Annotated in this window: 109 protein-coding genes, 1 tRNA gene and 2 pseudogenes (1 of these 112 cut by a window edge); 70 read left to right on the top strand and 42 right to left on the bottom strand. The window is 72.2% G+C overall.

What is annotated here, in order from left to right:
• Nucleotides 1-421 (bottom strand): cbb3-type cytochrome c oxidase subunit I (locus OO52_RS17640; protein ID WP_037670785.1); only part of this gene is annotated, 421 nt, incomplete at its 3' end.
• A 246-nt stretch (nt 422-667) separates the two neighbouring features.
• Here OO52_RS17640 and OO52_RS17645 point away from each other — a divergent pair.
• Complete coding sequence (locus OO52_RS17645; RefSeq protein WP_051818672.1) at nt 668-1,036, top strand: hypothetical protein; 369 nt, start codon at nt 668-670, stop codon at nt 1,034-1,036.
• A gap of 282 nt (nt 1,037-1,318) precedes the next feature.
• On the opposite strand, the gene OO52_RS17650 is transcribed toward OO52_RS17645, so the two are convergent.
• A complete protein-coding gene (locus tag OO52_RS17650) occupies nt 1,319-1,699 on the bottom strand; it encodes a hypothetical protein (RefSeq protein ID WP_030648070.1) in 381 nt (126 codons plus the stop codon).
• Between the two features lie 43 nt (nt 1,700-1,742).
• A complete protein-coding gene (gene arsM / locus OO52_RS17655; RefSeq protein ID WP_030648073.1) occupies nt 1,743-2,489 on the bottom strand; it encodes an arsenite methyltransferase in 747 nt (248 codons plus the stop codon).
• A 105-nt stretch (nt 2,490-2,594) separates the two neighbouring features.
• Between arsM and OO52_RS17660 the strand changes: the two genes are divergently transcribed.
• The 5 genes and pseudogenes from OO52_RS17660 (at nt 2,595) to OO52_RS17680 (ending at nt 6,772) form a co-directional block, all read left to right on the top strand.
• Nucleotides 2,595-2,972, top strand: coding sequence for an ArsR/SmtB family transcription factor (locus OO52_RS17660; RefSeq protein WP_030648076.1), 378 nt, complete (start codon nt 2,595-2,597; stop codon nt 2,970-2,972).
• Nucleotides 2,969-3,652: pseudogene (locus OO52_RS17665) on the top strand (aquaporin); the annotation flags it as partial. The gene OO52_RS17660 and the pseudogene OO52_RS17665, both read left to right, overlap by 4 nt.
• A 316-nt stretch (nt 3,653-3,968) precedes the next feature.
• Nucleotides 3,969-4,400: an arsenate reductase ArsC gene (locus OO52_RS17670; protein WP_030648082.1), complete on the top strand. Its 432-nt coding sequence runs from the start codon at nt 3,969-3,971 to the stop codon at nt 4,398-4,400.
• A 106-nt stretch (nt 4,401-4,506) separates the two neighbouring features.
• Entirely contained in the window at nt 4,507-5,451 is a 945-nt protein-coding gene (locus OO52_RS17675; protein WP_030648083.1) for an RNA polymerase sigma-70 factor, read from the top strand.
• Nucleotides 5,452-5,578: 127 nt separating this feature from the next.
• Nucleotides 5,579-6,772: an NAD(P)/FAD-dependent oxidoreductase gene (locus OO52_RS17680; protein WP_030648086.1), complete on the top strand. Its 1,194-nt coding sequence runs from the start codon at nt 5,579-5,581 to the stop codon at nt 6,770-6,772.
• Between the two features lie 276 nt (nt 6,773-7,048).
• On the opposite strand, the gene OO52_RS17685 is transcribed toward OO52_RS17680, so the two are convergent.
• The 5 genes from OO52_RS17685 to OO52_RS17705 all read right to left on the bottom strand — a co-directional run bounded on the left by OO52_RS17685 (nt 7,049) and on the right by OO52_RS17705 (nt 10,413).
• Nucleotides 7,049-7,531 (bottom strand): DUF5994 family protein, encoded by a 483-nt coding sequence (locus OO52_RS17685; RefSeq protein WP_234337841.1) that lies wholly within the window; start codon nt 7,529-7,531, stop codon nt 7,049-7,051.
• A gap of 16 nt (nt 7,532-7,547) precedes the next feature.
• Nucleotides 7,548-7,853, bottom strand: coding sequence for an SCO5918 family protein (locus tag OO52_RS17690; protein ID WP_030648092.1), 306 nt, complete (start codon nt 7,851-7,853; stop codon nt 7,548-7,550).
• An 87-nt stretch (nt 7,854-7,940) separates the two neighbouring features.
• A complete protein-coding gene (locus OO52_RS17695) occupies nt 7,941-9,464 on the bottom strand; it encodes a DEAD/DEAH box helicase (RefSeq protein ID WP_030648094.1) in 1,524 nt (507 codons plus the stop codon).
• Nucleotides 9,465-9,642: 178 nt separating this feature from the next.
• Nucleotides 9,643-9,846 carry a cold-shock protein gene (locus OO52_RS17700; protein WP_007383480.1) on the bottom strand — a complete coding sequence of 68 codons (204 nt, stop codon included), beginning with the start codon at nt 9,844-9,846 and terminating at the stop codon, nt 9,643-9,645.
• A gap of 228 nt (nt 9,847-10,074) precedes the next feature.
• The gene (locus OO52_RS17705) at nt 10,075-10,413 is read right to left on the bottom strand and encodes a MerR family transcriptional regulator (RefSeq protein WP_030648097.1); all 339 of its coding nucleotides are present in this window, start codon (nt 10,411-10,413) and stop codon (nt 10,075-10,077) included.
• 405 nt (nt 10,414-10,818) lie between these two features.
• Here OO52_RS17705 and OO52_RS17710 point away from each other — a divergent pair, with 405 nt between their 5' ends.
• From OO52_RS17710 to OO52_RS17720, 3 genes are all read left to right on the top strand, one after another.
• Nucleotides 10,819-11,517 carry a hypothetical protein gene (locus OO52_RS17710; protein ID WP_051818673.1) on the top strand — a complete coding sequence of 233 codons (699 nt, stop codon included), beginning with the start codon at nt 10,819-10,821 and terminating at the stop codon, nt 11,515-11,517.
• Between the two features lie 176 nt (nt 11,518-11,693).
• Nucleotides 11,694-13,862: a nucleotidyltransferase family protein gene (locus OO52_RS17715; RefSeq protein ID WP_030648104.1), complete on the top strand. Its 2,169-nt coding sequence runs from the start codon at nt 11,694-11,696 to the stop codon at nt 13,860-13,862.
• 5 nt (nt 13,863-13,867) lie between these two features.
• Entirely contained in the window at nt 13,868-15,487 is a 1,620-nt protein-coding gene (locus OO52_RS17720; RefSeq protein WP_037629679.1) for an ABC transporter substrate-binding protein, read from the top strand.
• An 84-nt stretch (nt 15,488-15,571) separates the two neighbouring features.
• On the opposite strand, the gene OO52_RS17725 is transcribed toward OO52_RS17720, so the two are convergent.
• Entirely contained in the window at nt 15,572-16,003 is a 432-nt protein-coding gene (locus tag OO52_RS17725) for a CBS domain-containing protein (RefSeq protein WP_030648110.1), read from the bottom strand.
• Nucleotides 16,004-16,197: 194 nt separating this feature from the next.
• Between OO52_RS17725 and OO52_RS17730 the strand changes: the two genes are divergently transcribed.
• From OO52_RS17730 to OO52_RS17740, 3 genes are all read left to right on the top strand, one after another.
• Entirely contained in the window at nt 16,198-16,641 is a 444-nt protein-coding gene (locus tag OO52_RS17730; RefSeq protein WP_030648113.1) for a DUF2267 domain-containing protein, read from the top strand.
• 152 nt (nt 16,642-16,793) lie between these two features.
• Nucleotides 16,794-17,564, top strand: a complete 771-nt coding sequence (locus OO52_RS17735) for an SDR family NAD(P)-dependent oxidoreductase (RefSeq protein ID WP_030648116.1) — start codon at nt 16,794-16,796, stop codon at nt 17,562-17,564.
• Between the two features lie 440 nt (nt 17,565-18,004).
• Entirely contained in the window at nt 18,005-19,768 is a 1,764-nt protein-coding gene (locus tag OO52_RS17740; RefSeq protein WP_030648119.1) for a SpoIIE family protein phosphatase, read from the top strand.
• Between the two features lies 1 nt (nt 19,769).
• Here OO52_RS17740 and OO52_RS17745 read toward each other — a convergent pair whose 3' ends face one another.
• Nucleotides 19,770-20,582 (bottom strand): FadR/GntR family transcriptional regulator, encoded by an 813-nt coding sequence (locus OO52_RS17745; protein WP_030648122.1) that lies wholly within the window; start codon nt 20,580-20,582, stop codon nt 19,770-19,772.
• Nucleotides 20,583-20,661: 79 nt separating this feature from the next.
• Between OO52_RS17745 and OO52_RS17750 the strand changes: the two genes are divergently transcribed.
• The 3 genes from OO52_RS17750 to OO52_RS17765 all read left to right on the top strand — a co-directional run bounded on the left by OO52_RS17750 (nt 20,662) and on the right by OO52_RS17765 (nt 24,174).
• Nucleotides 20,662-21,531 carry a carbon-nitrogen hydrolase family protein gene (locus tag OO52_RS17750; protein WP_030648125.1) on the top strand — a complete coding sequence of 290 codons (870 nt, stop codon included), beginning with the start codon at nt 20,662-20,664 and terminating at the stop codon, nt 21,529-21,531.
• A gap of 73 nt (nt 21,532-21,604) precedes the next feature.
• Nucleotides 21,605-22,969, top strand: coding sequence for an APC family permease (locus OO52_RS17755; protein ID WP_030648129.1), 1,365 nt, complete (start codon nt 21,605-21,607; stop codon nt 22,967-22,969).
• 413 nt (nt 22,970-23,382) lie between these two features.
• Entirely contained in the window at nt 23,383-24,174 is a 792-nt protein-coding gene (locus tag OO52_RS17765; RefSeq protein ID WP_030648135.1) for an Fpg/Nei family DNA glycosylase, read from the top strand.
• Nucleotides 24,175-24,320: 146 nt separating this feature from the next.
• On the opposite strand, the gene OO52_RS17770 is transcribed toward OO52_RS17765, so the two are convergent.
• Nucleotides 24,321-24,629, bottom strand: a complete 309-nt coding sequence (locus OO52_RS17770; RefSeq protein ID WP_030648137.1) for a hypothetical protein — start codon at nt 24,627-24,629, stop codon at nt 24,321-24,323.
• Between the two features lie 261 nt (nt 24,630-24,890).
• Here OO52_RS17770 and OO52_RS17775 point away from each other — a divergent pair, with 261 nt between their 5' ends.
• Entirely contained in the window at nt 24,891-25,709 is an 819-nt protein-coding gene (locus OO52_RS17775) for a helix-turn-helix transcriptional regulator (protein WP_030648140.1), read from the top strand.
• A 52-nt stretch (nt 25,710-25,761) separates the two neighbouring features.
• Here the strand turns inward: OO52_RS17775 and OO52_RS17780 are convergent, their stop codons facing one another.
• Nucleotides 25,762-26,607 carry an RNA polymerase sigma factor SigF gene (locus tag OO52_RS17780; protein WP_030648142.1) on the bottom strand — a complete coding sequence of 282 codons (846 nt, stop codon included), beginning with the start codon at nt 26,605-26,607 and terminating at the stop codon, nt 25,762-25,764.
• A 240-nt stretch (nt 26,608-26,847) separates the two neighbouring features.
• Between OO52_RS17780 and OO52_RS17785 the strand changes: the two genes are divergently transcribed.
• Nucleotides 26,848-27,270 (top strand): ATP-binding protein, encoded by a 423-nt coding sequence (locus tag OO52_RS17785; RefSeq protein ID WP_030648145.1) that lies wholly within the window; start codon nt 26,848-26,850, stop codon nt 27,268-27,270.
• A gap of 66 nt (nt 27,271-27,336) precedes the next feature.
• Here the strand turns inward: OO52_RS17785 and OO52_RS17790 are convergent, their stop codons facing one another.
• Nucleotides 27,337-27,507 (bottom strand): hypothetical protein, encoded by a 171-nt coding sequence (locus tag OO52_RS17790; protein WP_030648148.1) that lies wholly within the window; start codon nt 27,505-27,507, stop codon nt 27,337-27,339.
• Nucleotides 27,508-27,659: 152 nt separating this feature from the next.
• A complete protein-coding gene (locus OO52_RS17795; protein ID WP_030648151.1) occupies nt 27,660-28,055 on the bottom strand; it encodes a CBS domain-containing protein in 396 nt (131 codons plus the stop codon).
• Nucleotides 28,056-28,223: 168 nt separating this feature from the next.
• On the opposite strand from OO52_RS17795, the gene OO52_RS17800 reads away from it, so the two are divergent.
• The 6 genes from OO52_RS17800 to OO52_RS17825 all read left to right on the top strand — a co-directional run bounded on the left by OO52_RS17800 (nt 28,224) and on the right by OO52_RS17825 (nt 34,548).
• Nucleotides 28,224-28,784: an HdeD family acid-resistance protein gene (locus tag OO52_RS17800; protein WP_030648153.1), complete on the top strand. Its 561-nt coding sequence runs from the start codon at nt 28,224-28,226 to the stop codon at nt 28,782-28,784.
• A 169-nt stretch (nt 28,785-28,953) separates the two neighbouring features.
• Nucleotides 28,954-29,151, top strand: coding sequence for a hypothetical protein (locus OO52_RS17805; protein ID WP_030648157.1), 198 nt, complete (start codon nt 28,954-28,956; stop codon nt 29,149-29,151).
• Between the two features lie 175 nt (nt 29,152-29,326).
• Nucleotides 29,327-29,824, top strand: coding sequence for a SigE family RNA polymerase sigma factor (locus OO52_RS17810; RefSeq protein WP_030648160.1), 498 nt, complete (start codon nt 29,327-29,329; stop codon nt 29,822-29,824).
• A 68-nt stretch (nt 29,825-29,892) separates the two neighbouring features.
• Complete coding sequence (locus tag OO52_RS17815) at nt 29,893-31,176, top strand: hypothetical protein (protein ID WP_030648162.1); 1,284 nt, start codon at nt 29,893-29,895, stop codon at nt 31,174-31,176.
• A 249-nt stretch (nt 31,177-31,425) separates the two neighbouring features.
• Nucleotides 31,426-32,655 (top strand): hypothetical protein, encoded by a 1,230-nt coding sequence (locus tag OO52_RS17820; protein WP_030648165.1) that lies wholly within the window; start codon nt 31,426-31,428, stop codon nt 32,653-32,655.
• A 603-nt stretch (nt 32,656-33,258) separates the two neighbouring features.
• Nucleotides 33,259-34,548: a tachylectin-related carbohydrate-binding protein gene (locus tag OO52_RS17825; protein WP_030993223.1), complete on the top strand. Its 1,290-nt coding sequence runs from the start codon at nt 33,259-33,261 to the stop codon at nt 34,546-34,548.
• Nucleotides 34,549-34,919: 371 nt separating this feature from the next.
• On the opposite strand, the gene OO52_RS17830 is transcribed toward OO52_RS17825, so the two are convergent.
• The 3 genes from OO52_RS17830 to OO52_RS17840 all read right to left on the bottom strand — a co-directional run bounded on the left by OO52_RS17830 (nt 34,920) and on the right by OO52_RS17840 (nt 37,075).
• Entirely contained in the window at nt 34,920-36,107 is a 1,188-nt protein-coding gene (locus tag OO52_RS17830; protein WP_030648171.1) for a tachylectin-related carbohydrate-binding protein, read from the bottom strand.
• Nucleotides 36,108-36,262: 155 nt separating this feature from the next.
• Nucleotides 36,263-36,490 (bottom strand): hypothetical protein, encoded by a 228-nt coding sequence (locus OO52_RS17835; protein WP_037629686.1) that lies wholly within the window; start codon nt 36,488-36,490, stop codon nt 36,263-36,265.
• A gap of 243 nt (nt 36,491-36,733) precedes the next feature.
• Nucleotides 36,734-37,075, bottom strand: a complete 342-nt coding sequence (locus tag OO52_RS17840; protein WP_234316997.1) for a hypothetical protein — start codon at nt 37,073-37,075, stop codon at nt 36,734-36,736.
• Between the two features lie 126 nt (nt 37,076-37,201).
• Here OO52_RS17840 and OO52_RS17845 point away from each other — a divergent pair, with 126 nt between their 5' ends.
• Nucleotides 37,202-38,197: a helix-turn-helix domain-containing protein gene (locus tag OO52_RS17845; RefSeq protein ID WP_030648178.1), complete on the top strand. Its 996-nt coding sequence runs from the start codon at nt 37,202-37,204 to the stop codon at nt 38,195-38,197.
• Between the two features lie 88 nt (nt 38,198-38,285).
• Here OO52_RS17845 and OO52_RS17850 read toward each other — a convergent pair whose 3' ends face one another.
• Entirely contained in the window at nt 38,286-38,630 is a 345-nt protein-coding gene (locus tag OO52_RS17850; protein WP_030648182.1) for a MerR family transcriptional regulator, read from the bottom strand.
• Between the two features lie 425 nt (nt 38,631-39,055).
• On the opposite strand from OO52_RS17850, the gene OO52_RS17855 reads away from it, so the two are divergent.
• Entirely contained in the window at nt 39,056-39,430 is a 375-nt protein-coding gene (locus tag OO52_RS17855) for a hypothetical protein (RefSeq protein ID WP_030648184.1), read from the top strand.
• A gap of 111 nt (nt 39,431-39,541) precedes the next feature.
• Here OO52_RS17855 and OO52_RS17860 read toward each other — a convergent pair whose 3' ends face one another.
• From OO52_RS17860 to OO52_RS17875, 4 genes are all read right to left on the bottom strand, one after another.
• Nucleotides 39,542-39,805 carry a CBS domain-containing protein gene (locus OO52_RS17860; RefSeq protein ID WP_420711401.1) on the bottom strand — a complete coding sequence of 88 codons (264 nt, stop codon included), beginning with the start codon at nt 39,803-39,805 and terminating at the stop codon, nt 39,542-39,544.
• Nucleotides 39,806-39,943: 138 nt separating this feature from the next.
• Nucleotides 39,944-41,434, bottom strand: a complete 1,491-nt coding sequence (locus OO52_RS17865) for a DEAD/DEAH box helicase (RefSeq protein WP_030648189.1) — start codon at nt 41,432-41,434, stop codon at nt 39,944-39,946.
• 180 nt (nt 41,435-41,614) lie between these two features.
• Nucleotides 41,615-41,818: a cold-shock protein gene (locus OO52_RS17870; RefSeq protein ID WP_030648194.1), complete on the bottom strand. Its 204-nt coding sequence runs from the start codon at nt 41,816-41,818 to the stop codon at nt 41,615-41,617.
• A 230-nt stretch (nt 41,819-42,048) separates the two neighbouring features.
• Nucleotides 42,049-42,624 carry an RNA polymerase sigma factor gene (locus tag OO52_RS17875; protein ID WP_030648198.1) on the bottom strand — a complete coding sequence of 192 codons (576 nt, stop codon included), beginning with the start codon at nt 42,622-42,624 and terminating at the stop codon, nt 42,049-42,051.
• Nucleotides 42,625-42,788: 164 nt separating this feature from the next.
• Here OO52_RS17875 and OO52_RS17880 point away from each other — a divergent pair, with 164 nt between their 5' ends.
• From OO52_RS17880 to OO52_RS51530, 4 genes are all read left to right on the top strand, one after another.
• On the top strand, nt 42,789-43,304 hold the full coding sequence (locus OO52_RS17880) for an Asp23/Gls24 family envelope stress response protein (protein WP_078876863.1): 516 nt from the start codon (nt 42,789-42,791) through the stop codon (nt 43,302-43,304).
• Between the two features lie 74 nt (nt 43,305-43,378).
• On the top strand, nt 43,379-43,540 hold the full coding sequence (locus tag OO52_RS51525) for a hypothetical protein (RefSeq protein WP_030648205.1): 162 nt from the start codon (nt 43,379-43,381) through the stop codon (nt 43,538-43,540).
• Nucleotides 43,537-43,773 carry a hypothetical protein gene (locus tag OO52_RS54570; RefSeq protein ID WP_420711402.1) on the top strand — a complete coding sequence of 79 codons (237 nt, stop codon included), beginning with the start codon at nt 43,537-43,539 and terminating at the stop codon, nt 43,771-43,773. The genes OO52_RS51525 and OO52_RS54570 overlap by 4 nt, the downstream gene beginning before the upstream one ends.
• 125 nt (nt 43,774-43,898) lie before the next feature.
• Entirely contained in the window at nt 43,899-44,174 is a 276-nt protein-coding gene (locus OO52_RS51530) for a hypothetical protein (RefSeq protein WP_051818674.1), read from the top strand.
• Nucleotides 44,175-44,196: 22 nt separating this feature from the next.
• Here the strand turns inward: OO52_RS51530 and OO52_RS17895 are convergent.
• Nucleotides 44,197-45,448, bottom strand: a pseudogene (locus OO52_RS17895) (PP2C family protein-serine/threonine phosphatase).
• 142 nt (nt 45,449-45,590) lie between these two features.
• Between OO52_RS17895 and OO52_RS51535 the strand changes: the two are divergent.
• Nucleotides 45,591-46,133: a hypothetical protein gene (locus tag OO52_RS51535; RefSeq protein ID WP_030982036.1), complete on the top strand. Its 543-nt coding sequence runs from the start codon at nt 45,591-45,593 to the stop codon at nt 46,131-46,133.
• Between the two features lie 158 nt (nt 46,134-46,291).
• Here OO52_RS51535 and OO52_RS17905 read toward each other — a convergent pair whose 3' ends face one another.
• Both OO52_RS17905 and OO52_RS52070 read right to left on the bottom strand, forming a co-directional pair.
• Nucleotides 46,292-47,680 carry a hypothetical protein gene (locus OO52_RS17905; RefSeq protein WP_030648213.1) on the bottom strand — a complete coding sequence of 463 codons (1,389 nt, stop codon included), beginning with the start codon at nt 47,678-47,680 and terminating at the stop codon, nt 46,292-46,294.
• 316 nt (nt 47,681-47,996) lie between these two features.
• Nucleotides 47,997-48,863 (bottom strand): SCO2400 family protein, encoded by an 867-nt coding sequence (locus OO52_RS52070; RefSeq protein WP_030648216.1) that lies wholly within the window; start codon nt 48,861-48,863, stop codon nt 47,997-47,999.
• A 264-nt stretch (nt 48,864-49,127) separates the two neighbouring features.
• On the opposite strand from OO52_RS52070, the gene OO52_RS17915 reads away from it, so the two are divergent.
• The 5 genes from OO52_RS17915 to OO52_RS17935 all read left to right on the top strand — a co-directional run bounded on the left by OO52_RS17915 (nt 49,128) and on the right by OO52_RS17935 (nt 55,077).
• Nucleotides 49,128-50,381, top strand: coding sequence for a serine/threonine-protein kinase (locus tag OO52_RS17915; RefSeq protein WP_234339597.1), 1,254 nt, complete (start codon nt 49,128-49,130; stop codon nt 50,379-50,381).
• A 104-nt stretch (nt 50,382-50,485) separates the two neighbouring features.
• The gene (locus OO52_RS17920) at nt 50,486-51,085 is read left to right on the top strand and encodes a DUF6058 family natural product biosynthesis protein (protein WP_030648222.1); all 600 of its coding nucleotides are present in this window, start codon (nt 50,486-50,488) and stop codon (nt 51,083-51,085) included.
• Nucleotides 51,086-51,137: 52 nt separating this feature from the next.
• Complete coding sequence (locus tag OO52_RS17925; RefSeq protein ID WP_030648224.1) at nt 51,138-51,686, top strand: GNAT family N-acetyltransferase; 549 nt, start codon at nt 51,138-51,140, stop codon at nt 51,684-51,686.
• A 395-nt stretch (nt 51,687-52,081) separates the two neighbouring features.
• The gene (locus OO52_RS17930) at nt 52,082-52,798 is read left to right on the top strand and encodes an MFS transporter (protein WP_234339599.1); all 717 of its coding nucleotides are present in this window, start codon (nt 52,082-52,084) and stop codon (nt 52,796-52,798) included.
• A 422-nt stretch (nt 52,799-53,220) separates the two neighbouring features.
• A complete protein-coding gene (locus OO52_RS17935; RefSeq protein ID WP_324608287.1) occupies nt 53,221-55,077 on the top strand; it encodes a YncE family protein in 1,857 nt (618 codons plus the stop codon).
• Nucleotides 55,078-55,424: 347 nt separating this feature from the next.
• Here the strand turns inward: OO52_RS17935 and OO52_RS17940 are convergent.
• Nucleotides 55,425-55,498 (bottom strand) — tRNA-Gly (locus OO52_RS17940).
• A 531-nt stretch (nt 55,499-56,029) separates the two neighbouring features.
• Between OO52_RS17940 and dcd the strand changes: the two genes are divergently transcribed.
• A complete protein-coding gene (gene dcd, locus OO52_RS17945) occupies nt 56,030-56,605 on the top strand; it encodes a dCTP deaminase (RefSeq protein ID WP_030648230.1) in 576 nt (191 codons plus the stop codon).
• A 13-nt stretch (nt 56,606-56,618) separates the two neighbouring features.
• Nucleotides 56,619-57,122, top strand: a complete 504-nt coding sequence (locus OO52_RS17950) for a phosphoribosyltransferase (RefSeq protein ID WP_030648233.1) — start codon at nt 56,619-56,621, stop codon at nt 57,120-57,122.
• A 77-nt stretch (nt 57,123-57,199) separates the two neighbouring features.
• Here the strand turns inward: OO52_RS17950 and OO52_RS17955 are convergent, their stop codons facing one another.
• The 4 genes from OO52_RS17955 to OO52_RS17970 all read right to left on the bottom strand — a co-directional run bounded on the left by OO52_RS17955 (nt 57,200) and on the right by OO52_RS17970 (nt 62,765).
• A complete protein-coding gene (locus tag OO52_RS17955; protein WP_196944743.1) occupies nt 57,200-58,252 on the bottom strand; it encodes a Yip1 family protein in 1,053 nt (350 codons plus the stop codon).
• Nucleotides 58,253-58,332: 80 nt separating this feature from the next.
• Nucleotides 58,333-59,760: an FG-GAP-like repeat-containing protein gene (locus tag OO52_RS17960; RefSeq protein WP_030648236.1), complete on the bottom strand. Its 1,428-nt coding sequence runs from the start codon at nt 59,758-59,760 to the stop codon at nt 58,333-58,335.
• A 35-nt stretch (nt 59,761-59,795) separates the two neighbouring features.
• Nucleotides 59,796-61,208 carry an FG-GAP-like repeat-containing protein gene (locus OO52_RS17965; protein WP_030648238.1) on the bottom strand — a complete coding sequence of 471 codons (1,413 nt, stop codon included), beginning with the start codon at nt 61,206-61,208 and terminating at the stop codon, nt 59,796-59,798.
• Between the two features lie 75 nt (nt 61,209-61,283).
• A complete protein-coding gene (locus tag OO52_RS17970) occupies nt 61,284-62,765 on the bottom strand; it encodes an FG-GAP and VCBS repeat-containing protein (protein ID WP_030648239.1) in 1,482 nt (493 codons plus the stop codon).
• A 588-nt stretch (nt 62,766-63,353) separates the two neighbouring features.
• Between OO52_RS17970 and OO52_RS17975 the strand changes: the two genes are divergently transcribed.
• The gene (locus tag OO52_RS17975) at nt 63,354-63,680 is read left to right on the top strand and encodes an antibiotic biosynthesis monooxygenase family protein (RefSeq protein WP_030648240.1); all 327 of its coding nucleotides are present in this window, start codon (nt 63,354-63,356) and stop codon (nt 63,678-63,680) included.
• Nucleotides 63,681-63,774: 94 nt separating this feature from the next.
• On the opposite strand, the gene OO52_RS17980 is transcribed toward OO52_RS17975, so the two are convergent.
• Nucleotides 63,775-66,057, bottom strand: coding sequence for a (Fe-S)-binding protein (locus tag OO52_RS17980; RefSeq protein WP_030648241.1), 2,283 nt, complete (start codon nt 66,055-66,057; stop codon nt 63,775-63,777).
• Nucleotides 66,058-66,257: 200 nt separating this feature from the next.
• Here OO52_RS17980 and OO52_RS17985 point away from each other — a divergent pair, with 200 nt between their 5' ends.
• From OO52_RS17985 to OO52_RS18015, 7 genes are all read left to right on the top strand, one after another.
• On the top strand, nt 66,258-67,277 hold the full coding sequence (locus tag OO52_RS17985) for an MraY family glycosyltransferase (RefSeq protein WP_030648242.1): 1,020 nt from the start codon (nt 66,258-66,260) through the stop codon (nt 67,275-67,277).
• Nucleotides 67,278-67,371: 94 nt separating this feature from the next.
• Nucleotides 67,372-69,216 (top strand): molecular chaperone DnaK, encoded by a 1,845-nt coding sequence (gene dnaK, locus OO52_RS17990; protein WP_030648243.1) that lies wholly within the window; start codon nt 67,372-67,374, stop codon nt 69,214-69,216.
• Complete coding sequence (gene grpE / locus OO52_RS17995) at nt 69,216-69,872, top strand: nucleotide exchange factor GrpE (protein WP_030648246.1); 657 nt, start codon at nt 69,216-69,218, stop codon at nt 69,870-69,872. Before dnaK ends, grpE begins: the two co-directional genes overlap by 1 nt.
• Nucleotides 69,873-69,905: 33 nt before the next feature.
• Nucleotides 69,906-71,072, top strand: a complete 1,167-nt coding sequence (gene dnaJ / locus OO52_RS18000; protein ID WP_030648249.1) for a molecular chaperone DnaJ — start codon at nt 69,906-69,908, stop codon at nt 71,070-71,072.
• Between the two features lie 5 nt (nt 71,073-71,077).
• A complete protein-coding gene (locus OO52_RS18005) occupies nt 71,078-71,527 on the top strand; it encodes a heat shock protein transcriptional repressor HspR (RefSeq protein ID WP_030648250.1) in 450 nt (149 codons plus the stop codon).
• 457 nt (nt 71,528-71,984) lie between these two features.
• Entirely contained in the window at nt 71,985-73,091 is a 1,107-nt protein-coding gene (locus tag OO52_RS18010; RefSeq protein ID WP_030648253.1) for a sugar ABC transporter substrate-binding protein, read from the top strand.
• Nucleotides 73,092-73,266: 175 nt separating this feature from the next.
• Entirely contained in the window at nt 73,267-74,310 is a 1,044-nt protein-coding gene (locus tag OO52_RS18015) for a helix-turn-helix transcriptional regulator (RefSeq protein WP_030648254.1), read from the top strand.
• Here OO52_RS18015 and OO52_RS18020 read toward each other — a convergent pair.
• Complete coding sequence (locus tag OO52_RS18020) at nt 74,273-75,253, bottom strand: helix-turn-helix domain-containing protein (protein WP_030648257.1); 981 nt, start codon at nt 75,251-75,253, stop codon at nt 74,273-74,275. The genes OO52_RS18015 and OO52_RS18020 overlap by 38 nt on opposite strands.
• Before the next feature lie 13 nt (nt 75,254-75,266).
• Nucleotides 75,267-76,277, bottom strand: coding sequence for a helix-turn-helix transcriptional regulator (locus OO52_RS18025; protein WP_078629589.1), 1,011 nt, complete (start codon nt 76,275-76,277; stop codon nt 75,267-75,269).
• 312 nt (nt 76,278-76,589) lie between these two features.
• On the opposite strand from OO52_RS18025, the gene OO52_RS18030 reads away from it, so the two are divergent.
• Nucleotides 76,590-76,925: a hypothetical protein gene (locus OO52_RS18030; protein WP_030648261.1), complete on the top strand. Its 336-nt coding sequence runs from the start codon at nt 76,590-76,592 to the stop codon at nt 76,923-76,925.
• Between the two features lie 154 nt (nt 76,926-77,079).
• Here OO52_RS18030 and OO52_RS18035 read toward each other — a convergent pair whose 3' ends face one another.
• On the bottom strand, nt 77,080-77,493 hold the full coding sequence (locus OO52_RS18035; RefSeq protein ID WP_030648263.1) for a pyridoxamine 5'-phosphate oxidase family protein: 414 nt from the start codon (nt 77,491-77,493) through the stop codon (nt 77,080-77,082).
• Nucleotides 77,494-77,610: 117 nt separating this feature from the next.
• On the opposite strand from OO52_RS18035, the gene clpB reads away from it, so the two are divergent.
• The gene (gene clpB / locus OO52_RS18040) at nt 77,611-80,208 is read left to right on the top strand and encodes an ATP-dependent chaperone ClpB (protein WP_030648265.1); all 2,598 of its coding nucleotides are present in this window, start codon (nt 77,611-77,613) and stop codon (nt 80,206-80,208) included.
• Between the two features lie 311 nt (nt 80,209-80,519).
• Nucleotides 80,520-81,050 (top strand): YbjN domain-containing protein, encoded by a 531-nt coding sequence (locus tag OO52_RS18050; RefSeq protein ID WP_015493304.1) that lies wholly within the window; start codon nt 80,520-80,522, stop codon nt 81,048-81,050.
• Between the two features lie 51 nt (nt 81,051-81,101).
• Here the strand turns inward: OO52_RS18050 and OO52_RS18055 are convergent, their stop codons facing one another.
• Entirely contained in the window at nt 81,102-82,295 is a 1,194-nt protein-coding gene (locus OO52_RS18055; protein ID WP_030648267.1) for a pyridoxal phosphate-dependent aminotransferase, read from the bottom strand.
• A 237-nt stretch (nt 82,296-82,532) separates the two neighbouring features.
• Here OO52_RS18055 and OO52_RS18060 point away from each other — a divergent pair, with 237 nt between their 5' ends.
• The 18 genes from OO52_RS18060 (at nt 82,533) to OO52_RS18140 (ending at nt 100,351) form a co-directional block, all read left to right on the top strand.
• Nucleotides 82,533-82,994 carry a DUF7144 family membrane protein gene (locus OO52_RS18060; RefSeq protein WP_234339604.1) on the top strand — a complete coding sequence of 154 codons (462 nt, stop codon included), beginning with the start codon at nt 82,533-82,535 and terminating at the stop codon, nt 82,992-82,994.
• Between the two features lie 246 nt (nt 82,995-83,240).
• Nucleotides 83,241-83,585, top strand: coding sequence for a hypothetical protein (locus OO52_RS53980; protein ID WP_030648271.1), 345 nt, complete (start codon nt 83,241-83,243; stop codon nt 83,583-83,585).
• A gap of 332 nt (nt 83,586-83,917) precedes the next feature.
• Nucleotides 83,918-84,454, top strand: a complete 537-nt coding sequence (locus OO52_RS18070; protein WP_030648273.1) for a DUF2617 family protein — start codon at nt 83,918-83,920, stop codon at nt 84,452-84,454.
• A 79-nt stretch (nt 84,455-84,533) separates the two neighbouring features.
• Nucleotides 84,534-86,168, top strand: coding sequence for a polyamine aminopropyltransferase (locus tag OO52_RS18075; protein ID WP_030648275.1), 1,635 nt, complete (start codon nt 84,534-84,536; stop codon nt 86,166-86,168).
• 52 nt (nt 86,169-86,220) lie between these two features.
• Entirely contained in the window at nt 86,221-87,084 is an 864-nt protein-coding gene (locus OO52_RS18080) for an SRPBCC family protein (protein WP_030648277.1), read from the top strand.
• Nucleotides 87,085-87,143: 59 nt separating this feature from the next.
• A complete protein-coding gene (locus OO52_RS18085) occupies nt 87,144-87,932 on the top strand; it encodes an aldose epimerase (RefSeq protein ID WP_030648279.1) in 789 nt (262 codons plus the stop codon).
• Nucleotides 87,933-87,942: 10 nt separating this feature from the next.
• On the top strand, nt 87,943-88,491 hold the full coding sequence (pyrE, locus tag OO52_RS18090) for an orotate phosphoribosyltransferase (RefSeq protein WP_030648281.1): 549 nt from the start codon (nt 87,943-87,945) through the stop codon (nt 88,489-88,491).
• A gap of 144 nt (nt 88,492-88,635) precedes the next feature.
• Nucleotides 88,636-89,658 (top strand): class II fructose-bisphosphate aldolase, encoded by a 1,023-nt coding sequence (gene fbaA, locus OO52_RS18095; protein WP_030648285.1) that lies wholly within the window; start codon nt 88,636-88,638, stop codon nt 89,656-89,658.
• 66 nt (nt 89,659-89,724) lie between these two features.
• Nucleotides 89,725-91,179: an MFS transporter gene (locus OO52_RS18100; protein WP_030648287.1), complete on the top strand. Its 1,455-nt coding sequence runs from the start codon at nt 89,725-89,727 to the stop codon at nt 91,177-91,179.
• A 283-nt stretch (nt 91,180-91,462) separates the two neighbouring features.
• Nucleotides 91,463-91,876, top strand: a complete 414-nt coding sequence (locus tag OO52_RS18105) for a DUF3151 domain-containing protein (protein WP_030648291.1) — start codon at nt 91,463-91,465, stop codon at nt 91,874-91,876.
• Nucleotides 91,877-91,949: 73 nt separating this feature from the next.
• Nucleotides 91,950-93,164, top strand: coding sequence for an MFS transporter (locus OO52_RS18110; protein ID WP_030648295.1), 1,215 nt, complete (start codon nt 91,950-91,952; stop codon nt 93,162-93,164).
• 112 nt (nt 93,165-93,276) lie between these two features.
• On the top strand, nt 93,277-94,125 hold the full coding sequence (locus OO52_RS18115; protein WP_030648298.1) for a tryptophan 2,3-dioxygenase family protein: 849 nt from the start codon (nt 93,277-93,279) through the stop codon (nt 94,123-94,125).
• Entirely contained in the window at nt 94,118-95,302 is a 1,185-nt protein-coding gene (gene kynU, locus OO52_RS18120) for a kynureninase (RefSeq protein WP_030648301.1), read from the top strand. The genes OO52_RS18115 and kynU overlap by 8 nt, the downstream gene beginning before the upstream one ends.
• A gap of 236 nt (nt 95,303-95,538) precedes the next feature.
• Entirely contained in the window at nt 95,539-96,438 is a 900-nt protein-coding gene (locus tag OO52_RS18125; RefSeq protein ID WP_030648303.1) for an alpha/beta hydrolase, read from the top strand.
• Nucleotides 96,439-96,540: 102 nt separating this feature from the next.
• The gene (locus OO52_RS18130; RefSeq protein ID WP_199819936.1) at nt 96,541-97,893 is read left to right on the top strand and encodes a sensor histidine kinase; all 1,353 of its coding nucleotides are present in this window, start codon (nt 96,541-96,543) and stop codon (nt 97,891-97,893) included.
• Nucleotides 97,890-98,555: a response regulator gene (locus OO52_RS18135; protein WP_030648309.1), complete on the top strand. Its 666-nt coding sequence runs from the start codon at nt 97,890-97,892 to the stop codon at nt 98,553-98,555. Before OO52_RS18130 ends, OO52_RS18135 begins: the two co-directional genes overlap by 4 nt.
• Before the next feature lie 32 nt (nt 98,556-98,587).
• Nucleotides 98,588-99,022: a hypothetical protein gene (locus tag OO52_RS50845; protein WP_158712515.1), complete on the top strand. Its 435-nt coding sequence runs from the start codon at nt 98,588-98,590 to the stop codon at nt 99,020-99,022.
• A 108-nt stretch (nt 99,023-99,130) separates the two neighbouring features.
• Entirely contained in the window at nt 99,131-100,351 is a 1,221-nt protein-coding gene (locus tag OO52_RS18140) for a cytochrome P450 (protein ID WP_030648312.1), read from the top strand.
• A gap of 18 nt (nt 100,352-100,369) precedes the next feature.
• Here the strand turns inward: OO52_RS18140 and OO52_RS18145 are convergent, their stop codons facing one another.
• Together OO52_RS18145 and OO52_RS18150 are read right to left on the bottom strand one after the other, a co-directional pair.
• Nucleotides 100,370-101,938, bottom strand: a complete 1,569-nt coding sequence (locus tag OO52_RS18145; protein ID WP_030648315.1) for an ABC transporter permease — start codon at nt 101,936-101,938, stop codon at nt 100,370-100,372.
• Nucleotides 101,935-102,840: an ABC transporter ATP-binding protein gene (locus tag OO52_RS18150; protein ID WP_030648319.1), complete on the bottom strand. Its 906-nt coding sequence runs from the start codon at nt 102,838-102,840 to the stop codon at nt 101,935-101,937. The genes OO52_RS18145 and OO52_RS18150 overlap by 4 nt, the downstream gene beginning before the upstream one ends.
• A gap of 73 nt (nt 102,841-102,913) precedes the next feature.
• On the opposite strand from OO52_RS18150, the gene OO52_RS18155 reads away from it, so the two are divergent.
• Nucleotides 102,914-103,405, top strand: a complete 492-nt coding sequence (locus OO52_RS18155) for a GbsR/MarR family transcriptional regulator (RefSeq protein WP_030648322.1) — start codon at nt 102,914-102,916, stop codon at nt 103,403-103,405.
• On the opposite strand, the gene OO52_RS18160 is transcribed toward OO52_RS18155, so the two are convergent.
• Nucleotides 103,332-104,216 (bottom strand): hypothetical protein, encoded by an 885-nt coding sequence (locus tag OO52_RS18160; RefSeq protein WP_051818678.1) that lies wholly within the window; start codon nt 104,214-104,216, stop codon nt 103,332-103,334. The two genes, OO52_RS18155 and OO52_RS18160, sit on opposite strands and share 74 nt — an antisense overlap.
• Before the next feature lie 197 nt (nt 104,217-104,413).
• Here OO52_RS18160 and OO52_RS18165 point away from each other — a divergent pair, with 197 nt between their 5' ends.
• Entirely contained in the window at nt 104,414-105,697 is a 1,284-nt protein-coding gene (locus tag OO52_RS18165; protein WP_030648326.1) for an adenylosuccinate synthase, read from the top strand.
• Nucleotides 105,698-105,781: 84 nt separating this feature from the next.
• Here OO52_RS18165 and OO52_RS18170 read toward each other — a convergent pair whose 3' ends face one another.
• From OO52_RS18170 to OO52_RS18180, 3 genes are all read right to left on the bottom strand, one after another.
• Complete coding sequence (locus OO52_RS18170; protein WP_030648329.1) at nt 105,782-106,432, bottom strand: hypothetical protein; 651 nt, start codon at nt 106,430-106,432, stop codon at nt 105,782-105,784.
• 121 nt (nt 106,433-106,553) lie between these two features.
• The gene (locus tag OO52_RS18175) at nt 106,554-107,249 is read right to left on the bottom strand and encodes a GntR family transcriptional regulator (RefSeq protein WP_030648332.1); all 696 of its coding nucleotides are present in this window, start codon (nt 107,247-107,249) and stop codon (nt 106,554-106,556) included.
• Nucleotides 107,250-107,375: 126 nt separating this feature from the next.
• Entirely contained in the window at nt 107,376-108,731 is a 1,356-nt protein-coding gene (locus OO52_RS18180; protein ID WP_030648335.1) for an aspartate aminotransferase family protein, read from the bottom strand.
• Between the two features lie 195 nt (nt 108,732-108,926).
• On the opposite strand from OO52_RS18180, the gene OO52_RS18185 reads away from it, so the two are divergent.
• Together OO52_RS18185 and OO52_RS18190 are read left to right on the top strand one after the other, a co-directional pair.
• A complete protein-coding gene (locus tag OO52_RS18185; RefSeq protein WP_030648338.1) occupies nt 108,927-110,807 on the top strand; it encodes a serine/threonine-protein kinase in 1,881 nt (626 codons plus the stop codon).
• 142 nt (nt 110,808-110,949) lie between these two features.
• On the top strand, nt 110,950-112,479 hold the full coding sequence (locus OO52_RS18190) for a substrate-binding domain-containing protein (protein WP_030648341.1): 1,530 nt from the start codon (nt 110,950-110,952) through the stop codon (nt 112,477-112,479).
• Between the two features lie 43 nt (nt 112,480-112,522).
• On the opposite strand, the gene OO52_RS18195 is transcribed toward OO52_RS18190, so the two are convergent.
• Nucleotides 112,523-112,843, bottom strand: partial view of an SLATT domain-containing protein gene (locus OO52_RS18195; RefSeq protein ID WP_030648344.1) — the end only. 429 nt of this gene lie beyond the right edge of the window; only the last 321 of its 750 coding nucleotides appear in the window; its start codon lies off the right edge, out of view; it ends in the stop codon at nt 112,523-112,525.

Consider the following 112,843-nt stretch of genomic DNA (forward strand, 5'->3'; position numbering starts at 1 on the left):
CGATGAGCGAGCCGAACAGGTACAGCCAGTAGGCGAACATGTTCAGCCGGGGGAACGCCACGTCGGGCGCTCCGATCTGCAACGGCATGATCCAGTTCGTGAATCCGGCGAACAGCGGGGTGGCGAACATCAGCAGCATCACGGTGCCGTGCATCGTGAACAGCTGGTTGTACTGCTCGGGAGAGATGATCTGGAGCCCCGGGCGGGCCAGTTCGGCCCGGATGATCAGCGCCATCAGCCCGCCGACCAGGAAGAACCCGAACGACGTCGTCAGGTACAGCGTGCCGATCGTCTTGTGGTCCGTGGTCGTCAGCCACTTCACCACGACATTGCCGGGCTGCTTGCGCCGGACCGGCAACTCGTTCTCGTACGAGTCCTCGGCTGCCGCGCCACCGCCCTGGGGTTCGTTGAGGATGCTCACAAGTCGTCCGTCTCCCGATGCTCGCCGTCCGCCCACGACAGGACGTCGGTCACCCGCCATCCTCACCACGCGAGCCCGCCCCCGGGCCCCTGAGCGTGCGACGTGCGGCCATTCGGATGACGGATACACCCGACCGGCCCAACGAGCCACGACCGCGCGGCCGGCCGACACCGTCCCGCCCCCGCCCGTTACGATCGCCCTTCCCGTGCCGGCCGGCACCGCGGGAACGAGGGGGGAGCCAGCCTGATGTGGGACGGCGCGTTCTACCGCGTTCGACGCGACGGATACGAGATCTGCTTCGTGCCCGACGCCGGGGTACCCCTCGACGAGATCGACGACGTCGACATGTGGGTGCTCTTCGACAACGGGGAACGCTGGTCGGGCACGATCTACACCCTGGACAACGTCCGCCGCACGATGGACCGCTGGCGAGAGACCGGTGAATGCCTCGACGGCCGGTACTTCTACGTCTGGGACGGTCTCATCGTCCGCGACCGAGGCATACCCGAGATGGTGGACGCCGTGGACGACCTCGTCCGCGACGGCTCGTACACAAGCGTCTTCCGGGACATGGGCCGGGAAGACCCTGAAGGCCCGGAAGACGTGGACGGCTGAGGCCCCTGCCCCCGTCGAGGGAGGACCCCCCGGGGCTCGGCAACGCCGGGGGCGGGGCGCGTCGACGACCGGCGGGGGCGTTGTCAGTGCCCCCGGTTATGGTCCTCGGCGCGCGGCCGGTTTCCGGGGGTTCCAGCTCTGGAGGGGATGGCTGCATCCCCGGTCTGTGCGGGGGCGGCCCGGAGAGGTTGTCCGGGACCCAACCCACGGCCGGGCTTCGTCGATGGCCAGGGAACGACCTGTCAGCGCCGGCCGCGCACCCTCTCCCCAGCGAGGGGCCCGTCAGGGGGCGGGTTCGATGTCCCCCGCGAAGACGATCATCTGGTCGATGCGGTTCGTACCGGGCCGCAGGTGCACCACGTCCGTCCCGGCCAGCCGCGGTCCGCCGTCCGGTGTGGTGAAGACCCACTGGTAGCGGGCCCACTCACCCGGCATGTCCACCGCCGAACAGCGGACCATCGTGCCGGCGCCGGCGGGGTGGCGGCGGATGTCCAGCACGAACCGTTCGACCGCCTCCACCCCCTCGCTCCGTCCCAGCGGACCCCAGAACACCACGTCGGAGGTCAGGGCCTGGGACAGCAGGGAGATCACCTGACCGTCTTCCCGGGCGTTGAACGCGGAGAGGAACATGTCGATCGCTGACTGCGCGGCTTCTTCCAGCATGCAGCAGTCATATCAGCCGCGCCCCGGCGCGGCCGACGGCCTCTCAGGGCTTGACCGCGCGCACGACCGCGGAGTGCATCCCGTCGGCCACGGGGTGGGTCGGCGTGATCTGGACGTCGGTGAACCCGGCGGCCTCCAGCCCGGCCCGGTACTCGGCGAAGGACAGGGCGCCGGCGATGCAGCCCACATGGTCGCCGCGCTCGGCCCGCTGCGCGGGGGTGAGGGTGTCGTCGGCGACGACGTCGGTCACGCCGATGCGCCCGCCCGGCCTCAGCACACGGAAGGTCTCGGCGAAGACGGCCGGCTTGTCGACGGACAGGTTGATCACACAGTTGGAGATCACGACGTCGATGGTGCCGGCCGGCAGCGGGACGGCCTCGATGGTGCCCTTGAGGAACTCCACGTTCGTCGCCCCGGCCTTCCGCGCGTTGGACAGCGCCAGGGCGAGCATCTCCTCGGTCATGTCCAGCCCGTACGCCTTCCCCGTCGGCCCGACGCGGCGCGCGGACAGCAGGACGTCGATGCCGCCGCCGGAGCCGAGGTCGAGGACCCGCTCGCCCTCGCGCAGCTCGGCCACGGCGGTCGGGTTGCCACAGCCGAGGGAGGCGGCGACGGCCTCGGCGGGCAGCGTCTCGCGGTCGTCGGCGGCGTAGAGGGCGGAGCCGAAGTGCTCGTCCACCTCGATCGGTCCGGGCCCGCAGCAGGCGGTGCCGCCGTCGGTGACCTCCAGGGCGGCGGCGGCATAGCGCCGGCGGACGGTTTCGCGCAGGTCGGTGGGCTGCTCAGGCATGACTCACTCCTGGGTGACGGGGCACGACGGTGCCCCGGAACGGCTTGTATTGACGTTCGTTGATGCAACCTTGCGCCTTGGTTCGAAAAACGTCAACATAGACGCATGTCGAAACAAGAGCTTGAGGTGATCGGCCAGGACGAGGGCACCGCCTGCTGCGCGGGAGTGTCCACGGCCCCCCTCGACGACGAGCGGGCCGCCGAGCTGGCCAAGGTCTTCAAGGCCCTGGGCGACCCGGTCCGGCTGCGGCTGCTGTCGATGATCGCCTCCCGTGAGGGCGGCGAGGTGTGCGTGTGCGAGATGACGCCCGCGTTCGAGCTGTCCCAGCCGACGATCTCCCACCACCTCAAGCTCCTGCGCCAGGCCGGCCTCATCGACTGCGAGCGCCGTGGCACCTGGGTCTACTACTGGGTGCTGCCGGGGGCCCTCGACCGTCTCGCGGCGTTCCTGGCGACGCCCACGGCCGCCGGGGCGCACACGTGACCGCCTCCCTGGGGCGACGGGCCCTGGCCGAGGCCGTCGGAACGGCCGCGCTAGTCGCGGTGGTGGTCGGCTCCGGCATCCAGGCCACTGGACTGTCCCGGGACGTCGGCGTGCAACTGCTCGCCAACTCGCTGGCCACCGTCTTCGGCCTCGGCGTGCTCATCGCCCTGCTCGGGCCCGTCTCCGGCGCCCACTTCAACCCGGTGGTCACACTGGCGGCCTGGTCCACCGGCCGCCGCACCGGCGACGGGCCCGCCGCGCGGGACGTGGCCGCCTACGTCCCCGCGCAGATCGCGGGAGCGGTGGCGGGCACGGTCCTGGCCGACGCCATGTTCGGCGAGCCGCTGGTGCGGTGGTCGACGCACGACCGCTCGGCCGGGCACCTGGTGCTGGGCGAGGTCGTGGCCACCGCCGGCCTGGTCCTCGTCGTCCTCGGCCTGTCCCGGGCCGGCCGCGCCCCCCTTGCCCCGGTCGCGGTGGCGTCGTACATCGGGGCGGCCTACTGGTTCACGTCCTCGACGTCCTTCGCCAATCCGGCGGTGACGATCGGCAGGGCGTTCACGGACACGTTCGCCGGCATCGCGCCCGGCTCGGTCGGGGCGTTCGTGGCGGCGCAGGTGGTGGGTGCGGCCCTCGGCGTGGCGCTGGTGTCCGTGGTCTTCGGCCGTCCGGCCGCCGCACGGGGTCAGGCCACGGGCGCGGGCGGCGACGCCGTCCCGCGCGCCGATGCCCCGGTCGTGCAGGGTGGTACGCCGGTCCTGCGTGCCGATGTTCCGGTCGTGCAGGGCGGTGCTCCGGTCCCACGCGTCGATGTTCCGGTCGTGCAGGGCGCCGCCGTTCCGCGTGCCGATGTCCCCGTCGTCCAGGGCGATGCCCCGCTCCCGCGCGCCGATGCCCCGGCCCCGGCCCCGGCTCCGCGAGGCGAGCCCGGAATCGCCGCCCCCACCCACCCGTGACCACCGCCCCCCATCGATCACCGACCCGGAAGACACCGCCATGAGCACCCCCGCCCCCGCCCCAACCCGCCCCTCCGTCCTCTTCGTCTGTGTTCACAACGCCGGCCGCTCCCAGATGGCCGCCGCTTTCCTCACCCACCTCGCCGGGGACGCGGTCGAGGTGCGGTCGGCCGGGTCGGCGCCCGCCGACACGGTCAACCCGGCCGTCGTGGCGGCGATGCGGGAGACGGGCATCGACATCTCCGCCGAGACCCCGAAGGTCCTGACCACCGACGCGGTGCGGGCGTCCGACGTGGTGATCACCATGGGGTGCGGCGACACCTGCCCGGTCTTCCCCGGCAAGACGTACCTGGACTGGCGGCTGGACGATCCCGCAGGGCAGGGCGTCGACGCCGTACGCCCCATCCGCGACGAGATCGAGCACCGCGTCCGCGGCCTGCTCGCCGACCTGGGAGTGGCGCCCCGCGGCTGACGGCCGCCACGCCGGTGCTCGTCGCCGAAGACCCCGGTACGGGCCGGGGGACCGATGGCCGTGATCCCCCGGTCCCACGCGGGCCCTGGCGGCTAGGATCCCTGGCATGGCCCTGACTCTGAGCGACGTGGAGCGGTTCGAGGCGGCCCGGCCCCGGCTGGAGGCCATCGCCTATCGCCTGCTCGGTTCCGCGAGCGAGGCCGAGGACGTGGTGCAGGAGACGTTCCTGCGCTGGCAGGCCGCCGGCGCCGACCACATCGAGGTCCCCGAGGCCTGGCTGACGAAGGTGCTCACCAACCTCTGCCTCAACCAGCTCACCTCGGCCCGCGCGCGGCGCGAGACCTACGTGGGCCAGTGGCTGCCCGAGCCGCTGCTCGCCGGAGACCCGATGCTGGGCCCGGCCGACACCGCGGAACAGCGCGAGTCGGTGTCGTACGCCGTTCTCACCCTGCTGGAGCGCCTGTCCCCGGGCGAGCGGGCGGTGTACGTGCTGCGGGAGGCCTTCGACTACCCGCACCGGGAGATCGCCGAGATCCTCGACATCAGCGAGGCCGCGAGCCAGCAGATCTTCCACCGGGCCAAGAAGCACGTCGCGGACGGCAAGGCCCGCACCGAGATCGACGAGGCCGCCGCCCGGCGGATCGTCGAGGAGTTCCTGGCCGCCGCCACCAGCGGCCGGACCGAGCCGCTGGTACGGCTGCTCACCCAGGACGCCATCTCGATCGGTGACGGCGGCGGCAAGGTCCCGGCCCGCACGAAGGCCTTCGAGGGCGCGCTCGCGGTCGCCAAGTTCATGCGGGGCCTGTTCAAGCCCGGCAAGGCCAAGCAGAACCTGGTCGGCGGCTCGCCCGAGGTCTACGCCAGTACCGCCAACGGCGAGCCGGCCGTCGTGGCGGTCCTCGACGGTCGGGTCATCGGCGTCATCTGCCTGGAGGTCACCGCCGACGGCATCCGCGCGTTCCGCGGCCAGGCCAACCCCGACAAGCTCGAACGCGCGACCAGGCACTGGGCGGCCACCGACCACGGCGAACCCCTGCTCCACGCCTTCTGATCCCGGGCTCCACGCTCTTCGACCACGCTCCTGATCCCGATGTGAGGTGCTTCACACCGCGTTCCTGTCAGGAAACGGCGGGCCGCCCGGTTCAAGGGGCGAATCCGCTCAAGACAGGAGTCAGGAAATGCAGCACCGCATCGTCGTCCTCGGAGCCGGATACACCGGAGCCATCACCGCCGGGCGCCTCGCCAGGCGGCTGCGCCGCGAAGACGTCGCCATCACCCTCGTCAACGCCGAGCCCGACTTCGTGGAGCGCGTCCGGCTGCACCAGCTCGCGACGGGCCAGGACCTCAAGCCCCGGCCGTTCGGCGAGATGTTCGCGGGCACCGGTGTCGAGCTGAGGCTCGCGCGGGTCACCGGCGTCGACGTCGACCGCAGGACCGTCGCCGTCACCGACGCCAACGGCGCCGGGGAACTGGAGTACGACACCCTCGTGTACGCCCTCGGCAGCGGCTGGAACGACCAGGGTGTCCCCGGCGTGGCCGAGCACGCCCACGAGATCGCCGGCCGTGCCGGAGCGCTGCGGCTGCGCGAGCGCCTGGCCGGGCTGGCGGCCGGGCAGCCGGTGGTCGTGGTCGGCGGCGGTCTCACCGGTCTGGAGGCGGTGGCCGAGATCGCCGAGGCCCGTCCGGACCTCGATGTCGCCCTCGCCGCTCGCGGCGGCCTCGGCGACTGGCTCTCCGCCAAGGGCCGCGCTCACGTGCGCAAGGTCTTCGCCGGGCTCGGCATCACGGTGCACGAGCACACCGCCGTCGCCGCCGTGGCGGCCGACCACGTCACCACCGCCGACGGCACCTCGGTCCCGGCCGCGGTCACCGTGTGGACCACCGGCTTCGCCGTCCACCCGATCGCGCGGGCCACCAGCCTGGAGGTCACCGGCACCGGGCAGATCGTGGTCGACCGGTCCATGCGCTCGGTCTCGCACCCGGACGTGTACGCCGTCGGCGACGCGGCCCTGGCGATGGGCCCCGGCGACAAGCCGCTGCGGATGTCGTGCGCCTCGGGCGTCCCGACCGCCTGGCAGGCCGCCGACGCCATCGCGGCGCGCCTGACCGGCGGCAAGCTCCCGGAGGTGCCGCTGCGCTACTTCAACCAGTGCATCTCGCTCGGCCGCAAGGACGGCCTGATCCAGTACGTCACCGCGGACGACCGCGCGGTGCGGGCGGCCCTGACCGGGCGGATCGCCGCCTTCTACAAGGAACTGGTCTGCAAGGGCGCGGCCTGGGGCGTCGCCAACCCCCTCCTCGTTCCGGCCCCGCGGCGGCGTGTGGTGCGGGAGCGGGCGGATGCGGTGGCACCGGCGAACGCGCCGGCCTGAGACCGGCGTTCGGCACGGGGCTCCGCCATGGGCGGCCGGAAGGCGTCCGGCGCCGGCCGCCGCGCGCACCACACCGGTTGTCGTCGGCGGTTCGGCGGCGACAACCGGGCGGCGCGGGCCGTGGCGGCCTCGTGCGGCACGCGGCTCGTGGCCGAACCGTGTGCCGCACGGGACGCGGTGCGCGTGTCCGGCCCGCTCCGGTTCCGGGTGCCACATCCGGCGTCACCCACACCCGCGAACCGTGATGCACGCCGTTCCACACCCGTGGACCGTGACTCATGTGCCGTCGTCGTCGAATCCGGCCTCGGCGAGTGCCAGCATGTGCGCGGCCGAAAGAGCGTTCCCCGGGTCGGCGGCCGTGCTCAGCAACCAGGTCGCCGCCGCGACCGACGAGCCGGGCGGGACGACCAGCAGTTCGCGGCGGCCCGCCGTGCCGTGGCCCAGGACGATGGCATGCGCCTCCGCGTCCACGGCCGACAGGGCGACTTCGATCACGTGTCCGGGCACCCGGACCAGGCGTGGGGCGTCGGGCCAGGCGACGGCGTCCACGGACACGCGCGTGACGGTGCCGAGACCGGGGTCCAGGGCACCGACCAGCGCCGGGAGCTCCAGTTCCAGCAGGTCGCAGCGCGGCCACCAGGCCCCGCCGAGGGGACCGCGGCCGACCCACGGTGCGAGGGTCAGCCGGGCGGCCGGCATCCGGTAGGTACGGGGCTCGTCCGGGGGGACTTCCCCGGCCGGTGTTCCGGTGGCGTCCACCGCGCGGACCGGGGCGTCACCAGCGCCAGGCGTCCTCGTCGGCGCGCGTGGCCGGGGCGGGCGCGGCCGGCGCGGCCGGCGTGGCCGGGGGCGCGTCGTGGCAGGTGAAGCCGAGCCGGGTCAGTGCCCGGCGCATCTCGCCCGACGTGAAGTCCCGGCGGTCCTGCTTCGTGATCACTTCCCCGACCTGCATGACGGGGTAGACGCGGCGGCCGATGCTCACGGAGACGCCGGTGACCGGTTCGGGCGAGATGCCGCTCATCGACTGCTCGACCTCGCTCTTGATCAGGTCGAAGGGGAAACGGGCGATGACACAGCGCATGGCGGACTCCACAGGGTTGGGGGGCAGACAGCGAGGGATCGACCGTAGGCTCGCCCCGGACGCGGGGAGCGAATCCCGGTACCTGGATTACGAGTTGTTCCTGGGGACGGAGCGACGGGTGCGGGAGGCCGCCCCCCGGCCGGCGGACCGGCCCCGGCGACCGCGCGCGGCGGTTCCGGTGCGCTCGGTCCGTTCGGCGGCCGGCGCGGTGACCGTGACGGGTACGCCGGAGGGGGTGCGGGCGCCGGTGATGCGGTGCAGTTCGGCCTCGCCCGGGCGGACCCGGACGGTGCGCGGGGTGATGCCGGCGTCGGCCATCAGGCGGTCCATCGCGCGGCGCTGGTGCGGCAGGACGAGGGTGACGACCGTGCCGGACTCGCCGGCCCGGGCGGTACGGCCGCCCCGGTGCAGGTAGTCCTTGTGGTCCCCGGGCGGGTCGACGTTGACGACGAGGTCGAGGCCGTCGACGTGGATGCCGCGGGCGGCGACGTTGGTCGCCACCAGTACCGTGACGTGGCCGTCCTTGAACTGGGCGAGCGTGCGGTTGCGCTGCGGCTGGGACTTGCCGCCGTGCAGGGCCGAGGCGCGCACCCCGACGGACAGCAGGTGCTTGGCCATCCGGTCGGCCGCGTGCTTGGTGTCCAGGAACATGATCACCCGCCCGTCGCGGGCGGCGATCTCAGTGGCGGCGGTGTGCTTGTCGTCGTCGTGCACGTGCAGCAGATGGTGCTCCATGGTGCTGACGGCTCCCGCGGAGGGGTCGACCGAGTGCACCACGGGATCGTGCAGGTAGCGCCGTACCAGGAGGTCGATGTTGCGGTCCAGGGTGGCCGAGAACAGCAGCCGCTGGCCGCCGTCGGCGACCTGGTCGAGCAGGGCGGTCACCTGCGGCATGAAGCCCATGTCCGCCATCTGGTCGGCCTCGTCCAGAACGGTGACGGCGACCTGGTCCAGCCGGCAGTCGCCCCGCTCGATGAGGTCCTTGAGGCGGCCGGGTGTCGCGACGACGACCTCGGCGCCGCCGCGCAGCGCGCTCGCCTGACGGCCGATGGACATGCCGCCCACCACGGTGGCGAGCCGCAGCCGCAGGGCGCGGGCGTAGGGGGTGAGGGCGTCGGTGACCTGCTGGGCCAGTTCCCGGGTGGGAACGAGGACGAGGGCGAGCGGCTGCCGGGGCTGGGCCCGCTGCCCGTCCAGGCGGGCCAGCAGCGGCAGGCCGAAGGCGAGCGTCTTGCCCGAGCCCGTGCGTCCGCGGCCCAGGACGTCCCGGCCGGCCAGCGCGTTCGGCAGCGTGGCCGCCTGGATCGGGAAGGGTACGGAGACGCCTTCGGCGCCGAGCGCGGCCAGCAGACGCGCCGGCATGTCCAGCTCGGCGAACGTCTCGACCGCCGGCAGCGGTTCGGTGACGGTGACCGGCAGGGCGAACTCCTGCCGGCGGGTGCCGGAGCGGGCGCCCGCGCCGCTCCTGCGTCCGGTGACCGGACGGGGGCTCTGCCGGCCCTGTTCCTGCGTGCGGGAGCGGCCGCCGCGCGTGCCGCCGGCCGTCCGGGCGGACGCCCGGTCCGAGCGGAAACGACCTGAGTCACCGCCGGTGCGGCGGGTGCGGTTCATGAGGGAACCTTCCTCGATGCGGCGTATCGAGGAATTCCGCTCAGCGGTGCATGAGCCGCGTGTGGATTCACAAGAATGAGCCGACGGAAATGCGAAAATCCGAGCTGGGCCGGGAAAGCAATGGGCTGGGGCCCGCACCCCGAGAGCGCGGGCCCCAGCACCATGCGGCGCGTCAGCGTCAGGCGGGAACGATGTTCTCGGCCTGCGGGCCCTTCTGGCCCTGCGTGACGTCGAAGGTAACCTTCTGGCCTTCCTGAAGCTCGCGGAAGCCGGAGGTGGCGATGTTCGAGTAGTGGGCGAACACGTCAGCGCCGCCGCCGTCCTGCTCGATGAAGCCGAAGCCCTTTTCCGCGTTGAACCACTTCACGGTGCCAGATGCCATATTGAATCTCCCTTTGGGGCAATGCCGGACTCCGCACTTTACGGAGTCGAGTCGCCGCGATGATCACCCCTCCGGAAGAATCCGGAAAGCTCTGCAAAGAAAAAATCTCTGGCAACCAAAACTGCAACTGCTATCACGCTAACACAGGCAGGCCGGAAGCCCCATGTGTTTTCGCGATCGTCCAGGAATTCTCATGCCGTCGCGATCAGGATTTCTGTAGCGGCGGGTCTAGGTATCCGTACCGCGTTCACCGAGCCGCAGACGCATGTCCCGGTTCACGCGGAGGGCGTCGTCGAGCTGGTCCTCCAGCCGGACGATGCGGCACGCCGCCTCGATGGGCGTGCCCTGGTCCACCAGCTCCCGAGCGCGGGCGGCGACGCGGAGCTGGCGGCGCGAGTACCGGCGGTGGCCGCCCTCCGAGCGCAGCGGGGTGATCAGCTCGGCCTCGCCGATGGCGCGGAGGAAGGCGGGAGTGGCGCCGAGAACGTCGGCGGCGCGCCCCATCGTGTAGGCGGGGTAGTCGTCGTCGTCCAGGTTGCCGGCGGCGGGGGCGTTCTCGGCGGGCATGGCACCTTCGTCTCGGGGACGCGGCGAGAGCCCGGGCAAGCGCGGCACCCGTGCTCCGAGGCGTTCGGCGCCCTCCGCGTCGTCCGACAACCCTAACTCCGGCAGCCCAGCAGATCTGTCCTCACCACGACAGACTTCCTCCTCACCCGCCTCGGGCCGCCGACCGCCCCGCGCCTCGGCGGCCCGCCCCGAGTGGCGGAGCCGGGGCGGACACGGGTCAGCGTGCCGCGGCCCTCGCGCGGGGAGCGCGCCCCGGCACCCGCCCTCGGCGAGCCATTCCCGCGAGGGCGCGCGGAGTACGGTGAAAAGCGCCGAGAGTTCTTCGCGCGCCCGTCCCGCACGGTGCCGTTCTCGGCGCACGACGACGCCGGGCCGGCCCGTCCGGACCGGGGCAGGACTCGCCTCATGACCGTGAACGTGCCCGGCCACGGAAGCCGGCAGGGGCCGTCACCCCTGGAAGGGGAGCGCATCCGCCCGCTGTCCCGGTGGCAGATCGAGGACCGGCTGGAGGAGCTGGGCGACCTGTACGCGGAGACGTCCGGAGGCGGTCCGGGCGACTGGAACGAGGGCCGGAGGCTGTTCCTGCGGCGACTCGCGGCCGAGGTGCAGCGCCCCGGGTTCGCCCTGCTGGTCGCCGAGCGGAACGTGCTGGGGGAGCCGCCGGGGCCGGGTCGTACCGCCGGGACCGGGGACGTCACCCGCCGCCGGGAAGGCGTCGTGGTGACGGGATGCGGCTACGGCTTCCCGGTCCACGGGCAGGGACCCTGGTGGCGGGGGCTGGACGGGTACCTCCCGCCGGAGCTGCTGCGGCTCGCCGCCACCGGGAGGCTCTTCGCGGTCTCCGGGCTCGTGGTCCACTCCGGGGTGCGCACCCGGGACCAGGGCCGCGACTGGAACCTCGCCCGGCGCCTCCAGCGCAGGCTGCTCGCCGATCACGCGGCCGGACTCGCCGGCCACCCCGCCGTGCTCGGCGTCACGCTGGCGGACCGGAGCGACACCGCGACCCTCCGGGCCCTGCGGTCCTGGGGCTGGCGCTCCGTCCCGGCCGGCGCCCGGGCCACGCCCCGTTCGGTGCGGTGGCGCGCCCTCGTCATCGGGCCGTGACGACGACCGGACGCCCCGCCCCCTCCGTCCGCCACGTCACACGACCACCGCGCCCCCTTTCGCCAACTTCCTTCTGTGGAACGTCCATTGTCCGAACGCAACTCTTCGTGTTCCACTAATCTCCTTCCGCCACAACGATCACCCGCTCCCGGGCGGCGAGCATCCATGAGGGATCCGTGTGTGAAGACCTGGGGTTCGAAAGGCTCCTCAGTGAGGGCGGCTTCTTCGCGCGTCTGCTCGGCCGGTCACCGTCGGGCGCCGGTCGTGAACCGTTGTACGGCCCCGACCTTCCCGTGGTGCTGCTCACCGGTGGCCCGGGCATGGGCAAGGCGCGACTGCTGCGGGCGGTGCGGGACCGCTTCGCGCCGAAGGTGCCGGTGATCTACCTGGACTGCGGCTCGCCGGTGTACGCGGACCGGGCCGAACCGGAGCCGGACGCCCGCTCGGCCGCGACCGAGGTGCTCTTCGAGGCCGCCCTGCGGCTGTCCACCTGGCAGGGGACGGGCGGGTCCTTCGCCTTTCCGCGTCTCTTCACGGGCCTCGCGATGATCGCGACCGGCGTCACCGAGGGGACGCCCGAGGCGGTCGCGACGGAGGTCGAGAGGTACGAGGAGTTACCCCAGCGGCAGCGCTTCCGCGGCCTGGGCACGGGCGACTTCTGGCGCGGTGTGCTCCGCGAGGCCATCCGCAATCTGCTGACCACGCTGGCCGGGCAGACGCTCGACCCGTACTCGGCCTCGGTGAGCAACGCCCTGCTGGACGCCCTGTTCGCCGGCCTGGGGCCCCGCGGCCGGGCCGAGCTGACCCGGCTCTACGGCGCCTATCCCGGCGCGGCCGGCCAGGCCGAGCACGGGTTGCGCGACCTCGCGACCGACTTCCGGGGCGGCGGGGAGGGCCGGGAGGTGGCGGAGCGCTTCCTCTTCCGGGCGCTGCGCGAGGACCTGGAGGCGGCGTACGCGGGCGCGGTCGGCTGGCTGCGCCGGGTCGGCCGGCCGGCCCTGCTGCTGGACCACGCCGACACGCCCCTCGGCGAGCAGCTCCTGCGCGCCGCGCTCGCCGACCGCCGGGACGGGCAGCGCGACCGCGTGGTGATCGTGGGCACCGCGCGCCGGGCGGACGGCGGGGCCTTCCTGTACGAGGGGCTGCCACCGCGGCAGGTGCAGGCCCCGGCGGAGTTCCGCCCCGCCGACGGCGTGCCGTCCACCTGGTCCCGGCGCGCGGACGAGGGACCGGTCCGGGCCCCGCTGGCCGACGGCGTGCTCCTGCTGCGGATGCCCTTTCTCACCGGCGACCAGCTCCGCAAGGAGACCGAGCGCAGGCAGCGGCGCGCAGGGCCGCAGGGCGGCACGAACCGCCGTCGTATCGACACCGCCGTGGCCCGGCTGAGCGGCGGGCGACCGCACACGGTGATCCGGCTGGCCGCCGCTGCCGCCGCCTTCCGGATGGCGGCGGACGACAACGACCGGGACATCCTGGACGCCCCGCTGCGGCACCCGGGCGAGGGCGGCCCCGAGCGGCCGGTGGCGGACGTCCTGCTGGAGGAGCTGGTCCTGGAACAGCTCCCGGTGCGGTTGCCGGCCGAGCACCACGACCAGTGGCTCGATCTGCTCACCCATCTGTCGGTGGCGCACGACGAGGAGTGCGCGGACGTCCTGCTCCGGCACCACCAGTCCGGCCGCGTCCACCGCCTGACCGCGCATCAGGTGGCGCAGCTCCTCACCGACACCGGGTGGCCCGGCTGCGAGCGGCACTTCATCGGGGACTTCGGGCTGCGCCAGTTGCTGGTGCACCGGCTGTACCGGCTGCGCCCCGACGGCGCCGCCTGGTACGCCGACCACCACCTGCTGCGGGACCACTACGCCGTACGCATGGCGGACGGGACCGGGCCGAGCGGCGGGGCGTTCCGGTCGGTCATGGCGCACCGGATGAACCACCACCTGGTGTCCGGGGGCGTGGACGACGTGGTTGGCCATCTGACCGCCACGCTGCCCGGCCGGCCCCAGGAGTGGTGCGCGGAGCTGCTGGAGATCGCCCAGGCGCCGTATCCGGGCGGGGCGGACGCCCGCCGGCAGCGCGCCGAGGGCCTCGTGCCGGTGGACGGACCGGCGCTGCGCCGCACGGTCGACCAACTGCTGCACGCGGTGTGGCTGTGCGAGGAGCGGACCAGGCCGACCGGCAGGGAGACGGCCCGCACGCTGGCCAAGCTGCTGAACCTCCTTTCGATCATGGAGTTCGAGGGGGCCGGGCAGCTCGGCAGGACGGCCACCGACTGGAGGGGCCTCGCGGAGAACGAGCAGCCGTTGCTGCGCTGCGCCTGCACCGAACAGCTCGGGCGAAGGAGATAACGGGGATGCCCAGGTGGAAGAAGATCCTCTATGCGCTCCTGGCCGTGGTCGCGGCCGTGGCGGTCGGCCTGTTCGGCTGGTCCCTGCTGATGAAGCCGGACATGTGCGGCGACGGCGTCGAACGGATCGGCGGCGAGTGCGTCGGCGTCAACGGCACGGGCTACGACTTCGGCACCCCCGAGATCCGCGCCGTCGCCCGGGCCATCGCCCAGGAGAACAAGAGGATCGAGGGCCAGCCCCATGTGACGGTGGCGATGATGCTGCCGCTCCAGTCGGACCGGGCGGCGCTGCGGCGGCAGATGCGCAGCGACCTCCAGGGCGCGTACCTGGGGCAGCTCAAGGCCAACGAGGGCGAGGGCGAGCCCCCGAAGATCCGGCTGGTGCTGGCCAACCCCGGGCGGGACTACCGGCAGCAGGCGAAGGTCGTGGACACCCTGCTGGACATGGCCGGCTCCGGCGAGGACCGGCTGCGCGCCGTCACGGGTTTCAACCTGAGCCTCGACAGCACGGAACAGGCCGTCAAGCGCCTGACGGACCACCGGATCCCGGTGCTCGCCTCCCGGATCACCGGGGACCAGATCGCGAACCAGGACGGCGCGGACGGGATGGCGAAGCCGAAGTTCCCCGGGCTGGCCCGGATCATCCCCACCAACGGCGACGCGGCGCAGGCGCTGGCCGGCTTCAACGGCGAACGGGGCCGGGAGAACCGTAAGACGGTCCTGGTCTACGACACCCGGCCGGACGACTACAACGAGTCGCTGGCGAAGGCGTTCAGCGGGATCGAGGAGAAGGGTGCGCCCGGCCCCGCCGCGATGCCCTTCCAGTCCCCGGCGATCGACGAGGAGGGCTCGACCGGCAACCAGTTCACCCAGATAGCCAACAACATCTGCGACTCCGAGGCCGACACCGTCTACTTCGCGGGCCGCGCCCTCCACCTGCGGATCTTCACGCTCAAGCTCGCCCAGGTGGGCTGCGGGAACCGGCACTACACCGTCATCAGCGGCTCCGACGGGGCCTCGCTGCGGCAGGACATGAAGAAGGAGGACTGGGCGCGGCTGCGCGGCGCCGACGGCAGGGCGAAGGTGACCGTGCAGTACGCCGCGCCGGCGCACCCGGACGCCTGGCGCACCGAGCTGACGGCCTGGAAGAAGAAGTGGGAGGCCTCGCACGACCGCGAACCCGCCCGGAACGAGCTGCCCCAGTACCTCACGGAGCCGAACGAGGCCCTGGACGGCCTGGAGAAGCTGATCGGGACCACGCGCGGCAGGGGCACGGACCTCGGCTCGGTCCCGGATCTGGAGGACTCGCGGACCATGCTCGTGTACGACGGCCTGGTCACCATCGGCACGGCACTGCACCAGATGCAGAGCGGCGACGCCAAGCGGCTGCCCGGCCTGGAGGACGTCGGCAGGGAGTGGTCTCAGCTCCAGTCCCGGCACCGGGTGCGTGGCACGAGCGGCCTGATCTGTCTGACCAGCGGCGGGAACGCGTACGACAAGCCGGTCGCGGTGGTCGAACTGGACCCGGGCGCGGACGGCCGGGGCCGGCTGAAGTATGTCGGGCTGGGCTGGCCGACGGGCCGGGAACAGCCGAAGAACTGCGTCATCCCCAGCCACACCCCGTGACCGATCGGTGGACGGGGTGCGCGCTCGCCCCGTCCCCGTCCCCGTCCCCGGGCGGCCGGCCCGGGGACGGGATCGCCGGCTCGGCTATGTGTTGGGCTCCGCCGCGCTGATCTCGCTCAGTGTGGAGTCGGTGTCCCGCTCGACGGCCAGGTCGCCCAGGGAGACGATGCCGACCACGCGGTCCCGGTCGGGGTCGACCACCGGCAGACGGCGTACCGCCTTCTCCCGCATGAGGTCGACCGCGCGGTCGACCGGGTCGTCCGGGGTGACCGTGGTCAGGTCGGTGCTGCACGCGTCCTGCACGCGCACACCGCTGACGTCACCGCCCTCCGCGAGGATCCGCACGGTGAGGTCCCGGTCGGTCACCAGGCCACGCGGGTGGCCTTCCTCCGTCACCAGGACCGCGCCGATGTCCTCGTCCCGCATGCGGCGGGCGACGTCGGCGACGTAGGTCTGCGGGCTGACCTCGACCGGCGGGGCGGTCATCACTTCCCGCACCATGTGTGCTGTCGCCATGGCAGAACCTCCGATGGGTGTCTCGTCGTGCCGGCCCTCGTTCGTGCCGGTGCGCTAGCCGGACTACCACGAATACGACGATCCATGTCTGCTTCGGGGCGATATGTGGCGTTGTGTACGCATCTTCCTCATGGGCACCCGTCAGCCACTCCCACCCCTGAGCACAACACCTGACCGCACCAGCGGGAGGAAGCATGATCAGCCATCGGCATCTGGTGGAAGAGGTGGCGTCACGGGCCCGTCTCGGCGACGAGGAGGCCGCCGACGCCGCCGTGCACCTCGTCCTCGCGGCGCTGAGCAGTCGCCTCGACCCCTCGCACCGGGAACACCTGCGGCAGGCCGTACCGCCCCATGAACGCGGCGCGCTGGACATCGGTGCGCTGCGGCACGGTGACGCGGCGGGGCCCGGTGGCGAGGCGCCGCACGGCTCGGCCGACCCGCTCGACGAGTTGCTGGCCGACGTGGCCCGGCCCGTGGACGCCACCCCGGAGCAGGCGCTGTTCCTGGCGCGGACGGTGGTCTCCCGGATCACGGCCGCGGACACCGGCCTGGAGGCCGACCTGCGGGGCGCCCTGCCGGACGAGTTCGGACCGCTGTTCACGGAGTCCGGCCCGCGGTCCGGGCGGCCGGACCGGTGACACCCGGACGCGGCTGCGCCCGCTGAAGGCTCGGACGGCGGCCATCTGATCCCTCCTGGCCCCCTCCCTTGTCGGCCGCAATTCTGGACTTGCGGGTCCATTTTCTGCGGCGCACAGTGGTCCGCACACCGCGAGACAAGGGAGATCGGGCCATGAGCGGACGGCTGCGGAACAAGACGGCACTGGTCACGGGATCGACCAGCAACATCGGACAGGCCATCGCCGAGGCGTTCGCCGCCGAGGGGGCCCACGTCATCGTGTCCGGGCGGAACCGGGAACGGGGGGCACGGGTCGTCGAAGGGATCCGCGCGTCCGGCGGCCGGGCCGACTTCCTGGTGGCGGACCTCGACGGCAGTGCCGAGGCCTCCCAGGACCTCGCCGCCCGGGCCCGCGAGACCCTGGGCGGGCGGATCGACATCCTGGTCAACAACGCGGGCATCTACCCCGCCCCGGCCACCACCGCCACCGACGAGAAGACCTTCGACGAGGTCTACGGGGTGAACGTGAAGGCGCCGTTCTTCCTCACCGCCGCCGTCGTCCCGGGCATGACGCAGGCCGGTGGCGGGGCGATCATCAACCTCGGCTCGTGGATCACGCGCATGGCCGTTCCCGTCGCCGCGCTCTACAGCTCCACCAAGGGAGCCATGGAGACGCTCACACGGGCGTGGGCCGCGGAGTTCGGCCCGCTGGGCGTGCGGGTGAACGCCGTCTCACCGGGCGTGATCGCACCCCCGGCGCCGGAGGGCGGCGAGCCGCATCCGGGCGAGGTCATGATGAAGGGCACGCCGGCCGGCGGCATGGGCACGCCGGACGCCATCGCCCACGCCGCGGTCTGGCTGGCCAGCGACGAGGCGGCCTTCGTGCACGGAACGGTGGTGGACGTCGACGGGGGCAGGACAAGCGTCGCCGTCATCGCCGCGTAGTCCCGGTCAGCCGACTGGACGGGAGGAAGCCGGTCAGCCGGCTGATCAAGAAGATCGTGAGAACCACGCTCCCCGCATCCCTCCGCCACAACCTTCCGTCTCGGCGGGCCGTCCAACGGGCGCCCGGTGCCGGTGGGTTGTGCGTGGTCGTCAACCCGTCCGCCTGAGACGGGGCGGGGGCGGGCCCACCGCTCGCCCCCGCCCGCCGTGTGAGCCGGGCGGCACGTGCGGGGCGGCTTCCCGCTCGCGTGAGGCCGGACGGCGGCTGCCGGTGCTCCCCGCGTTCCCGGGTACCCAGGCAGCCGGTGCATGCGGCTGTCCGGGCCGGTGCGCCGGGGTCAGGAGGGTTCCCGGCCGTGACGGGGCATACGGAAGAGCAGGCGCCGACGACAGCAGGCGACGTACACGCGCGGCGACCCGCGAGCACAGGAGGCCACGACATGGCAGGGGCGGAAAGAACCGGTACCGACCGGCAGCGGCAGAGGGCGGAACCCCGTGCCCGCGCCCGGCTCGTGGACGCGCTGGAGGCCATCGGCGCCGGGGTGTACCTCGTCGACGAACAGGGCCACATCCTCGCCGCCAACACCCGCGCCGAACACCTGCTGGGCCGGTCCGCCGCGGACCTGCTCGGCCACGACGCCCACGACCTGCTGCACCGCGGGCCCCAGGGCCAGCCGCTGCCCACGACGCAGTGCGCCATGCGGCAGGCGTTCCACGCGGGGAACCCGGCGCAGGGCTACCAGGAGTACTTCCTGCGCGGCGACGGTTCCCTGCTGCCCGTCTCCTGGCTGATCACCCCGTACGACCTCGGCGACACCGGCGACCGGCGGACCGGCACGCTCGTCGTCTTCCACACCTCCGAGCAGGAGGCCCCCGCTGAGGCCCGCCCGGAGCGGGCCGCCGAGTCGCTGAACGACTTCGAGCGGCTGGCCCTGCTCGCCGAGACCACCACCCGGCTGACCTCCACCCTCGACGTCGACGAGGCGCTGCGCCGGCTGGTGTCCCTGGTGCTGCCCCGGCTGGCGGACTGGGTCGTCATCGACCTGATCACCGAGCACGACGAGGTGTGGCGCACCGCCGTGGTGCACGCCGAAGGCGACCGCCTGGTGCACCACGAGGATCTCGAAGGGCCGATGCCGCCGGTGCCCGAGGAGTCGCCGATGCCGCTGTCCCGGGCCCTGCGCGGAGTGGCCTCGGCCCTGGCCGGGCCCGCCACCTACCGGCGCGCCCCGGATTCCGGCATCGCCGTCGAGCAGCGCCGTCTGTTCGAGGCCACCGGCATCCACTCCGCGGCCATCGCCCCCATCCGCGGCACCCGGGAGGTCCTGGGAGCCCTCACCCTGGGCCGGGACGAGAAGCCGGGGGATTTCACCACCGCCGACCTCCCCCTGTTGGAGGACATCGCCCGCCGCGCGGGGGTGGCGCTGGACAACGCCCGCCTCTACCAGCGCCAGCGCGCGGTCGCCGAGACCATGCAGAACCACCTGCTGCCGCAGATGCCGCGGGTCCCCGGTCTCCAGATGGCCGTCCGCTACCTGCCCGCCCCGGACGCCTCCCAGGTCGGCGGCGACTGGTACGACGCCTTCACCCTGTCCGACGGTGCGACCGCCCTGGCCGTCGGGGACGTGGTGGGCCACGACCTGGAGGCCGCGGCCGGCATGGCCCAGCTGCGCAACATGCTCCGCGCCTACGCCTGGTCCCAGCAGGAACCGCCCAGCCGTATCGTCCAGCGGCTCGACGAGGCGATCATGCCCATCACCGACGTCACCATGGCCACCCTCATCCTCGCCCGGCTCACCCGGACGACCGACGACCAGTGGCTGCTGACCTGGACCAACGCCGGCCACCCCCCGCCCCTGCTCGTCACCCGCGACGGCCTGGCCCACTACCTCACCGAAGGCCACAGCCTCCTGCTGGGAACGGGAGTCCGCACGGTCCGCCCCGACGCCACCACGCTGCTGCCCCCGGGCTGCACCCTCCTGCTGTACACCGACGGCCTGATCGAGGCACCGGGCCACACCCTCGACGAGGGCTTGAGCCGGCTGCGCCAGCACGCCGCCGCCCTCGCCCACCGCCCGCTGCCGTCCCTCACCGACCAGCTCCTGCGCCGCGTCCATCCGCCCGGCCTCGACGACGTGGCCCTCCTCGCCCTGCGCACACCGCCCCCGGCGAACCCGGGCCCCGCGGCGCCCCGGACACGGTGAGTCAGTCGGTCGCGCGGCCCTCGGCCGTCTCCAGCAGCCCCACGAACATGGTCCGGTGGAGCACTTCCACGTGCCGGCGCGCGATGTCGGCCGCCGCCGCGGTGTCTCCGGCGCGCAGGGCGTCGACCAGGGCGTGGTGTTCGCGGTTGGACTCGCGCAGGGCGTCCATCGGGTAGGGCAGGTAGTAGGGGTAGAGCCGCTGGAGCACGCCGCGGTAGGCCTCGGCCGCCGCGGGCACACCGGTGGCGGCGGCGACGGCGAGGTGGAACCGCTCGTCGCAGCCGTGGAACTCCGCCCAGGTCGGGACCTGGTCCATCTCGTCGGCCAGCCGCTCCAGGTGCGCCACGGCGGTCGCGTCGGCGTTGCGGGCGGCCAGGTGGGCGATGCCGCACTCCAGCACCAGCCGCTGGTCGACGAGCGCGTGCACCTCGCTGTTCTGCGCGCGGTAGGAGTCCATCGCGCCCACCACTCCCCGGGCCGGGCGCTCGGCGACCCGGGTGCCTCCGTTGCGGCCCCGGCGGCGCTCCAGGACGCCGTCCTGGCAGAGCGTGGACAGGGCCCGGCGGACGGTGATCTCCCCGACGTCGAGTGCCGCGGCGATCCGGTCGGTCGACGGAAGCCGCTCGCCCGGGGCGAGCAGTCCGAGGTCGACGGCGAGTCCGATGCGCGCGCGCACGGTTTCCAGCGCCGTGAGCCGGCGGATGCCGTCGAGCGCGGGGGCGTTGAACGGCAGGGCCGCCGCGTCGGCCGGCTGCGTGCCGACCGACCGCGTGCCCACCGGCTGTGTGTCGGGGCCGTCCTGGGGGTGAGGCATGCCGTCAATGTAGCGAGACGGGAAAACGAATCAAAATGAGCCTATTGATTAACAGCTCACCTTGAGCTAATTTCCTGCCATGTCCCGCCCCCTCCCCCTCGCCCTCGTCCAGGCACCTCCCCGCCCGGCGACAGCGCCCCTGTCCGGATTCGCCGAGGACGTCGAGCACCTGCTGGCCCGCTTCCCGCAGACCCGCCTCGCGGTCTACCCGGAACTGCACCTGTGCGGCGTCGAGGGTCCGCCGTCGTCGACCGAGCAGCTCCAGGAGGCCGCCGAGCCGCTGGACGGCCCGCGCTCCCGGCAGCTCGCCGAACTGGCCGGCGACCTCGGCATCTGGCTCGTGCCGGGCACCGTGTGCGAGCGCGGCGAGCGGGGCGAGCTGTTCAACACGGCGCCGGTCTACTCCCCCGACGGCCGCCTCGTCGCCTCGTACCGCAAGATCTTCCCGTGGCGGCCGCACGAGCCGTACGACCCCGGCGACCGCTTCGTCGTGGCGGACCTGCCGGGCAACGGCCGTATCGGCATCTCGATCTGTTACGACGCCTGGTTCCCGGAGGTGGCGCGCCAACTGGCCTGGCTGGGCGCCGAGGTGATCGTCAACCCGGTCATGACCACCACGGCGGACCGCGCCCAGGAACTCGTCCTGGCCCGGGCCAACGCCATCGTCAACCAGGTCTTCGTGGTCAGCGTCAACACCGCCGGTCCCGTCGGCACCGGCCGCAGCGTGGTGGTGGACCCCGAGGGGCGGGTGCGCGCCGAGGCCCCCGACTCGGCCGCCACCGTGCTGACCGACGTGCTCGACCTGGACGACGTCACGCGCGTGCGCACCTTCGGCACGGCGGGGCTCAACCGCATGTGGGACCAGTTCACCGACGCCGACACCCCGATCGACCTGCCGCTGTACGGCGGCCGTATCGACCCCGGCCGCTGGCGCCCCGCCACCGGCTGATCCTCCCCACCCGCTCGTCCGTCCCCCGGGGCTCGCTCTGGAGCCCGCCATGGAGCCCGCTATGGAGCCCGTTATGGAGAACGCCCCCGCTCAGGGCCTCACCCGTGCGCTGACGCTCAGATCCGTCGTCCTGTTCGGCCTCGCCTACATGACCCCGCTGATCGTGCTCGGCACGTTCGGCGTCGTGGCCGAGAGCACCGGCGGCACCGTGCCCACCGCCTATCTGCTGGCCCTGCTCGCCATGCTGTTCACCGCGCACAGCTACGGGAAGATGGCCGCCGCCCACCCCGTGGCCGGATCGGCGTACACCTACGTCCGCAAGGCCATCGACTCCCGGGTGGGCTTCCTGATCGGCTGGGCCACCCTGCTCGACTACTTCTTCCTGCCCATGGTCATCTGGCTGATCGGCGGGGCCTACCTCCAGGCCCAGTTCCCGGGCGTCCCGTTCTGGGTGTGGATCATCGGCTTCATCGTGCTGACCACCGCCCTGAACGTGCGGGGCATCAAGACGGCCGAGCGGGCCAACGACCTGCTCATGACCTTCCAGGTGCTGGTGATCGGCATCTTCGTCGTGCTGTCCCTGCGGCACGTGGTGCACATCGGGGGCGCCGGGGCGCTGGCCGGCACGGCACCCTTCGCCAACCACGCCACCACCCTGGCGGGGATCTCCGCCGGAGCGGCGATCGCCGCCTACTCCTTCCTCGGCTTCGACGCCGTCACCACGCTCACCGAGGAGACCATCGAGCCGCAGCGCACCATGCCCCGGGCCATCCTGCTGATCGCCCTGATCGGCGGCGGCATCTTCGTCGCCGTCGCCTGGGCCACCCAGCTGGCCCACCCCGGCAGCTCCTTCGACGACCCCAGCTCGGCCGCCTTCGAGATCGCCCGGACCATCGGCGGCGACCTGTTCTCCTCGGTCTTCCTGGCCGGCCTGGTGGTGGCCCAGTTCGCGTCCGGCATCGCCGCCCAGGCGAGCACGTCCCGGCTGCTGTACGCCATGGGCCGCGACTCCGTCCTCCCGCGCCGGATCTTCGGCCACATCCACCCCCGCTACCGCACCCCCGTCCTCAACATCCTCCTCACCGGCGCGGTCGGCCTGATCGCCCTGCGCCTGAGCGTCGCGACCTCGACCTCCTTCATCAACTTCGGCGCCTTCATCGCCTTCACGTTCGTCAACCTCTCGGTCATCGCCACGTATGTGCGCGAACGCCGCGCGGGCCGCCGCCCCGGCCGGCTGGGCCATGTGATCGCCCCCGCGATCGGCGCCGCGGTGGACATCTGGCTCCTGACCCACCTCGACACCAAGGCCCTCGTCCTCGGCGTCGTCTGGCTCGCCCTCGGCATCTGCTACCTGGCCTACCTGACCCGGGGCTTCCGCACACCCCCGCCGGAGATGACCTTCGAGGAGGAGCCGTCGGCCGTCTCCGAGCCGGTGTGACCCCGGGCGCCCCGGCCGCTTCACGCCGCGTCGCCGAGGGCCTCGGTGAGGGCGGTGAGCCAGGTGGGCGGGCGTCGCCGGGGCGTGGGCCTGCGCCGTCCGGTGGAGCAGGGCGCGCGGGGGGCCGGCACGCGGGAAGCCTTCCGACGGAAGCCCCGGCAGGGCGCCGGGCCGTCGGCGCCGACGGGGCGTGCGGGCGGCGACGGAGGAGGCCGATGTGGACGTGAGCGCTCTGGTCCCGCCCGCACGGCCGTACCCGGCGGCCCCGCCGCTCGAACGCAGTCGGGGCCGACGCCTGCGGTGTCTCCGGGACGGGCCCGGTACGAAGAAGCGCGCGTCGGAGGCCGGTTCGGCCGCCTCGGTGCAGCCCGCCCCCGGGATCTCGGGCCTCAGCCGCCGCGAGGACGGCCGCCATGCCTGAGCTGCCGGACGTCGAGGGATTCCGCAAGGTGCTCGCGTCCTGCGCGACAGGACGGGTCATCCGGCGCGTGGACGTACGCGACACGGGGGTGCTGCACGGGGTCGGCCCGCGCGGTCTGCGCGACGCGCTGGAAGGCCGGCGCTTCACCGAGCCGGAGCGGCACGGGAAGTGGCTGCTGGCCCACACCGGCGACGGCCCCACCGTGCTGCTGCACTTCGGCATGACGGGAAGGCTGGTCTGCGGTGGTCCGGACGACGCGGTGCAGGCCCACGACCGGGTCCTGTTCACCCTGAGCGGCGGCCGCCAGCTCCGCTACCGCGACCAGCGCAAACTCCAGGGCCTCTGGCTGGCCCACGACGACTCCGAGGTCGCCCGGCGGCTGGAGCACCAGGGTCCCGACGCGATGGCGGTGAGCCGCGAGGAGTTCGATACCGCGCTGGCCTCGCGCCGCGGCCACCTCAAGACCGCCCTCACCGACCAGTCCGTCCTGGCCGGCCTCGGCAACCTGCTCGCCGACGAGATCCTGTGGCGTGCCGGGCTGCGCCCCGACAGCCGAGCGAGCGACCTCGCCCAGGCCGACCGCCGCCGCCTGTACACCCACATGCGCCGCACCCTCCGTGACGCGGTCGCCGCCGGCTGCGTCCCACCACGCGACTCCTGGCTCACCGGCCACCGCGACGACCCGGACCCGATCTGCCCCCGCTGCGGCTCCCACCTGCGCCGTTCCCGGATGGCCGGCCGCGGCACGGTGTGGTGCCCGCAGTGCCAGCCGAACGGGTCGTGACCCCAGGGGGTGCCATGCGTGCGATGCGTGCGCCCGACCCGGGCCCCGAGCGGAACCGGCGTCACCGGGCCGGACAAGCGCGTGGCGCCACCCACCCGTGGAACGGGCCGGACGGCGCCACACATCGGACCGGGAACTTCGGAAACCTATCCGGGGAAGGGCTTGCTCGCGTCCTCCTCGGCCTTGATGCACGCGTTGAGCTTCTTCTGGATGGCGGCCGCCTCGTTGAGCGCCTTCTTGGCCGCCGCGGTCTCGCCCAGCCGCTTGAGCTGCGCGGCCTTGTCCTTGAGAGTGGCGATCTGCTGGCGCATCTGGTTCTTGTTGCACGTGATGGCGGCCTTGGTGGAGACCGCGCCCTGCCCGGCCGGCGTGGCGGCGTGAGCGGGCACCGACATGACGAGGAAGCCTCCGACGACGGCCGCGGAGACGGCCAGGGCGGAAAAGCGCTTGGTCATGAGTTGATTCCCCCAGCTATGGCGTGAGTTGGTCGCACGGGTACGACTCGAGTTGGTCGCACGGGTACGACTCGAGTTGGTCGTGTGGATCTTACAAACCCTTGTGACTCACCGGTAACCGCCCCGCCGCCGTGAGGCCCGCGGCCGCCCCCGTGCCCTAGCGCAGCGACCGGAAGCCCGCGCCACGCCGGCGCGTTCGACACCGCGGCGGCCCTGATCGACGAGGCCACGGCCATCTCGAAGGCGGCGGGCGGCGCGGCCATGATGCACACGGATCTCCTGCTCGCCGCCTGGCGGGGCCGGGAAGCGCAGGCACGGGACCTCATCGAGGCCACCGCCGCGGAAGTGCGCGTCCGGGGCGAGGGCCGCGCCCTCGGCCTCGCCGAGTACGCGACCGCACTGCTGCACAACGGCCTCGGCCGCTACGACACCGCGCTGGCCGCCGCGACGCGCGCGTGCGCGTACGAGGATCTCGGCATCTTCGGCTGGGCACTGGCCGAACTGGTCGAGGCGGCCGCCCGCGGCGGGTGCCCGGAGGCCGCCGGCGCCGCGCTGGAGGAGCTCACCGGACGCACCCGCGCGAGTGGGACCGAGTGGGCCCTGGGCGTGGGGGCCTGCTCCCGCGCGTTGCTCGGCGACGACCGGGCCGCCGACGCGCTCCACCGGGAGGCGATCGAGCATTTCGGGCGCTCGCGTATGGCCGTCCACCTGGCCCGCTCCCGTCTGCTGTACGGCGAGTGGCTGCGTCGCCAGAACCGCCGTCAGGACAGCCGCGCCCAACTGGGCGCCGCCTACGAGGCGTTCAGCCGGATGGGAGCCGACGGCTTCGCCGAGCGGGCGCGCCGGGAGCTTCTGGCGACCGGGGAGACCGTACGCAGGCGGACGGTGGGCGCCGACACCGGACTCACCCACCAGGAGGCCCAGATCGCCCGGCTGGCCGGCGCCGGGCACACCAACGGGGAGATCGCCGCCCAGCTCTTCATCAGCCCGCGCACAGTCGAATGGCACCTCGGCAATGTCTTCGCCAAGCTCGGCGTCCCCTCCCGCCGGCACCTGCGCTCGGTGCTGCCTCCGCCGTGACCGGGCCGGGTCCGGCCGGGTCCGGCCGGGTCCGCCCGTCGGCGCGGAGTTCTCAGCGGGTGCTGAGCATTCCCTCGCGCAGGCGGGCCAGGCAGCGGGAGAGCAGCCGGGAGACGTGCATCTGGGAGACGCCGAGGCGTTCGCCGATCTGGGCCTGGGTGAGTTCCTCGACGAAGCGCATGTGGATGATCTGCCGGTCCCGCTCGTCGAGTTCGGCGATCAGGGGAGCCAGGGCGTGGAAGTCCTCCACCAGCTCCAGGGCCGCGTCCTCGGCGCCGATGAAGTCCTGCAGGGCCGCCTCGCCCTCCTCGCTGCCGTTGATCGTGGCGTCGAGGGAGGAGGAGTTGTAGCCGTTGGCGGCCAGGCGGGCCTCGCGGACCTCCTCCTCGGACAGGCTCATCAGCTCCGACAGTTCCTTGTCGGTCGGGGTGCGGCCCAGCCGGCTGCGCAGTTCCTCGGTGGCGCGGGCGAGCTGGACGCGGGCTTCCTGGAGGCGGCGGGGCACGTGGACGGCCCAGGTGGTGTCGCGGAAGAACCGCTTGATCTCGCCGACGATGTAGGGGATGGCGAAGGAGGTGAACTCCGCCTCCCGCGACAGCTCGAACCGGTCGATCGCCTTGATCAGGCCGATCATGCCGACCTGGACGATGTCCTCCATCTCCTCCGGTCCACGGCTGCGGAAGCGGCCGGCCGCGTAGCGGACCAGGGACATGTTCATCTCTATGAGCGTGTTGCGGGCGTAGCTGTACTCCTGGGTGCCCTCTTCCAGGACGGCGAGCTGCTCGAAGAACAGCCGCGAGAGCTCCCGGGCGTCCTTGGGCGCCACCTGGGAGGGATCTGCGACTTCGGGCAGTTCGGTGGTCTGCGTGTCGGCTGCCGTCGTGCTGGTGAGCACCATGCTGTTCCCCTCCCGCGATCGAACTGTCCGCGACGCCGACCCATGCGGTCGGCGTCATCGCGCGGCTACCCGCTCATCTTGCACGTACACCCCTGACCGGACGAACCGGGGGGCGGCCGGGCGCGGACCGAGGGACGTGCGCGCCAGGAGCCTTTGCGGCGGATACGGCAGATCGTGCTCTTCTTCCCGGATCCGGGGCAGACGTGGGGGACACCGGCGGGACGAACGAAGGAGGAGAACATGGCCGAGGACTCCTCGGTGAGGGCGGTGGGATGGGCGCGCTCGTTGCCGATCAGCAGTGGGGTGAAGGCGGCCCGCGACTGGACGCGTGCGCACCTGGCGGCGCTCGGCTGGACCGATACGGCGCCGGACCTGGTGGACTCGGTGCTGTTGACGGTGTCCGAGCTGGTCACCAACGCCCATGTGCACGCCCGCAGCACAGCGCAGCTCATCCTCACCTGGGACCAGGCGTGTCTGCACGTCACCGTCCACGACGCCTCTCCCCGGCTGCCTGAGCAGCGTGACCCCGGAGCCGATTCGCCGGGAGGGCGGGGTCTGCTCCTGGTCGATGCCCTGGCCGACACCGTGGAGGTCCACCGCTGCCCTTACGGCAAGGACGTCACCGCGTGCTTCCAGCCGCCCTCGCCCTCGACCGTCGCATAGGACACGCACGCAGGGACCGGCTGAGATCCAGCCGGTCCCTGTATGCGGAAGGGGTTGCGGGTCAGGTCACCATCGGTACCAGCGTCCGCGACCACCACCGGCGGTGGTGGAGCGCATGACGAAGCCGAGCAGCCAGAGCACCAGGACGGCCACGGCGACCCACCAGAGAATCTTGATGGCGAATCCGGCGCCGAAGAGAATCAGCGCGAGGAGCAGAACAAGCAGCAAAGGAACCATAGTTACCTACCTCCTGCACCACCGTTTGCCCTCGGTCGGTTCCCACATTCCTCGAAGACGCCTTGTTTGTGAAGGAAATGCGGGGGAATCCGTGGGGGCTGCCCGAAGAGCATTCAAATGCTTTCCGTCATGCGGGCGGAAAGCGCCGGAACTCAGTCGCTGGAGAGGACTTCCAGGAGGTCGCCGACGGCTCGGTCGGGCAGGGCCCGGGCGATGTCCGCCAGGGCGACGATGCCGACGAGGCGGTGGCCGTCGACGACGGGCAGACGGCGCACCTTGTGGGTGGCCATGGTGCGCAGAAGCTCTTCCGCGTCGTCGTCCGCGCCGATCGTGACGGCCTCTTCCTGCGCCAGGTCACCGGCCTTGACGGTGGCGGGGTCCTTCCCGGCCCCGAGGACCTTGACGACGATGTCCCGGTCGGTGAGAACTCCCTTGAGACGGTCGTCGGTGCCGCAGATGGGAAGCGCTCCGAGGCCGAGTCCGGTCATCTTGCGGGCGGCGTCGAGAACGGTCTCGTCGGCGGCCACGCATTCCGCGCCCTTGGTCATGATGTCCCGTGCCGTGGTGGCCACTCGTCCTCCTTCAGGGTCGTAATGTCCGGGACATCTCGATTAACCCGCAACGGGCGGGTGAAACGACCTGTCCGGGGGGGGGCGGTGTGCGCCTTTCGCTGGGTACTTGAGACGACTCTGTCCAGCGGTCGAAGGGGTGATGGTGTGCGGCGGCAGCTCATGTGGATGCTCGTGGCGCGGGGTACGGCGGCCCTGCTGTTCGGGGTGGTGGCCCTGGTGTGGCCGGGGGTGACCGTCCTCGCGCTGGCCCTGCTCTTCGGCGTGTACGCGCTCGCCGACGGCCTCGCGCTCCTGGCGAGTGCCTTCCGCCGGGGAGGGGACACGAGCCATCGCGCGGCGCACGCGATCGGGGGTGTCCTGGGCGTCGGGGCCGGCGTGATCGGCATCGGCTGGCCCGGAGTCACCGCCCTGGCCCTGGCCGCCCTGATCGGCGCCTGGGCCGTGGTCACCGGCATCGCGGAGATCTGGGCGGCGGTGCGCTTCCGGCGCGAACTGCACCACGAGTGGGCGCTCTTCCTGGCCGGTGCGGTGTCGGTCGCCGCCGGAGTGCTCGCCTGGGCCCGGCCGGACGTGGGCGCGATCACCATCGCGCAGGTCATCGGTGTCTACGCCCTGGTCAGCGGGGCGCTGGTGCTGGCCGCGGCCCGGCGACTGCGCGGTACGGCCACCGCGGGGCGCCCGGTCCGCCACGCGCGGCACGCCTGAGCCGGAGCACCGGAGTGCACGGCGTCGCGGAGATGCCCCGGTCCGTGCGGCCGGGGGCATCGCTCCGTGCGCCCGCGGCGGGCGGACACAGCATGTTCACGCGAACGCCCGGTGGCCGGCGCCCCTGTGGGCACCCGTCCACGGTCGCCTGCCGGGAGGGAGCCCGACCGTGGTCATCGTTGCCTGCCTTCTGCTGCCCTTTGTGGGACTGATGCTGTACGGCATGGATCGTGTGGAGGACTGGCTGACGCGTTCACCGAAGCCGCCCCGCCATGCCGGAGCGCGTCATCTGCGTCTGATCGTGGGCGGCCGGCAGGAGACCGCCCCCCGTTCCCGGGCAGGCCGGCACTCGTCCCACGCCGCCTGACGGCAGACCTCCGTCCCCCCCAACGGTCCGGCACAGACCGGCGCATACCGGCATGGACCAGCACGGACCGCGGCACCTCCTCCACGGCCGACGGCTCCGAATGCCGCCGGGGGCGTAACGCGGGAGCACCCCCACCGCGTGTAAGAGGTGACGTCCGACCACGAAGGGACACACGGTGGGGGAAGCACCCGCGGACTACCTGGAGTTCGCAGCCGTCCGCAGCGGGCCGCTGTTCCGGACCGCCTGTCTGCTCACGGGCGACTGGCACCTCGCCGAGGACCTGGTCCAGGAGACCCTCGCCAAGATGTACCGCTCCTGGCGGCGGATCAGCCGGGTGGAGTCACCGGTGGCCTACGCCGACACCGTGCTCGTACGCAGCTTCCTCTCCCAGCGCCGCCGCCGCAGCTCCACGGAGCGCCCCAGCGACCGGCTGCCCGACGCGGCGGCCCCGGCGCGGGACGCGGAGCTGCGGATGGCCCTGCTGGACGGACTGGCCCGGATGTCGGCCAAGGACCGTGCCGTACTGGTGCTCCGCTACTGGGAGGACCGCTCGGTGGAGGAGACCGCACAGGTCCTGCAGCTCTCGCCGGGGGCCGTCCGGGCCCGGAGCATGCGCGCCCTGGAGCGGCTGCGCGCGCTGCTCGGCGATCAGCTTGCCGACCTGACCGCATGACGAGCACGGCCCGGCGGCGCGCTCCCCGCCCGGGCCGGCCGACGCCCCCAGACGAACGGAGATCCACCATGCCACTCGACGAGAACCTGGAGCGACGGCTGGCCCGCGCCATGTCCGGCGCCGCCGAGCAGTTCCCGCCCCACTCCGCCGACCTGGTGCGGCGTTCCGTCGCCCGGGGACGGCGGATGCGGCTGGTCCGCGCCGCCCGGGTCGGCGCCGCCGCGGCCGCCTTCGCCGTGGTCGCCGCGGGCGGCACCCTGGCCGGCACGGCAGCCTTCGGCGGCGGAGGTGGCACGTCCGGGCAGTCGAGGGCGGGTGGGCCCGCGCACTCCACCGTGCGGTCGGCCTCCCGGCCACCCGCGGCCGTCAGCGGGGAGGAGATGGTCCGTACGCTGCGCAGCCTGCTGCCACCCGGCGGCACCGTCTCCGCGGCCTCGGGCAGAGGCTCCGAGGGGGGCGGCACCGCCGTCTGGCCGGCCGCCAAGCTCACCTACTCCACCGCTGACGGCTCCACCGGCATCGACATCTCCGTCGCGCGGCTGGATCCCGGTACCTCCGCCGGCCAGGCGGGCCAGGGCGGCTGCCTTCCGGTGGAGGTCCGCCCGTACGACACGTGCACCACCCGGAAGCTCCCGGGAGGCGCGGTGCTCACGACCACCAAGTCGTTCACCTACCCCAACAGCGACACCGGTCAGAAGCGCTGGTACGTGGTGCTCACCACCCCCGGCGGGGCGGAGCTGACGGTGCAAGAGTTCGGCGGCGGCGAGAAGGGCTCGGCCGACGGAGCCGACCCGCTGCTGTCGATCGCCCAGCTCACCTCCATCGTGCGCAGCCCGGCGTGGAACAAGGCGATCGCCGCCCTGCCGGCTCCGGAGACGGCCCCCTCCACCGGCACCCCTGCCGCGGTACGGCGAGTCCCCGGCGCACGCATGACCCGGGTGCTGACGTCGCACCTGCCCCGGGGCGGGACCACGTCCGACCTGAACGCGGGCGACGATCTGGTCCAGCTCGTCCACGACGACGGCCGCGGCAGGAACATGGTGGAGGTCGACGCGCAGTACGACATGACGTTCCTCCTGGCCGGGCACATGGGCTGCGCCGGTGTCCCCGGCGAGTGCGAGGCCACGACCCTGCCCGACGGCACCGAGGTCAAGAAGGTCAAGGGACGCTCGGAAAAGGGCGGTTCGGCGGCGGTGTGGCTGGTCGACACCCTGCGTCCGGACGGCCGCCGGGTGGCCGTGCGGGAGGTCAACTCGTACGCCGAAAGCGGCCCCGTGACGCGCCCGCGCCCGGCCCTGAGCATGGACGAGCTGCTGGCGATCGCCTTGGACAAGCGCTTCTTCACCGGCTGACCACCGCAGCCGGCCGGGCCCGGCCCGGTCGCCCCGTGTCCACACCGGCCGGCGCTTCCCGGACCCCAGGGTCCTCGGACGGCCCGCGTCGCGAGAGCGCGAGCTTCCCCCTCCGCCGGTGACAGAACCGTCACACAACAGCCCGCAACCGGTTGCCGCCTCGGTGGGTCCAACTGCACGTGACGACGGCACACTGCCCGCCGTCCGAGCGCGGCGACACCGCGCGACACACGCATCCGGGGGGATACGTTGGACACGTTCGCACACAGAGTCCGTTCTTCGGTCGCGGTCTCGGGGACGGCCCTGCTGCTGGCCGCCGCGGGCTTCGGCCTCGCGCCGGCCGCTTCCGCGGACGAATCGCAGCCGCCGGTGCTGGCGGTCGACACCGCCGCGCCCGCGGAGGTCGGACTGGCCGGCCTGCCCGTCGACTTCACCACCAAGGTCTCCAACACCGGTGCCTCCGACGCCTCGTCGGCGCGGCTGATCTACCGGATCGACGGGGGAGCCGGCCTGCCGTCGAACGCCGTCGGCCTGGAGTACCGGCTCAGCGGCACGGAGTGGAAGACGGTGCCGCTGACGTACGCCGACGGCAAGTTCTCCGGCGAGATGCCCGAGACCTTCCCGCTCGCCGCGGGCCAGTCCCGCACCGTGCAGTTGCGCATCGGGGTGCCCATGGGCACCCCGCACAACGGCGACAGCAACGGCGGCACCCAGCAGCTGAAGATGACCACTCTCGTCTCCTACGGCGCCTCCGGAGCGGCCACCGCCACCGACGACGACACCGTCGAGGTCGACGGCCTCGGCACCGGGCTGTCCGGCGTCCCGGCCACCGTGACCGCCGGCGGCCCCGCCGTCGACTTCGAGGCCACCGTGGCCAACCCCACCGCGTCGGGGTACGAGAACGTGACGGACACGCTGATCACCAGCAGGTACGCCTCCGTGCAGGTGCTGCGCTCCGGGACCTGGGAGACGCTCACGCCGGTCGTCTCGGACGCCGAGCCCGATGTGTACGGGTTCGACGTGATCGGCAAGGACGCCTCCCTCGCCGCGCACAGCAGCACGGTCGCCAAGGTCCGGGTGAGCTACCGCAAGGACACGCCCACCGGGAAGACCACCGTGCAGTCCTGCGTATTCGTCAACCAGGGGTCGCTACCGTTCCGCGGCACCACCTTCTGCGGGAACGAGTCGACCTTGACGGTGCTCGCGGCGGGCTCCACCGGGGGCACGCCCACCCCGACCCCGGCCCCGACCGCGACCGCCTCCGCGACCCCGGCCCCCTCCGCCTCGCCGTCCGCCTCGGCCGAGGCCCCGGCGGCGACCTCGGGCACGACCTCCGGCACGTCCGGGGCGAGCACGCAGCTTGCCGCAACCGGAAGCGGCGGGACGTCCACGATCGCCGTGGCGGCCGGCGCCTTCCTCCTGGCCGGAGCAGGGGCACTGGGCATCGTGGCCCTGCGCCGCCGCCGCACGCGGGCCTGACCCGTACGGGAACCGGGTGGCGTTCGTGGACGCCGACGCGCGCATCCACCTCCGCACCGCGGGATCCCTCGCGGTGCGGGTGCGCGCGACCACACGGGGCGGGCGATATGGGCGACCCGCTCGCCCTGATCTCCTCCGGCGCGCCGACGTTCCGCCGGAGCACGGGCAAGGGCACGTTCGACGGGAAGGCCGGCGGCGGTGGCTGGAAGGCCCGCATCCGTCCCGTGCCCGTCGGTGACCTGAACGGGCACCTTGCGACGACGTGCCGGTCCGGCCGGGCAGCGGCACCCTGCGGTTGTACACGCCGGCCTGCGGGGCGGCGCCGAAGCCGGTGACGCGGCCCGGTCCCGGGTCGCCGCCGGCCCTGTACCCCTACCGGCCGGTGCCGGTCCCCCCACGCCGTGAACACCCGTCAGGACGTAAGCGGCCAGGGACCCTTGCGGCCACCGAGTCTCTCTTCCGGCGGTCCTGACCTGCGGCAAAAGTAGTTCCTGCCACCGGGCGCCACACCCACGAACAACCCGCACAGCCGTACCTGCAGAGCGGCTGCGCGGGCCGGGGACGTGCGTTCGCCCGCTCGACTTCCGTGCCGCAGGAGAGACCATGAAGCTGAGCAATGCCGTTCGCCGTACGTCCGCCGCCCTCGCCGTCGGGGCGATGTCCCTGGGCCTGGTCACGATCGCCGGCGGGGCCGCGCAGGCCGTCGCCTCGTGCACCGGAGACGTGTCGATCTACGGCACGCTCTCGGACGGCAGACTGACGTACACGCAGATCGAGCCGAACACCGGCGACCGGGTGAAGACGCTCATCGGCCCGAACCTCGGCTTCACCCCGAAGGCGATGGCCACGCTCAACTTCAACACGGTGCTGGTCACGTCGACTTCCGGCGACCTCTACCGCGTCGACATCCAGACCAACAACACGTCCCTGGGGCTCGCCGGGGTCGTCAAGATCTGGGACGGCGGCTGGACCTTCGACAAGATGGTCTACGACGGCGCCGGCCACCTCTACGGCACGGTCGACGGACAGCTCCACCAGTACCTGGTGTCGCAGGACAAGCCCTCCGGGTCGGCCCACATAGGCCAGCACGTCGTGATCGACACGGGCTTCGTCCTCAAGACGCTGGCCGCCGCGGGCGACGACCGCATCATCGCCTCCACCTCGGACGGACGGCTGCTCAGCTACAAGATCAACGGTGCGAACGACTGGGACCGCGCGGTGCTGAAGACGAGCGGCTGGTCCGCGGTCGACTCGCTGTCCTCTCCCGGCGGGGGCCTCTACTACGGCCGTACCAACGGCGGGATGTACTGGTACCACGACGCCGACCCGACCGACGGGGACGGCTCCGACATCGCCTACCACCCGAGCGACCCGGTGGACGCCTCCGGCTGGACGCAGACGCTGCTGTCGGCCTACGCGAACAACTGCGCCTACGTACCGGCGGCCCCGCCGCACTCCGTGCAGGGCGGCACGATCTACCGCAGCGAGGTCATGACCCGCGCCAAGGACTGGTACAGCCGCAACGTCCAGTACAGCCAGACCGCCTACGCCACCGACATCGAGGGCGACGACTCCTACCGCACCGACTGCTCCGGGTTCGTCTCCATGGCCTGGCACCTCACCTCCTCGCTGACCACGCAGAGCCTCCCCGGCGCGGGCACGCAGATCTCCAAGGCCGACCTCCGGCCCGGTGACGCGCTGAACTCCAGCAGCGAGGGGCACGCGGTCCTGTTCGCGGGCTGGAAGGACCAGGACGCCGGCACCTTCTACTACTACTCCGAGGGCAGCCCGAGCTCGGACATGAACTACACGTACGCGAACGTCTACAGCGGCACCATCGACAGCCACCCGGCCTCGTCGTACATCGCCCTGCGCTACGACAAGATCGCCTGACACCCGAGCCCGCTGCCCCGGAGGGCCCCGCCGACACCGGCGGGGCCCTCCCGCGTCGTCCCACCGCGGGCACGCGGCGACCGTCCGGCCCGAGGAGGCCGTCCCTCCTGGCCGCCGGGCCGGCCGGAGCCGCCCCGTACCGGCAGGCGGTCTCCGCCTTTCCCGCCCGGTCCCGCGCCCCCACCGTCGCCCGACCGCCGGGGCCGGCGGGCTCGTCGTCCACCCTGGCCGTCCGCGAGCGCCCACGGCCGCTTCCGTACGACCGCCCGCGTGCCCGTGTGCGAGACCGGCCGGGACCGTGCGCACGCACGACAGAAGGGCGGCGCCCTCTCCTGCGAGGGGGCGCCGCCCTTGGGGCCGTGTCCGTAGGCCTAGTACCAGTTGTTCGCCTGCCAGAAGTTCCACGCGTTGCACGGAGAGCCGTAGCGGCCGTCGATGTAGCTCAGGCCCCATCGGATCTGGGTCAGCGGGTTCTCGTGCCAGTCGTCGCCCGCGACGTCCATCTTGGAGGCGGGCAGCGCCTGCGGGATGCCGTACGCGCCGGAGGACGGGTTCGTGGCGTTCCAGCGCCAGCCGCTCTCGTGGTCCCAGAGGGTCTCCAGGCACGCCCACTGGGTGGTGTTGGCCCAGGCCGCGTCCTTCTCGTTCATGAGCTGCCGCCCGGCGGCCTTGACCTCGGTGATGTCGCTGCGGTCGACGGTGTCCACGGAGGTCGTGCAGGTGTAGGTGCCCGGCTGCGCGGACAGCAGCTTCTGGGTCCAGCCGCTGGTGTTGACCGGGTCGTCGAGGTGGTAGGTGATGTCCGCGCCGGAGCCGTCCGTCGGGTTGGCGTCCTTGTACCAGTACATGGCCCCGGTGGAGAGCCGCCCGTAGTACAGCCCGCCACCGGGGGAGACGAGCTGGTTGAAGCCGGACCAGCCGGAGGACTTCAGGGCGTTGCTCTTCCAGGAACCGGCGCCGGCGACGGTGTAGTCGAGCAGCCGCCCGTCCTCGGTCGTGGCGCCGAGCCGGTCGTCGCCGGTGGCGGTGAGGGTCTTCAGGACGAACCCGGTGTCGATCTCGGTGCGCACGCCGATGTGCTGGGAGCCGGCCGGCTTGTCCTCGGTGACGTTGTACCGCAGCAGCAGGCCGGAGGTGGTCGTGCCGTAGAGGTGGCCGTGACCGTCGTAGGTCAGCTTGTCGTGGGTCCAGCCGCTGTCGGCGATCTTCACCGGCGGGTTCAGCAGCGCGAGGCTGGTGTTGTTGGTCTTGATGTCGATGCGGTAGAGGGCACCGCTGGTCGACGTCACCAGGACCGTGTTGAAGTTGAGGGTCGCCATGGCCTGCGGCTCGAAGCCGAGGTCCGGCCCGACGAGCACCTTGGCCAGGTCGCCGGTGGCAGGGTTGATCTGACTGAACGTGAGCCTGCCGTCGGAGAGCACGCCGTAGATGTTGACGCTGCCCGAGCAGGTGGTGGCCGCGTCGGCGGTGGGAGCGGTCACCGTGAGGAGTCCGGTGCTCAGGGCGGCGGCGGCCAGCAGGCCCGCGGCTCTACGGCTGGTGGTGCGGACGTTCTTCACTTGTGGTTCCCCCCGGGAGTGGTTGAGGTCGGGCAGGGCGGCGAACAGGGCGGTGCTCGACGGCGAGTCGGCGGCCGTGACGTGAACGGCTGGCCGGCGTGGGACGCGGGCCGGCCGTGGAAGTCCGGGAGCCGCCGTCAGGGGCGGCGGGCGGCCTACTGCCAGCCGGCGTCGGCCGCGGCGGCCTGCCGGCCGGCGTCCGTGGGCGTGACCTGCCAGCCGGCGTCCGTGGGTGTGACCTGCCAGCCGGCGTCGCCGGCGAGGACGGAGGAGGACTCGGCGGCGTCCGTCCCGTACGCGGAGGTGACGGCCGGGGCGGCGAGGGCCGCGGCGACGACGAGGGAGGCGACCGCGGCGGCCTTGGCGATACGGGTGCGAGACATGGCTGTCCGTTCCTTCCGGGACGAGGTGCGGGCTCCGGCCCGCTGTCGCGTCCCGCGGTGACGCGCGCCCTGGCCGGTGATCACCAGGTTCGCCGCCGCCCGGGCCCGTGAGAAGGGCTCCCCGGTGGACGGAAAGGGCCTTGGACCGATACGTCCAGGGGGTCGCCCCGGTCCACACGGGCCGCTTCGGACCACACGGGCCGCTTCGGTCCACGGGGGCCGCATCGGTCCACGGGCGCCGCTTCAGTCCACCGACCGCGACCCGAACGCCAGGGGGATCAGCGGCACTTCGGCACCCGTCAGTCGCGCCGTCGCCAACTGCGGTACCTCGCGCAGCAGTCGGCCGCAGACGCGGACGGCCCGTTCCTCGGCCTCCTCCAGCCCGTCGGCCAGCGTGTAGAAGCCGAGGGTGAGCAGGGAGGGCGAGCGGGCATGCACGGCGACGTGCTCGACGCGGTCACCGGGGACGATGGACGAGCGCACCAACTCGCGGAGGTCCGGCGGCAGGTGGCTGCCGGCTGGGAGCTCCAGATGCGCGTGGACGAGGTACATGCGCTCCAGCGTCTCAACGGTCGGTGCCGTCAAGTGCGCTTCCCGGGTGGTCGGTTGTGTCCCTGGCCCGTTCCGGCCTGACCCTGTGACGAAACGTTGCCGTTCTGCGAGGATCAACGCGGAAACAGGGGATGTTGGGTGCAGAAACGGGGGACCCGCGTGCTGACCGAACTCGGACTCGACTCCGTCGCGGAGACGGTGTACCGCGCCATGCTCAGACACCCGGCCGCCGGTGTCGCGGACCTCCGCGACACCGTGGGGCTGTCCGAGGAGGAGGTGCGCGACGCCCTCGACACCCTGAGCGAGCTGGCGCTGGTGCGTCCCGCCGCCGGGGACGCGGGGCGGCTGCGGGCGGTGTCGCCGGACATCGGCATGGAGATCCTGATGGCCCGGCAGCAGGCCCGGCTGGCGGCGCAGCAGCAGCGCCTGGAGGCCTCACGGGTGGCCGCGGCCCAGCTCATCTCGGAGTACGCCGAGCTGCGGCCCGCCACCAGTCACCCCAGCGTGGAGCAACTGGTGGGACTCGACCAGATCCGCGACCGGCTGGCCGTGCTCACCCGTGAGGTGCGCGAGGAGTTCCTGACGTTCGCGCCGGGCGGGCCGCAGACCGCGGAGAACATGGCCGCGTCCCGGCCGCTCAACGAGGACCTGCTCGGCCGCGGGGTGCGGATGCGCACGATCTACCTGGACAGCGTGCGCACCAACCGCCCCACCGTCGAGCACGCCGACTGGCTGGCCCGGCTGGGCGGTCAGGTCCGCACGGTCCCGTCGCTTCCCACCCGGATGATCCTCATGGACCGGCGGATCGCCATGGTCTCCGTCAGCAGCGACGACACCGCCGCCGGCGCGGTGCTCCTGACCGGACAGGGCACGCTCACCGCGCTGTGCGCGCTCTTCGAGACCACCTGGGAGTCCGCCCAGCCCCTCGGCCAGGTCGTCCCCACCGACGCGCACGGCCTCACCGGCCAGCAGGCGACCGCCCTGCGTCTGCTCGCCGAGGGCCACACCGACGAGGCCATAGCCAAGCGCCTCGGCGTGTCCCATCGCACCGCCCGCCGCATCGCCTCCGAACTGATGGACCGCCTCGGCGCCCGCAGCCGCTTCGAGGCCGGCGTACGCGCCGTCCAGCAGCGCTGGCTCCCGGCCCACCCCTGACCCACGCCCGCCGCCGCTGTTCCCGCCGGCCGGCCCGGGGAGCCTCGGCCGGCGGCCGGCGTCCCGGACACGGTCCGCGCCCGCGTGCTCAGCCGGAGCCGGCCCTGCCTGCCGACTCACCGGCGGCACGGCGGTACTCGGCGTTGATGCGCTGCGCTTCCTCCAGTTGGTCCTCGAGGATGACGATGCGGCACGCGGCCTCGATCGGGGTCCCCTTGTCCACGAGCTCGCGGGCGCGCGCGGCGATCCGCAGCTGGTAGCGGGAGTACCGGCGGTGTCCTCCCTCCGAGCGGAGCGGAGTGATCAGACGGGCCTCACCGATGGCTCGGAGGAAGGCCGGGGTGGTGCCGAGCATCTCGGCTGCCCGGCCCATGGTGTACGCGGGGTAGTCGTCGTCGTCCAGACGATCATTCAGTGGGTTGTCCGATGTCATGTCACCTCGCTGTGCAACGCGTCGAGGGGCCCTGGTGCCGTACGGCACCAGGGCCCCGAGGGAAATTCAACACCATCTGCCGGCCGCCGGTCCGAGTGCTTCCCGGGCCGGGCGATCCCGACGGCGTGTGCTCTTCCGCTCCTTTCGGGTCAACCACTGAATGGTCCGGTACTGCGTACTTCGTCTTCAGCCACCCGCCAGTTCGTGTCTGCCGGGTCTCGTTCGACCGTGTCTACGGGAAGTGGCATACCCAGCCAGGGCCGAAAATCTACTCCCACAAGAGTAGATTTCATCCTTTCGGTGGATGAGAACCCCGGCGCGCCCGGCCGTCACCGGTCGTCGGGAGCCGCCTCCTGCCGCCCGCGCGACCGCTTCACGCCCCGCGGGGGGTTCCGGTACGGGCGGGCCGCATAAGCTCTGCTGTCATGTCGAACCCTGATGAGCTGCTCGTCGCCATCTCCGCCGCGGTGGAGTCGGAGCGAAGCAATCAGATGTCGCTGACCGTGGTCGTCGGTGGTGCCGTCATCACCGGTCGGCTCGCGCCCGAGGCCGTGTGGAGGGAGCGAGTGGCGGAGGTCCTGAAGGACTCGGACCGTCTCGGCCCGTTCTCGGACGTCTTCGCCGGCGGCCCCCGGGGGAACCGGGCCGCCCGCGGCGAGGCGCCCACGCATCTGCACTTCCATCTCGCCCGGATCCTTCAGGGCAGCCTCGGCATCCCGGAGACGGGCGGTATGTACCGAGTCGCGATCAAGGACGTCAGCGCCTGGACCGTAGGAGACCTCAGCTACTTCGACCGGTGAGACGCCGGCCCCGCCCCGCTGCCCGGCCGGCGGTTTCCGAGCGGCTGGCGACACAGCGGTGGGGGCCCTGCCGACGCGCGTCGGCAGGGCCCCCACCCGGGGTGGAGCGGATCAGCGTGAGAGCGCGAGTGCGCCCGGAACCCGGCCGTACTCGCCGACGCCGCCGGGGCGGGCGCCGGACGGAGGCAGCGGTCCGCCGAGGACGTCCCGCAGACGAATCCGGTCCGTGTACGCGGAACTGTCGCGGAGAACGGCGAGCCGGGCCAGGGTGACCAGGCCCGTGCTCCGGTCGTCCCCGTCGCACACGGTCAGGTACTCGACCCGGGCACCCGCCATGACGGCCAGAGCCACCTCGACGGTCATGTCGTCACTCACCCGGGGCCCGTGTCCTTCAGGGTCCCCGGCCACGGTCACGGGGGCGGGGTCCGGCATGCGGTGCTGCGTCCGCGCTGAGGTCAAGGGTGTCTCCTTCGGTGAGGCCGGTCGGCTCGGTGACTGCGGGGCCGCGCCGGACTAAGCGGCCGACTCGTTCCCGGGCCGCCGCCGCGCCCCGCGCCGCACCCCGGCGTCGACGGGACGGCCCTGGCCGCTGCGGCCCCGGCGGTTCCTGGACGTCGAGGACGTCCGGCGGGTGCGTTCCACGACAGGCGCGGTGATGACCACCGGGACGCCGGAGGGCGCCTGGGCGCCGGTGATGCGGCTCAGTTCCGCCTCGCCCGAGCGGACCGGGGTGATGTGCGGGGTGATGCCCGCGGAAGCCATCAGCCGGGTCATGCCGCGGCGCTGCGCGGGGGTCACCAGGGTGACGACGCTGCCGGACTCCCCGGCGCGGGCCGTACGGCCGCCACGGTGCAGGTAGTCCTTGTGGTCGCTGGGCGGATCCACGTTGACGACCAGGTCGAGGCTGTCGACGTGGATGCCGCGGGCCGCGACGTTGGTGGCCACCAGGACGGTGACGTGGCCGTCCTTGAACTGCGCCAGGGTCCGGGTGCGCTGCGGCTGGGACCGGCCACCGTGCAGGGCCGCGGCGCGGACACCGCTGTTGAGCAGGTGCTCGGTCAGCCGGTCCACGGCGTGCTTGGTGTCCAGGAACATGATGACCCGGCCGTCCCGGGCCGCGATCTCGGTGGTCGTGCGGTGCTTGTCCGCGTCGTGGACGTGGAGCACGTGGTGCTCCATCGTGGTGACGGCGCCGGCCGACGGGTCGACGGAGTGCACCACCGGGTCGGTCAGGTAGCGGCGGACCAGCAGGTCGACGTTGCGGTCCAGGGTGGCGGAGAACAACATCCGCTGCCCCTCGGGGCGCACCTGGTCGAGCAGGGCGGTGACCTGGGGCATGAAGCCCATGTCGGTCATCTGGTCGGCCTCGTCGAGAACGGTGATGGCGACGTCGGCGAGCCGGCAGTCGCCCCGGTCGATCAGGTCCTTGAGCCGGCCGGGCGTCGCGACCACCACCTCGGCGCCGGCGCGCAGCGCACCGGCCTGCCTGCCGATGGACATGCCGCCGACCACGGTGGCGAGCCGCAGGTGCACGGAGCGGGCGTAGGGAGCGAGCGCGTCGGTGACCTGCTGGGCCAGCTCACGGGTGGGCACGAGGACCAGGGCCAGTGGCCGGCGCGGCTCGGCGCGCCGGCCCGCCGTACGGGCCAGTACCGCGAGGCCGAAGGCGAGGGTCTTGCCCGACCCGGTGCGGCCGCGGCCGAGTACGTCACGGCCGGCGAGGGAGTTCGGCAGGGTCGCCGCCTGGATCGGGAAGGGTACGGTCACGCCTTCCTGGCCGAGCGTGGTCAGCAACGGCGCCGGCATGGCGAGAGCGGCGAACGACTCGACGGCGGGCAACGCGGGCGTGACCGTCTTCGGCAGAGCGAACTCGCCCTGCGCGGGCTGCCGGTTTCCGCGACCGCCGGAGCGCCGCGGAACGCCGGAACGGCCCGCGGCGGCACTTCCGCCGAAGCGGTCGTACGTGCGATTGGTGCGTGCGCGAGTGGTGCGGGTGCGGTTCATGCGGAACCTTCCTCGATGCGGGCACGTATCAAGGAGTTTCCGCAGCAGAATGAGCGGCGCAGAGAATCGCGAGAACGAGCCGAAAATGACAGGGCGAAATCACCCTGGGAATAAAGCGAGCTGGGGCCCGCACCCCAAGGTGCGGGCCCCAGCTGCGAAGTATGCGTCAGTGCCGGTGCGTCAGGCGGGAACGATGTTCTCGGCCGTCGGGCCCTTCTGGCCCTGCGCGATGTCGAACGACACCTTCTGGCCTTCCAGCAGCTCGCGGAAGCCCTGGGTGGCGATGTTCGAGTAGTGGGCGAAGACGTCGGGGCCGCCGCCGTCCTGCTCGATGAAGCCGAAGCCCTTTTCCGCGTTGAACCACTTCACGGTACCGGTAGCCATTTTGTTTCTCCTTCGGAGACGGTGCCAGGAACACGCCCTGTGCGTATTCCGTGTCGCCGTGATGATCAGCCGTCGGAAAAACCTTCTGGCAACCACACCTGCAACTGATGACGACAGTAGCACGTCGAGGTCGTCCCTGCGCGGTGAGCAATTCCACGCCGACTGCGGTCGCAGGAATATTCACCGCGCCCCGCGCCGATTTCTTATGTCGCCACCACAGATATTGTCCGCTAGCGCCATGGCGCCATTGCCTGTTTCAGGGACCGGCGTGCTCGGAACAGCCTTCCCCGCACGGTGTCCTCGCCCGTCGCCGTGGCGTGGGCGATCTCCCCGTAGGACAGGCCGTGCACTTCCCGCAGGATCCAGCAGGCGCGCTGCTCGGCTTCGAGTTCGCCCAGCGCGGCCCTCAGGGCGGCCGCGGTGGCGTTGCCCTCGGCCGCCCGGCCCGGGGAGGTGCGGGCTTCGTCGGCGGCGGGGTCGGGCAGCACGTCCAGGGGGAGGGGAGGGAGCCGGTGGCGCCGGGCGTTCAGGCAGCGGTTGACGGTGATCCGGTACACCCACGTGGAGAACGCGGCCTCGCAGCGGAACTCGGGCAGCCGCCGCCACGCGCTGACGAAGGCGTCCTGTACGGCTTCCTCGGCGTCGCGTGTGTCACCGAGCATGTGGGTGGCCAGGAGGAGCAGGTTCTTTCCGTGGCGTCGTACCAGGGTGGCGAAGGCGTCTTCGTCGCCTTCACGGGCCCGTACCGCCAGGAGTGCGTCTGAGGGGCCGGCCGTGGGTGCGGCCGGCCGGGCCTGGTCTGTCATCTTCGGCTCCCGGCCCTTGCCCCGGAGCGTGTGGCGTCCGCCGTCTCCGAGACCGGCGTGCGTTTCGCCCCCCTGTGTACCCACCCGAGAAGGCTGTGATTCATGTCACATTGGTTAGGGGTGAGGGGTCGTCCGGTGGCCGTGTCCTGACAGGAATTACTGCGATGTCCGCGGGACCGATCGAGGCGATTGCCGTGACCGACACAGCATCCGCCCGCAGCGGCTACGGCCAGGGCGGGCCGTCCGCCAGGACCAGCACGACACTGCAGGGGCGCAGTGGCGTCGACGCTCCTGCCGAGACACGGGGAAAGACCACCATCGCGGACACCGTGGTGGCGAAGATCGTGGGCATGGCCGCCCGCGAGGTGCCGGGCGTCCACAACCTGGGGGCGGGCGTCGCCCGCGCCATTGGAGCCGTCCGCGAACGCGTCCCGGGCGGCGGCACCGGACTGACACGCGGAGTCAAGGTGGAGGTCGGGGAGCGGCAGGCGGCCGTGGACCTGGACGTCGTCGTGGAATACGGCATCTCCATCGTCGACGTCGCCGGGGACGTCCGCACCAACGTCATCTCCGCCGTCGAGCGGATGACCGGCCTGGAGGTCGTCGAGGTCAACCTCACCGTCGACGACGTACATCTGCCCGAGGACGAATCAGAGACACCGGAGGGCCGCGTCAGCTGAGCCCGGCGGTCGCCGCCGGGGCCCGCCCGGAGGCGACGGCGCGGGGCGCGGCAGACCTGGACGGGTCAGCAGTGATGGACACAGCAATCGCCGGGCTGGCAGCCGGAATGGCCCTCGGCTTCGCCGGCTACTTCGGAGGCTTCTGGGCCTTCCTCCTGGTCGCTTTCCTGGGCGGGATCGGCCTGTTGGTCGGCCTCGTCCTGCGCGGCGACATCGATCTGCGACGGCAGCGGTGAAACCCCGCCCCGCCGACGCCCCGGGCGTCTCCGGTCTCCCCGGACGCGGGCGCCTTCCGCCGCCCGCCGAGCGCGGCGCCACGATCATCCCCGACCGTGTGGTGGCTCGCATCGCCGCCCGGGCGGCCCGCGCGGCCCAGGCACAGCGGGCCGCTCTGCCACCGGGCGGACAGGGCACCGCCCCCGACGCGTCGGCGACCACCCGCGGCGGCTCCGCGAGGCTCCATACCTGAGTCTGGACCTTCCCTACCCGGCCCTGGCCCTGATCGCCCTCCTCGCGCTGTGGTGGCTCGTCCTCCAACTGCTCCGTCCGCGCCCCGGCGCCATCCCCGTCGGCGGCACACCACCGGCCCAGGGCGTGGAGCTGCGCGACCGCGCCCTCGGCGACGCCATCGCCACCGAGACCAGCACCCTGCCCGGCGTCCAGCGGGCACGGGCCCGGGTCACCGGCACCGCTCGCCACCCCGGCGCCCGCATCGACCTCACGCTCGGCCCGCACAGCAGCCCTCGCCACACCCTCTCCGCGCTCTGCGAAGGCCCGCTGGACCATGCCCGCCGCTCCACGGCCACGGACCAGCTCCCCACCCGGGTCCGCCTGCGCGTCGCCCGCCACAAGCCACACCGCGCGCAGTGAGGCAGGACGCAGGCCGCCGTCCTCACGCCCCGCCGCGGTCCTGTCCCGACGGACGGTGGATCCGCGCGGCCGGGGCGGGGCGGCTGTCGGCGCCGCAGTCACTGCGCCGGCGGCCGGAACAGCCGTGCCAGTCCAGGACCATGGTGGTGGCGTCGTCCGGGAGGGAGCCGCCGTACGCGTCGAGGACCGCGTCGGTCAGGGCGCGGACCGCTTCGCGGGGGTGTTCGTCGCGGGTGTCGCGGACGAGTGCCGGCAGGTCGAGGTGGCCGGTGCGCTCGGTCATGCCGTCGGTGACCAGGACCAGGCGGTCGCCCGGCTGGAGGTCGAACCGCTGCACCTCGTAGCGGACCGGGACGGGAACGCCGAACGGCAGGTTGACCCGGACGGTGAGTTCCTCGACGTGCGCGCCGCGCGACCGCAGCGGCCACGGGTGGCCGGCGTTGACGAGGTCGAAGGCGCCCGTCTCCAGGGTGACGCGCAGCAGTTGGCCGGTGGTCATGCCGCGGGCGTGCTCGCGGAGCGCCTCGTGGGCGGCGTAGGCCTGGTCGAGCACGCCGAGTCCCGCGCGGCGCGCTCCGCGCAGGGCGTTGACCGCGAGCGTGGCCAGCAGGGCGGAAGCGGTGTCGTGCCCCATCGCGTCGGTGATCGACAGGTGCAGCGCGCCCTGGTCCAGGGCGAAGTCGTAGGTGTCGCCGCCGACCTCGTCGGCCGGGACCAGGCCGCACGCGAGGACGAACTGGTCCGCCTCGCAGCAGGACGCCGACGGCAGCAGCTGGTGCTGGATCTCGGCGGCCAGGCTCACGGCCGTGGTACGCCGCCCCCAGTGGTACAAGTCGGTGAAGCGGCGGTCGGTGACCACGATGTACGCCAGCGCGTGCGCGGCCCGCGCCACCGCCTCGCGGACCGCGTCGTCCGCGTACGGCACCGACAGGTCCAGTACGCCGATGCAGTCGCCGCGGTTCGTCACCGGCGCCACCAGCCGGCAGCCGCCCGACCCGTCCTCCTCCTGGTGCAGGCGCTGTGAGCGCAGCACGCGGTCGTACACGCTGCCGGACAGGGGGACCCGCTCCGCCTCGCCCCGGGCCCGGTCCTGCGCACCGGCGTCGGGCAGCCGTACGGCCTCCCGCCCGACCAGGTCGACGAACCAGAACGCCACCTCGCACGCCGAGAACCGCTCCTCCAGGTTCCGGGCGACCACGTCGACCGACGCCACGGGCGAGGGCGTCCTCCGCCGCCCGCAGCACCTCGTCCAGCCCCAGACCCGCATCGTCCACGAGGCCACCTCCTCGCCCGTCCGTGACGAGTTCCCCGGACCCGGCGCGGAACGCGCCGAGTTCCTTTTCGTGGCATATGCCCTACGACATCGGGAAACTCGGGGTTCGCACTCCCCTGAAGGGCGCGCGGAAGGAGATCGACATGAGCCAGAACGGGACGAGGTCACAGGATCTTCCTCAGCCGTTGCGGGCCGTCGGTTCGGGGCTCCGCCGCCTGCCCGGAGCCGAGCAGGTGACCAAGGCCGCCGACAGCGCGCTGGACTGGATCGGAGCGGTCTCTCCGCGCGGCCGCCGGATGGCGGTGTACGCCGGTGCCGGCGTGCTCGGCGTCGCCGGAGTGGTGGAATGGCCCGTGGCCCTCACCGGAGCGGCCGTCGCCTGGCTGACCCAGCCGCACGGCCCCCGACGGGACACCCCGGACGAGACGGCCCGGACCGTTGCCGCGGAACCCGGTCCCGCTCCCGCGGAAACCGAGGAGCCCCTGTCCGAGCGCTACGGCCCCGGCGACAGGCTGGAGTCCTCCCACTTCCGCCACGACCACCCCGGAAGCCATCCCCATGAGCAACCCGCCAAGGTCGGCGACTCCGCCACGGCGTCGGCGCTCAGGCAGGTCGCGGAAGCGTCCGCGCACCACGACGAGACGGCAGGTGCGGCGGAGCACGGCACAGCGCACCGCACCGTTTGACCCACCAGTCCGCCCACGGGCGGAGCACCCGCGTGAGGAGGAAGCGCCCGGACCCGGACGACCGGCTGCGACCGTGGTCGTCCGTCCTCGTGGGCACGGCCGCCGCCCGCCGATGGCGCGAGCGGTGGCCGTGCCCGGTTCGCTGTGGGGCCGGTGGTTCAGTTCACCGTGAACATGTAGTCGTAGGGCGCCAGTTGGATGCCGGAGCGGGTCGTCGCGTAGACCGTGAGGTCGTACCAGCCGTCCGCGGCCGGGGTCCAGTCGACGCTCGCCGTGTGGTCGGCGTCCGCCGGGACCGTGACCTCCGGGTCACCGTCGTTGAAGGTGTACGTGTAGCTCACGACATCCTTCACCTTCGGCGTGAACGTGAAGGTGCCCGGCACCCCCGCGCCGCCGCCCGAACCGTTCTCGGGGTAGACGTCCGAGGCGACGGTGGGAGTGGTGTCGTAGCCGGTGCCCCACCAAGCGCCGTCGCTGACCCAGCCGTTGGCGCTCTTGCTGGTCACCGTGAGGTTCTCGCCGTAGATGCCGTCCAGCGTGAGATCCACGGCCGCCGTGCCGTCCGCCCCCGCCGCGACCTCGTAGGTCCTGTCGTTCCGACCGCCCGAGGTCCGCACGGAGTAGCTCACGACCGGGCTCTTCGCCTGGAGCCCGGGGTCGGGACTGAGCGTGAACCGGGTCGGCTCACCGAACTCCGGGTGCGGGACGGCCGGGGTGACCGTGGGCGCCGCGGACTTGACGCGGAAGGTGTAGCTGGTGATCGCCGACCCGTTGTAGGCCCGGTCCAGGCTGCGCACCCACAGCGTCATCGGACCGGAGCCGGCCGGCGGGACCAGGCTGAGCGTGGCCGAACCACCGAGCGCGTCGGCGCGCTTGAAGTACCGCGTGTCGGAGTACGGGTCGACGGGCTCCGGGACGCCGTGGTCACCGATGCTCGTGCCGATGACCGGCAGGTCCTGCTGCCAGGAGAACTCGAACCCCTCGACGTCGTCGGCGCCCCCCGCGCCGAGCGTGAACTCGACCGGCTCGCCGCCCTCGTTCCACACGTCCGGCAGGTAGTTAGGCGAGGTGATGGTGGGCGCGTTCGCCGGGCGGGTGTTGTCGATCGTGACGTAACAGGGGGCCGACCAGTCCGAGGCCGCGTCCCCGAGCACCGTCCGCGCCTGCCACGCGTAGGTCTGCCCGTCGGCCAGCGCACTGGCGGGCAGGGTGGCGGGGGCCTCGGAGCCGGCGACGACGCGGTCGCGGCCGGCGGTCGTGATCCGTGCCGGGTCGGTCACCGGCCAGGCCTGGTATCGGACGCCGACCAGGGAGGTGCCGGTGGTGCCGGTGACCCCGGGGACGCCCTCGACGACGAGGCCTTCGCCGGCCCAGCGGTACGAGGGCCGGTCCGCGTCGGTCGAGCAGTGCCGGTAGCCGTTGAACAGCTGAGTCGGTGTGGTGGGCGTCCCGTCGGCCGCGCCCGCGGGTGAGGCGGCGGCGACCAGCGCGAGGCCGAGGGTTCCCAGAGAGGCGAGGACCGCACGGGGTCTCGCGCCGAAGGACATCGTCAAGTGATCCCTCCCCTTGGTTGCCCGCACGCGGTGCCCGTATAGGCACTGCTGTACGAGCGGCCAGGGGATCGTACTGGGTCCCGCGGGGCGACGCGGGAGGATTGATCCGCGGCAGGCCGGGAGTCGGTGACATGACCCACGACCACACCGAACTCCAGGGCCCGCCACGGCTGTTCCCCGATGCGCGAGCGGGCGCCCGCGCTGTCGCCCGTGAAGCACCGGCCCATGGCGATCCCGTCGCCCGCCACCCGCGTCGGGGCCGGTGCCGTGGAGGTTCTTCAGCCGTGCCGGGCGGAGTCGCTCCGGTACGTCAACCGAGGCAGAGGACCAGCAGGCACAGATGGGTGGGTGACGTCGCCGCCGGGGCGGGTGCGGTCCCGGAGGTGTCCGGTTGCGTGCCGCCGGTCGTCGGGGCAGGGGCCTGCGGGGTCGCCGGGTCGGTGTGGGCCGGGGCCGGTCCGTCCGCGCTCGCCGTGCCGCCGGAGGGCGCGGCCCCGGTGGTCTGCTGCCGCGGGGACGACGTGACGGCCGGGAGGGGCGGGGGAACGGCGTCCGGCCGGGTCACCGGGGCCGCGGTGCCGGGCGTGGCCGGGACGGTCCGGTGCCGGGGGGCGGCGCCGGCCGGTGCGTGCCTCTCCGGTGCGGTGCCGGGCGCGCGATGCCCGGGGGCCTGCGGGGCCTGCGGGTCCGGCTGCGGGGGATCCGTCTCGACCTGCTCCTGCGCGGCGCCCATGCTGCGGTCCTCCGGTGCGGTGGCCGCCTGCGCCTGGCTGGTGGTGTGCCGGTCCAGTGTGGCGAGCGACAGACCGCCGCCGACGAGTGCGAAGGCGGTGGCGACCATGGCCCGCCGCTGGTGCTTCTTCAGACGGGCGAGCTGGCGGCGGCGTGCCGCCCTGCCCGGCCGCGCGGACGACATGCCCGCGGTGTCGGCGGACGGCCCGGTGGCGGACCCCGCGTCCGGCTCCGGCCGGGACTCGCTGTCCCAGGGGAATCCGTCGTCGCCGCGGGTCCCGGGCGGCGTGGCGGCGGACGCGCCCGTGGTCGTCGGCTCGGCGGACCGGTCGGGGCCGAGGCGGTCGGTGAGGACCGGCGGCGCGATGTCCGGGGCGTACGCACCGCACCCGGGACACACCAGGGCGCCATTGAGATGCCGACGACACGTGGAGCAGTAGTCCATCTGTGGTCTTCCTCGGTTGACTGCGCCGTCGGCCCGCCCGGGCCACGGCCTGGTCACACTCGTACAGGGAGTCGAGCGGCCAGCAACGCTAACGACCCCTTTGAAAGGCTGTGTGCAGCCTGTGTGGTGCTCCTGCGCAGATTCCCGGACCAGCACGCTTCCCCCTTCCGAGCGGGCGCTCGCGTGCATGGGGCAGGCAGGCCCGTTCCCCGTGGCCTGCCTGCCCGTTCGGACCACGGGCGTGCGGGGACGTACGGTGTCGTGGTGATCGGGGTGGACGCGCAGGGGTTACTGGCCGACCGTTACCAGTTGCAGGACCTGCTGGGGAGCGGCGCGATGGGTGAGGTGTGGCGGGCCGAGGACCGTCTGCTCGGCCGGACCGTGGCGGTCAAGCTGCTGCGGACCGACGAGGCCGCCGACGCGGAGCGCTTCCGGCTGGAGGCCCGGACCGCGGGCCGGCTCAACCACCCCAACGTCGTCGGCGTGTACGACTTCGGCTCGCACCACGGCCGGCTCTACCTGGTCATGGAACTCGTCGACGGCTGGAGTCTGGCGCAGGAGCGCTCGCTGCGCGGCGCCCTCGACCCGCAGGAGGCGGCGGCCCTCGCTGCCCAGGTGGCCTCCGGCCTGGCCGCCGCGCACCGGCAGGGGGTGATCCACCGGGACGTCAAGCCCGCCAACGTGATGCTGAGCGCGGGCCGCACGGCGAAGATCGCCGACTTCGGCATCGCCCGCTTCGCCGACGAAGCGGCCGCCGGCCTGACGGCCACCGGCAAGATCGTCGGCACCGCCGACTACCTCGCCCCCGAACGGGCCCTCGGCCGCCCCGCCCACTCCGCGTCCGACGTCTACTCCCTCGGCTGCGTGCTCTACGAACTCCTCACCGGCCGGCCCCCGTTCCGCGGGTCGACCCCCTTGGCCGTGGTGCAGCAGCACGTCGACGCCCCGCCCGCGCCGCCCGCCCGGCTGCGCCCCGGCATCCCCCAGCGGCTCTCCGACTACGTACTGCTCCTGCTCGCCAAGGAACCGGCACACCGCCCCACCGCCGACGAGGCGGCTGACTGGCTCGCGTCGTACGGCCGGGTCTCCCCCGCGCCCGGACCGGACGCCACCGCTCTTCCGCCGGCCCCGGCCACCGCTCCGGCCCTCGCCGTGCCCGCCACTTCGGCATCCGCCCCGCGAACCCCCGTGTCCCGCACCGCGACGCACTCCCGTCCGCGGGCCCGCCGGAAACCGACCACCAGGGCAGCGGTCGGTGGCGCCGGCCTGGCCCTCTTCGCCGCGGCGGCGGCCCTCGGAGCGTCGCTGAACTCCGGTGAGGACAGCGCGGGCACCCCTCCGTCCCCGCCCGCCTCCGCTTCCGCCACGGTCGCCACGTCCGCACCGGCGACCGGGACACCCACACCGGCCTCGGCGCCCACACCTCGGCAGACACGGGAACAAGACGGTGACCAGCACGAGGAACGCGGGGACAAGCACGGCAAGGGAACGGGCAAGCGCCACCGCTCAGACGACTGACCACCCCCGGAGCCGGGACGGTTCGGTGGGCACCGAACCGTTCCGCCCCTAGCGTCGGAGTCCCGTGCGGGAGACGCCCGCGCCGAAGACACCGGAAGGCCCCCATGCCGGATACGGACCCGAAGCAGCAGCTCGTCGAGCGGTTCAAGGAGGTCAACGGCGACCATCCGATGACCGACGCGGACGACGCGTACGTCAGCGCGCAGTTCGTCGCCCTGGAGGACCTCTGCGCGGTCCATGGCCGAGAAACCGACGAGGTCCGCCGGCTGATGCTGGAGCAGCGTCTGCCGCTTCCGGGATATCTGCGCTCGGACGGTGCCGAGATGGTGCCGGCCGACCTGTTCGCCCTCGCCGACGAGGCAGGCGGCGTGGACCTGCTCGAAGCGTGGTTCACCGCCCACTGGGCCGATCCGGTCACCGGGAAGGCGGAGTGGAACGCGTATCTCAGCGGACAGTACGTGTGTCTGCACTCGGTGACCCCGGCGACCATTCAGCGCAAGGATCACCTGACGACCGCGATCGCCGCCGCAGCGAACGAGCTGGACGCCGGTTCAGCGCGGTCCGCCGAGCGGCTGCACGCCCTGGTCGACGAACTCGACGCCCTGGAACCGGCGTTCACCTCCTACGACCGCCTCCGGTTCGGCGGGCCCACGTCCCGGGACACCTGCATCGACGCCATGCGCGCCCGCTTCCCGCGCCCGTGACCCGGCCACTCGGAAGACACACCCTTCGCGCTCGGTCGAATAGGGTTCCTCAATGTTCGAAGGAAAGCTGGTGAGACTGCGCGCTCTGCGCTCCGAAGACGCTGAACACCATTTCCGGTGGCGCAATGACCCGGAAGTGGTTCGCTGGGCCGCCGGCGGTGACCCACTGTTCGGCCCCGTCACGGCGGAGGCGATCCGGCTCGGCTTCGACACCATGCTGCGACTGAACCCGAGGGAGTCGGCCGTGTTCACGGTCGAGGACCTGGCAGGGGGGACGGTGATAGGCATGGCCGACTACCGGGACCTCGACCCCTACGCCGGCGTGGCCACGCTGGGAGTCACCATCGGCGAGCGGGAGTTCTGGGGCCGAGGCCACGGCAGTGACGCGCTGCGGCTGCTCGTCGGCCACCTGTTCGGTGCGTACTGCCTGACCCGACTGGAGCTGGACACCTGGAGCGGCAACGAGCGCGCCGTGCGCGCCTTCACCAGGCTGGGCTTCCGTGAGGAAGGCCGCCGCCGGTCGGCCGTGCTGGTGGAGGGGGAGCGCTACGACCGCGTGCTCTTCGGAATGCTCCGTGAGGAGTGGGCGGCCCCCGCGTGACGACGTCGCGAGGGTGTCCGGCGCCCGGACCGGCGTACGCCGGCCGCTGCGCGGGCAGAGCCGCGTGTCGTTCGCGGTGACCAGCTCAACGCCGATCACCCGAAGCACCGGTCGGCGGCCCGTGCCGCCGGGGGCAATCCCGAAGAGCGCCGTTCTCGTATGAGTCACAGGAGGCAAAACCTCCCCCGAGCCGCACCTGTGAGCGGTGCGACGTGGTCACCGCTCGCGACCGCCGGTTCTCCGCCGGTCTGCCACTCACACCCGAACCGCTGGAGTCACCATGAACTCCATTTCCCCCGGCGACGTCACCCTGAGGGGGCTGGGAGCCTGCTGCGCCCTCGGCAACGTGGTGCTGCACGGACGCTCACGGCCAGCCGCCACCCGGCCGCACCCGCTTGCGCGACGCCTTCCGCGACATCACCACCACCCCGGACCTGCTCCTGCCGATCGGTCTCATCGCCGTCGTCGGCACCTTCGGCCTGAACTTCCAGGTCACGATCTCGCTCGTGGCCGTCACGGTCTTCCACTCGGGTGCCGCCGCCTTCGGCTGCCTCTCCGCCGCTTACGCCGTGGGCAGCCTCATCGGCGCGATCCACGGTGCGAGCCACGGGAAACCGCCCGGCACCCGACGTCTCGTCACCACCACGGTCGTCTTCGGAGCGCTGGAAGCCGCGCTGGGCCTGATGCCCGGCTACGGCACCTTCATGGCGCTGCTGGTCCCCACGGGCTTCGCCGCCGTGACGGTGACCACCACCGCGAACGCGCTGACCCAGCTCCACGCGGCCCCCCACCTGCGGGGCCGCGTCATGTCCGTGTACTTCCTCGTCCTCCTCGGCGGCACCCCCGTCGGCGCCCCGCTGACCGGCCTGGTGTCCGACGCCCTCGGTGCCAGGGCGAGCCTCGCCCTCGCCGGCGCCGTCTCGGCGTCCGCCGCGCTCGCGCTCTCCGCCCTGATCACAGGCCGCGGCCCCTGCGAGGGAACAGGCGACGGCCATCCGTCGAAGCGCCGTGCGTCCTCGCCCCCCGGCGCCGCCGACTCGAACGCGGCAAGAGCCGTGACCGACCGCTCTGGTTCGGCGCACACCCGCTCCCCCGACGGCGCGCCGAAGTAGCCCCGGGTCCCGGTCTCCGCCGCGTCGTCTGCAAGCTCGAGCCGCAGCGCCCATCTCTCGTCAAGGGCCCTGAGCCTCAACACTGCGGGGAGAACCGAACTCGCGCTCCCAGCTCGGGAAGCCACGGAGTTCGCGTGGCCGTAGGGGTCTCGCCGAGTCGCGCTAATACGGTGCTCAGTCGTCGCTCACATGTCATACGCTGCGTCTACGGCAGCGTCCGAACACCCGTCGCAGGGTGAGGGGGGACGTGCGGCCGGTTCGTTCTCGTCCGGTGAACACCGGGCTTCTTCTGGGGGGTTCACATCACTGTGCGCAGGCGCAGCATCGCGACCGCGACAGCACTCGCGGTCGTCCTCGGTTCCGCGGCCCTGGTAGGGGGCGCGGCGGGTCCGGCATCGGCCGACTCCGCAAAGGGCCTTCCGGTGAAATCGGTCGGCGACGTCGTCGTCGACGGTTCGCACAAGCGGGTCTACGTCTCCGATCCGACCGGTGGCAAGATCGTCGTCACCGACTACAGCGGCACCGTGAAGGCGACGCTGACCGGCCTCTCCGGCGTGACAGGCCTGGCGCTGTCCGCCGACTCCGGGCAGGTGTACGCGGCCGTGAAGGGCGGCAACCGGATCGTCTCGGTGGAGACGAGCACGTACACCCAGACCGCGAGTTACCCGGTGGGTGTGGCTCCAGGCGATCTGGAGGTGGTGGACGGCCGAATCTGGTTCGCCTACGGCACGAACTTCGGCTCGCTGGACACCTCCGGCCCCGAACGTGTCGTCCACCTCGCCCAGCGCGGCGACGTCGGCTTTTCCGGCGCCTTCGGGATGTTCCTGGCGTCCGACCCGGCCGTCCCGGGTGTCCTGGTGGCCGGCAACGGTGACGCCCTCGCTGTCTACGACGTCTCGGCGGACGGGGCCACGCTGCGCGTCAAGGGCGCCATGGACACCGCTGTGAAGCAGTTGGACCTGACGCCCGACGGCAAGGAGGTCCTCACCTCGTGGGGTACCCCGGCCTACGGCTACGGCATCGGCGCCTACTCGACAGCCGACCTCGCCCAGCGGACGGGCTACTCCATCGACGCCTATCCGAATGCCGTGCGTGTCGCGCCCGACGGCAGCGTCGCGGGGGGCAGCTTCTCCTGGTACGACCCCGACGTTCACATTCACCGGCCCGGTGACCCGGTGCCGGTGCGGGAGTACGACTTCCCCAACACCGGCAACAGCAGCGGTGCCGACACCCTGGTGGACGGAGCGCTCGCCTGGGCGCCGGACTCGAGCCGGGTCTTCGCCATTTCCGTGAACACCTACGGCACCTACACTCTGCGTGCCCTGACCGACCCCACCAAGGAACTGCCCGCCCTCAAAGTGTCGGCCCCGGCCAAGTCGGAGCGGGCCAAGAAGCTCACCGTCACCGGCAAGCTGACCTGCAGGACGCCCCTCGCCGCCGGCACCAGCCTGACGGTGACACGTACGGACGTCGAGTCGCCGAAGGGCAAGGCGCTGGCAGCCGTCAGGACGAAGGCGGACGGCAGTTTCTCCTTCACGGACACGCCACCCGCCGGTGGCAAGGTCACCTACAAGGTCTCCTACGCGGGCGACGCCTCGCACGCCCCGGCCTCAGGTTCGGACGCGGTGGACGTCTCGCGCAAGGCGACCGTGCTGAGCCTGAACAACAACGGCAAGCTGTACTCGTACGGCAAGAACGTCACCTTCACCGCACACCTCGGTACGACGTACAAGAACCGCACCGTCTCGATCTACGCGGACCCCTTCGGCTCCGACAAGCCGAAGAAGCTGCTGAAGACGGCCAAGGTCAACTCCAAGGGCGACCTGTCGGCGATCGTCGCCATGACCCGTGACACCACCGTCTCCGCGGTCTTCACCGGCGACGCCCGCTACGCCTCGAAAACCGTGACGTCCACGGGGTACGCCAAGGTCAACGTGTCCACCGCCGTCTCCAAGCACTACAAGACGGGCAAGATCGGCTCCACGACGTACTACTACTTCCACAAGAAGACCGATCCGGTGTTCACCACCACCATGACCTACTACAAGGGGCGCAAGCAGCGCTTCCAGCTCCAGGTCTACTACCAGGGCGCCTGGCGCGATGCCGGCTCCGAATACTTCGCCCTGGGCGTCAACGGCAAGTCCGCCGTGAGTCTGGAGGCACCAGGCGAGTCCGGCATCCGTGCCCGCATGCGCTCGTCGTACATCAACGGCTCCTCCGGCGACACCGTCAACTCCACCACGCACGGCGCCTGGAAGTACATCACCTTCACCAAGTAGCCCCCAGCGTGGGGTCCGCGCACGTCCATGCATTGGCGCGGCGGAGGGAGGCTCCCGACAGGGGGTTCCCCGCCTCCGCCGCGCCGAGCGCGGCAGCCGACCACACCATCTGGGATGCTCCGGCTGGTGTGATCGTCCGGGCGGTCGAGTGTGACGCCTGCGCGCGATCCGTTAACTGTGCCGTGAACCGGCAGAGTCACGGAAGCGACTTCGCGGGCGTCGGCGTTGCGGTGGCGCAGGTCACACCAATGGCGTCTCGTGACCCGAGACGCAAGGGGGAGGCCCGCCACCCTGAAATTGGACCAGACAACAAACAACCCCCGGGCCTATGACCTGGGGGTTTCTCATGGAGCGGGTGACGAGAATCGAACTCGCGCTCTCAGCTTGGGAAGCTGATGTTCTACCATTAAACTACACCCGCGTAATACGGACGGAACGGCCCCGGAGGGTCCGGTGTCCGGACGCTTGCTCACTCTACATCATCGTCGGCCCCCGGTGTTCGGACCCCGGGGGCTGAAGTCGTTTCAGAGGGGGTATCCGGCTGCGGACGGCAGGAGTTGGGGCGTACCGTGGGGGCGTCCGGTGGGGCCGGAGTGCCGCCTGGAGAGTCATCTCTTTGATCCCGTAATGTGGCTTTTGTCGTCCGGGCAGCAACGCCGGACGAGGCTCTTGGGGAAGGGACTTGAGGGACTTGATGGAACGCACCGTCGTCCGATGCGCGGACGGGCACGTCTTCAGCACCGCTTCGTTCCCGATGCAGCAGGCCGGCCGGCTCGGCCCCGGCCGGCTCGTGAGGTGTCCGCGGTGTGCCCGGCTCCGGAGCGCGGTCCCCGTCGCCCTGCAGAAGAGGTGAGGGCGGCGCGAGAGGACCGGCTGTAGTCGGCTTGTGACAGCGAGCGCGCGGGGCCGTCGTGATTGCGACGGCCCCGCGCGCCTTGCGTATCCTCGCTACGTGCTTCTCTCAGACAAGGACATCCGGGCCGAGATCGACGCCGGGCGGGTACGGATCGATCCCTATGACGAAACCATGGTGCAGCCGTCGAGCATCGACGTACGGCTGGACCGGTACTTCCGGGTGTTCGAGAACCACCGGTACCCCCACATCGACCCCTCCGTCGAGCAGGCCGATCTGACCCGGCTGGTGGAGCCGGAGGGCGATGAGCCGTTCATCCTGCATCCCGGGGAGTTCGTGCTCGCCTCCACGTACGAGGTGATCACGCTTCCCGACGATCTCGCCTCCCGGCTGGAGGGGAAGAGCTCGCTCGGGCGGCTGGGGCTGGTCACGCACTCCACCGCCGGGTTCATCGACCCCGGCTTCAGCGGGCACGTCACCCTGGAGCTGTCCAACCTCGCCACGCTCCCCATCAAGCTGTGGCCGGGGATGAAGATCGGGCAGCTCTGCATGTTCCGGCTGAGCTCGCCCGCCGAGTCGCCGTACGGCAGTGAGCGCTACGGCTCCCGGTACCAGGGGCAGCGCGGGCCGACCGCCTCGCGGTCCTACCTCAACTTCCATCGGACCCAGGTGTGAGGGCGACGACAGCATGAGCAGCGCAGACGTGCGGGAGAACCTGACCTACGAGCGGTTCGGGGCCGCCATCCGCGAGCTGGCGCAGACCATCGCCGACGACGGGTACGAGCCCGACATCGTGCTCAGCATCGCCCGGGGCGGGGTCTTCGTCGCGGGCGGGCTCGCCTACGCCCTCGACTGCAAGAACATCCACCTCGTCAACGTGGAGTTCTACACCGGTGTGGGCACGACCCTCGAAATGCCGGTCATGCTCGCCCCCGTCCCGAACGTGATCGACTTCTCCGACAAGAAGGTGCTGATCACCGACGACGTCGCGGACACCGGCAAGACCCTGAAGCTCGTCCGCGACTTCTGCCTCGACACCGTCGCCGAGGTGCGCTCCGCGGTGATCTACGAGAAGTCCCACTCCCTCGTCAAGTGCGAGTACGTGTGGAAGCGGACCGACGACTGGATCAACTTCCCGTGGAGTGTGGAACCGCCCGTGGTGAAGCGGGTGGGGCAGGTTCTGGACGCCTGAGAGACCCCGGTCAGAACCCCGGTCACATGCGGAAGGCCCCCGGCTCCACGCCGGGGGCCTTCAGCGTGGGCGAAGCGTCAGAACGTGCCCAGCTTCACGATCGACAGCAACGCGATCAGCTGGATCGCCGAGGCCCCCAGCGCCCTCGGCCACGGCAGGTCGTGGGAGCGGGACACCATCAGGGTCAGCAGGGCGCCCGCGCCGATCCAGGTGGCCCAGCCGAGGAGCTGGACGAAGCCGGCGTCGCCGCCGAAGAACATGGCGACGATCAGGCGGGGCGCGTCCGTGAGGGCCGTGATCAGCATGGACAGGCCCACCGTGGGCTGCCAGGCGCCGTCGCCGCCGAGCTGGCGGGCCAGGGTGTGGGTGACCACGCCCAGGACGAACAGGCCGAGCACCATCACGACCGCCGTGATCAGCACGATCGGCACCGCGTTGGAGAGCGTCGCGCTGATCGCGTCCTGGCGGGCGCCGTCGAAGCCGAAGACCGCGAGCAGGCCGTAGAGGAAGGTCACGACGAGGGCGGGCGTCCACATCGTGTAGTCCCGCATGCGCAGGAAGGTGTCGTTCGGGGACAGGACGATCCCCTTCAGCAGTTCCTTCCAGTGCAGGGGCGGGCCGAGCGGCGCGGCGGGCGCGGCGGCGGAGCCGGCCTGGTAGGTCGCGCCCTGGGTGTAGCCGGCGGCCTCGTCGACCGAGAAGGCCTGGGTGTGGCCCGGGTTGTTGGCCGCGTAGGGGTCGTGCGCGGCGGGCCCGTGGCCCGGGTGGGCGCCGTCGCCGAAGTACTCCGGTCCGTCGTCGGCCGCCCCCGGGTACCCGTACGGCTGCGCCTGCCGCTGGTACGGCGGCTGCGGCGCCGACGGGTAGCCGTACGAGGGGCCGGACGGGCCCGGCCGGCCGTACGGCTGCTGACCGTACGACGGCCCTCCGGGCTGTGCCGGGCCATGCCCGCGCCCGTGTCCGTGCCCGTGCGGGGGTCCCTGCGGCGCCTGCTGTCCTTGGGGGGTGCGGTTGTCACGGCCCCCGCGTCCGATCCTGAATCCAGCCACGTCAACGAACGTACCTGGTCCTGAAGGCCGACGGGCCGGGCCCGGTGGTCCGGGCCCGGCTTTGCGGCCGACCTGTGACATCCCCTAAGGGGGCGTCAGGGGGACGGTTCAGGGTCCGGCCCGGGTTCCCCCGGGCGTCGCCCCGGTGGTGCCGCGCGGCGTCAGTTGTTGAGGACCGAGCCGTACCGCGGGGTGCCCGCCGTGGAGACCCCGGTGGCCGACGGGCCGAAGGAGAGCGCCCCGGCCGTCGTCGGTCCGCCGGAGGCGCCGCGCAGCGACCAGACCGCGCCGTCGCCCGCGTTCTCGCCCGGGCCCGCCACGGTCAGCTCGGCGCGGTGGTCACCGGAGTGGTCGGCGAGCAGGACCCGTGCGCCGAAGCGGTCGCCCTTCTCGGCGGTACCCGGAACGCCCGCGGTGTTCTGGGTGTACGACACCGCGCCCTTGGTCGTCAGCCCGGAGGCGGTGCCCCGCAGGAGGGTGACCGATCCGGTGCCGGAGTCCTCGCCGGCCGCGCCGATCGCCAGGTCCTTGAACCCGTCCCCGTCCACGTCGCCCAGGAAGACGCTGCCGCCGAACGCGTCGCCGGTCTCGGCCGCGCCCGGCACGCCCGGCGTGTCCTGGCCGAGGACCAGCGGGGCGCGGGAGGTGTCCTCGCCGCCCGGTCCGCCGTAGACCACGGTGACCTTGCCGCCCTTGGCTCCCGCCGGGTCGGCGGAGGTCTCGGCCGGATTGCCGATGGCGATGTCGGCGTACCCGTCCTTGTCGATGTCGCCGATCGCCGAGACCGTGCCGGCGGGCAGCTCCTGCCACCAGTCGGTGAAGTTGGCGATGGACGGGTCGGTGACCAGGTGGGTGACGGCGGCACCGGTGCGGGGCTGCCGGCCGTGCACCACCAGGCTGGTGGACCAGGCGGGGGAGATCCGCCCGGCGGACACGGAGGTGACGCCGTACGACGGGGAGTAGGGGGCGGGGAAGCCCGCGCCCGAGCCGCCCTGGAAGGAGCCGGACCGGGTGACGGGGCCGTTGACGAAGTTCAGGGCGCTGGAGCCGGTGGAACCGATCACGACGTCGAGGTCACCGTCGCCGTCGAGGTCGCCCACGGCCAGGGACTGCCCGTACCGGTCCGTCTCCTGCTGCCAGTAGTTGATGACCGTACGGGCTCCGGAGAGACCGGACTTGGCGCCCCAGACGACGACCACCGTGCCGCCGTTGGTGTCGCCGTCGACGTCCTCGCCGGGCGCGCCGATCAGGAGGTCGGCGTAGCCGTCCTTGTTCAGGTCGGCGGAGGCGACGGCGCTGCCGAACGCGTCGCCCGCCTCGGCGGCGCCGGGCACGCCGGCCGTGTTCTGGGTGATCAGGGTGCGGGTGGCCGTCCTCAGCCCGGCGGAGCTGCCGTAGACGACCGAGACGGCACCCGCCCTGGACTGGCCGGCGACGGTCGCGTCGGGGGCGCCGATCGCGAGATCGGCGCGGCCGTCGCCGTTGAAGTCGTACGGGGCGGCGGCCGTGGCCGCGTGGGCGGCGGGCACGCTCAGGGCGAGCGGGGCCAGCGCGCCGGCGAGGGCGACGGCGAGGACGCGTGTACGCATGGAGTTCCCTCGGGGAGGCCTGGGACGGGGAGGTGTCACTGCGCGATGGCCCAGGCGAAGTCCCCGAGGCCCTGCACGGAGACGTCGCGGGCGCTGATGAACTTGGCGTAGTCGGTGGTCAGGCCGGAGGCGGTGCCGCGCAGGACGGTGACGGCGCCGTAGCCGTTCTCGCCGCCCGCGCCGGTGACCAGGTCGGCCTTGCCGTTCTTGTTGATGTCGATCAGCCGCACCGACTGGCCGAACTGGTCCCAGGTCTCGGAGCCGCCGGGCACGCCCTCCGTGTCCTGGGTCCAGATCTTCGCACCCTTGGTGGTCAGGCCGGAGGCGGAGCCGAACAGGACCGTCACCGCGCCGGCCTCGCGTGCCTTGCCCAGGTCCTCGCCGGGCGCGCCGACGGCGACGTCGGCGTAGCCGTCGCCGTTGATGTCACCGGTGCTGACCGACGAGCCGAACAGGTCGTCGGTCTCACCGGTCCCGGGCACCCCTGTGGTGTCCTGGTGGATCACGGTCGGCTTCTGGGCGGGGTCGGGACCGTTCGGGCTGCCGTACCAGACGGAGATCTGGCCGCCCTTGTGGCCGGACTTCTTGTACGTGCCGGGGTCCGTGGGGTCGCCGAGGACCGCGTCGCCGTAGCCGTCGCCGTTGACGTCACCGATCGAGCCGGGCAGGCCGTCGGCGTTCGGCAGGTCCTTCATGACGTGCTTGGAGCCGTTCCAGGTGAAGTACCTGATGTCGCCGCCCTCGTCGCCGTCGACGAGGAACGGGTAGATGCGCTCGGCGGCGCGGTCGCCGTTCAGGTCGCCCGCGAACACGTTGGTGGTGGTGCCCAGTTCGCCGACACGGAGGTTGCTCACCGGGGTGCCCGTGCGGGTGAAGGGGCCCTTGTAGACGCGGGTCTCGGTCCGCCCGGTCAGGGTGACGTCCTTCTTCCCGTCCCCGTCGAAGTCGGCGACCGCGATGCCGGTGGCGAAGTTGTTCCACTCGTCCAGGGTGGACGGCTGGGGCACGAGGGCGCCGCCGGACAGGCCGGCCGCGCCGCCCCACAGGATGGTGGCGCTGCCCACGGCGTCCCGGTCGCCGATGGTCTCGCTCGGGGCTCCCACGACGAGGTCGGAGTAGCCGTCGCCGTCGAGGTCGCCGGCGGCCAGGCTCTGGCCGAAGAGGTCCCCCGCCTCGGCGGTGCCCGGGACGCCTGCGGAGTTCTGCGTGATCACGGTGCGCTTGGCGGCCGAGACGCCCGAGGACGAGCCGTAGAGGACGACGACCGCACCGGCCTGCTGCGCCGTGCCGACCTGGTGGCTGGCGGCGCTCAGGGCGATGTCCAGGTAGCCGTCGCCGTTGAAGTCGCCGGTCAGACGGGAGGGCGCCGCGGCGGCGGGGGTGGTGGGCAGGGCGGTGAACAGGCCGGTGGTCAGGGTGGCGGCCAGCAGGAGGACGCGCTTGCGCAAGGCGGGGCTCCGGGTGGAAGGAGGCCGGGCCCGCGACGTGCGGGCCCGGCCGGGGATGAACGGGACGCGGGCTGGTCAGTCGGCGAAGAGGGCGCCGAACTGCGGGGTGCCCGAGGTGGAGACGCCGGCGGTGCCGGCACCGATGAAGCGGCTGCCGGAGGTGGTGATCTTCGTGCCGTTGGACGGCAGGTAGGTGAGGGCACCGTCGCCGCTGTCCTCGTACGCGCCGATCACCAGGTCGGCCTTGCCGTCACCGGTGACGTCGTCGAGCTTGACGTCGGCGCCGAAGAGGTCGTTCTTCTCGTTGCCGCCGGGGACGCCGGTGGTGTTCTGGTTGAAGGCCTGGGTGGCGGAGGCGGTGTTCACGCCGGACGCCGAGCCGTACAGGACGGTGACCGCGCCGGTGTCGGTGACGCCGTCGATGTCCTCCAGCGGGGCGCTGACCACGAGGTCCTGGTAGCCGTCGCCGTTGACGTCGCCGAGGTCGAGGTCCCAGCCGAAGGAGTCGCCCTTCTCCGAGCTGCCCGGGACGCTGCCGGTGTTCTGGTTGATGCCGGTGGTGCCGGCCGGGCCGGAGGCGGAGCCGTAGGTGACGTTCACCCGGCCGCCGTTGGAGGCGTCCGGGACGGGGGTGCCGTCCTCGGTGGTGGCGTCCCAGCCGGCGCCGCTGACGATGTCGCCGAAGCCGTCGCCGTTGATGTCGCCGATCGCGGTGATGATGCCGGGCTTGAGGGCCTTGGCGGAGGAGCCGCTCAGACCGCTGGCGGTGCCGGGCAGCCAGTAGTTGGTGTTCCAGCCGTACTGCGTGGAGGTCTCGTAGCCGTCGACCACGAGGTCGGTGCGGCCGTCGCCGTTGACGTCACCGGCGGTCAGGCTCATCGGGCCGTACGGGTAGTCGTTGCTGCCGGTCAGGATGGGCGGCTTGACGGTGGTGACGCTGCCCGCGGTGCCGGAGCTGCTGATGCCGCCCTTGTAGAGGTAGAGGGTGGCGGAGGAGCTGCCGACGACCAGGTCCGTCTTGCCGTCGCCGTCGAAGTCGCCGGCGGCGAGGTCCTTGCCCCAGTAGTCGTGGGAGGAGACGGCCGGGTCGACCAGGTGGGCGGACTTGCCGGTCAGGCCGCTCTTGGAGCCGTACAGGATGACGAGGTCGCCGCCGTTGGTGTCGGTGCCGACCTTCTCGAACGGGGAGCCGACGGCGAGGTCGTCGTAGCCGTCGTTGTTGAAGTCGCCGTAGGCCGTCTCCCGGCCGAAGCCGTCGCCGATCTCGGCGGTGCCGGCCACGCCGGTGGTGTCCTGGCTGATGACGGTGCGCTTGGCGGACGAGACGCCGGTGGACGTGCCGTACAGCACGACGATCTGACCGGCGTCCTTGCGGCCGTTGACGTAGGCGCCGGCTGCCGAGGTGGCGACGTCGCCGATGCCGTCGCCGTTGAAGTCGGCCTTCGCGACCTTGACGGAGTCGGCGGCGGTCGCGGGCGAGGCCGCGAAGGTGAGCAGACCGCCCGTCAGCGCGGCCGCGGTGGCCGTCGCGAGGGCGAGTCGGCGGTGCTTGTGCATGCGGTTTCTCCTACGGCATGCGGGGGATGCCTGGCGGGCATCCGCAGTCGATGGGGTGCGGACTTCCCGTGTTCGACGCGAGTTGCCCCGCGGTTCACCGGAGGTCGGCGATCAGGAGACCTGCGCCAGGGGGTAAAGGTTGTACGTGAGTTCGGTGATTTTTTCCGGGACCGCTGTGACCGTCGGTGGGCTACGGCCTCTCGGCCCCGGACGTCCCACCGGGTGAGGGCAGGGGCGCGTGGGACGCCCTGCCGGCTGAACGGGCCGCGCGGGTACGGCAGTCCGCAGCCGGACGCGTGCGGCGCCGGGCCGTCTCCCGTCACCATCGAAGTCGCCGCGCACCGGCGGAGACGGCGAGCGGCACCGGGCGCTGCCCTGGCCGTCGCGCGGCGGACCGGGCGCGACGATCGGGGCGGTGAAGCCGTCGTCGAGGGCACGGCTGTCGTCGGCGGAGCGGCGGAACGGGTACGGCCACCGCGGCGTCGCCCGCATCGGCACCCGTCGGCCGCGAGGCCCCCTCGGCGACCCGGCACCGAGGCACGGCGGCGACACGCCTGCCCCGGCCGTGTCGTGGGCCAGGATGGTGGCATGAGCGTAGTGAAGATCAACGTGCTGACCGTTCCCGCCGAGCAGCGGGAGGTCCTGGAGAAGCGGTTCGCCTCGCGGGCCCACGCCGTGGAGAACTCCGACGGCTTCGAGTGGTTCGAGCTGCTGCGGCCCGTCGAGGGCACCGACCAGTACCTCGTGTACACGCGCTGGCGTGACGAGGAGTCCTTCCAGGCGTGGATGGAGGGACCGATGAAGTCCGCGCACCAGGGCGGCGGCGAGGGCGGCGAGCGGCCGAAGCCGGCGGCCTCCGGCTCGACCCTGTGGTCCTTCGAGGTGGTGCAGCAGGCCGCGCCCAAGAACGCCTAGCGGACACGACGGGCCGCGCCCGAGACGCCCGGCGGACACGACGGCGCCCCCTGCCTGTGCGGGTCAGGGGGCGCCGTCGGGTCCGAAGGGCCGGTTACTTCACCGGCTCGGGCTCCGGCTCGCTCTCCGCCTCGGCCTCGCCCGCCGGGTCGACCGGCGTCCTGACGGAGTCGAGCAGGAGCTGGGCGACGTCCACGACCTGGATGGACTCCTTCGCCTTGCCGTCGTTCTTCTTGCCGTTCACCGAGTCGGTGAGCATGACGAGGCAGAACGGGCAGGCCGTCGACACGATGTCGGGGTTGAGGGACAGGGCCTCGTCGACGCGCTCGTTGTTGATGCGCTTGCCGATGCGCTCCTCCATCCACATGCGGGCGCCGCCGGCGCCGCAGCAGAAGCCGCGCTCCTTGTGGCGGTGCATCTCCTCGTTGCGCAGGCCCGGGACCTTGCCGATGATCTCGCGCGGGGGCGTGTAGATCTTGTTGTGACGGCCCAGGTAGCACGGGTCGTGGTAGGTGATGATGCCCTCGACCGGGGTGACCGGGACCAGCTTGCCCTCGTCCACCAGGTGCTGGAGCAGCTGGGTGTGGTGGATGACCTCGTAGTCGCCGCCGAGCTGCGGGTACTCGTTGCCGATCGTGTTGAGGCAGTGCGGGCAGGTGGCGACGATCTTCTTCGCCGACCTGGGCTTCGCGGACTCGGGGACGACCTTGCCGTCGTCGTCCAGCTCCTCGCCGAACGCCGTGTTCAGGGCCATGACGTTCTCCATGCCGAGCTCCTGGAACAGGGGCTCGTTGCCCAGGCGGCGGGCGGAGTCACCGGTGCACTTCTCGTCGCCGCCCATGATCGCGAACTTCACGCCCGCGATGTGCAGCAGCTCGGCGAAGGCCTTGGTGGTCTTCTTGGCGCGGTCCTCCAGGGCGCCGGCGCAGCCGACCCAGTACAGGTACTCGACCTCGGTGAGGTCCTCGATGTCCTTGCCGACGACCGGGACCTCGAAGTCGACCTCCTTGGTCCACTCCAGGCGCTGCTTCTTGGCCAGGCCCCAGGGGTTGCCCTTCTTCTCCAGGTTCTTGAGCATCGTGCCCGCCTCGGACGGGAACGCGGACTCGATCATCACCTGGTAGCGGCGCATGTCCACGATGTGGTCGACGTGCTCGATGTCCACGGGGCACTGCTCGACGCAGGCGCCACAGGTGGTGCAGGACCACAGGACGTCCGGGTCGATGACGCCGTTCTCCTCGGCGGTGCCGATCAGCGGGCGCTCGGCCTCGGCCAGGGCGGCGGCCGGGACGTCCTTGAGCTGCTCCTCGGAGGCCTTCTCCTCGCCCTCCATCGTCTTGCCGCCGCCGGCCAGCAGGTACGGCGCCTTGGCGTGCGCGTGGTCCCGCAGGGACATGATCAGCAGCTTCGGGGAGAGCGGCTTGCCGGTGTTCCAGGCGGGGCACTGCGACTGGCAGCGGCCGCACTCGGTGCAGGTGGAGAAGTCCAGCAGGCCCTTCCAGGAGAACTGCTCGACCTGGGAGACGCCGAAGACGTCGTCGTCGCCGGGGTCGGTGAAGTCGATCGGCTTGCCGCCGGACGTCATCGGCAGCAGGGCGCCGAGCGAGGTCTCACCGGTGGCGTTGCGCTTGAACCAGATGTTCGGGAACGCCAGGAAGCGGTGCCAGGCCACGCCCATGTCGGTCTTCAGGGCGACCGTGATCATCCAGATGAAGGAGGTCGCGATCTTCAGGCCGGCGAAGAAGTAGGTGAGGTTCTGGAGCGTGGAGACGTCCATGCCCCCCAGCCACTTCACGACCGGGTACGAGATGAAGAAGGAGGCCTCGTAGCCGTCGACGTGGTGCTGGGCGCCTTCGAGGGCGTGCAGCATGAAGATGCAGACGCCGACGATGAGGATGACGCTCTCGACGAAGTACGCCTGGCCGAAGTTGGAGCCGGCGAAGCGGGACTTGCGGCCCGGCTTGCGCGGGTGGCTCAGCTGGCGGATGACGATCAGGGCGAGGATGCCGATCACCGTCATGGTGCCGATGAACTCGACGTAGACGTTGTACGGCGCCCAGTCGCCGAGGACCGGCAGCAGCCAGTCCGCCTCGAACAGTTGCCCGAACGCGTTGACGATCGTCAGCAGCAGGGTGAAGAAGCCCACCGCCACGAACCAGTGCGCCACGCCGACGATGCCCCAGCGGTTCATCCGCGTGTGGCCGAGGAACTCCTTGACCACGGTGAGGGTGCGCTGTGTGGGATCGTTGGTCCGCGTCCCGGCCGGCACCGGCTGGCCCAGCCGCATGAAGTTGTAGATCTGCAGGAGGGCGCGGCCGAACAGTGCCACGCCGACCACGATCAGGACCAGCGACACGATGATCGCGGCGAGTTGCATTGGGGCTCCTGAGGCGGCCTCGGTCTGAACGAGCTGTCTGAGCTGATCGACATTACTAAGCGGTAACTTATGTAGTCCGTCTGAGACTACCCCCATCTTCCGCCGGGATGCAGCAGAGCGCGGGGTGATCTGGGTCGCCGCCAGCCAATCGGATCGTGTTATTCGTACCGAATTGATACTTTCGCCCCTACCTTAGAGCCGTGCTCTACGGGATCGCCGCCGCCACCGCAGCCCTTCTCTTCACCGCCGTGCTCGCGGCGGCGCTCCGGCTGCCCGCCCGGAGGGCCGGGATCCTGGACCGGCGCCGGCAGCGGCCCCTGCCCCTCCTCGGCGGTCTCGCGGTCGTGGTCGTCACCTGTCTGGTCGCCGGAACGGGGGAGTGGACCCGGGTCGCCCCGCTCGGGGACGGGGTCGGGCGGCTGCTGGTGGCGGCCGCCGCCGTCGCCGGGCTGGGCCTGGTGGCCGACGTGTGGCGGCTCCGCGCGCGCGTGCTCGTCACCGGTACGGCCGTGGCGGCGGTCTGCGTGGTGCCGTACGACGAGACGGGGGTGCCGGGCGGGCTGCTGGCCATCGGCTGGATCGTCCTCGCCACCCTCGCCTTCAAGGGGCTCGACCACGCCGACGGGCTGGCCGGGACGGTCGGGGTGGTCACCGCCTTCGGTGCCGGGGCCTGTGCCGCCGCCGAGGTGATGGACGGGCTCGCCGTGCTGCTGAGCGTGGTCGCCGCCGCGCTCACCGGCTTCCTGATGCACAACTGGCATCCCGCGCGGGTCGGGCTCGGCGCCTGCGGCTCGCTGTTCACCGGGTTCGTGCTGTCGTCGGCGGTGGTCTTCACGCGCGCGGGGTACGACATCGGGCCGAGCGCGGCGGTGGTGTTCTGCCTCGGTGCCGTGGCCCTCGCCGACGCCCTGCTCGTGGTCCTCGCCCGGGGGGTGGCCCGGCGCCCGCTGCTGCGGCGCGGCCCCGACCACCTCGCGCACCGGCTGCGGCGGGCCGGGCTCACCCCGCAGGGGTCGGTGGTGCTGCTGGGGGCCGGCGCCTTCTCCTCGGTGCTCGTGGGGGTGCTCGTGCACACCGGGTGGACGGGGGACTCGGCCGTGCTCTGGGTGGCCGGTGGGGTGCTCTTCGCCGTTCTCGTCCTCCTTTTGATTCCTGCCCCGCAGGGCCGACGCCCGCCATCGACGCAGGTCAGCGGGCACTTGCGTGTAAGGAACGGATAAGAGTTGAGTCTGGCTGGCTCAGGTCTGTTGACCCAGCGGGTCTCCTCATGCACACTTGAGCCTGTTCCACTCAAGTCAGCTGGAGGAATCAACCATGGCACGTGCGGTCGGCATCGACCTGGGCACGACTAACTCCGTCGTCAGCGTTCTGGAGGGCGGCGAGCCCACCGTCATCACCAACGCCGAGGGTGCCCGGACCACGCCGTCCGTCGTCGCCTTCGCCAAGAACGGCGAGGTGCTCGTCGGCGAGGTCGCCAAGCGCCAGGCGGTCACGAACGTGGACCGGACCATCCGCTCGGTGAAGCGCCACATGGGCACCGACTGGAAGATCCAGCTCGACGGCAAGGACTTCAACCCGCAGCAGATCTCCGCGTTCATCCTGCAGAAGCTGAAGCGGGACGCGGAGGCCTACCTGGGCGAGAAGGTCACGGACGCGGTCATCACCGTCCCGGCCTACTTCAACGACTCCGAGCGCCAGGCCACGAAGGAGGCCGGTGAGATCGCCGGCCTGAACGTCCTTCGTATCGTCAACGAGCCCACCGCGGCCGCGCTCGCCTACGGCCTCGACAAGGACGACCAGACGATCCTCGTCTTCGACCTCGGTGGCGGCACCTTCGACGTGTCCCTCCTGGAGATCGGCGACGGCGTCGTCGAGGTGAAGGCCACCAACGGTGACAACCACCTCGGTGGTGACGACTGGGACCAGCGCGTCGTCGACTACCTGGTCAAGCAGTTCCAGTCCGGTCACGGCGTGGACCTGTCCAAGGACAAGATGGCCCTCCAGCGCCTCCGTGAGGCCGCGGAGAAGGCCAAGATCGAGCTGTCCTCCTCGACCGAGACCTCGATCAACCTGCCGTACATCACCGCGTCCGCCGAGGGCCCGCTGCACCTGGACGAGAAGCTCACCCGGGCTCAGTTCCAGCAGCTGACGGCCGACCTGCTGGAGCGCTGCAAGACGCCGTTCCACAACGTCATCAAGGACGCCGGCATCTCCATCAACGAGATCGACCACGTCGTGCTCGTCGGTGGCTCCACCCGTATGCCCGCCGTCGCGGAGCTCGTCAAGGAGCTGACCGGCGGCAAGGAGGCCAACAAGGGTGTGAACCCGGACGAGGTCGTCGCCATCGGCGCCTCGCTCCAGGCCGGTGTCCTCAAGGGCGAGGTCAAGGACGTCCTGCTGCTCGACGTCACCCCGCTGTCCCTCGGCATCGAGACCAAGGGCGGCATCATGACCAAGCTGATCGAGCGCAACACCACGATCCCGACCAAGCGCTCCGAGATCTTCACCACGGCCGAGGACAACCAGCCGTCGGTGCAGATCCAGGTCTACCAGGGCGAGCGCGAGATCGCCGCGTACAACAAGAAGCTCGGCATGTTCGAGCTGACCGGTCTGCCGCCGGCGCCGCGTGGCGTCCCGCAGATCGAGGTCTCCTTCGACATCGACGCCAACGGCATCATGCACGTCACGGCGAAGGACCTCGGCACCGGCAAGGAGCAGAAGATGACCGTCACCGGCGGCTCCTCGCTCCCGAAGGAAGAGGTCGACCGCATGCGCGAGGAGGCCGAGCGCTACGCGGAGGAGGACCACAAGCGCCGCGAGGCCGCCGAGACCCGCAACCAGGGCGAGCAGCTCGTCTACCAGACCGAGAAGTTCCTCAAGGACAACGAGGACAAGGTCCCCGGCGAGATCAAGACCGAGGTCGAGTCCGCCGTCGCCGAGCTGAAGGAGAAGCTCAAGGGCGAGGACACCGCCGAGATCCGCTCCGCCACGGAGAAGGTCGCCGCCGTCTCGCAGAAGCTGGGCCAGGCCCTGTACGCCGACGCCCAGGGCGCGCAGGCCGCGGGCGGTGCCTCCGCCGGCGCCGGTGAGGCCAAGGCCGACGACGACGTCGTGGACGCCGAGATCGTGGACGACGAGCGCAAGGACGGTGCCGCGTAATGACGGAGGAGACCCCGGGCTTCGAGGAGAAGCCCGACGTCCCCTCCGGCGCCACCTCCGACGACGCCGAGCCGAAGGCCGCCCCCGAGGAGGGGGCGGCCCCGGCCGGGGACGGACACGCAGAGAACGCCGGTCTGGTCGCCCAGCTGGACCAGGTGCGCACGGCGCTGAACGAGCGCACGGCGGACCTCCAGCGGCTCCAGGCCGAGTACCAGAACTACCGCCGCCGCGTCGAGCGTGACCGGGTCGCGGTCAAGGAGATCGCCATCGCGAACCTCCTGACCGAGCTCCTGCCCGTGCTCGACGACATCGGCCGCGCGCGGGAACACGGTGAGCTGGTCGGCGGCTTCAAGTCGGTGGCCGAGTCGCTGGAGACCGTCGCGGCCAAGATGGGCCTTCAGCAGTTCGGCAAGGAGGGCGAGCCCTTCGACCCGACGATCCACGAGGCCCTGATGCACAGTTACGCGCCGGACGTCACCGAGACGACCTGCGTGGCGATCCTGCAGCCGGGGTACCGCATCGGCGAGCGCACCATCCGCCCCGCGCGGGTGGCCGTCGCCGAGCCGCAGCCCGGCGCGCAGACCGTCAAGGCCGAGGGCGCCGAGGAGGCCCCGGCGGCCGACGACAAGGAGAGCGGTGGCCCGGAAGAGGGCTGACGTGAAAACCGACGGGAAGGAGGGACGTCGAGGATGAGCACCAAGGACTTCATCGAGAAGGACTACTACAAGGTCCTCGGCGTCCCCAAGGACGCCACCGAGGCCGAGATCAAGAAGGCGTACCGGAAGCTCGCCCGCGAGTTCCACCCGGACGCCAACAAGGGCAACGCCAAGGCGGAGGAGCGCTTCAAGGAGATCTCCGAGGCGAACGACGTCCTCGGCGACCCCAAGAAGCGCAAGGAGTACGACGAGGCGCGCGCGCTGTTCGGCAACGGCGGCTTCCGCCCCGGGCCGGGCGCGGCCGGCGGCTCCTTCAACTTCGACCTGGGCGACCTCTTCGGAGGCACCGCCCAGGGCGGAGGCTTCGGCGGCGGACTCGGTGACGTCTTCGGGGGCCTGTTCAACCGCGGTGGCACCGCGGGCACGCGTACCCAGCCCCGGCGCGGCCAGGACGTCGAGTCCGAGGTCACGCTGAGCTTCACGGAGGCCATCGAGGGGGCCACGGTGCCCCTGAGGATGTCCTCCCAGGCGCCCTGCAAGGCCTGCTCGGGCACCGGCGACAAGAACGGCACACCCCGCGTGTGCCCGACCTGCGTCGGCACCGGCCAGGTCGCCCGGGGTTCCGGTGGCGGTTTCTCGCTCACCGACCCCTGCCCCGACTGCAAGGGCCGCGGCCTGATCGCCGAGCACCCCTGCCTGGAGTGCAAGGGCAGCGGGCGCGCCAAGTCGTCCCGCACGATGCAGGTCCGCATCCCGGCGGGCGTGACCGACGGGCAGCGGATCCGGCTGCGCGGCAAGGGGGCGCCCGGCGAGCGGGGCGGCCCGGCCGGCGACCTGTACGTGGTCGTCCATGTCGGCGAGCACCCGGTGTTCGGACGCAAGGGCGACAACCTCACCGTCACCGTGCCGGTGACGTATCCCGAGGCGGCTCTCGGCGGCGAGGTGCGGGTGCCGACCCTCGGCGGCCCGCCCGTCACCCTGAAACTGCCGCCCGGCACGCCCAACGGCCGTACCATGCGCGCCCGGGGCAAGGGCGCGGTCCGCAAGGACGGCACCCGCGGCGACCTCCTGGTCACCGTGGAGGTGCGTGTTCCCACGGACCTGTCGGGGAAGGCTCGTGACGCGCTGGAGGCGTATCGCGAGGCGACCGCGGGGGAGGACCCGCGGGCGGAGCTGTTCGAGGCCGCGAAGGGAGCTTGAGAGTGATGGACGGCCGTCGACGTAACCCGTATGAACTGACCGAGGAGACCCCGGTCTACGTCATCTCGGTGGCGGCCCAGCTCTCCGGACTCCACCCGCAGACGCTGCGCCAGTACGACCGTCTGGGCCTGGTCTCCCCCGACCGCACCGCCGGCCGGGGCCGCCGCTACTCGGCCCGTGACATCGAACTGCTCCGCCAGGTGCAGCAGTTGTCGCAGGACGAGGGCATCAACCTGGCCGGCATCAAGCGGATCATCGAACTGGAGAACCAGGTCGCCGCGCTCCAGTCCCGCGTCGCGGAGCTGGAGGCGGCCCTGGACGGCGCGGCGGCGGCGATGCGGCAGCGCGAGGCCGCCGTGCACGCCTCCTACCGGCGCGACCTGGTCCCGTACCAGGAGGTCCAGCAGACCAGCGCGCTGGTGGTGTGGCGGCCGAAGCGGCAGCAGCAGGACTGACGCGCACACGCGCACACGAAGAGGGGCCCGGATTCCGGGCCCCTCTTCGTCGTGTCAGGACGCCGGCTCGCTCGGCGACATGGCCAGCGGGACCGCGCCGAACAGGGCGCCGGAGGCGGCGAGTACGACGGCCGTGACGGTCGTACGTCTGGCCGAGTTCATTCGGTCCTCTGATCGAGTCGGTGCGCGGCACGCGGCCGTCGTGATCACGACTCGTGTCGAACCGCCGTGGTTGTACGGATCTTTGCCGCTCCCATGAACTCCCTTGACGTGCGCGGTCCGTAAAGAGTCTTTGAAGGGGGTTTCGCGTGACCTCCACAGGTGCAGCGGAGCGTGGTGTTGCGCACTCGTTAAGTGATTCTTCTTGACGCCGGGTGCGGCCTCCGCGTTGTCTTTTCAGACACCTGGGCCGTATAGCAACGCCCACGTCCGGAACGCACCTGAAGTGAGCCCTCGCATGCGTCGTATCGCCATATCCGTGGCCGCGTCCACGATGACCCTCTCGCTCGCCGGCTGTGGCGTGCTGAACGTGACGGGGGACGGCGCGAGCGCGAGCCCGACCAAGGGCAACGACATCACGGTGGGCCTGCTGCTGCCGGAGAAGGCGAACACCCGCTACGACAAGTTCGACTACCCCATCATCAAGGACAAGGTGGCCGAACTCACCAAGAAGCAGGGCAAGGTGGAGTACGCCAACGCCGACGCGAGCTCCGCCCGGCAGTCCGAGCAAATGCAGAACATGATCGACGGCAAGGTCGACGTCATCCTGCTCGACGCGGTGGACGCGCACGCCATCGCCGGCGAGGTGAAGAAGGCCAAGGACGCGGGCATCCCGGTCATCGCCTACGACCGTCTCGCCGAGGGCCCGATCGACGCCTACATCTCCTTCGACAACGAACTCGTCGGCGAGGTGCAGGGCCGCTCCCTGCTGGAGGCGCTGGGCCCGGACGTCGACACGTCCGACAAGATCGTCATGGTCAACGGCTCGCCCACCGACCCGAACGCCAAGCAGTTCAAGGAGGGCGCGCTCTCGGAGCTGAACGGCAAGGTGGACATCGCGGCGAGCTACGACACCGTCAAGTGGAAGCCGGAGAACGCCCAGGCCGAAATGGCCGAGGCCATCGCGAAGCTCGGCAAGGACAACATCGCCGGCGTCTACTCCGCCAACGACGGCATGGCGGGCGGCATCATCAAGGCGCTGAAGGCGGCCGGTGTCACCAAGCTGCCCCCGATCACCGGCCAGGACGCCGAACTGGACGCCGTGCAGCGGGTGGTGGCGGACGAGCAGTACATGAGCGTCTTCAAGTCCTACCCGGACGAGGCCGAGGCCGCCGCGCAGATGGCCGTCACCAAGCTCCAGGGCAAGGACATCCAGTTCGACGCCCTCACCCAGGACCGGGTGGACAGCCCCACCACCAAGGACATCCCGGCCAAGCTGGTCCAGGTGACCGCGCTGACCAAGCACACCGTCAAGGACACGGTCGTCGCGGACGGCATCTACACCCTGGGCGAGATCTGCACCGCCAAGTACAAGGCGGCCTGCGCGGCGGCCGGCCTGAAGTAGGACGCCCGCATCCCACCCCCGGCGGGCCGCGGCACGCGGTGCGGACGGGCGCCGAAACCCCGACAGAACGGGGTTTTCCGGTGGCCGCCGTGGAGAGAGCCGTGTTGCGGACCCGGTTCGGCGCCGCGCATAGTTGCGCCACGGAAGTGGCAGCACACCGGGGGTGGAATGGGCGATGGCCGGGCAGGGGGCGGAGGAGCATCCTCACGGTGCCGACCGGCTGTGTGCAGCCGGGGACCGGGTGTACTCCCGTGCCGTACGCCGGGGGCGGGTGCCGCGCACGGACGCCGAACCGGTGCCCTGCCTGCTGGAACTGGCCCTGCTGCACCCCGACCCGGACGACATGGACTGGCTGGTGCCGACCTCCCCGCAGGAGGTCATGACCCGGCTGCTGCGCGGGGTCCACGACGAGGTCAGCGCGAGCCAGCGGCGGGTGGGCTCGGCGGTGGCCGCGTTCGAGTGGTACGCGGGCCTGGGGAGGCAGCTGGACGCGCTGGCGGCGCCGACAGAGGGCAGCGCCATCCGGGTCCTGGACGGACTCTCCCGCATCCAGGCCGCGATGGACGAGGCGACCGAGGCCTGCACCACCGAGGTGCTCACCGTGCAGCCCGGCGGCATCCGGCGGGAGGCCGAGCTCTCCGAGGGCCTGCACCGGGCGCTGGCGCTGCGCGGCCGGGGCGTGCGGATGCGGGACCTCTACACACATGTGGCCCGGCACGGCCAGGGCCTGCTGAACTACCTCGAGCTGATGGGCGACGCGGTGGAGGCGCGCACCCTGGACGAGGTCATCGACCGGCTCATCCTGTTCGACCGCACGGTGGCGTTCATCCCGGCCAACTCCGACCGCACGATGGCCCTGGAGCTGCGCCACCCGGCCCTGGTCGCCTACCTGGTGACGGTCTTCGAACGGCTCTGGCGTCTGGCGATCCCGCTCACGGCCCCCCTCCCCGACACCGGCATCGAGGGCATCTCGCACCGCGAGCAGTCCATCGCCGCGCTGCTCGCCGAGGGACACCAGGACGCGGTCATCGCCGAACGCCTGGGCATCAGCGTGCGCACCTGCCGGGCCCACATCGCCCGTCTGTCGGAGACCCTGGGCGCGGCCAGCCGTACCCAACTCGGCGTCCGGATCGCCCAGGTGGGGCTCGACGGGCATCGCCCGTCGGCGCCGGCCACCGCCCTCACCGGTCCGGATCAAGAACCCCCGACCGCGCGATGAGGAAGCCGAGCTGCGCCCGGCTCTCACTGCCCAGCGTGGCGGCGAGCTTGGCGATGTGCAGCCGTGCGGTCCGCACGTTCATCCCGAGCCGGTCGGCTATGACGGCATCGGTGTGTCCCTCCACGAGCAGCGCGGCGATGGCCCGTTGACGCGGGGTCACGCCGTTGACCGACCGGGTCTGGACGGCTTGGGGGTACATGGGGGTGGCCAGGTGCCAGAGGCGGTCGAAGGTGGTGGTGAAGTGAGCGATCAGGGCAGGGTTACGGATCTCCAGGGCCATCGTGATGTCACTGTCGGCCGGAATGAAGGCCACCGTACGGTCGATGATGATCTGTCGCTCCGGCAGCTCGTCCAGGGTGCGTGCCTCGGCCCGGCCGCGGAGCTGCTCGTAGCGGGCCAGGGTGATCGGTACGTGTCGCATGGTGCTCTGGTACAGCGTGCGTATGCGGCCGCCCCGGTCGAGGAATGCCTGGTCGCGCGGCATGGAGCGCGTTTGGCCGACCTGGCCGCGGTCGTCCGCGTAGTGGGTGTTGGGCTGGACGCAGAGCACCTCGGCGACGGCCTCGGCCATCGCTGCGTCGATCGCGTCATTGATGCGCGGGACGCCCTGGAGGAGCCGGAGGTGGGCCGTCTCGGCCGGTGGGCCGGGTTGGCCGCCGACGGTCAGTAGCGGCTGGAGGAGCCCCAGCAGCCGTCCTTCGCGCTGCCGTTCGTCGGCGATGCGGGCGCGGGACGCGCGCAGGAAGCGCTCAAGCGCGGCGGCGGGGGAGACGGGATCCAGCCGTCCGGGGTCGTCCACAGCGGGGTGCAACAACCCGGCGTCGACCAGGCAGGGGACGTCGGCCGCGTCCGCCGCGGGGATGTGCCCCTCCCGCAGGGCGCGTTCGTACAGCTCCCGGCCGGCGGCGCACAGATCCTCGATGCGGTGTTCCTGGTGCGTCACCGGAGCCGCCGCCTCAGTGATCCCGGTCCAGGATGCCCGACTGGGCGATGAGGTAGCCGAGCTGGGCGCGGCTGCCGCTGCCGAGGGCCTGGGCGAGTTTGGCGATGTGGGCTCGGCAGGTCCGGACGTTCATACCGAGGCGGCGGGCGATGGCTTCGTCCACGTGTCCTTCGACCAGGAGCTTGGCGATGGAGTGCTGGATCTCGGTGATGCCGTCGGGGGCGGTTTCGTAGGGGCTGCCCGCGCTCAGGGGCACGGCGTGGTCCCACATGAACTCGAAGACCTTGATGAGGTAGCTGACGAGGCCCGGTTGACGGATCTCCAGGGCGACCTTCTGGTCGTCACGGGTCGGGATGAAGGCGACGGTCTGGTCACAGATGATGAGTCGTTCGACCAGTCCGTCGATGGTGCGCTGCTCGACCTTGCCGTCGGAGAGCCGGGCGGCGTAGTCCAGCCGCTCCGAGCTGTACCGGGCGGTGTGCGGGTAGAGCGTCCTGATGCGCACCCCGCGTTCGATCAGCGGCCGGTCGCGTCCCAGCCCCTGCTTGAGGCTGCGCTCGGGCCGGTGGCCGCTCGGCTGGACCGTGAGCATCTCGGTCTGGCACTGCGAGGTGGCCAGGTCCAGCGCCGCGTTGATCCGCTCGCTGCCCTCCAGCACGGTGATCGAGTCGCTGGTGACCGACATCTGGGCGCCGAGCGCCATGAAGGGGGCGAAGGCGTCGGACAACTGGATCGACTGCCGCCTGCGTTCGGTGATCTCGTGCTCGATCGGATTGAGCCGTTGGGCGAGGGCGACGGCGGGCGGCACCGGGCGCAGCCATTCCGGGTCGTCGGGGTCGGGGTGGAGGAGGGCGAACTCCATCAGGCAGGGAGCCGGCGTCACATCTTCCCGAGCGATTCGCCCAGTACGCAGGGCGGCAGCATAAAGTTGTCCGCCTACGTCGCACATCTCGGTCATCGCATGGGGATGTGTCGCCTTAGTCCGATTTGCCACCAAATCTCCACCCCCCAGGGTCCTGAACATGCAGGAACATGATGCACCGATCGTGTGGCATTGATGTGCCCGAATGAGCCATCGTCGTACCCGACGGGGGAAGAGGGGACCTTCAAGTGAGGACGAAGCCGACTATGCGTAACAAAATGCTTCGCTCGGTGCTTGTCGCCACCTTCGCCGCCGTCGCGACCGTCGGGGTTCTCGTAGGAGGGTCCGGCGGAAGGGGTGTCGACGCTGGCGACAGTGTCTGGCCACTGGCTCCGAAGGGGCATGTGCTGGCGGACAGTGTCTGGCCTCTGGCACCGGTGGCGGAGCCAGAGGCAAGCGGAGCTGGGAGCTGACGTGACGACTCCACCCGACGACCGCTCCTTCCGTCGTGAAATGGCCACCGCCTACCGCTCGGGCTGGCACTTCATCGACCTGGTCACGGCCATCCCGCACAGCGGTGACTCCCTGATGGTCACCGTGTTCGGTGAGCCGGTCGTCGTCACGCGGGACGAGGACGGAGACGTGCGGGCGTACCGGTGCCTGCGCAAGCCGCGTGGGGCGCCGCAGCCGGTGCGCTGTGCCATCCGGTACGGAATGATCTTTGTGAACCTGGACCAGCGGGACCACCGGCTGTCCGAGCCGGCGCCGTCCGACGTGCGAACCATCTCGGCCACCCCCCGCAGTGCCTGACGCGATTCCCCCGTCGTAACAGATCGCTCAGGTGCTTCCCCCCGCAGCGGCGTCACCGTGACCTGAACACGGTGACGCCGCTGCAGTTTGCGGGGATATTTCGGGGTATGGCGGTACGTCACGGTGGCTGGAAACCGCCAGGGGCGGAGCGCGCTCAGCCGCGCCCCAGCACCCGCTCCACCTCGATCTCGATCACCACCCGGGCCGGGTTCGGCGAGGGCGTCCGCTCGTACCGCTCCGCGTACCGCCGCTCCGCCTCCGCGACCCGCTCGGGCTCGGCGCGCACCCGCGCCCGCCCCTCCAGCGTCGCCCAGCGCCGGCCGTCCACCTGGCACACCGCCACCCGCGCCCCCTCGGCCCCGGCCGCGAGCACATGGGCCACCTTCGCGCTCGTCTTGTTCGTGATCACGCGGGCCAGCCGTGCCGGGGCGTCGTAGGTCACCCCCACCGGCACCACGTGCGGGCTGCCGTCGGGGCGGAGGGTCGTCAGGGTGCACAGATGCCGCTCGCGCCAGAAGGCGAGATACGGCTCGTCCGGGGCAGTCGGATCCTGGGAGTACGAGGCCATGCCGTGCAACCTAACCGACACCGCCGGGACCCGTGCGCGGCCTGCCTTGAGTGGAATAGACTCAACTTTGTGTACGTTGACTGAGGCAGGACCGTCGGGTAGGAGGAGAACGCACACGTGGACGCCGAGCTGACCAACAGGAGCCGGGACGCGATCAACGCGGCGAGCAATCGTGCCCTCACCGAGGGGCACCCGGACCTCACCCCCGCTCACCTGCTGCTGGCTCTGCTCCAGGGGCAGGACAACGAGAACATCACCGACCTGCTCGCGGCCGTCGACGCCGACCAGGCCGCCGTGCGTTCCGGCGCGGAGCGCATCCTCGCCGGTCTGCCCAGCGTGACCGGGTCCACCGTCGCGCCTCCGCAGCCGAACCGCGAGATGCTGGCCGTGATCGCGGACGCCACCGAGCGCGCCAAGGCGCTCGGCGACGAGTACCTGTCCACCGAGCACCTGCTCATCGGCATCGCCGCGAAGGGCGGTGCCGCCGGGGACGTGCTCAAGGGGCAGGGTGCCGATGCGAAGAAACTGCAGGAGGCCTTCCAGAAGGCCAGGGGAGGACGCCGCGTGACCACCGCCGACCCGGAGGGCCAGTACAAGGCCCTGGAGAAGTTCGGCACCGACTTCACCGCCGCCGCCCGCGAGGGCCGGCTCGACCCGGTCATCGGGCGGGACCAGGAGATCCGGCGGGTCGTGCAGGTGCTGAGCCGTCGTACGAAGAACAACCCCGTCCTCATCGGCGAGCCGGGCGTCGGCAAGACCGCCGTGGTCGAGGGGCTCGCCCAGCGCATCGTCAAGGGCGACGTGCCCGAGTCGCTGAAGGACAAGCGGCTGGTCGCGCTCGACCTCGGCGCGATGGTGGCCGGCGCCAAGTACCGCGGCGAGTTCGAGGAACGCCTCAAGGCCGTCCTGTCGGAGATCAAGGAGTCCGACGGGCAGATCATCACCTTCATCGACGAGCTGCACACCGTCGTGGGCGCCGGGGCCGGCGGCGACTCCGCCATGGACGCGGGCAACATGCTGAAGCCGATGCTCGCCCGCGGTGAGCTGCGCATGATCGGCGCGACCACGCTGGACGAGTACCGCGAGCGGATCGAGAAGGACCCGGCGCTGGAGCGCCGCTTCCAGCAGGTCTTCGTCGGCGAGCCGAGCGTCGAGGACACCATCGCGATCCTGCGCGGGCTCAAGGGCCGCTACGAGGCCCACCACAAGGTGCAGATCAACGACTCCGCGCTGGTGGCCGCCGCGACCCTGTCCGACCGGTACATCACCTCCCGCTTCCTGCCGGACAAGGCCATCGACCTCGTCGACGAGGCGGCCTCCCGGCTGCGCATGGAGATCGACTCCTCGCCCGTGGAGATCGACGAGCTCCAGCGCGCCGTCGACCGGCTGCGGATGGAGGAGCTGGCCCTCAGCAAGGAGACCGACCCGGCCTCCGTCGCCCGGCTGGAGAAGCTGCGCCGCGACCTCGCCGACAAGGAGGAGGAGCTGCGCGGCCTGACCGCCCGCTGGGAGAAGGAGAAGCAGTCCCTCAACCGCGTCGGTGAGCTGAAGGAGCGCCTGGACGACCTGCGCGGCCAGGCCGAACGCGCCCAGCGCGACGGCGACTTCGACACCGCGGCCAAGCTGCTGTACGGCGAGATCCCGCAGCTCGAGAAGGAGCTGGAGGCCGCCTCCGCCGCCGAGGAGGAGGTCGCCAGGGACACCATGGTCAAGGAGGAGGTCGGCTCCGACGACATCGCCGACGTCGTCGCCGCCTGGACCGGCATCCCCGCCGGGCGCCTGCTGGAGGGCGAGACGCAGAAGCTGCTGCGCATGGAGGAGGAGATCGGCAAGCGGCTCATCGGCCAGAGCGAGGCCGTACGGGCCGTGGCGGACGCCGTGCGCCGCTCGCGGGCCGGGATCGCCGACCCCGACCGGCCCACCGGGTCGTTCCTCTTCCTCGGCCCGACCGGTGTCGGCAAGACCGAACTGGCCAAGGCGCTCGCGGACTTCCTCTTCGACGACGAGCGGGCCATGGTCCGCATCGACATGTCGGAGTACGGCGAGAAGCACAGCGTGGCCCGGCTGGTCGGCGCGCCCCCCGGGTACGTGGGCTACGAGGAGGGCGGCCAGCTCACCGAGGCCGTGCGGCGGCGCCCGTACAGCGTGATCCTGCTGGACGAGGTGGAGAAGGCCCACCCGGAGGTCTTCGACATCCTGCTCCAGGTGCTGGACGACGGCCGTCTGACGGACGGTCAGGGCCGGACGGTCGACTTCCGCAACACCATCCTGGTCCTCACCTCCAACCTGGGCAGCCACTTCCTGATGGACCCGCTGACCACGGAGGAGCAGAAGAAGGAGCAGGTGCTGGAGCTCGTCCGGTCCTCCTTCAAGCCGGAGTTCCTCAACCGGCTGGACGACCTGGTGGTCTTCTCCTCGCTGACCAAGCCGGAGCTGGAGCGGATCGCAGGGCTCCAGATCGACCGGCTGGCCAAGCGGCTGGCCGAGCGGCGGCTCACCCTGGAGGTCACCCCCGAGGCGCTGGCCTGGCTGGCCGAGGAGGGCCTGGACCCGGCCTACGGCGCCCGGCCGCTGCGCCGGCTGGTGCAGACCGCCATCGGGGACCGGCTCGCCAAGGAGATCCTGTCCGGCGAGGTCAAGGACGGCGACACGGTCCGCGTGGACCGCTTCGGCGAGGGCCTGCTGGTCGGCCCCGCGACGGGGAAGACCCTGTAGACCGCACGCGGCCGCACCACGGCCCCCGCCCGGCCGGCCGCCGGGCGGGGGCCGTCGTGCCGTGCGGGCCGCTCAGACGCTGCTCAGGGCGTCGTACAGGGACCAGAAGAACCACACCGAGAAGGCCAGACAGCCCCACCAGAGGGCCCACAGGGCCCATCGCACCGCTCCGGGTATGCGCATGACCGCATCATCACCCGGCACGGCCCCGCCGGTTCCCTTTCCGCCCTCGGCTGACAGGCGGCATGGGGTTGCCATCCCCCGCCCCTCCTGGGGGAGGATGGCCGCATCCGCATGAAGGGAAAAACACGGTGAGCATCGACCCGTCCTCGATTCCGAACTTCGGGGGCCAGCCCGAACCGCAGCCCCAAGGACCGGCGGGCCCCGTCCTCCCGGATCAGGACCTGGTGAAGCAGCTTCTCGACCAGATGGAGCTGAAGTACGTCGTCGACGAGGAGGGTGACCTCGCCGCGCCGTGGGAGCAGTTCCGCACCTACTTCATGTTCCGGGGAGAGGCCGAACAGGCGATCTTCTCGGTGCGGACCTTCTACGACCGGCCGCACAAGATCGACGAGAAGCCGCAGCTGCTGGAGTCCATCGACGACTGGAACCGCCGCACCCTGTGGCCCAAGGTGTACACCCACACCCATGACGACGGCACCGTCCGTCTCATCGGCGAGGCCCAGATGCTGATCGGCACGGGCGTCGACATCAACCACTTCGTCTCCTCCACGGTCAGCTGGGTGCGGGCCGCGATCGAGTTCGACAAGTGGCTGGTCGAGCAGCTCGGCCTGGAGCAGGAGGTCAACGACTCCGAGCAGCCCGAGGACGACGGCGAGTAAGCGGTCCCGGCCGGTCCGGGGGCCTTCCGCTCCCGGACCGGATCCCCGCCCTCACATGCGCCGCAGCCGCTCCGCCGCCTCGCTGAGGACGTCCTCCCGCTTGCAGAAGGCGAACCGCACGAACGGCGCCCCAGCCTCCCGGTCGTCGTAGAAGACCGCGTTCGGGATGGCCACCACGCCCGCCCGCTCCGGCAGCGCGCGGCAGAAGGCGAAGCCGTCCTTCTCGCCCAGGGGCCGGATGTCGGTGGTGATGAAGTACGTCCCGGCCGGCCGGAACACCTCGAAGCCCGCCGCCGTCAGCCCCTCCGCCAGGATCTCCCGGCGCGCCAGCATGCCCCGGCGGAACTCCTCGAAGTAGGAGTCGGGCAGCGCGAGGGCCTCGGCCACCGCGTACTGGAAGGGGCCCGAGGAGACGTACGTCAGGAACTGCTTCACCGCGCGGACCGCGCTGACCAGCTCCGGCGCGGCCGTCACCCAGCCGACCTTCCAGCCGGTGAACGAGAAGGTCTTGCCGGCCGAACCGATGCTGACCGTCCGCTCGCGCATCCCGGGGAACGAGGCCAGCGGCAGGTGTTCGGCGCCGTCGAAGACCAGGTGCTCGTAGACCTCGTCGGTCACCACCAGCAGGTCCCGCTCCACCGCCAGCTCGGCGATCGCGGTCAGCTCCGCGCGCGTGAGGACGGTGCCGGTCGGATTGTGCGGGGTGTTGATCAGCAGCAGCCGGGTGCGGTCGGTGACCGCCGCGCGCAGCTCGTCCAGGTCCAGCCGGAAGCCGGCCGCCTCGCCGGTGTGGGGCCGCAGGGTCACCGGCACCCGGGTGCCGCCCGCCATCGCGATGCTCGCCGCGTACGAGTCGTAGTACGGCTCCAGCGCCACCACCTCGTCGCCCGGTTCGACCAGGGCCAGCAACGCGGCCGCGATGGCCTCGGTCGCGCCCGCCGTGACCAGCACCTCGGTGTCGGGGTCGTAGGACAGGCCGTAGCGGCGCAGCTGGTGGGCGGCGATCGCGGTGCGCAGCTCGGGGACGCCGGGGCCGGGCGGGTACTGGTTGCCGCGGCCGTCGCGGAGCGCCCGTACGGCGGCCTCCCGGATCTCCTCGGGCCCGTCGGTGTCGGGGAAGCCCTGGCCCAGGTTGATCGACCCGGTCGCCACGGCGAGCGCCGACATCTCGGCGAAGATCGTCGTCCCGAACGCGGCGAGCCGGCGGTTGAGGTGGGGGCGTGCGCTGGAGGTCATGCCGGTCATCCTGCGCTCAAGCTCTGGAGTTCCTCAAGCTGCAGCCGGGCCGCCTGGGCGCCCTGTGCGTGAACCGTCGGCTCCGCAAGGGCGTTGGGACCCGTGGCTTCCAGCCCTACGCGGCACCCGCGGCAATTCCCTGCCGGCGGCGCGGGTTGCAGTCGCGACCCCGGAGGATTGCGGCCATGCTGGTAGGGAAGCGTGGGTGGCTTCAAGTGGGTGGCTTCGCGCGGGTAGCGTGCATCGGTGACCGCGTTGCACAGGAAGGCTGCTGGCATGACAACGGTGCCAAACAGGAGACAGCAAGGGCTCGGGGGGCTCGGCGGCAGCGAAACGATCGACGACGCGTCCAAGTTGGCCGGGATCATGCTGATGGTCAGCGGACCCCTCAGCATCCTGATGGGCGCAGCCGGAATCGCACACGACACTCTGTTCGCCGCGTCCCGGTACGCCTACCGGTTCGACATCACGTCCTGGGGCTGGATCCACCTTGTGATCGGAGTGGCCCTCGTCATGGCCGGCCTGGGCGTCCTGGCGGGTCGGAGTTGGGGCCGCGGGGCCGGTGTAGCGGTGGCGGCGATCAGTCTGATCACCCAGTTCATGTTCGTTCCGTACTACCCGTTGTGGGCCATCCCCGTGATGACACTCGACCTCCTGATCCTGTTCGCGCTGACGAGGGTCCACATCGAGACCCGCGGCGGTCGGTGAACCGCGCCGCTCCGGGGCGGGCTTGAGAGGAAGATGACGGCCCGCGGGCGGCCCAGCCGCCGTAGGCCCCTGACCTCTCTGTCTTTGCAGGTCAGAGGCCTTTTTCGTGCGTTGACCCTCAGAAGTTCCTCAACTCTGCTTTGCGGTCCGGCGCGGCCGGGCATCCCCCGGTCACCGCGGTAGGACGCGGTAACGGCGAGGCGCCCACGGGGGGCCGCTTCGGGGGAACGGAAGGAGGGTGACGCCATGACCGTCGGCATCATCCTGGCGGTGGCCGTGGTTCTGGTCATCGCGGCGGCGGCGGGCCGTAACCGCCGCAACCGGCACGGCGGAGTGTCGCTCGGCAAGGGCGGCCGGCGGAACCGGGCGTACCGCTCGTCGTCGGCGTCGTCCTCGGCGGCCTACGCGGGCAGTGGGGGCGAGACCAGCTGGTGGGCCGGCGGCGGGGACTCGGGGTCGTCGGGCGGGCACGGGGGCCACGGCGGGCACGGGGGCCACGGCGGGCACGGGGGTCACTCCTGCGGCGGGGGCTCGTCCTGCGGCGGGGGTTCGTCGTGCGGCGGCGGGGGCGGATGCGGCGGAGGCGGCTGACACGGGGCAGCCGAGCTTCCGGAACGGGGGGATCCGCATCCGGGCCGCACACGGCCGGGCGCCCGCCGGGGGAGACCTCCCGGCGGGCGCTCGGCCGCGTCCGTTTCCCGCGCCCGGCGCACGCTGTGGTTGAACAGTTGAGCTGTGGAGCCCTCTGAGGGATGGAAACCCCACGAAGTTGGGTAAAAACGCTGTGGCGGCGCCACTGTTCATGATTCCCTCTAAAACGCCAACGCAGCCCCTCGGACGTCCCCCAGGCTCCCCACCCCGGCCGGGCCGGCTGGGCTGACATGGCCGATCTCCCCCTCCTTGCGTGTTAGCGGAGCCGATCCATGCTCACGACCCTGAACACCACCTACACCGATACGCGCGCGGCCGACCTCGCCTGGGCCCTGGGACGCGAGCCGCTGCCCGCCCTGGCCACCCTCGATCTCGAACTCACGGGCGCCAAACTGCAGTTGAGGCTGCTCGGCGCGTCCCACCAGGTGCTCCTGGAGGAAGAGCGAGGCCGCTGTTCGGAGACGGTCGCCTGCATCCCCGGCTCCAGCACCCCGCTGCCGCTGGGCGTCGCCAAGCGCGTCGGCGACTGGGAGTACGAGTTCGCCGCCCGTGTGGAGGTGCTCACCCCCGGCTCGTTCGCGGGCCGCGCCCAGGAGCTGCTGGCCCTCGTCTCCGACCATCCGCACGGCCTCGCCGGAGTCTTCCCGGGCAGCCCGCACGCCTTCACCGCGATGCTGGCCCAGCACCATGAGGGCCAGGTGCACTGGCGCACCTGGCACGCCTACCCGCAGGACGGCCAGCTCGTGGCCACCCGGACCCGGGTCGGGGCACGGACGCGGACGGCGGCTCGGCACCCCGCGGCGACATAAACCCGCACGGCGTCAACCGCCCTCAGATCCACACGTGTGGGTGACGAAGCGTGCCGCACGAGTGACGTAACGTCGCAGCGTGATCGAACCGCACGCCCCAGCGCCCCCGGGCGCCCCGCCCTCCTGGACAGGCCCCGCACGGCTGCCCGTCCGGCCCGGCACCGGGCGGTTCCTGGTCCTCGTGTGCGTCTTCGTCTGCGCGGCCTGCGGACTCGTGTACGAACTCGAACTGGTCGCCTTCGCCTCGTACTTGATGGGCGACTCGGTCACCCAGGCCTCCGTGGTGCTCTCCGTGATGGTGTTCGCGATGGGCATCGGCTCGCTCGGCGCCAAGCGGCTGCGCTGCCACGCGGCGGCCGGATTCGGCGCGGTCGAGTCCGCCCTCGCGCTGATCGGCGGGTGCAGCGCCATGGCCCTGTACGCCGTCTTCGCCTGGACCGCCGGCTGGGGCGGGATGTGGGCCGACGGGCCGCGCTGCCTCCTGGTCGCCTTCTCCCTCGCCATCGGCCTGCTCATCGGCGCCGAGGTGCCGCTGCTGATGGAACTGATCCAGCGCATCCGCCGGCAGGACGCGGGCGGCGCGGTGGCCGACCTGTTCGCCGCGGACTACGTGGGCGCGCTGGTCGGCGGCCTCGCCTTCCCCTTCCTCCTGCTGCCGTTCCTCGGCCAGTTGACGGGCGCCCTGCTGACCGGAACGGTCAACGTCGTGGCGGGCGGCGCCCTGGTCCTCGGCCTCTTCCGCCGCGACCTCACCCGCCGCGCCCGCTGGACCCTGCTCCTCGCCGGGCTCGTCGTCCTCGGTGTCCTCGCCTCCGCCGCCGCCCTCGCCGGCGACTTCGAGCGGGCCGCCCGGCGCGCCGTCTACGGCACGGACGTCCGGGTGGCCGTGCGGACCGACGTCCAGGAGGTCGTCCTCGCCGGCGGCACCCACGGCGAGCCCCTCGACCTCTTCCTCGACGGCCGCCTCCGGGTCGGCGGCCGGGACGAGCACCGCTACCACGAGGCCCTGGTCCGGCCGGCCCTGACCGGCCCGCACGCGCGCGTGCTGATCCTCGGCGGCGGCGACGGCCTGGCCGCCCGCGAGGTGCTGCGCCACCCCGGGGTGCGCCGCGTGGACATCGTCGAACTCGACCCGGGCCTGGTACGGCTGGCCCGCCGCGACCCCGGCCTGTCCGCCGCCAACGGGCACGCGCTCGCCGACTCGCGCGTGCGCGTCACCACGGCCGACGCGCTCAGCTGGCTGCGGCAGGCGCGCGGACCGGCGTACGACGTCGTGATCAGCGACCTGCCCGATCCCGGCATCACCGCCAGCACCAAGCTGTACTCCCAGGAGTTCTACGGACTGGCCCGCCGCGTCCTGGCGCCGGACGGCCGGCTGGTGGTGCACGCCGGGCCCGTCACCGCCCGGCCCCGCGCCTTCTGGACCGTCGCCGCGACCCTGCGCGCCGCCGGCTTCGCCGCCTCGCCCTACCGGGTGCCCGGCCACGACTCCGCCTTCGCGGCCGGCCCCGACCGCTCGACGGGGGCGTCCCGCGCACCACACGACTGGGGGTTTCTGCTGGCGGCGCGCGGGGATGCCGCGCCCGCCCTGCGCGTGGGCCGCGAGCGCGCGGGGACCTTGACGCAGGCCGAGCTGACGGCGGACGCGCGGGCGGCGGAACGGACGCGGGTGGCCGGGATGCCGGTGTCGACACTGGTGCATCCGAGGTACTGAGAGGGTTCACGACCGGGTGAGTTCCGGCCGCAACTGGGTAGGCTCCTCGGACATGGAGCACCAGGTCTTCGTCCCGGCCCCCGCCCAGCGGATCGGCGCGGCACTGGCCGACCAGACACGCGTGGCCCGGGCGATCCCCGGCCTGCAACAGGACGCCGGTGCCGAACCGATCACCGGCCGGCTGAAGCTGCGGCTCGGCGGACACTCCGTCACCTACCGCGGCACGGCCCGGGTCACCGCCCGCGAGGACGGCACGTACGCCGTCGTGGGCGACGCCACCGAGGCCCGCGGCACCGGCGCGGTCAAGCTCGCCCTGACCCTGCGCCTCGCGGACGCCGAGGGCGGCTGCACGGTCACGGCGGAGGGCACCGCCGACGCGACCGGCCGGATCACGGAACTGCCGGCGGAGACGGTGACCGCGGCGGCGACCCGGCTGCTGAACCGCTTCCTGGAGTCGCTGGCCGCCGGTGCCGATGCCCGTTCCGACGCCGACGCCGGTGCCGACGAGCAGCCGAAGCCCCCTGCCGGCGCCACCCGCAGCTCCGTCTTCGAGACCGAGGTCCCCCCGCCCTCCCTGGACCCGGACGCGGACGAAGACCTCGACACGGACCTCGGCGCGGACCCGGACGCCGGCACGGACGCCGACCCCGGGATCGTCACCGCCTCCACCGACCGCCCCTCCGGCGACTTCGCCGACACCGGGGAACCCCCCGCCGAGGCCGCGCACGCCCGCCGAACGATGATCGGTCGCAGCGCCGAGGAGGTCGACCACGCCCCGCCGCGCGGCCGCTACGCCCCGGTCCCGGCGCCGCAGACCGTCACGGCGACCTCGGCGCTGCGCTGGGCGGCACCGGCGGCGGCCCTGGCGGTGGCGTCGGCGATCGTCGTGAGCAGAGCGCTGCGCAAGCGCCGCTGAGCGACGACGACGGCCCCGCGGCCACGTCGGCACCCTTCTCCCCCCAGTACTGTCGTCCCGTGAGTAACGAAGACATCACGCTGACCGCAGGCGAAGCGGAAGCACGCGTCAGCCCGGCCAACGGCGGCCGCATCAGCAGCCTCCGGGTCGGCTCCCTGGAACTGCTGAGGCAAGGGCCCCGCTACGGCTGCTTCCCGATGGTGCCCTGGTGCGGCCGGATCCGGGACGGCCGCTTCCTGGACGGCGGCACCGTCCGCCAGATGCCGCTCAACTCCCCGCCGCACGCCATCCACGGCACCGCCCGCGACGGCGCCTGGCGCACCGCGCGCGTCACGGAGAACGAGGCGGTGATCACGTACGAGCTGACCGACCCCTGGCCGCACCCCGCCCGCGTCACCCAGATCGTCGCGCTCGCCGAGGACGGCCTGACGCTGACGATGTCCGTGGAGACGTACGACGACTCCTTCCCCGCGCAGCTCGGCTGGCACCCGTGGTTCCACCGCAACCTCGGCGGCGAGGACGTCCGGCTGGACTTCAAGCCCGCCTGGCAGGAGGAGCGCGGCGCCGACCACCTGCCCACCGGCAACCGCGTCGACCCGCGGCCGGGCCCCTGGGACGACTGCTTCGGCATGCCCGGCGGCGTCGACGTCACCCTCACCTGGCCCGGACAGCTCGAGCTGAAGGTGGCGAGCCGGGAGGAGTGGGTGGTGGTCTACGACGAGCAGGCCGAGGCCGTCTGCGTGGAGCCGCAGACCGGTCCGCCCAACGGGCTGAACACCCTCCCGCGCCTGGTCACCCCCCTGGACCCGCTGGAAGCCGGCACCACCTGGAGCTGGCGGCGGCTCTAAGCTGGTCGGCATGACGGATGTACGTGGCGCGCTGCTGCAGCAGATCAAGGACAAGGCCGTGGTGCACGGCAAGGTGACCCTCTCCTCCGGTCTGGAGGCCGACTACTACGTCGACCTGCGCCGCGTCACCCTCGACGGCGAGGCCGCCCCGCTGGTCGGCCAGGTGCTGCTGGACCTGACCGAGGACCTCGAGTTCGACGCGGTCGGCGGGCTCACCATGGGCGCCGACCCGGTCGCCGCCGCCATGCTGCACGCCGCCGCCGCGCGCGGGCGCAGGCTCGACGCGTTCGTCGTCCGCAAGGCCGCCAAGGCGCACGGGCTCCAGCGGCGCGTCGAGGGCCCGGACATCGCGGGCCGCCGGGTCCTGGTGGTGGAGGACACCTCCACCACCGGCGGTTCCCCGCTGACCGCCGTCGAGGCCGTCCGCGAGGCCGGTGCCGAGGTCGTCGCCGTCGCGACCATCGTGGACCGGGCGACCGGCGCCGCCGAGAAGATCGAGGCCGGAGCGGGCGTTCCGTACCGGTTCGCCTTCTCGAAGGATGAACTGGGTCTGGACTGACCGGGCGGTTTGACCTGCACTTGACCGGGGCGCCGACCCAGCCCCCCATGTCTGGAAAGATGGGGCCGACGATGACGTCGCACCCCAGGTCTAGGTCAGGGCCGTAACGCAGAACGCCAACCCGCAACACAAGGAGCGGACAGGATGCCCATCGCAACCCCCGAGGTCTACAACGAGATGCTCGACCGGGCGAAGGCAGGCAAGTTCGCCTACCCGGCCATCAACGTGACTTCCTCGCAGACCCTGAACGCGGCCCTGCGCGGCTTCGCGGAGGCGGAGAGCGACGGCATCGTCCAGATCTCGACCGGCGGGGCCGAGTTCCTCGGCGGGCAGTACAGCAAGGACATGGTGACCGGCGCCGTGGCGCTCGCCGAGTACGCGCACGTCCTCGCCGAGAAGTACCCGGTCAACATCGCCCTGCACACCGACCACTGCCCGAAGGACAAGCTCGACGGGTACGTGCGTCCGCTGATCGCGATCTCCGAGGAGCGCGTCAAGGCCGGCCGCAACCCGCTGTTCCAGTCGCACATGTGGGACGGCTCCGCCGAGACCCTCGCCGACAACCTCTCCATCGCCCAGGAGCTGCTGGAGCGCGCCCACGCCGCCAAGATCATCCTGGAGGTGGAGATCACCCCGACCGGCGGCGAGGAGGACGGCGTCTCCCACGAGATCAACGACGAGCTGTACACCACCGTCGACGACGCGATCCGCACCGCCGAGGCCCTGGGCCTGGGCGAGAAGGGCCGCTACCTGCTGGCCGCCTCCTTCGGCAACGTGCACGGCGTGTACAAGCCGGGCAACGTCGTGCTGCGCCCGGAGCTGCTGAAGGAGCTGAGCGAGGGCGTCGCCGCCAAGTTCGGCAAGGCCTCCCCGTTCGACTTCGTCTTCCACGGCGGCTCCGGCTCCACCGAGCAGGAGATCCTGACCGCGCTGGAGAACGGCGTGGTGAAGATGAACCTCGACACGGACACCCAGTACGCCTTCACCCGTCCGGTCGCCGGCCACATGTTCCAGAACTACGACGGCGTCCTGAAGGTCGACGGCGAGGTCGGCAACAAGAAGGCCTACGACCCGCGCACCTGGGGCAAGCTGGCCGAGGCCGGCATGGCCGCGCGCGTCGTCGAGGCCACGCAGCACCTGCGCTCGGCGGGCAACAAGATCAAGTAAGCGGTACGGCGTTCCAGCGGGCCCGGTGGCTGTCCCTGCCGCCGGGCCCGCTGTATACCTGGGGGCATGCCCGACGTCCGGCTCGCCTCGCCCCAGGGCAAGTGGATCCTGCTGACCACCGTCCTCGGCTCCAGCATGGCGATGCTGGACTCCACCGTCGTCAACGTCGCCCTGCCGCGCATCGGCCAGGACCTCGACGCGAGCCTCGCCGCCCTCCAGTGGACGGTCAACGCGTACATGGTCACGCTGGCCGGGCTGATCCTGCTGGGCGGCTCGCTGGGCGACCGCTACGGGCGCCGGAAGGTCTTCGTCCTCGGGGTGGTCTGGTTCGCGGCGGCCTCCCTGCTGTGCGGCCTGGCCCCCACCTCCGGGATCCTCATCGCCGCCCGCGCCCTCCAGGGCATCGGCGGGGCCCTGCTCACCCCCGGCTCGCTCGCCCTCATCCAGGCGTCCTTCCACCCCGACGACCGCAGCCGGGCGGTCGGCCTGTGGTCCGGCTTCGGCGGGATCGGCGCCGCCGTCGGCCCCTTCCTCGGCGGCTGGCTGGTGGCCGGGCCCGGCTGGCGCTGGGTGTTCCTCCTCAACGTGCCCGTGGCGCTGCTGTGCGCGCCGATCGCGCTGCGGCACGTACCGGAATCCGCCGACCACCGCGCCCACGGCCGCTTCGACGTCCTGGGCGCGGCCCTCGGGGCGCTCTCCCTCGCCCTGCTGACGTACGCGCTGATCGAGGCCCGGGGCGGCTCCCTGGCGGTCGCCCTGACCGGGGCGGCGGGCCTCGCGGCGGCGGTGGCCTTCGTACACGTCGAGCGGCACCGTCCCGACCCGATGCTTCCGCCGGACATCTTCGCCTCGCGCCAGTTCACGGCGGTCAACCTCGTCACCCTGTGCGTGTACGCGGCCTTCGGCGGCTTCTTCTTCCTCACCGCGCTCCAGCTCCAGGTGGTGGCGGGCTACTCGCCGCTCGCCGCCGGTACGGCCCTGCTGCCCACCACGGCCCTGATGCTGCTGTTCTCCTCCCGCTCCGGCGCGCTGGCCGACCGCACCGGGCCGCGCCTGCCGCTGACGGTGGGTCCGCTGCTGTGCGCGGTGGCGATGCTGCTGATGCTGCGGGTGGGGAAGGGGGCGGACTACCTGACCGACGTGCTCCCGGCCCTCCTCGTGATGGGCGCCGGCATGGTCACCCTGGTCGCGCCCCTGACGGCCACGGTCCTCGCCTCCGTCGACACCGCCCGGGCGGGCCTGGCCAGCGGCATCAACAACGCGGCGGCGCGGGCGGCGGGGCTGGTGGCGGTGGCGGCGCTGCCGCTGCTGGCGGGGATGGGGCCGGAGGCGTACCGGTCGCCCACGGCGTTCGACGCGGCGTTCGACCGGGCGATGCCGATCTGCGCGGGGGTGCTGCTGCTGGGCTCGGCGATCGCCTTCGCCCTGGTCCGCCGGCCGGCGCCGGGATGCCCGCGGCCGGAATGCCGGACCCACGGCAACGTGACGGCTCCGCCGTTGGAGGCCGACCGGCCGGGGTGAGCGCCGGGTGGATCTCCGGCCGCGGTTCGGTGGGGCTGGCGGCGTGGTTCGCTGCGGCTCGGTGGGGCTGGTGGCGTTGCTCCGTGCGGCTTGGTGGGGGCTGGTCGCGCAGTTCCCCGCGCCCCTTCGGGGCGCTGGTTCGGCTGTGGGCGGTTGGGGGCGTGGTCGGTGTGGGTCTTCGGCTGCGGCTTGGTGGGGGCTTGTCGCGCAGTTCCCCGCGCCCCTTCGGGCGCTTGCACCCCGTGCTGAGCCGGTTGTCGGGGCCATGCGCGAAACTGAGGTCATGACGATTCACGAGAACCTTCTCGGCGGTCCGCCCCCGACCCACCTCCCCGACGACCCGGGTCCCCGCGAGGCCCTGGCGAACGGCACCGCGCCGGCGGACGTCGCCGCCAAGTACCCCACCTCCTCCCTCGCCTGGGCCCAGCTGGCCGACGAGGCGTTCGAGCGGGGCTCGGTCGTGGAGTCGTACGCCTACGCCCGTACGGGCTACCACCGTGGCCTGGACGCCCTGCGCCGCAACGGCTGGAAGGGGCACGGCCCGGTGCCGTGGGAGCACGAGCCGAACCGCGGCTTCCTGCGCGCCCTGCACGCCCTCGCCCGCGCCGCCCAGGCGATCGGCGAGCAGGAGGAGTACGAGCGCTGCACACAGTTCCTGAAGGACTCCTCGCCGACGGCGGCCCAGACCCTGGGCTGATCCGTACGTGACGCACGAGTCCGCCCTGGCCCCGTGCCACGACGCCTCTGCCGGGGCGCGGAGGCCGGGGCCCATGGGGCTGTCCCGGGACTTCTGGCTGGTGTGGACCGCGGCGGCGGTCTCCGGGCTCGGCGACGGGCTGGAGCTGAGCGCGTTCCCCCTGCTGGCCACGCACTGGACCCGTGACCCGGTGCTCGTCTCCGCGGCCGCCGCCGCCATGCAGGCACCCTGGCTGTTCCTGGGGCTGCCGGCGGGCGGGCTGGTCGACCGCTGGGACCGCAGGAAGGTGCTGCTGATCGCCGACTCCTGCCGCGCGCTGCTCGTGGCGGCCCTGGCGGCGGCGGTGGCGCTCGGCGTGGGGAACATCTGGCTGCTGCTGGTCGTGCTGTTCGCCCTGGGATCGGCGCAGATCTTCTTCGACACCTCCGTGCAGGCGGTGATCCCCGCCGTGGCCGGGACCGGCTCGCTGGTCCGCGCCAACAGCCTCCTCCAGGGCAGTTCCACCGTGCTCGTCCAGTTCGTGGGGCCGGCCGCGGGTGCCGCCCTGTTCGCGGTCGCACGCTGGCTGCCGGCCGGCGTCGACGCGGTCAGCTACCTGCTGGGCGTGGCCCTGCTGGCGGGCGTACGGGGCCGCTTCCGCCCGCCTCGGACGTCGTCGCCGGAGGGCGCCCCGTCCTTGCGGCACAGCGTCGCCGAGGGGCTGCGCTGGCTGCGCGACGACCGGGTGGTCCGGGTGCTCGCCCTGGCGACGGTCCTGCTGGGCATGGGCAGCGCTGCCGCCTGGGGGGTCATGGTCCTCTTCGCCCGGCACCAGTGGCACCTCGACGGCACGGGCTACGGGCTGCTTCTGACGGCGAGCGCCGTGGGCAGCGTCGTCGGCTCCCTGGTCGCCGCCCCGCTGGCCCGGCGGCTGCCCCACCGGTTGCTGCTGGTCGGTTCCGCCGCCGGCTCGGCGGCGGCCTTCGGCCTGCTGACGGTCACCCGCCCGGCCGCGCTCGCCGCGGCCCTGCTGGCCGTCAACGGGCTGATGGTGGTGGTGTGGAACGTGGTCACGGTCTCCGAACGGCAGGCCCGCATCCCGGACGCGCTCACCGGCCGGGTGACCGCCGCGTACCGGATGCTCGCCTGGGGCAGCATGCCGGTCGGCGGGCTCCTGGGCGGCGCGCTGGCCTCCGCCCTGGGTCTGCGCGCCGCGCTGTCGGCGGCGGCCCTGCTGCTCGTCCTGGCCGCCGCGCTGGTCGCCGCCGGACGTGCTCCCCTCGGTGGCGGCGCCCGGCACGAGGAATGATCGGCCTTGCCGTATCGGGGGTGATTGCGGAGGATTCCGTTTGGGGACCGGGGCCCCCGTGCCGGCATCGGCAGGGGCGGACCGCTACCCGGAGTAACAACAGGAGACAGCGATGTCCCAACAGGCTCACCCCCCTTACGAGGCCGCTGAGCCCGAGACCCCGAATCTCGATTTCGCGGGGACGACGCCGTACGAGGACTACGTCAAGGCGGACGTCCTCACCCACCTCCAGCACACCCTCTCCGACGACCCCGGAGAGATGGTCTTCCTGGTGACCACGCAGGTCATGGAGCTGTGGTTCACGGTCATCGTGCACGAGTGGGAGACGGCCGCGCAGGCCCTCCGCGCCGACGACGTGCCGACCGCCCTCGCCGCGCTGAAGCGCTCCGTGCGGGAACTGGAGGCCCTGAACGCCTCCTGGAAGCCGCTCGGCCAGCTCACCCCGGCGCAGTTCAACTCCTACCGCGGCGCCCTCGGCGAGGGCTCCGGATTCCAGTCGGCGATGTACCGGCGCCTTGAGTTCCTGCTCGGCGAGAAGTCCGCTTCCATGCTCGTCCCGCACCGCGGCGCCCCGCGCGTCCACGCGGAACTGGAGAAGGCGCTGCACGAGCCCAGCCTGTACGACGAGGTGGTACGGCTCCTCGCGCGCCGCGGCCACGCGATCCCCGACTCCGTGCTGCACCGTGACGTCTCCCAGCGCTACGAGCCCACGGACGCCGTGGAGGCGGCCTGGGCGGAGATCTACTCCGGCGACCAGAACGCCGAACTCGCCCGCCTCGGCGAGGCGTTGAGCGACGTGGCCGAACTGGTCTGGCGCTGGCGCAACGACCACCTGGTCGCCACCCGGCGCGCGATGGGCGCCAAGGCCGGCACGGGCGGCTCCGCCGGCGTGGCCTGGCTGGAGAAGCGCGCCCGCAAGAACGTGTTCCCCGAGCTGTGGACGGCGAGGTCCCATGTCTGAGCTGCCCCTGCTCGCGAAGGAGCTGGACGAGGCCGACGAACTGGCCGCCCTGCGGGATCGCTTCGTCCTCGACGAGGTGGTCTACCTCGACGGCAACTCCCTCGGCGCCCTGCCCGCGCACGTCCCCGACCGGGTCGCGGACGTCGTCCGCCGCCAGTGGGGCGAACTGCGCATCCGCTCCTGGGAGGAGAGCGGCTGGTGGACCGCGCCGGAGCGGATCGGCGACCGGATCGCCCCGCTGGTCGGCGCGGCGCCCGGCCAGGTCGTCGTCGGCGACTCCACCAGCGTCAACGTCTTCAAGGCGCTGGTCGCCGCGATCCGCATGGCGGGCGACGGCCGCGACGAACTCCTGGTGGACGCCACGACCTTCCCCACCGACGGCTACATCGCCGAGTCGGCGGCCCGGCTGACCGGCCGCACCCTGCGCGCGGTGACGCCGGCCGAGGTGCCGTCCGCGCTGGGCGACCGTACGGCCGCCGTGCTGCTCAACCACGTCGACTACCGCACCGGCCGGCTGCACGACCTCCCGGCGCTCACCGCCGCGGTCCACGCCTGCGGCGCCCTCGCGGTCTGGGACCTGTGCCACAGCGCGGGCGCGCTGCCGGTGGGCCTGGACGAGCACGGCGTGGACCTCGCGGTCGGCTGCACCTACAAGTACCTGAACGGCGGTCCGGGTTCACCGGCGTACCTGTACGTGCGCCGGGAGCTTCAGGACCGCTTCGACTCCCCGCTGCCCGGCTGGAACTCCCACGCCGAGCCGTTCGGGATGAGCCCGTCGTACGCCCCGGCGGCGGGCGCGGTGCGCGGCCGGGTCGGCACCCCGGACATCCTCTCCCTGCTGGCGCTGGAGGCCGCCCTCGACGTCTGGGACGGGGTGTCCGTCGACGCCGTCCGCGCCAAGTCCCTGGCACTGACGGACTTCTTCCTGCGGTGCGTGGAGGAGTACACCGAGCCGGGCCGGGTGGAGTGCGTGACCCCGGAGCGGCACGCGGAGCGGGGCAGCCAGATCGCCCTGCGCTGCCCGGACGCGGGCGAGGTGATGAAACGCCTGATCGCCCGGGGCGTGGTGGGTGACTTCCGCCACCCCGACGTCCTCCGCTTCGGCTTCACCCCGCTGTACGTGGGCTTCCGGGACGTGGAGCGGGCGGCGCGGGTGCTGGGGGAGGAGCTGGCATAGGGCAGGTGCGGGGGGCGGGGCGCCGGGCGCGGGCCCGGTCGCCTCGGCCCCCGCACCGGGCCTTTCGGGGGCCCGGAGAGCCGGGCGACCTCACGGCCCGTCACATCCCCGTGTCCCCGCACGTCACCGGCCTGGTACCGTCCCCGCCAACGGCCGAGGTCCCCCCCTGGTCCGCCAAACCCTCCCCCAGTGCCGAAGGCCTGGGAGGTACCCCACCGTCGCTGAGAGGTTGGAGCATGCCGGACGACGCCGCCGCAGCCCGCGCCGCCGCCGAAGAGGAGTCGGCCTTCTCGCACTCCCCGGTCGACCCCGACGTCACCGCCGCGTACGGTGACCACCCCGACCAGGTGATCGACTTCTACGCTCCCCGCCCCGGCCCGTACTCCGCCGCTCCCGGCACCCTCGCCCCGCTGGTCGTCGTCCTGCACGGCGGCGCCTGGCGCGCCCGCTACGACCGCCGCCACATCACCCCCTTCGCGGACCACCTGGCCCGCAGAGGCTTCGCGGTGGCCAACGTCGAGTACAGACGGGGCGGCGAGGGCCCGGCCGGCGCACCGGACGACGGCACGCCGCCGGCCGGCCGCTGGCCCGACACCTTCGACGACGTCGCGGCGGCCCTGGACGCCCTGCCGGCGCTGGTCCGCGAGGCGCTGCCGCAGGCGGACCCGCGCCGCACGGTCCTGACCGGCCACTCGGCGGGCGGGCATCTGGCGCTGTGGGCGGCGGCCCGCCATGTCCTGCCCCCGGACGCCCCGTGGCGGACCGACGGCCCGGCCGATCTCCGCGGCGTCGTCGCGCTCGCCCCCATCGCGGACTTCGAGGTGGCGGAGAAACTGGAGGTCTGCGCGCACGCGTCCCTGCAACTCCTCGGCGGCCCGGACGCCTTCGCCGACCGCCGCCCGTACGCGGACCCGGTCCTGCTCCTGCCGACGGGCATCGCCACGACCCTCGTCCAGGGCCGCGGCGACCTGGTCGTCCCGCAGCCGGTGGCCGAGTCCTACGCGGACGCCGCGGCGAAGGCGGGCGAAATGGTCGGGCTGACCCTCCTGGAGGACGTGGGCCACTTCCCGCTGATCGACCCGGCCGCGGACGCCTGCGCGGTGGTGGCGGAGGAGATCGCCCAGCTCGCCTGGTGACAGCCGTGGTGCCGGGCAGACCCGTAGTACTTGAGACGGACCCCCGAGGACCCCACTCCAAGGGGACGACCAGGAGTCCGGTTCGGACCTACCGTGTGGCACGTGACCGAGACGACGCAGACGCAGACGACACCGCAGGGCGCGGCCGGCCGGCCGCGCAGTCCTGAGTTCCGGCTGGCCGTGGACGCCCTGCGCGGACTGCGGCAGGACCTGTTCCACGATGCCTTCGCCTACCGGCCGCTGCCCCGCATGGCGGTGGACGGCCGCCTCACCCGCCACCTGTCCGACCGGATGCGGGCCCGCGCGGCCTGGACCCCGCACGCGGTGGTGGTGGCCGGCGGGCTCGTGGCGCTGCTCGTCGGCACGGTGAACACCGACATCGGCGGACCGTCCCTGCTGTGCGGGCTGCTCGCCCTCGCCCCGGTGCTGCTGACCCTGGTGCGTCCGGTCGGCGCGTTCTGGCTGTCGTTCGCGGCCACGACGGTCGCCTCGGTCCTCAGCGGCGGCTGGGGCGCCCGGCCCTGGCCGCCGGGCGGCTTCGTCTCCCACCTGCTGGTGCTCACGATCGTGGCGAGCCGGACCCGTCCGCGCACGGCGGGCTGGATGTGGCTGTGCACCGCGCTGTACGGCTTCTGGGCCGAGACCCTCTTCGGCTACGGGAACGACAACACCGACACCGGCCCCATGCTGGTGCTGTCCGCGCTGGCCCTGCTGGTCGTCACGGTCCGGCACGTACGCCGCGAGGCCGAGCAGGAGGTGACCGCGCAGCAGTCGGTGACCGAGCACGAGCGCTCGCGTCGCACCCTGCTGGAGGAGCGTACGACGATCGCCCGGGAGCTGCACGACGTGGTCGCCCACCACATGTCGGTGGTCGCGATCCAGGCGGAGGCCGCGCCGTACCGGGTGGAGAACCCGCCGCCGGAGCTGGAGAAGGCGTTCGCCACCATCCGGGAGAACGCGGTGGCGGCGCTGACCGAGCTGCGCCGGGTCCTCGGGGTGGTCCGCGCCGAGAACTACGAGGCGCCGGACGCCCCGCAGCCCACCCTGGCGGACCTGGACGGGCTGCTGGCGAACGTGCGGGAGGCCGGTCTGGAGGTGGAGAAGGTGGTGACCGGCGCGGTGCGGGAGCTGCCGCAGGGGGTGGAGCTGTCGGCGTACCGCATCGTGCAGGAGGCGCTGAGCAACACCCTGCGCCACGCCCCCGGCGCGAGCGCCCGTGTCGAGATCGGCTACGTCCTGGGCGGTCTGGGCCTGCGGATAGTCAACGGGCCGCCCCCGGCGCCGAGTCTGGTCAAGCCCTCGCCCGGGGCCGGGCACGGCATCACGGGCATGCGGGAGCGGGTCTCGATGCTGAACGGCGAGATGACGGCGGCCGCCACGGACGAGGGGGGCTACGAGGTGGCGGTGTTCCTGCCGGTGCCGGTGGCGGCCCCCGCGATCGAGGGCGGGGCATGACGATCCGTGTGCTGATCGCGGACGACCAGATGATGGTCCGCGAGGGATTCTCGGTGCTGCTGAACGCGATGCCGGGCATCGAGGTCGTCGGGGAGGCGGTCAACGGCCGGGAGGCTGTGGACCGGGTCCGTGAACTGTCCCCGGACGTCGTCCTGATGGACATCCGCATGCCGGAGCTGAACGGCATCGAGGCGACCCGGGAGATCGTCGCGGCCGACGAGACCGCGAAGGTGCTGGTGCTGACCACGTTCGACCTGGACGAGTACGTGTACCAGGCGCTGCGCGCGGGAGCCTCCGGCTTCCTCCTCAAGGACGCCTCGGCGCGCCAGCTCGCCGACGGGGTGCGGGTGGTGGCGGCGGGCGAGGCCCTGCTGGCCCCCTCGGTCACCCGGCGTCTGATCACGGAGTTCTCCCGCCTGGCGGACACCCCCCGGCTGATGCCGGCGGCCCGGGCGGCGTACGGGGAACTGACGGAACGCGAGACCGAGGTGCTGGTCCTGATCGCCCAGGGCCTGTCGAACGCGGAGATCGCCGGGCGCCTGGTGGTGGCGGAGTCGACGATCAAGACCCATGTGAGCAGGATCCTGGTGAAGCTGGGCCTGCGCGACCGCACCCAGGCGGCGGTGTTCGCGTACGAGGCGCGGCTGGTGACGCCGGGCTGACCTGCTGTCATATCAGGGGCGACTGCTCCCTGTTGCTGCCGGCCAGTGTTCGAAGGTGTACGAGGAGGACGACTACCGCGCATGGAACTGGAACTCGTGCCGCACGCCGGCGTCGGGCCGTTCCGGTTCGGTATGCCGTTCGACGAGGCGATGGAGATCGCCCCGACGCTGGGCCGTGTCAGCCACCGGCCGGGAGCCGAGCGGCCCCCGGCAAGTACGTCGTCGACTTCGACGACTCCGCGTTCCAGTACGTCCTGTCCTTCCCCGAGGGCGGCACGCTCACCGCCGTCGAGCTGTGGCGCTTCCGCGACGAGGCGGCCGACATCACCGTCACGTTCGACAAGCTGGACGTCTTCCGCACTCCGAGCGAAGAGCTGGTGGAGCGGCTGGAGGAGCGTGGCCACACCGTGTCGTACGACGACGACCTGGGCATCTACATCCTGGTCAGCACGGAGCCCGTCGTCTGACCCGTGGACACGGGGATCCGACCGGGGACCGGCGCCGGGGCAGAGGTCGTCCTCGACGGAGGCCGGGCACCCTGGTCAGACGTGGGCCCGGCGCGTTAGCGTCCCCGCATGGCAGGCTGCACCGACCTCGCGTTCGATCCCTGGGACCCGGCGTTCGTCGCCGACCCGTACCCGGCCTACGCGGAGCTGCGGGCCCGCGGCCGGGTGATCCGGTACGAGCCGACCGACCAGTGGCTGGTCCCGCACCACGCGGACGTCTCGGCGCTGCTGCGCGACCGCCGGCTGGGCCGGACGTACCAGCACCGGTTCGGCCACGAGGAGTTCGGCCGCACCCCGCCCCCGCCGGAGCACGAGCCGTTCCACACCCTCAACGACCACGGCATGCTCGACCTGGAGCCGCCGGACCACACCCGGATCCGGCGCCTGGTGTCGAAGGCGTTCACGCCGCGCACGGTGGAACGGCTGCGGCCGTATGTGCAGGGCCTGGCGAACGACCTGGTGGCCGCCCTGGTCGGCGACGGCGGCGGTGATCTGCTCACGGACGTGGCGGAGCCGCTGCCGGTGGCCGTGATCGCCGAGATGCTGGGCATCCCGGAGGCGGACCGGGGACAGTTGCGCCCCTGGTCGGCGGACATCTGCGGGATGTACGAGCTGAACCCGTCCGAGGAGACGGCGGCGCGGGCGGTGCGGGCGTCGGTGGAGTTCTCGGACTGTCTGCGGGAGCTGATCGCGGCCCGCCGCAAGGAGCCCGGGGACGACCTGATCTCGGGGCTGATCGCGGCCCACGACGAGGGGGACCGCCTCACGGAGCAGGAGATGATCTCCACGGCGGTGCTGCTCCTCAACGCGGGCCACGAGGCGACGGTCAACGCCACGGTGAACGGCTGGTGGGCGCTGTTCCGCAACCCGGACGAGCTGGCGGCCCTCCGCGCGGACCACTCCCTGATCCCCTCCGCGATCGAGGAGCTGATGCGCTACGACACCCCACTCCAGCTCTTCGAACGCTGGGTCCTGGACGACATCGAGATCGACGGCACGACGATCCCGAGGGGCTCGGAGATCGCCATGCTCTTCGGCTCCGCCAACCACGACCCGGCGGTCTTCACCGACCCCGCCCGCCTGGACCTCACCCGCGAGGAGAACCCGCACATCTCCTTCAGCGCGGGCATCCACTACTGCATCGGCGCCCCCCTGGCCCGCATGGAGCTGGCGGCGTCCATGACGGCCCTCCTCCGGCAGGCCCCGACCCTGACCCTGGCCGAGGAGCCGAAGCGCAAGCCGAACTTCGTGATCCGGGGCCTGGAAGGACTGAGCGTCGAGGTGCGCTGAGCACGCCTGCGCCCTGCCTCAGGCCGTCATGTCCCTCCGTCGCACCCCGGTCAGTCCCGCCCCCGTCAGCAGCGCGGCCGCGCCGAGCAGGGTCAGGACCGGGCCCCACCGCATCTCCCCGCCCGGCAGCTTCGGGAGGTGGGTGAAGGGGGAGAGGTCGAGGACGGACTGGGGGGCGTTCAGGGCCGGGCCCACCCAGCCGAGGAGCAGGAGTGCCACGGCCACGGCCCAGGCGGCCGGGGCCAGGCGGGGGGTCAGGGCGTAGAGGAGCAGGGCCACGGCGCCGGTCAGCCAGATCGCGGGGAGCTGGACGAGGCAGGCCGCCAGGAGGGGGCCCGGCTGTTCGCCGTAGCCGAGGGTGAAGCCCGCGCCGGCCAGGAGCATGAGCAGGGCCGAGCCGCCGTAGGCGATCGTCAGGTGGCTCGCGGCCCACCGCAGGCGGCTCACCGCGCACGCCAGTACCGGTTCCGCGCGGCCCGAGGTCTCCTCGCCGTGCAGGCGCAGCACGGAGGCGACGATGTACAGCGTCGCGACCATGCCGAGCATGCCGGTCATGGAGGCGAGGAACGCGTCCGTGATCCCGCTGTGCCCGCCCATCCGCTCGAAGATCCGCCGCGCGCCCGCGTTGTCGCGGACCAGGTCGGCCGCGCCGTCCGTCAGACCGCCGTAGACCACTCCGGCGAGGAAGAAGCCCGCCGACCAGCCGAGCACGCTGCCGCGTTGCAGCCGCCAGGCCAGCGCGCCCGCCGTGCCGAGGCGGCCGGTGGCCCGTCCGGGCCGGGTGGGCAGGAAGCTCATGCCGATGTCCCGGCGCCCGGTGAGGACGTAGGCCAGCGTGCCCTGGACGACGACGGCCGCCGCGAACAGCCCCAGCACCCACCAGCGTTCGTCCGCGTACGGGCGCACGTTCTCCAGCCAGCCGAGCGGGGACAGCCACGTCAGCGCCGACGAACCGTCGTCCGACACCGAGTCGCCCGCCGCCCGCAGCACGAACGCCGCCCCGAGCACCGCCGCCGTCAGGCCCCGGGCCAGGCGGGCGCTCTCCGTGAGCTGGGCGGTGATCGCCGCCGTCGTCGCGAACAGCAGGCCGGTGCCCGCCACGCCGAGCCCGAAGGCCAGCGCGCCCGTGGTGCCCTGCGCGGACAGTCCGGCGGTGATCAGCAGGGCCAGCAGCGCGTTCGCGGCCCCCGCCGTCAGCAGGGCGGCGGTCAGCGGGGCCCGGCGGCCCACCGCGCCCGAGGACAGCAGCTCCTGGCGGCCGGTCTCCTCCTCGTCCCGGGTGTGGCGGACGACCACGAGAAGGCTCATCACGGCCGCGAGGGCGCCCGCGTAGACGCCGACGCGCCAGGCGGTCAGGGCGCCGAGCGAGTCGTCGAAGACCGGTCCGACGAGCGCGCGCAGCGAACTGTTGGTGCTCATCTGCCGCAGCAGGTCGGCGCGTTGGGCCTCGGTGCCGTAGAGGCTGTTCAGCGACTTCGGCATGGACAGGACCATCAGCGCGTTCACCGCGATCCAGGCCGGGAGCAGGGCGCGGTCGCGGCGCAGCGAGAAGCGCAGCAGCGTGCCGGTGCCGACGAGCGCGGTCATGCCGGCACTCCGTCCGTCCCGGCGTCCTGGTAGTGGCGCAGGAACAGTTCCTCCAGCGTGGGCGGTGTCGAGGTCAGCGACCGCACGCCGGACTCGGTGAGCTGGCGCAGGACGGCGTCCAGCCGGTCGGTGTCGACCTGGAGGCGCACGCGCCGGCCCTGGACGTCGAGGTCGTGGACGCCGGGGAGCCGCGCCAGCCCGTTCGGCGGCCCGGCGAGTTCGGCGGTCACGCTGGTCCGGGTCAGGTGGCGCAGGTCGGCCAGCGTGCCGCTCTCCACCGTGCGGCCCTTGCGGACGATGCTGACCCGGTCGCACAGCCGCTCCACCTCGCCGAGGATGTGGGAGGAGAGCAGGACGGTACGGCCGCGTTCGCGCTCCTCCTCGACGCAGCGCCGGAAGACCTCCTCCATCAGCGGGTCCAGGCCCGAGGTCGGCTCGTCCAGGATCAGCAGGTCGGCGTCGGAGGCGAAGGCGGCGACGAGCGCGACCTTCTGCCGGTTGCCCTTGGAGTACGTCCGGCCCTTCTTGGCCGGGTCCAGCTCGAAGCGGTCGAGCAGTTCGGCGCGCCGGCGCGGGTCGAGTCCCCCGCGCAGCCGGCCGTAGAGGTCGATGACCTCGCCGCCGGAGAGGTTGCGCCACAGGGTGACGTCACCGGGCACGTAGGCGATGCGGCGGTGCACCTCCACCGCGTCCCGCCAGGGGTCGCGGCCCAGCACCTGCGCGGCGCCCGAGTCGGCGCGCAGCAGGCCGAGCAGTACGCGGATCGTGGTGGACTTGCCGGCGCCGTTCGGGCCGAGGAAGCCGTGGACCTCGCCCGCCTCGACGTCCAGGTCGAGGCCGTCCAGCGCATGCGTACGGCCGAAGGACTTGTGCAGCCCGGAGACCGTGATTGCCTTGGTCATGCCACCGAACGTACGCTTCTTTCAGAAATTTGTGAAGTTAAGGAATCAGGTGAACGCCGGATAGGCTGAGGGCATGACGGAGCCGACAACGCGGGACCCGGAGGCGGTCTCACGGTTCGTGGAGCACTTCGCGGCCCAGCTCGTCGAGGCGGGCGTGCCGCGCATGCCGGCCCGCGTCCTCGCCGCGCTGCTCGCCTCGGACACCGGCAGCCTGACCTCCGCCGAGCTGGGCGACCAGTTGATGATCAGCCCGGCGGCCGTCTCCGGTGCCGTGCGCTACCTCGCCCAGGTCCACCTGGTGTCACGCGAGCGGGAGCCCGGCTCCCGACGGGAGCGGTACCGGGTGCACAGCGACCAGTGGTACGAGGCGCTGACCAGCCGCGAGGCGATCATCAAGCGCTGGGAGGACGCCCTGCGGGAGGGCGTCACGAGCCTCGGCGCCGACACCCCGGCGGGGCGCCGGCTCGCGGAGACGCTGGACTTCTTCGAGTTCATCGAGCGGGACGTGGCGGGGATGATGGAACGCTGGCGGGTGTACCGGGAGAAGAAGTACGGGGCAGCGTGAGCGCCCACGCGCCCTGCATCACCCGCCACGTCCGTCTCCGTACCGGGCCCGAGACCGCCGCGTCCGCCCGGTAGCGGAAGTCCGCTCCCGTGACCGTCACCGTGTGGCCGGAGGCCAGCAGCGGGGTGGCCTCCGCGCCCACCGACAGGGGCCGCACCTCCACCGAGGCCGTCCCGGTCCGGCCCGGTGTCACCGACACCGCCTCCACCGGCTGGTCCAGGTCGACCACCGTCTCCCCGTCCACCTCCACCCGCAGCCGGGTCACGCGCGGGGACGGTACGGCGGACAGGCGGGCGGGGCGGGGCGCGAGGGTGCGGACCAGCGAGCGGTACCAGGGCCGGTCCGGGGCGAGCGGGACCGGCTCGGCGGGAGCCGGCCGCGTCGGCGGGATGCCCAGCGCGCCCAGCACGACCCCGTCGCTGTCGTCCACGAGCAGGTCCAGCCGCCGTTCGGCGCCGTCCAGGACCGCCCGCGCCGCCGCCACCGTCCCGCCGGGCACCCCGAGCGACTCGGCGAGCGTCGCGGCCCCCACCGGCACCACCGACAGCGCGCATCCGGCCAGCTCCCGCTGCCGGTGCAGCAGGGTGACGGCCCGCACCAGCGCCCGGTCGTCACCGATCACGACCGGCCGCCGGGACCCCCTTCGGCCGAGCGCGCGGGCGAATTCCTCCGGCCCGTCCGGCAGGCACACCTTCGTCGCCGCACCCGCGCTGAGCACGTCTTTCGCGATCCGTACGGACTCTCCGTCCGCATGCCGTGCCGCCGGATCGATGATCACCAGCAGCTGATCGGACGTCGCGAAAGTCGCCACCTCGGTCCTGCCTCGCTTCCTCGGGTAGCATCTTTGTGCAAGAGCCCCTTGCGCTATTGCGCCAGGGGCTTCGTCTATTCCGGGGCATCCGGTCCGACGGTTGTGCGACCAACGGCGGTCGCGGTGGTACGCGGCGGTGAACCTTACGCCCAAGCTCCCGACCTTGGACATGCCCCGCCCGGAAGGGGTGTACGCGCGTGCCCGCACTTGTGCTGCTCGGTGCTCAGTGGGGTGACGAAGGCAAGGGAAAGGCGACGGACCTGCTCGGTGGCTCCGTCGATTATGTGGTGCGTTACCAGGGTGGCAACAACGCCGGCCACACGGTCGTCGTGGGCGACCAGAAGTACGCGCTCCACCTCCTCCCTTCCGGAATCCTGTCGCCCGGCTGTACGCCGGTCATCGGTAACGGTGTCGTCGTCGACCCGTCGGTCCTGCTCTCCGAGCTGAGCGGTCTGAACGAGCGTGGCGTCGACACGTCAAAGCTCCTGATCAGCGGTAACGCGCACATCATCACGCCGTACAACGTGACCGTCGACAAGGTGACGGAACGCTTCCTCGGCAAGCGCAAGATCGGTACGACCGGGCGCGGCATCGGCCCGACCTACGCCGACAAGATCAACCGCGTGGGCATCCGGGTCCAGGACCTCTACGACGAGTCGATCCTGACCCAGAAGGTCGAGGCGGCCCTCGACGTCAAGAACCAGATCCTCACCAAGCTCTACAACCGGCGCGCGATCGCCGTGAGCCAGGTGGTGGAGGAGCTGCTGGGCTACGCGGAGAAGATCGAGCCGTACGTCGCCGACACGGTCCTGGTCCTCAACCAGGCCCTGGAGGACGACAAGGTCGTCCTCTTCGAGGGCGGCCAGGGCACGCTGCTGGACATCGACCACGGCACGTACCCCTTCGTGACCTCGTCGAACCCGACGGCCGGCGGCGCCTGCACCGGTGCCGGCGTGGGCCCGACGAAGATCAGCCGGGTCATCGGCATCCTCAAGGCCTACACGACCCGCGTCGGCGCGGGCCCGTTCCCGACCGAGCTGTTCGACGAGGACGGCGAGGCCCTGCGCCGCATCGGCGGCGAGCGCGGTGTCACCACCGGCCGTGACCGCCGCTGCGGCTGGTTCGACGCGGTCATCGCCCGCTACGCGACCCGCGTCAACGGCCTGACCGACTTCTTCCTCACCAAGCTGGACGTCCTCACCGGCTGGGAGCAGATCCCGGTCTGCGTGGCCTACGAGATCGACGGCAAGCGCGTCGAGGAACTGCCGTACTCCCAGACCGACTTCCACCACGCGAAGCCGGTCTACGAGATGCTGCCGGGCTGGAGCGAGGACATCAGCAAGGCGAAGTCCTTCTCCGACCTCCCGAAGAACGCCCAGAACTACGTCAAGGCGCTGGAGGAGATGTCCGGCGCGCCGATCTCCGCGATCGGCGTGGGCCCGGGCCGCGACGAGACGATCGAGATCAACTCGTTCCTCTGAGCGGGGCTTTCCGAGGACCCGGGGATCTGACGGGACGGCCGGTGCGGTGACCCGGGCCGGCCTTCCCGCCCCCGGCGTCGGACGTCAGCTGAACACGATCATCGAGCCCTGTGCCAGTGAGCGGGTCGCCGCCGCGTGCAGGCCCAGCCAGACGTGGCGTTCGCGGGCGAAGGGGCTGGGGTCGTAGGGGGCCGGAACGGCCGGTTCCTCCAGCTCCGTGGGGGCCGTGGGCGCGGCGGGGGGCGCCGGGGGGTTCGCCGGGTCGATGCCGATGGTCGGGGCGACGAGCTGGAGTTCCCGCAGCAGCGTCTGCGACGAGCCCAACGGGCCGCCGCCCGCGAGCAGTTCGTCGTTCGACAGCGGGTGCGGGAAGTCCACGGGGACGTACGCGCCCGCGTGGTCGTAGTGCCAGACCAGGTGCGACTGCTGGGCGGTCGACTCGAACATCTCCAGCAACTGCTCGTAGTCGCCGCCGAGTTCGTCCACCGGGGTCACCGGCAGGCCGCAGACCTGGAGCAGGTAGGCGCGGCGCAGGAAGTGCAGCGCGTCGTAGTCGAAACCGGCGACCGGGGCGACGTCGCCGGACAGGCCCGGCATGTACTGGTACACCGGCACCGGCGGCAGGCCGGCCTCGGCGAGAGCCTTGTTGTACTGCGCGAGTTCCTCGGCGAAGGGGTTGTCCGGGGTGTGGCACAACACGTCCACGAGCGGTACCAGCCACAGGTCACAGGCCAAAAGAGGGCTCCTACATCGGCAGGCGCGCGGTCACGCACGGCAGCAGGTGGTCAGGGAAGGGTAGTCGGTACGGACCCGGGGCGGCTCCCCTCGTACGCACAGGACGGGCCGTACCGGTCACTTACCCGTTGGTCAGGTGTTCCAGCAGAGCCAGCGAGTCGGCGTTCGAGGCGGCCACGATCGCGCGGGCCGTCTCGGCCTCGCGCCGGGCGAGCGCGTCGACCAGCTCGGTGTGCCCGGACCAGAGCCGGCCGCGCAGGTCGGGCAGGCGCAGCAGGTGCTGCACCACGCAGACCCAGGACTGCACACGGAGGCGGTGCAGGAAGTCGCCGAGGTAGGGGTTGCCGAAGAGGACGCTCAGTTCGCGCCAGAAGCGGAGGTCGTAGCCGATGAGGACCGTGAGGTCGCCGGCGCTCGCGGCCCGCTGGGCCTCCTCGCCGCGGCGGCGCACGGTGGCCAGGGCGGCGGCCGTGCGGGGGTCCTCGGGCGGGGTGCGGAAGGCGGGGTGGCCGGCGGTGAGGGCCTGGAACATGCCGTCGGTGACCAGGCTGCGCGCCTCGATCATGTTCCGGTAGTCGGTGACCGAGTACTCGGGCACGCGGAAGCCGCGGTGCTGGTCGGCCTCCAGGATGCCCTGCGCGGACAGGTCGACCAGCGCCTCGCGGACGGGGGTGGCGGAGACGCCGTACTGGTCGGCTATCTCCTTCACGGTGAACGCCCGGCCGGGGCGCAGCCGGCCCGCCAGCACCTCGTCGCGGAGCGCGTCCGCGATCTGCTGGCGCAGGGTGCTGCGCGTCACGGTGCCGTTGCCGGGCATGTCCGTGCCTCTCCTCACGCGTCCGGGTGACGTACTCGTACGGACTCGCGATCTACGCGGGTCGCTGTTGCTTACGAGCACGTCACCTTACGCGTTCGGACCCGCCCGGCGGCAGGCACGGTACGGTCACACGGTGTGTTCGTCGGCGACGCTCAACGCGGCGTCGAGCGCGGCCAGGCCCTCCTTCAGCTCGGCCTCGCTCGCGTTGCACGGCGGGACGACGTGGGTGCGGTTCATGTTCACGAAGGGCCACAGGCCGTGCCGCTTGGCGGCGGCCGTGAACGCGGCCATGGGGGCGTTTGCCTCACCGGCCGCGTTGTACGGCACCAGCGGCTCGCGGGTCTCCCGGTTCCTCACCAGGTCCAGCGCCCAGAACATGCCGACACCGCGCACCTCGCCGACGCTCGGGTGCCGCTTCGCCAGCTCGGCGAGGCCGGGTCCGACGACGGTCTCGCCGAGCCGCTTGGCGTTCTCCACGACGCCCTCCTCCGCCATCACGTTGATCGTGGCGACGGCGGCGGCGCAGGCCAGCGGGTGGCCGGAGTAGGTGAGGCCGCCGGGGTAGGGGCGCTTGCCGAAGGTCTCCGCGATCTCCTGCGAGACGGCCACACCGCCGAGCGGGACGTAACCGGAGTTCACGCCCTTGGCGAAGGTCATCAGGTCCGGGGTCACGTCGAACAGGTCCGCCGCGAACCACTCGCCGGTCCGGCCGAAGCCGGCCATGACCTCGTCCAGGACGAAGACGATGCCGTACTTGTCGCACAGCTCGCGCACCCCGGCCAGGTAGCCGGGCGGCGGCACCATGATGCCGGCGGTGCCCGGGATGGTCTCCAGGACGATCGCCGCGATGGTCGCCGGGCCCTCGAAGGCGATCGTCGTCTCCAGGTGCTCCAGCGCCCGGGCGCACTCCTGCTCCTCGGTCTCGGCGTAGAAGCGGGAGCGGTACAGGAACGGCGCCCAGAAGTGGACGACGCCGGCGGCGGCGCCGTCGGAGGCCCAGCGGCGCGGGTCACCGGTGATGTTGATGGCCTGCTGGGTGCCGCCGTGGTACGAGCGGTAGGCCGAGAGCACCTTCGGGCGGCCCGTGTGCAGCCGGGCCATGCGCACCGCGTGCTCGACGGCGTCGGCGCCGCCGTTGGTGAAGAAGATCTTGTCCAGGTCGCCGGGGGTGCGTTCGGCGATCAGCCGGGCCGCCTCCGAGCGGGCCTCGACGGCGAACGCGGGCGCGAACGTCGTCAGCTTCGCCGCCTGCTCCTGGATCGCCGCGACGACCTTCGGGTGCTGGTAGCCGATGTTGGTGAAGACGAGTCCGCTGGTGAAGTCCAGGTACCGCGTGCCGTCGTAGTCCCAGAAGTACGACCCCTCGGCGCCGGCGACGGCGAGCGGGTCGATGAGGTCCTGGGCCGACCAGGAGTGGAAGACGTGCGCACGGTCCGCGGCCTTCACCGCGGCGCCGGCTTCGGGGCTGGGCTGAGGGGTCATGCGGCCGAGCGTAGATGTCCGCGATGCGGAAGGCCTATCGGCGTCCTGTTCCGTGGACGGGGGGAAAGCGCGACAGGTTGTCGACGGTCGATGGACGGCGGTGGATGGACGGTGGATCGCCGGGGGAGGGGGCCCTCGTCGTACCACCGCACTATTCTCGGTCGTCGCAGACCTATGGGGGGAAGGCGGACGCGGATGGAGAAGCTGGGGGCTGGGGATCCGCTGGGGGTACCCCCGGCCGGAGGCTGGGGGAGGATCGGGGCCTACCGGCTGCTGGCGCGGCTCGGCGCCGGCGGCATGGGCGAGGTGTACCTGGCCCGGTCGGACCGGGGGCGGACGGTCGCGGTGAAGCTCGTCCGGGAGGAGCTTGCCGCGCAGGAGGAGTTCCGGGCGCGGTTCCGGCAGGAGGTGCTGGCCGCGCGCCGGGTCGGCGGGTACTGGACCGCGCCCGTGCTGGACGCGGACACCGAGGCGGCCGTGCCGTGGGTGGCGACCGGGTACGTGGCCGGGCCGAGTCTCCAGCAGGTCGTCGGACACGACCACGGGGCGCTGCCCGAGCGGTCGGTACGCATCCTCGCGGCGGGGCTCGCGCACGCGCTGAAGGACATCCACGCGGCCGGGATCGTGCACCGGGACCTCAAGCCGTCCAACGTGCTCGTGACCATCGACGGACCCCGCGTGATCGACTTCGGGATCGCCCGCGCGCGGGAGACGGCGACCGCGGGCGGTGAGGGGCTCACCCGGGCCGGGGCGCTCGTCGGGTCGCCGGGGTTCATGGCGCCCGAGCAGGTGCGGGGCGACCGGATCACACCGGCGTGCGACGTGTTCTGCCTCGGGTCCGTGCTGGCGTACGCGGCGACCGGGACGCTGCCCTTCGGCAACGCCGACAGCGGCGCGCACGCGCTGATGTTCCGGATCGCCCAGGAGGAGCCGGACCTCACCGGGGTGCCGGAGGGGATCGCCGACCTGGTGCGGGACTGCCTGCGCAAGGAGCCGGGAGCCCGGCCCTCGCTGGACGCGATCCTGGAGCGGACCGGGGTGGAGGACACCGTGGCCGAGGGGCGGTCCCGGGACCCTTGGCTGCCGAGTTCGCTGGTCGCGCAGCTCGGGCGGCACGCGGTGCGGTTGCTGGAGGTCGAGAATCCGGAGGGGGGTGCGGGCCCGGCGTCCGGTCCGGGCGGGGAGCCCGAGCATGCCGCCGTCTCCGACGGCGGGGACGCCGGAAGCACCGACCGCCTGCCCACCGTGGTCTCCGCCCAGGCTCCTCCGCCGCCCGGCGTGCCGCCCGCGGCCCCCGGGTTCGGACCGGCGTACGGCGTGCCGCAGCCCCAGCCGTCGTATCCGCAGCAGCAGTACCCGCAGCAGCCGTATCCGCAGCAGCCCTACGCGCAACCGCATCCGCCGCACCCGCAGCCCGTCGGCCACGGGTATCCGCCGCCCGGGTCCACCCCGCCGTACGGGCCGCCCACCGTCGGCGTCCCGGTGGACCCCGAGCGGCGCAGCGGGCGGTCCACCGCGCTGCTCGTCGTGATCGCCCTGGTCGTCGCGCTGGGCGCGGGCGGTTCGGTGTACGCGCTGATGCGGAACGGCGGCGGGACCGATGACAAGGGCGGCGGCACGGTCGGCCCGGCGCCCACCGTCACCTCCGGCTCGCCGGACGACTCCGGCACGCCGTCCCCGTCCGGAACGGAGGAGCCGTCCCCCTCCGCCTCCACGGCCGGCGCGGTGCCGGACGCCTATCTGGGCACCTGGCGGACGACCATCGACAACGCGGCCGGTGCCAACACTCGTGAACTGACCATCCGCCAGGGCGAGGTGGGCGACACCGTGCTGACGCTGGTCGCGGACGGGCCGACCGAGGGCGGTGGGTCGTACCACTGCGTCTTCGAGGCGGAGCTGGCCGAACAGCCCGGTGCGGACGGGCCGTTGGAGATCGGGCCGTCCACCGTGACCACCGGCGAGCCCGCCTCCTCCTGCACCCCGGGCGAGGCCACCGAGGTCACCCTGCTGCCGGACGGACGGCTGAAGCGGGCGAAGGCGAGCGGCGGGGAGAGCCTGACGTACAGCAAGGACTGACCGTGACGGCCGGCAACGAGCGCTGCTCGCAAAGTAGTTGAACGTCGGGCGAACGTTCGTGGACCGGACCCGACGGGGCCCGTTCGCGCGCGTACCGTGACTCCACCATCATCCGGCTCCGGGGAGTGGCGGGGGCACCCACATGGAGTGGCTGAGCGCGGAGAACGTCGTCGCCGTCGGCACCGCGGTGCTGGGCATCGCCGCGTCCGCGGGCATGGTCTGGTACGAGCGCCGGGTGCCGCGGCGCAAGAGGATCGGCTACCGGGTGCAGATGGACAACCCGATAGGCGACGACGTGCGGTCCGGGCGGGTCAACCGGCGGCTCGGGCTCTTCCTCGAAGCGCCCGGCATGGAGGACGCCACGCTCGTCCTGCTGCGCGTCGAGAACGACGGCTCGCAGGGCATCGACCGCGACGACTACACCAGCCCCGAACGGCACGGGCTCACCGCGGTCTTCACCGACCGGACCATCCGGGGCGTCTCGGTGACCCAGCCCACCGACACCGACCACCTGATGGACCACTTCACCGCCGAGCGCGGCTTCGGCTACGAGGGCAACGCCCTGCGCATCCCGCGCGTCCCGCTCAACAAGGGCGACCACTTCAAGCTGCTGGTGCTGCTGTCCGGCGGTGACGTGGGCCGGGGGATCCGGCTGATCGGCGGGATCCGGGAGGGCGAGGTCCACCCCAACCGCAGCGCCACCCCCGACGACAAGCCGCCCCTGTTCAGCCGTGCCTCCCGGCTCATCACCATCATGCTCACGGTGTGCGTGATGACCCTCGCCGGCATCGTCGTGGCCCGGGACGACAGCCCGCCGCCGGTCGGCTGCGAGCAGGGCGGGCTGACCGTGATCGGCTCGACGGCCTTCGCGCCGGTGCTGCGGGAGGTGGCGAAGGAGTACGAGGAGGACTGCGAGGGCGCGGACATCGCCGTCGACGTCCACGGGTCCACCGCCGGCATCCGGGAGCTGGCGGCGGCCGGGGCGGCGGCGCAGGGGAAGGGGGCGCCGGCGGTCGTCGCCTTCTCGGACGGGCCCAAGCCCGGCGACATGCCCGAGCTGCGCGAGACCCGGGTCGCGCTGTCCGTGTTCGCGCTGGTGGTCAACGACGACGTGGGCGTACGCGACCTGTCCACCGCGGACGTGCGCGGGCTGTACCAGGGGCGGATCCGCGACTGGGCGCGGCTGGGCGGGCGGTCGCTGCCGGTCCACCTGGTCAGCCGGGACGCCAACTCCGGGACCCGGCAGGTCTTCCAGCGGCGGGTGCTGGGACGGGGCGAGATGGCGAACTCGTCCGTCGACTGCGTCCACAAGGACTATCCGTCGGCGCCGGTGACCCGCTGTGAGCTGGACTCCACCGACCAGGTGCTGGCGAAGGTGGCCGGACTGCCCGGCGCCGTCGGCTACAGCGAGCTGAACCTGGCGCTGCGGGCGAAGGGGGTGCGCGTGCTGAGCCTCGACGGCGGCGCGCCCTCCGTCGACGCCATCGAGCACGGGCGCAGCGGGTATCCGTACCGGGAGATCGAGTACGCCTACACCTACGGCAGCCCGCCCGCCGACTCCCTCGCCTCCAGCTTCCTGACGTACCTGTCCCGGGGGAACGGCCAGTCCATCATCCGCACCCATGGACACGTGCCGTGCTGGACACCGGAGGGGATGAAACTGTGCGCGTAGCTTCCGGCTGATCGCGTAGGTCCCCGCGCCCCTTTCGGGGTGCTCACCGCGGCTCCGGTGGCCGTTGCCGGGGCATGTTGGGGCGGCTCCCGTTCGCCGGGGGGAGGGGGAAGCGGGCCCCCGGGCCCCCGGTCTCCTGGCGGGGCACCGTCGCCACCGCCGTCTGGATGCCCAGCGGGGCGGACCCCGTGCGGAACTCCACCATCCAGTCGGTCGTCTCCGTGCGCACCAGCTCCGTGACGTCCTCCGAGAACCGGCGCAGCACCGACAGGCACCGCTCGGCCGCCTCGCTCGCCGTGCCCTCCGCCGGCCCCAGCACCTCCCGCACGCACTCCGACGCCCAGTCGAACTGCAACGCCTGGAG

Origin of the sequence: Streptomyces flaveolus (genome assembly GCF_000716535.1) — a bacterium.
In the GTDB taxonomy this organism is placed as follows: domain Bacteria; phylum Actinomycetota; class Actinomycetes; order Streptomycetales; family Streptomycetaceae; genus Streptomyces; species Streptomyces flaveolus_A.

Coding starts and splice junctions, on each gene's coding strand:
- OO52_RS18025 (WP_078629589.1), bottom strand. CDS start 76,277: ATGTTCAGGACCCTGGGGGGTGGAGATTTGGTGGCAAATCGGACTAAG.
- OO52_RS17785 (WP_030648145.1), top strand. CDS start 26,848: ATGGCCGAGGACTCCTCGGTGAGGGCGGTGGGATGGGCGCGCTCGTTG.
- OO52_RS18105 (WP_030648291.1), top strand. CDS start 91,463: ATGACGATTCACGAGAACCTTCTCGGCGGTCCGCCCCCGACCCACCTC.
- OO52_RS17660 (WP_030648076.1), top strand. CDS start 2,595: ATGTCGAAACAAGAGCTTGAGGTGATCGGCCAGGACGAGGGCACCGCC.
- OO52_RS17695 (WP_030648094.1), bottom strand. CDS start 9,464: ATGAACCGCACCCGCCGCACCGGCGGTGACTCAGGTCGTTTCCGCTCG.
- OO52_RS17835 (WP_037629686.1), bottom strand. CDS start 36,490: ATGTCTCGCACCCGTATCGCCAAGGCCGCCGCGGTCGCCTCCCTCGTC.
- OO52_RS17775 (WP_030648140.1), top strand. CDS start 24,891: ATGATGCACACGGATCTCCTGCTCGCCGCCTGGCGGGGCCGGGAAGCG.
- OO52_RS17755 (WP_030648129.1), top strand. CDS start 21,605: ATGGAGAACGCCCCCGCTCAGGGCCTCACCCGTGCGCTGACGCTCAGA.
- OO52_RS17745 (WP_030648122.1), bottom strand. CDS start 20,582: ATGCCTCACCCCCAGGACGGCCCCGACACACAGCCGGTGGGCACGCGG.
- pyrE (WP_030648281.1), top strand. CDS start 87,943: ATGACGGATGTACGTGGCGCGCTGCTGCAGCAGATCAAGGACAAGGCC.
- OO52_RS17740 (WP_030648119.1), top strand. CDS start 18,005: ATGGCAGGGGCGGAAAGAACCGGTACCGACCGGCAGCGGCAGAGGGCG.
- OO52_RS18140 (WP_030648312.1), top strand. CDS start 99,131: ATGGCAGGCTGCACCGACCTCGCGTTCGATCCCTGGGACCCGGCGTTC.
- arsM (WP_030648073.1), bottom strand. CDS start 2,489: ATGCCTGAGCAGCCCACCGACCTGCGCGAAACCGTCCGCCGGCGCTAT.
- OO52_RS17770 (WP_030648137.1), bottom strand. CDS start 24,629: ATGACCAAGCGCTTTTCCGCCCTGGCCGTCTCCGCGGCCGTCGTCGGA.
- OO52_RS17905 (WP_030648213.1), bottom strand. CDS start 47,680: ATGTCCTTCGGCGCGAGACCCCGTGCGGTCCTCGCCTCTCTGGGAACC.
- OO52_RS51535 (WP_030982036.1), top strand. CDS start 45,591: ATGAGCCAGAACGGGACGAGGTCACAGGATCTTCCTCAGCCGTTGCGG.
- OO52_RS17865 (WP_030648189.1), bottom strand. CDS start 41,434: ATGAACCGCACCCGCACCACTCGCGCACGCACCAATCGCACGTACGAC.
- OO52_RS17815 (WP_030648162.1), top strand. CDS start 29,893: ATGCCACTCGACGAGAACCTGGAGCGACGGCTGGCCCGCGCCATGTCC.
- OO52_RS17750 (WP_030648125.1), top strand. CDS start 20,662: ATGTCCCGCCCCCTCCCCCTCGCCCTCGTCCAGGCACCTCCCCGCCCG.
- OO52_RS18035 (WP_030648263.1), bottom strand. CDS start 77,493: ATGGCCTCGTACTCCCAGGATCCGACTGCCCCGGACGAGCCGTATCTC.
- OO52_RS17670 (WP_030648082.1), top strand. CDS start 3,969: ATGAGCACCCCCGCCCCCGCCCCAACCCGCCCCTCCGTCCTCTTCGTC.
- OO52_RS17850 (WP_030648182.1), bottom strand. CDS start 38,630: ATGACATCGGACAACCCACTGAATGATCGTCTGGACGACGACGACTAC.
- kynU (WP_030648301.1), top strand. CDS start 94,118: ATGTCTGAGCTGCCCCTGCTCGCGAAGGAGCTGGACGAGGCCGACGAA.
- OO52_RS17875 (WP_030648198.1), bottom strand. CDS start 42,624: ATGACAGACCAGGCCCGGCCGGCCGCACCCACGGCCGGCCCCTCAGAC.
- OO52_RS18080 (WP_030648277.1), top strand. CDS start 86,221: ATGGAGCACCAGGTCTTCGTCCCGGCCCCCGCCCAGCGGATCGGCGCG.
- OO52_RS18175 (WP_030648332.1), bottom strand. CDS start 107,249: ATGCCCGGCAACGGCACCGTGACGCGCAGCACCCTGCGCCAGCAGATC.
- OO52_RS17955 (WP_196944743.1), bottom strand. CDS start 58,252: ATGTCACAGGTCGGCCGCAAAGCCGGGCCCGGACCACCGGGCCCGGCC.
- OO52_RS18010 (WP_030648253.1), top strand. CDS start 71,985: ATGCGTCGTATCGCCATATCCGTGGCCGCGTCCACGATGACCCTCTCG.
- OO52_RS18185 (WP_030648338.1), top strand. CDS start 108,927: ATGGAGAAGCTGGGGGCTGGGGATCCGCTGGGGGTACCCCCGGCCGGA.
- OO52_RS18145 (WP_030648315.1), bottom strand. CDS start 101,938: ATGACCGCGCTCGTCGGCACCGGCACGCTGCTGCGCTTCTCGCTGCGC.
- OO52_RS52070 (WP_030648216.1), bottom strand. CDS start 48,863: ATGGACTACTGCTCCACGTGTCGTCGGCATCTCAATGGCGCCCTGGTG.
- OO52_RS18180 (WP_030648335.1), bottom strand. CDS start 108,731: ATGACCCCTCAGCCCAGCCCCGAAGCCGGCGCCGCGGTGAAGGCCGCG.
- OO52_RS17960 (WP_030648236.1), bottom strand. CDS start 59,760: ATGCGTACACGCGTCCTCGCCGTCGCCCTCGCCGGCGCGCTGGCCCCG.
- OO52_RS18055 (WP_030648267.1), bottom strand. CDS start 82,295: ATGACCGGCATGACCTCCAGCGCACGCCCCCACCTCAACCGCCGGCTC.
- OO52_RS18110 (WP_030648295.1), top strand. CDS start 91,950: ATGGGGCTGTCCCGGGACTTCTGGCTGGTGTGGACCGCGGCGGCGGTC.
- OO52_RS17825 (WP_030993223.1), top strand. CDS start 33,259: ATGAAGCTGAGCAATGCCGTTCGCCGTACGTCCGCCGCCCTCGCCGTC.
- OO52_RS18135 (WP_030648309.1), top strand. CDS start 97,890: ATGACGATCCGTGTGCTGATCGCGGACGACCAGATGATGGTCCGCGAG.
- OO52_RS17870 (WP_030648194.1), bottom strand. CDS start 41,818: ATGGCTACCGGTACCGTGAAGTGGTTCAACGCGGAAAAGGGCTTCGGC.
- OO52_RS17855 (WP_030648184.1), top strand. CDS start 39,056: ATGTCGAACCCTGATGAGCTGCTCGTCGCCATCTCCGCCGCGGTGGAG.
- OO52_RS17925 (WP_030648224.1), top strand. CDS start 51,138: ATGTTCGAAGGAAAGCTGGTGAGACTGCGCGCTCTGCGCTCCGAAGAC.
- OO52_RS53980 (WP_030648271.1), top strand. CDS start 83,241: ATGACCGTCGGCATCATCCTGGCGGTGGCCGTGGTTCTGGTCATCGCG.
- OO52_RS18070 (WP_030648273.1), top strand. CDS start 83,918: ATGCTCACGACCCTGAACACCACCTACACCGATACGCGCGCGGCCGAC.
- OO52_RS17730 (WP_030648113.1), top strand. CDS start 16,198: ATGATCAGCCATCGGCATCTGGTGGAAGAGGTGGCGTCACGGGCCCGT.
- OO52_RS17790 (WP_030648148.1), bottom strand. CDS start 27,507: ATGGTTCCTTTGCTGCTTGTTCTGCTCCTCGCGCTGATTCTCTTCGGC.
- OO52_RS17725 (WP_030648110.1), bottom strand. CDS start 16,003: ATGGCGACAGCACACATGGTGCGGGAAGTGATGACCGCCCCGCCGGTC.
- OO52_RS17950 (WP_030648233.1), top strand. CDS start 56,619: ATGAGCAGCGCAGACGTGCGGGAGAACCTGACCTACGAGCGGTTCGGG.
- grpE (WP_030648246.1), top strand. CDS start 69,216: ATGACGGAGGAGACCCCGGGCTTCGAGGAGAAGCCCGACGTCCCCTCC.
- OO52_RS17880 (WP_078876863.1), top strand. CDS start 42,789: ATGTCCGCGGGACCGATCGAGGCGATTGCCGTGACCGACACAGCATCC.
- OO52_RS17710 (WP_051818673.1), top strand. CDS start 10,819: ATGACCGTGAACGTGCCCGGCCACGGAAGCCGGCAGGGGCCGTCACCC.
- OO52_RS18125 (WP_030648303.1), top strand. CDS start 95,539: ATGCCGGACGACGCCGCCGCAGCCCGCGCCGCCGCCGAAGAGGAGTCG.
- OO52_RS17705 (WP_030648097.1), bottom strand. CDS start 10,413: ATGCCCGCCGAGAACGCCCCCGCCGCCGGCAACCTGGACGACGACGAC.
- fbaA (WP_030648285.1), top strand. CDS start 88,636: ATGCCCATCGCAACCCCCGAGGTCTACAACGAGATGCTCGACCGGGCG.
- OO52_RS17765 (WP_030648135.1), top strand. CDS start 23,383: ATGCCTGAGCTGCCGGACGTCGAGGGATTCCGCAAGGTGCTCGCGTCC.
- OO52_RS18150 (WP_030648319.1), bottom strand. CDS start 102,840: ATGACCAAGGCAATCACGGTCTCCGGGCTGCACAAGTCCTTCGGCCGT.
- OO52_RS17680 (WP_030648086.1), top strand. CDS start 5,579: ATGCAGCACCGCATCGTCGTCCTCGGAGCCGGATACACCGGAGCCATC.
- OO52_RS17645 (WP_051818672.1), top strand. CDS start 668: ATGTGGGACGGCGCGTTCTACCGCGTTCGACGCGACGGATACGAGATC.
- OO52_RS17920 (WP_030648222.1), top strand. CDS start 50,486: ATGCCGGATACGGACCCGAAGCAGCAGCTCGTCGAGCGGTTCAAGGAG.
- OO52_RS17795 (WP_030648151.1), bottom strand. CDS start 28,055: ATGACCAAGGGCGCGGAATGCGTGGCCGCCGACGAGACCGTTCTCGAC.
- OO52_RS17970 (WP_030648239.1), bottom strand. CDS start 62,765: ATGCACAAGCACCGCCGACTCGCCCTCGCGACGGCCACCGCGGCCGCG.
- OO52_RS18190 (WP_030648341.1), top strand. CDS start 110,950: ATGGAGTGGCTGAGCGCGGAGAACGTCGTCGCCGTCGGCACCGCGGTG.
- OO52_RS17735 (WP_030648116.1), top strand. CDS start 16,794: ATGAGCGGACGGCTGCGGAACAAGACGGCACTGGTCACGGGATCGACC.
- OO52_RS17975 (WP_030648240.1), top strand. CDS start 63,354: ATGAGCGTAGTGAAGATCAACGTGCTGACCGTTCCCGCCGAGCAGCGG.
- OO52_RS17780 (WP_030648142.1), bottom strand. CDS start 26,607: ATGGTGCTCACCAGCACGACGGCAGCCGACACGCAGACCACCGAACTG.
- OO52_RS17700 (WP_007383480.1), bottom strand. CDS start 9,846: ATGGCATCTGGCACCGTGAAGTGGTTCAACGCGGAAAAGGGCTTCGGC.
- OO52_RS18015 (WP_030648254.1), top strand. CDS start 73,267: ATGGCCGGGCAGGGGGCGGAGGAGCATCCTCACGGTGCCGACCGGCTG.
- OO52_RS17675 (WP_030648083.1), top strand. CDS start 4,507: ATGGCCCTGACTCTGAGCGACGTGGAGCGGTTCGAGGCGGCCCGGCCC.
- OO52_RS17720 (WP_037629679.1), top strand. CDS start 13,868: ATGCCCAGGTGGAAGAAGATCCTCTATGCGCTCCTGGCCGTGGTCGCG.
- OO52_RS18155 (WP_030648322.1), top strand. CDS start 102,914: ATGACGGAGCCGACAACGCGGGACCCGGAGGCGGTCTCACGGTTCGTG.
- OO52_RS17980 (WP_030648241.1), bottom strand. CDS start 66,057: ATGCAACTCGCCGCGATCATCGTGTCGCTGGTCCTGATCGTGGTCGGC.
- OO52_RS51525 (WP_030648205.1), top strand. CDS start 43,379: ATGGACACAGCAATCGCCGGGCTGGCAGCCGGAATGGCCCTCGGCTTC.
- OO52_RS18100 (WP_030648287.1), top strand. CDS start 89,725: ATGCCCGACGTCCGGCTCGCCTCGCCCCAGGGCAAGTGGATCCTGCTG.
- dnaK (WP_030648243.1), top strand. CDS start 67,372: ATGGCACGTGCGGTCGGCATCGACCTGGGCACGACTAACTCCGTCGTC.
- OO52_RS18005 (WP_030648250.1), top strand. CDS start 71,078: ATGGACGGCCGTCGACGTAACCCGTATGAACTGACCGAGGAGACCCCG.
- OO52_RS17690 (WP_030648092.1), bottom strand. CDS start 7,853: ATGCGCTGTGTCATCGCCCGTTTCCCCTTCGACCTGATCAAGAGCGAG.
- OO52_RS18115 (WP_030648298.1), top strand. CDS start 93,277: ATGTCCCAACAGGCTCACCCCCCTTACGAGGCCGCTGAGCCCGAGACC.
- OO52_RS17650 (WP_030648070.1), bottom strand. CDS start 1,699: ATGCTGGAAGAAGCCGCGCAGTCAGCGATCGACATGTTCCTCTCCGCG.
- dnaJ (WP_030648249.1), top strand. CDS start 69,906: ATGAGCACCAAGGACTTCATCGAGAAGGACTACTACAAGGTCCTCGGC.